The organism is Streptomyces sp. NBC_01433, from assembly GCF_026340105.1.
Lineage (GTDB): Bacteria > Actinomycetota > Actinomycetes > Streptomycetales > Streptomycetaceae > Streptomyces.
In genome coordinates, this window is sequence record NZ_JAPEPM010000002.1 from 972919 (window position 1) to 1088261 (window position 115343).

Consider the following 115343-nt stretch of genomic DNA (forward strand, 5'->3'; position numbering starts at 1 on the left):
GGTGGCCGCAGGTCACAGCGTAGACCCTGCCCGCTGACAGGACGCATTCGAGGGCCTGATGAACCGGATCGCGGGCTGATTCGCCCGGGTCGAACCCCGCCGCCGGATACGACGGTTGGTGCTCGGCCTACTCTCGGACCTGCCCCGCAAGAACTGCTGGACCATCGCCGAGTGGGCTGGGGACGCGACCCCAGATGGCATGCGGTACCTGCTGAACCGCGCCAAATGGGACGCCGATATCGTCCGCGACGACCTTCGCGACTACGTGGTCGAGCACCTCCACAAAGACGAGGCCGTCCTCGTGGTCGACGAGACCGGCGACGTGAAGAAGGGCACCGGCCCCATCGGTGTCCAACGCCAGTACACCGGCACCGCAGGCAGGATCGAGAACTCCCAAGTCGCCGTCTACCTGGTTTACGCAGGTCAGCGGGGTCATGCTGCGGTGGACCGGGAGCTGTACATCCCGCGCTCGTGGACCGACCAGCCCGACCGCTGCCAGGCGGCCGGACTTGACCCGGACACCGCGTTCGCGGCCAGGCCCGAACTGGCCACCCGCATGGTCGCCCGGTTCCTCGACACCGGCCACCACGCCCGCTGGCTGGCTGGCTGGCTGGCTGGCTGGCCTGGCGACGGTCTACGGCGGCAACCCGAAACTGCGTGCCGCCTTGGAGGAACGCGGTACCGGCTACGTCCTCGCGGTGGCCTGTAATCGCGAATTCACCACTCAGGCAGACAAACTCCGCGCGGACACCCTGGCCAAGAAGCTCCCCGAGCAGGCCTGGCAACAGCTGTCCGCCGGGGCCGGCGCGAAGGGGCATCGCTTCTACGACTGGGCCCACATCGACCTGCCCGATCCGACCCCCGGCCACCGCCATCTCCTGATCCGCCGCAACCGCACCACCGGCGATCCTGCCGGACAACATGATGCGACAGACTCATTCCCACGGCCTTCGTGCTGAGCGTTGTGTGTTCCTTGGTCGGATCACATGCTCAGCCGAAGGCCGCCCGCACGTAGGGCAGTTACCGGTCCGAGTGATCGAGTACGAGGACTCGCTCGGACTCCGAGGTTAAAGATCAAGCTAGGCCGCGCGGGAATGGGTCTGTGAGCCCCGGACGTACCCCTTGACGCCGTCGAGACCATCCTCGAACGGGGCCACGCGGAGAGCTGATGACGACGCCCCACAGTGGATGGCAGCCGAGGGTGACCGATCCCCCCACGGCCCGGAAGGTGACGCGGGGAAGAAATGACGAGAAGTCACCCCGTCACAGAAATATCGTCCATATGATCGACCTCGGCTCCCGCGGGTGGGACGGGAGCGGCGACAGGAGGAGGGGACCATGTCGAGCATGTCCAGGCGGTCACTGCTGGGGTATTCGGGATCGGCGGCGGCGGGCGCCGCGTTCGCGTCCGCCGGGACGGCCACGGCCGCCGGTGCGGAGGAATCGCGGTCGACCACGGTGGAGTTCGATCCGGGGACGGAGTTCGCGGCCCAGGCGAATGCCGCCGACTCCGACCTGATGATGGAGATGACGTTCAGCGTACGAGTGGACCGACCCAACGGTGTTCCGTCGGCGCAGGAGATCACGCCGCTGGAGATCGCCGAGGCGCTGTCCGCACTCGCCGAGGCGAAGGGCTGGCCGCCGATCACCTTCTACGGCACGCCGCCCCGCGTACCGCTGAACTGACCTGCCACAGGGGCGGGTCGGGGGGTACATCCATCCGCCCCACGGTGCCGGCGCGACGAACGGGCCCTGAAATCCAACGGGTTCCGCACATTTACGCGCCCATCCCCCGCCGGTACACGGCTGCCGCCCCACCGGCGCCCGTGTCCGGCGGCAGAACGAGCCCGGGCAGGACGATCAGGCTGTCGGCGTATCGACCGGTGCGGCGGCCCGTGAAGCAATTCCGGACACCCGCTCGGACGCGGACGCGGCGCGCGAGTCGGGCCCGGCGGTTCCCGTCGCGCCCGACTCGCCTTCCACTGCCGGTGCCCGATGCGGTTGGCCTGCATGGTGACCGCGTCGGGGGACTCGCCCGGGTGCGTCGCCCTGACGACCTCGGCGATGCCGGAAGCCGCGCCGCGGATGACCAGCACCAGCGCCACGGTCGGGAGGAGCGGGTATACGAGCCACAGCGGTAGGCCCATGGCGACAAGCTCCTGGATCAAGCCGTTCATGATTCCGTCCTCGGGCGTCGGGAGTGGGCGTGCGGGTTCGGCGGCCGCCTGGCCGTGCCGCGATATCCGTACTCGGACGCGAGAAGGGCTCCCGGTCACCGGGAGCCCTTCTCCATCGGCGTGAGTCCATACCTCTCCTCGCGCAGCAGGTCGCTCACGGCCCGTTCATGACGCCGGGGACCACCCCTTCGACGAGCCGACCACTCCCCCATCTGCGGTCAGCTCGTCGAGCGGGGTGCGCCGGTGTCACAGCCGTGCCACCTGGCCCGAAAGGTCGATGCGCACGGGTTCGCCCACCGGAGGCGCGAGGACAGGACGCGGCAGGGTCAGAGCCGATTCGGGCGTGATGAGCCTGATGAACCAGGTGACGAATCCATGCCGGATGGCAGCCGGCGGTGCCACCAACTCGGTGAGAGGTGCCAGCACAAGAACTCCTTCGTCAACCGGAAGAGAGAGGTGATAGACCTCCCCGAACGGCCACCGCCGTGCATCTCTTCGGGCATCGGTTCTCTCCCGCTGGTGTGTGATCAACCGGTCAACAGGAATCAGTCACGGGCAGCGCCGGATGTCACCGGATCCACCGAGCATCTTCTGTTCCCTTCGGCGACCGGTGATCACTGTGCCCACGCACGACAGCCCCGCCGGGCAGGGAACCCATCATCAGTTCGCGGGCGACAGCCGCTCCCGTGCGGCCCGGCACCGTCGCCGGATACCTCAACTCGCCCGGGCGCGGCGATGGTTGCGGGCACGGCCATCCGCGGGCGTACTTGGCGGAAGCGTAGATCACAATTAATTAGGTTAGGCTAAGTTAATCGTCGTTTGGGGGCTCGGTTCGCGGGCCCGGTCATCCGGGAGGGGCCAGCCATGGGCTTGCCGGTCATCGAGTCCTACTCCATGCCCAACCGCTCGGCCCTCCCCCGCTCGTACGCCCCCTGGGCCGTCGACAGCGGACGCGCCGCGCTGCTGGTCCATGACATGCAGAACACTTCGTACGGGCCTTCCCGGCGCGGCGGTCGCCGGTCGTGGAGCTCGTCGAGAACATCTCCGCGCTACGGGAAATCGCCGGCCGACTCGGTATTCCGGTCGTCTTCGGTACCGAGCCGGCCGCCCAGTCCCCCGGCCGGCGCGGGCTCGTGGCCGATGTGTGGGGGCCGGGCATCGGCGACGAGCCCGAGGACTCCGCGATCATCGAGTCCCTCACACCCCGCCCCGGCGAGTTCGTACTGCCCCACGTCCGCCCCAACGCCTTTCTCCGCAGCCACCTCGGCCGGCTGCTGCGGTCGCAGGGCCGCGACCAGCTGATCGTCTGCGGCGTGTACGCGCAGCTCGGTGTCCTCCTGACCGCGGTGGACGCCTTCATGAACGACATCCAGCCCTTCGTCGTCGCCGACGCCGTGGCCGATTTCTCCGCCGAGGAGCACTCCACGGCCCTTCGCTGGGCCGCACGCAGCGGCGTCGTCTGTACGACGGACGGCCTGCTGCGTGACCTGCGGCCCGGCACGGACCCGCGAAACAGCTGACGGTTTCCCCGCACAACGGAAAAGAGACGGACGAACATGAGCGGGGTGGCGGCAGGGATGAGCAGCACCGTCGGACAGCGCGTCACGGCAGCGGACCTTCCGGCCGGGCATCCGGCCGCGGAGGCGCTACGGGGCCGGACGGTGGTCATCAAGTTCGGCGGCAACGCCATGGTGGACGACACCCTCCAGCAGACCTTCGCACGGGATGTGGTGGAGCTGCGTCGCGCCGGCCTGCTCCCGGTCGTGGTGCACGGGGGCGGACCGCAGATCAGCTCGATGCTCGACCGGCTCGGGCTGGAGGTCCGTTTCGAGGCCGGCCTGAGGGTGACCACCCCGGAGACCATGGATGTGGTCCGGATGGTGCTCACGGGGCGGGTCCAGCGCGATATCGTCGGCGCGATCAACGCCCATGGGCCCTTCGGCGTGGGCATGTCGGGCGAGGACGCGCACACCATGACCGCCGTGCGCCGCACCGCGCGGGTGGACGGACGCCCGGTGGACATCGGTCTCGTCGGCGACATCGTGACCGTGAACCCGGAGACCGTACGGGCGTTGCTCGACCAGGGCCGTATCCCGGTCGTCTCCCCCGTCGCACGCGGCACGGACGGACAGATCTACAACGTCAACGCCGATCTCGCGGCGTCGGCGCTGGCCGTCGCCCTCGACGCCGACCGGCTCGTGATGCTCACCGACGTCGAGGGGCTGTACGCGGACTGGCCGCAGAGCACCGAGGTCATCGAGCGCCTGACGGCCGCGGAGTTGGGTGAACTGCTCCCGGGGCTCGCGAGCGGGATGCTCCCGAAGATGGAGGGCTGCCTGCGGGCCGTCCGGTCCGGGGTCGGCCGTGCGCAGGTCCTCGACGGCCGGGTGCCGCACGCGGTGCTGGAGGGCATCCTCCTGGAGAGGAGCCCCGGCACCACGGTCGTCCCGGACCGGGCGCCCGACCGCTCCGGCGCATCCGCTTAGACCGACCTTCAGAGCGCGCGGGCGAGTATCTGTGCGCCTCGCCCGGAGTCAAGGGTTCGCGCCCAGGACGCGGGCGCCGCACTCGCGGGGGCCGGGGCGAAGCCGTACCTGAGGAAGAGGCGGCCGCTGCCGGTCGTCGCCGTGAACAGCGCCGCGAGCGGTCGGGCGCGCGCCCCGGTCAGCGCGGCTCCCAACAGCTGTGCGCCCAGGCCGCTTCCCTGCCGGTGCCGGGCGACACAGAAGTTGTAGAGGACGCCGGAGGCGCCGCCCTCCCGCACCGCGTCGGCGTGCACGCCCAACGCCAGGCAGCCCTCAAGGGTTCCGTCGGACGCCTCGGCGACGAAAAAGTCGGCGGCGCGGGCTACGTACACCTCCGAAGGGCGCTCACGCAGCGCGCCCGAGCGGACGAACGGCTCGGAGAGTGTGACGAGCGCGGCGGCGTCCCCGGGCTCTGCGGTGCGCAGCAGGAGCGGGAGTGGGCCGGGCGGGCGCGGCGAGCGCGGCAGCGGCATGACGGGGCGGGGCGTAGCCGTGGTCAAGGCGTTCCTTCCTCGGTTCCACCGTGCGCGAAGGGCAGTTGGAGCACCTCGGGGCTCCGACGCGACAGCAGAATTAAGGTTAGCCTCACCTAACTCAATTGACCAAGTCCGGATGAGGCCCGCCCGGTTGCCGCCCGCGCCGCTCGGCCCGGCGAACCCCGCCGCGTTCAGCCGCAGTTCGTACGCGTGTCCCGCGTACGGATCGCGCAGGCGGCGGCGTAGCCCGGAGGGGCGGGCACATCGGTGAGCGTCCAGCCGGGGACGGCCGCCGGTGCGGACCCCGCCCCCACGTGTGTGACGGAGATGTCCTCCCCCAACCCGATGCCGACGCCCTTGAGATAGGCCTCCTTGCGGGCCCAGCAGCGAACCACCGCGGCCTGCCGGGCCGCGTCCGGCAGTGCCGCCAGCTCCGCGCGCTCGGCCGGGTGGAACAGCGCCCCCATTTCCGCCGCCGTCACGGCATCGGGCGTCGCCTCGACGTCGACGCCGACCGGAGTGTCCGCGAAGGCCAGGAGGACGGCGTCACGCGAGTGGGAGAGGGAGAAGTGCGGCGCGCCTCCGGCCACCGCCGGGCGGCCGTGCGGTTCACCGCAGCCGGGGCAGGGCTCGCGCGTCAGCGGTACGTCCGCCGGATCCCGGTCGAGGTAGGCGCCGAGCAGCAGGCGCAGCGCCACATGCGCGGCCCGGTAGCGGTCGCGGTCGGTGTCCCGCAGGAAGGCCCGGCAGCGCGCCAGCTCCGCACCGTCCAGCACCGCTTGCCGTGCGAGCGCCCGGTCCCGGTACGCTCCCACGCGCAGCGACCACAGCCGCGGGCCCGTGCCCGGCACCCACGGCTCCGGCAGCGGATCCGTACCCATGACCGCCGGGGGCGTCATCAGGCGCACGGGCGGCCCGGATAGTCGTCGCCCTCCGGCACCCCGGCGCGGCGCATCCGGTGCAGGACCTCGGGCAGGAACTCGTCCTCCACGGGGGCCGGAACGTTGAGCTCCAGGTCGAAGGGCATGGTCTCGCCGTCCGCGTTCCAGATGACCCACCGGGGCGTGGACGTCCGCGGCTGCCACAGGGACGCCCAGGATTCGAGGCCGTCCGCCCGCGCGCTCACGACCTCGTCACCCGCTTCGTGTCGCGGCCGTCCACGAAGGTCGACACGACCTCGATGTCCCCGATCCGGGAGGTATCGACACGCGTCGGATCGTCGCCGAGCACCACGAGGTCGGCACGCTTGCCCGGCGTGAGACTGCCGGCGCTGCCGTCCCAGCGGCAGGCGTACGCACCGGCGACCGTATAGGCGCGCAGGGCCTCGTCTACGGTGAGCCTCTCGTCCGGGCCGATCAGCAGGCCCGAGACGGAGGCGCGCTCGACCATGAACTGGACCGCGCGCAGCGGCGATCCGTCCGTGACGGGCCGGTCCGAGCTGCCGACGACCGTGACACCGTGGTCGAGGAACCCGCGGCCCCGGTACATCCACGGGGCCCGCCGCTCGCCCATGACCGTCGCGTAGTCGTCGCCGAAGTAGCGCAGGAAGTTCGGCTGGACCACCGCGCTGACGCCGAGCCGCGCGAAGCGTGGGAGCTGGTCGGGGCGGATCAGCCCGGCGTGCTCGATGCGGTGCCGCGCGTCCGGGCGCGGCCGTAGCTTCTGCGCCCGCTCCAGGGCGTCCAGCGCGAGGTCCGCGGCGCGGTCGCCGATGGCGTGGACGGCGAGCTGCCACCCGGCGAGGTGCCCGTCCACGATGAGGTCCGTGAGGCGGTCGGGGTCGTCCTGGAGCTGCCCGGCCAGGGTCGTGCCCTCGTACGGGGAGGTGAGCGCCGCCGTACGCGCCATCATGCCGCCGTCGGTGTAGATCTTGAGCGCGCCCAGCGAGAGCCAGTCGTCGCCGAAGCCGGTGCGCATACCGAGGTCCAGGGCGCGCGGGATGCCGTCGTCCCGGTGCGTGGTGAGCGGCCGCAGGGTGTCACCGGCCGCCATGAGCTGGACCCGGAGAGGCAATCGACCCTGGTCCCGGAGCAGTTGGTAGGCGCCGAGCTCGACCGGGCTGTGGCCCAGCAGTCCGCCGCCGATGCCCGCCTCGGCGCAGGCGGTCACCCCTTCGGCGAGGCAGGCGCGGCCCGCGTGCTCGATCGCGTCGGCGAGTTCGGCCTGGGAGTACGCCGGACGCAGCCGCCGGGCGGCCGTCATCGCGCCTTCCACCAGGAAGCCGTCCTGGCGCGGTACGTCGGCCGGCAGCAGGTCGAGCACCGCGCTGTTGACCACGCAGGCGTGCCCGGAGTCGTGCATCAGGAACACCCGGCGCCCGTGGCTGACCCGGTCCAGCTCGGCGGCGGTCAGATGCCGCCCCAGGGCCCGTTGGTCGTAGCCCGCCAGGTCCACCCAGGAGCCGGGACTCTTCCGGGAGACGGCGTCCGCCACAGCCGCGAGCACGTCCTCGATCCGCTCGCAGGGGGCGACGCTCGGGGTGCCCGCCTTCAGTCCGGTCCACGCGAGGTGGACATGACTGTCGATGAACCCGGGGAGCACGGTGGCACCCTGGAGGTCGATGACCTCGCGTGCGGGAAGCGCGGTCACCTCCTCGTCCAGGCCGACGATCCGGCCCTGCCACATGCCCAGGTCGTGGGCGACGGGGCGGTCGGGGTCCATGGTGAGGATGTTGGCGTTCGTCAGCCGTGTGCAGAGCATCGTGCGCGGTCCTCCGTCCTACCTGGTCTCGGCCATCACGATGTCGGTGAGGGAGGCGCCGCGGGCACGGTCCTCGGGCGCACTGTCCTGGGGCGCGCTGTCCTCGGCCTCGCTGTCCTGGGGCACGTACCGTCGCGGCGCCGCGGGCACCATCAGTGGGGAGCCGGTCTCGGGATCGTCGATGATCCGGCACGGGAGCCCGAAGACGTCCTCGACCAGCTCGGCGGTCATGACGGTGGCCGGGTCGCCCTCGGCCGCGACCGTGCCGCCGGGGCGCATCACGATGAGGTGGGTGGCGTAGCGGCACGCCTGGTTGAGGTCGTGGAGGACCGCGACGACGGTGTGCCCCTTGCGGGCGTGCAGGTCGGCGCAGAGGTCGAGCACCTCGACCTGGTGGGCGATGTCGAGGAACGTGGTGGGCTCGTCCAGGAGCAGGATGGAGGTCTGCTGTGCCAGCACCATGGAGAGCCAGACGCGCTGGCGTTGCCCACCGGAGAGATCGTCGACGGAGCGGTCGGCCAGGTCCAGCACGCCGGTCTGCTCCATCGCCCCGACAACGGCCGCCTCGTCCTCCGCGGACCACTGCTTCAGCATCCCCTGGTGCGGGTAGCGGCCCCGGGCCACGAGGTCGCCGACCGTGATGCCACCGGGCGCCGTCGAGGACTGCGGCAGCAGCCCCAGTCGGCGGGCGACCTCGCGCGACCGGTAGGAGCCGATCGGCGCTCCGTCCAGCTGGACCTGCCCGGCCCGGGGTTTGAGCATCCGGGCGAGAGCCTTGAGGAGGGTGGACTTCCCGCAGGCGTTCGGCCCGATGATCACGGTGAAGGAGTTGTCGGGAATGTCCACACCGAGGTGGGTGGCCACGGTCCGCTGGTCGTAGGACAGTGTCAGGTCCTCGGCGCGCAGGCGGGGACTGTCACGTTTCGTCCCGGACTTGTCGGTCTTCGTGGCCGATGCGGCCGTCGTGCCCGATGCGGCCCTCACGGCCGATGCTGTCGTTGCGTGTGATGCGGACTTCTCGGTCATGCGCGGCTCTTTCGCGACTCGTTGATCAGCAGCCAGATGAGGTACAGCCCGCCCAGGGTCCCGGTCGCCGTGCCCACCGGAAGGAGCGCGGGGGCGAAGACACGCTGGGCCACCAGGTCGCTCGCGGCCAGCAGCAGCGCGCCCATGAGCGCGGCGGACATCAGCCCCGGACCGGAGGACCGGGTGAGCCGGCGGGCCACCTGGGGCGCCGCCAGCGCCACGAACCAGATGGGGCCGGTCACAGCCGTGGCGAACGCGGCGAGAGCGACGCTGATGAGGAGCAGCACCGCGCGCGTGCGCGCCACGTTGACCCCGAGCGCCATCGCGGTGACATCGCCCATCTCCACCATGGACAGCCGGCGGGAGAAGAAGAAGGCGAGCGGGAGCAGTACGGCGACGGCGGCCAGGATGGCGTTCGCGTGCGGCCAGCCCCGGTTGCTCAGGCTTCCGATCAGCCACGCCTGCGCCTCCAGTGCCTCCTGCCAGGTGGCCCGGGTGATCAGGTACGAGTTGACGGAGAGCAGCAGGGCGCTCACGCCGATGCCCACGACAACCAGCCGGAAGCCCTGCAACCCCCTGCCCAGCATGAGGAGATAGATGGCGGCGGCGGTGGCGAGGCCGCCGATCAGCGCGCCCACCGCGATCTGCGTCATGCTGCCGTGCAGCATGATGATGACGACGAGCGCTCCGACCGCCGAGCCGTTGGTGAAGCCGATGATGTCGGGGCTGCCGAGGGAGTTGCCGGTCAGGCTCTGCAGGATGGCCCCGCTGACCGCGAGGGCCGCGCCCACGCACAGCGCGGTCAGCAGGCGGGGCATACGCAGGGTGTTGACGATGAAGTCGGCGCCGCCCGATCCATTGCCCACCACGGCCCGGAGGACTTCGCCGACGGACAGTTCGAAGTCGCCGGTGGTGAGCGTGACGAGCATGACCACGATGAGCGCGACGAGCACCACACCGGTCACGGCCAGGGTGCGCCCCTGGAGCCGTACGGACATGCCCCCGGGTCGGGAGCGCAGGACCATCCCGCTGACGACCCGCGGCCGTTCGGTGAATCTCCCGGCCCGGTCCGGGGACTTCCCGGCGGCGGAGACCTTCTCCCGTACAGCGCTCACAGCATGACCAGCTTTCGACGGCGGCACAGCGCGATGAACAGCGGTGCACCGAGAAACGCGGTGATGATGCCGACCTGGACCTCGCCCGGCGAGCCCAGTACCCGCCCGAGGACATCCGCTCCGATGAGCAGGATCGGAGCGAGCAGCATCGAGTACGCCAGCACCCACCGCTGGTCGGGGCCGACGACGAACCGGGCGACATGCGGCACGGCGAGCCCGACGAAGCCGATCGGCCCCGCCGCGGCGGTTGCGGCGCCGCAGAGCAGCATGACCGCGACCGCGCCCAGTGCCCGGGTCCGGCCGACGTTCAGTCCCAGGGCGCGGCCCACCTCGTCGCCGAGACCCAGGGCGTTGAGCGACGGGGCGAGGCCGAGGGCGATCAGGAGACCGACGGCGACGAACGGCAGGATGACCTGGATGACGTCGTAGTACCGGCCCGAGAGGGAACCCACCGTCCAGAAACGGAACTGGTCGAACGCGCGCGGGTTGAGCAGCAGCACGGCCGAGTTGAAGGCGTAGAGCACCGCGGTCAACGCCGCTCCGGCGACGACCAGCCGGTCGGGCGTGGCCACCTTGCGGCCCGAGGCACCCAGCAGATACACCACCACCGACGCGACGGCCGCGCCGATGAAGGCGAACCACACATAGCCGAGAACCGAGCCCATGCCGAGGAAGGCGATGGCCACGACCACTCCGGCGGAGGCGCCCAGGCTGATGCCGAGCAGTCCCGGGTCGGCGAGCGGGTTGCGGGTCAGGGCCTGCATCAGCGCGCCGGACAGGCCGAGTGCTATTCCGACCAGAAGGCCGAGAAGGGTTCGGGGGATGCGGTAGTCATGGATGATGATCGAGGTCTCGGAGCCGTCGGGATTCCACAGCACGCTCCAGGTGGAGGTGAACGGGATGCCCCGCGTACCCACCCACACACTGAGAAGTCCGACCAGGACCAGGGCACCGAGCGCCGCGATCAGACCCACGCCCCGCAGCGCCGTCACTCCCCGGCCGGGCCGGGTGGGAGCGGCCGGAGCGGCGGCCTGGTTCTCGGGCACCGCGCGGGCTACGACCGGCAACGACAACTCCCCCTGACGGCAGTCAGTTCCACCGCAAGCAACGTCATGCAGGGACACAGATCAAGACTTAGGTGAGGCTAACCGAACATACGTGGCGGGTCAACGCGCTGTTCCTGACGGCCAGTAGGGACACGGAGCCGCGACCGGCAGCAGGGACACGGGGTACGGCGACCGGGGCCCGCGACGGAGATACTCCCTACCACCGGGAGGCGCCTTCCTACCATGAAATTAGAGTAGCCTTACCTAACTGTCTGACATCTTCGCGGAGGACCGCATGCCAGTTGGAGGACCGACCGGGGGCCATGTCCTCCGCGAAGCGATCAGAGGCCAACGCCGCCGCGTGGTCTCGGCATCGCTGCTCGGAATGACGCACCAGGGCTGTGAGGCCCTGGTGCCGGTGGTCATCGGGGCAGCCATCGACACGGCGGTGGCGACCGGCTCCTCCGAGGCTCTGCTGCGGTGGCTGCTGGTGCTCGCGGCCCTCTTCCTCGTGCTGTCCACGTGCTACCGGACCAGCGCCCGGATCGCCGAGGGCGCGGGCGAACACGCTGCGCACCGGCTCCGGCTGGAGCTCGGCGCCCGTGTGCTCGACCCGCGCGGCGGCGCCGACACGAACCGGCTGCCGGGCGCGCTGACCAGCATCGCCACCAACGACGCCCGCCGGGTGGGCTCGGTGGCGACCGTCCTGGCGTACGGCCTAGCGGCGGTCGCCGCCCTGACGGTCAGCGCGGTGGCCCTGCTGCGGATCTCCGTACCGCTCGGGCTGCTCGTCCTGCTCGGCATCCCCCCGCTGCTCTGGCTCGGGCACCGCATCAGCCGGCCCCTCGAACGCCGCAGCGAGACCGAGCAGGAACGGGCCGCACACGCCTCCGGAGTCGCCGCCGACCTGGTCGCCGGACTGCGGGTCCTCAAGGGCATGGGCGCCGAGTCGGCCGCCGTGTCCCGCTACCGCACGACCAGCCAGGACTCGCTCGCCGCGGCACTGCGGGCGGCCCGCAGCCGGGCCGGTCACGAGGGCGCCGTCCTCGCCCTGACCGGCGTATTCATCGCGGTCATCGGCATCGTCGGCGCGTACCTCGCGATGCGCGGCACCATCAGCGTCGGCGAACTGGTGGCGGCGGTGGGTCTCGCGCAGTTCCTCCTCGGCCCGTTCCAGCTGCTCACCTACGTCAACGCGGAGTTCGCCCAGGGGCGCGCCTCCGCCCGCCGGATCGCCGAGGTCCTGGCCTCGCCCGCGGCCGTGGAGGGCGGACACGCGGAGCCGTCCGGCCGGACCGCCGTCCACATCCGGCTGCGCGGGGTGTCCCTGGGCGCGTTGCGGGGAGTCGACCTCGACATCGGCGCCGGCAGCCTGACGGGTGTCGTCACCAGGGACCCGGCCGCCGCCAACGACCTTCTGCGCTGCCTCGCCAGGGAGGCCGACCCGGCCGAGGGCGTGATCGAGATCGACGGCGTACCGCTGACCGAGCTCGACCCCGACCGGCTTCGCCGCTCCGTCCTGGTGGCCCACCACGACGCCGACCTGTTCGAGAGCAGCCTGCTGGACAATGTGAAGGCCGGGGCCGGTTCGACGGCGGTGGACACCAGTTCCCCCGCCACGGACGGCACCGCCTCCACCACGGACGGCACCGTCGCCGCCTCCACCGCCGTGGACGACGCCCTCGCCGCCTCCACCGCCGACGAGGTGGCCCGGCTGCTTCCCGACGGGGCGGACACACTGCTCGCCGAACGCGGCCGGTCCCTGTCCGGCGGACAGCGTCAGCGCGTCGCGCTCGCCCGAGCACTCGCCGCCGACCGGTCCGTGCTGGTCCTGCACGACCCGACGACCGCCGTGGACACCGTCACCGAGTCCCGGATCGCCGCGCGGCTGCGCGATGTCCGCCGGGGGCGTACCACCGTTCTGGTCACGACCAGTCCGGCTCTCCTCGCCGTGACCGACCAGGTGATCGTCCTCGAAGAGGGCACCGTGACCACCACGGGCCACCACGCCGAACTCGTCGCCGACGAGACCTACCGAGCGACGGTGCTGGCATGACGTCCACGTACGAAGAGCACGCCGGAACGGCCACAACCCCTGATTCGGAGAAGGCGGCAGAGTCCATGAGCGGCACCCCAGCGGACCGGCCGGACCGCGCCCTCCTGCCGACCGCCACCGGCGCCGAGTGCCTGGCGGCGCTCCGTACAATGCTGCGCGGCCACCGGCCCCTGGCAGTGGGCGCGTTCACCGTGCTGGTCATCGGGACGGCGATCGGCCTGCTGACCGCTCCCCTGCTCGGGCACATCGTCGACCTGGTGGTGGATCAGCGGGGCTCCGATGCCCTGACGCTGCCGCTGGTCCTGCTCGTCGTGGTGGCACTGGCACGCGGCGCCGCCGCGGCGGTCGGCAGCTCCCTGGTGGCCCGGCTCGGCGAGACCGTACTCGCGGCCGTGCGCGAGCAGTTCATCGAGCGGGCGCTGCGGCTGCCGCTCGAACGCGTCGAGGCGGCCGGCTCGGGAGACCTGGTCTCCCGGGTGACCAGCGATGTGTCCATGATCGCGAAGTCGGTGCGCCAGGCACTGCCGGAGTTCACCCGCTCCGCCCTCACGATCGTTCTGACCCTGGTCGGACTGGCCGTGCTCGACTGGCGGTTCCTGCTGGCGGCTCTTCTGGCCATGCCCGTTCAGGTGCTGTCCGTGCGCTGGTACCTGCGCCGGGCCGCGCCCGTGTACGCCGAACACCGGGTCGCCACCGGCGCGCTCCAGCACCAGCTCCTCGACAGTGTCGGCGGCGTACGGACCGTGCGCGCCTTCCGTCTGGGCGACACGCACGCCGCACTGCTGGAGGGCCGCTCCGCGTCGGCCCGTGATCTGGCGCTGCGTGGCCTCCACATCGTCACCGGCTTCTTCTCGCGGCTGAACCTCGGCGAGTTCATCGGCCTGGCCGCGATGCTCGGCACCGGCTTCCTGCTGGTCGACAAAGGCTCGGTGACCATCGGTACGGCCACCGCCGCCGCGCTCTACTTCCACAGCCTCTTCAACCCGATCAACGCCACGCTGTTCCTCATCGACGACGCCCAGTCCGCGGGCGCGAGCTTCGCCCGCCTGATCGGGGTGTCGAAGCTGCCGGCCGAGCGCACCGTACCGGGGCGCGGCGCTCCGGTGGACGGCTCGGTCAAGGTGACCGCGCTCCACCACGCGTACGCCGCCGGGCGTCCCGTGCTGCTGGATGTCGATCTGGAGGTGCGCAGCGGGGAACGGGTGGCGCTGGTGGGGGCGAGCGGCGCCGGGAAGACCACGCTGGCCAAGGTCATCGCCGGTGTCCACGAGCCGCTGAGCGGGTCGATCGCCCTGGGCGGCGTCGATGTCCGTGAGCTGGGCCCGGCGGGCGTACGGAACGCGGTGACGCTGATCAGCCAGGAAGTGCATGTGTTCGCCGGTCCGCTGGCCGAGGACCTGCGGCTCGCCCGCCCCGGGGCCACGGACGACGAACTGCGCGCGGCCCTGGACCACGTCGGTGCCCTGCGGTGGGCACAGGCCCTGCCCGACGGTCTGGCCACCGTCGTGGGCGAGGGCGGCCACCGGCTGACGGTGACCCAGGCCCAGCATCTCGCCCTGGCCCGCCTGGTTCTCGCCGATCCGCCGATCGCCATTCTCGACGAGGCGACCGCCGACGCCGGAAGCGCGGGAGCCCGGGTCCTGGAGGAGGCCGCGCTCAAGGCCCTGGAGGGGCGTACGGGTCTGATGGTCGCCCACCGGCTCCCGCAGGCCGCGACCGCCGATCGCATCGTCGTCCTCGACGAGGGGCGGGTCGTGGAGACCGGCACGCACGACGAACTCGTCGCCGCGGGCGGCCCGTACGCCGTGCTCTGGGCCGCGTGGTCCGACAGCCGCCGGGGACCGCTGGACGACGCGCAGCGCGAGGACACCGACGCACGTTCCGTCGCACCGACGGGCTGACCGCGCCCGCGGACTGACCGCACGGGCGCGAGGATCGGGCCGGCGCGAGCACCGGGCATGAGAACGCCCCCGCCCCGGAGCGAGGAATCTCCTCACTCCGGGGCGGGGGCGTTCTCGCGCCTCAGCCCTGCAGGGCCACCAGGCTCGCGGGGCGCATGTCGGTCCAGTGGGACTCCACATGGGCGAGGCACGTCTCGCGGGTGTCCGGACCGAAAACGGTCCGCCACCCGGCCGGCACCTCGGCGAAGGACGGCCACAGGGAGTGCTGGTTCTCATCGTTGGCCAGGACCAGGAAGGTGCCCTGCGGGTCCTCGAACGGGTTGGTCGTCATGCGTTGTCGCTCCTTTTGGACGTGACGGTGAACAGCTCGGAGAGCGGCTGTTCCGGGCGGGCCACCACGATGCGCAGCAGCTCCTGTAGTTCGTCGGCCAGACGCCGCGCCTTCGCGGTGCCCAGCAGGTCGGTCGCGTGGATGAGAGCGCAGTGCACGGGGCCCTCACCTCGTGGTTCGTAGAAGCTGAGGGTCAGCTCCGCGCGGGACGAGCCGGTCGGCAGGGCCTCCAGCGAGCCCAGGCCGCCTTCCAGCCGTTCCAGATCGGCCTGTTCATGGTGGATCACCATGATCTGCGGCCCCTCCGCGGGCAGTCCGGCCGCCGCGACGACCTCGTCGAACGGGACGTCCTGACGGTCCAGCGCGCTCAGTGTGGTCTCCCGCACCCGGGTCAGCAGCTCCGTGAAGGCCGGGTCGCCCGCCGTGTCGGTGCGCAGCACGACCGTGTTGAGGAAACAGCCGACCAGTTCGGCGAGCTGGTCCTCGCTCCGGCCCGCGACCATCGTGCCGATGGGTAGATCGGTGCCCGCGCCGTGCGCGGTGAGCAGGGTCGCCAGGGCCGCGTGCAGCACCATGAACATGCTGGTGCCGGTGGCGCGGGCGAGCCGGTCGACGGCCGCGTGGAGATCGGCGTCGAGGACGAACCCGACCTGGTCCGCGGAGCGGCCGGACCCGTCCGGCGCGGCCTCGCGCGGCCCGTCCGCCGGAAGCGCCAGCCGCCCCGGGACGTCCCTGAGCGTCCGCCGCCAGTAGGCGAGTTGCTGTCCGCCCCGGCTGTCCGGGTCGGCGAGGTCGCCCAGGACCTCGTGCGCCCACCGGGTGTAGTCGCCGTACGTGACCGGCAGCGGCTCCCAGGAGGGCGCCAGGCCCTGTGTGCGGGCGGCGTAGGCGGTGGTGAGGTCGCGGAACAGGGGGACCACCGACCACTCGTCCACCGCGAGGTAGTGCGCGGTGACCAGCAGCGCCTGCCCGCCGTCCGGGCCGGTCAGCAGCCGCACGCCCAGGGGCGCCCCCGCCTCCGGGTCCGGTGACCGCGTGGCGAGTACCGCGAGCCGGGCCTCCAGGTCCGCGCTCGACTCCACGACCAGCACCGGAGCGCCGGCCGGCCGCTGGTACAGCACACCGTCCCGCTCGGTGAACGCCGTGCGCAGTGGCTCGTGGCGCTCCACCACATCGGCGAGCGCGGCGGCGAGCGCCTGTGCGTCGAGCCCGCCCGTGGAGCGCAGGACGAGAGCGTGGTCGAAGCCGGGGTTACGGCGGAACGACTCCCACTGCGCGCGCTGGCCCGGTGCGAGCACCCGCGGCTCATCGCGGTGCCCGGCGACCAGCGCGGGGCGGGTGGCCGCCGCGCCCTCCAGCCTGGCGGCGAGGGCGGCGACCGACAGCGCGTCGAAGACGTCCCGGATGCTCAGCTCCACCCCGAACTCGGCGCGGATGCGGCCCAGGAGCCTCATCGACGCCATGGAGTGTCCGCCGAGTGCGAAGAAGTTGTCGTGCACGCCGACGCTGTCCAGCTTCAGGATCTCGCAGAACAGATCGGCGAGCCGGGCCTGCGTCCCGGTGGCCGGTCGGGCGTCGCCGGTCATCGCGGACCAGTCCGGTGCGGGCAGCGCCTTGCGGTCCAGCTTGCCGTTGGGCGTGAGCGGGAGCGGACCGTCCAGCGGGACGACGAGCGCGGGGACCATGTATTCGGGCAGCAGCCCGGCCGCGTGGGACAGCAGTTCCCGTGGGTCGAGTGTCCCCGATTCGGGTACCGCGTAGCCGACCAGGCGCACGATGTCGCCGTCGCGGTCGGGCACCACGGCCGCCTGGGCGACCGACGGGTGCGCGGTGAGCGCCGCCTCGACCTCGCCCAGCTCGATGCGGAAGCCCCGCACCTTCACCTGGCTGTCGACCCGGCCGAGGAAATCGAGGTTGCCGTCCGGGCGCCAGCGGGCACGGTCGCCGGTGCGGTACATCCGGCTGCCGGGCCCGCCGTACGGGTCGGCGACGAACCGCTCCGACGTCAGCCCCGGCCGGCCCAGATAGCCGCGGGCCAGGCCGCGCCCGGCGACGTACAGCTCGCCGATCACCCCCGGCGGGACGGGTCGCAGGGTCTCGTCCAGGACGTAGCAGCGGGTGTTGGGGTCGGGCCGGCCGATCGGCACCCGCCCGGACGGACTGCCGCCGTGCTCGCGGGCGGGCCACAGCGTGGAGTTGACCGTCGCCTCGGTGAGCCCGTAGGCGCAGATCAGGTCGGCCGTGGCGCCGAACCGCTCGAACAGGTCCGGCGGTACGGTCTCGGTGCCGACCAGTACGGTCGAGCCCTCGGGGAGCTCGCAGCCCGGCGGCAACGCGGACACCAGGGACGGCGGCAGGATCATGTGGGTGATCCGCTGGTCCGCGAGGAAGTCGGTGAGCGCCGGTCCGGCGACCCGTGCCTCGTCGCTGATGAGGACGAGGCGGCCGCCGTAGCACAGGGCCATCGACAGCTCGAAGGCGAAGACGTCGAAGCCGATCGACGCGAACTGGAGCACCCGGCTGTCGGGTTCCAGGCCCATGCGGTCGACCGCGGTCGCGACCAGGCTGGAGATGCCCTCGTGGGGCACCACCACGCCCTTGGGGCGCCCGGTCGATCCGGAGGTGTAGATGACGTACGCGGCCTGGTCCGGGCCGACCGGTCCGCCGCCCACGGGTGCCTCGGACAGCGCGTCCAGCTCCCCGGCCGTCCCCGGCGCGTCGAGCAGCACCACGGGTACGCCGGCGACGTCGGGGATCTTCCCCGCGACCGGTTCGGTGCCGACCACGAGGGCGGCCCCCGAGTCCTCGATCAGATACGTGAGACGGTCCCCGGGGTGGACCAGGTCGAGCGGCAGGAACGCGGCGCCCAGCTTCAGCACGGCGACCACGGTCGCGATCATGTCCACGGAGCGGGGCACGGCCACGCCGACGACGCTCTCGGTCCCCACGCCGTGGGCCGCGAGCAGCCGCGCGATGCGGTTGGCGCGGGCGTCGAGCTGCGCGTACGTCACCGAACGGGAGCGTTCCACGACGGCGACGGCGTCGGGCCGTTCGGCGAGCCGCCGGGCGAACAGCGCGGGCAGGGAAGCCTCCTCGACCTCGCGCGGGGCGCCGTTGAACTCCTCCAGGACCAGCCGCCGCTCGTCGGCGGTGAGGATCCCCGCCTGTGACAGGGGCTCCTCGGGTGCCGCGACGAGCGCGGCGACCAGCCGGCCGAGCCGCTCGCCGAGGCGCTCGGCGGTCTCCCGGTCGAACAGCTCGGTGGCGAACTCCAGGCGGCAGTTCAGCGCGCCGGTGCCGCCGTCGGCGGAGAGCCGCTCGGAGAAGCTGAACACGAGATCGAACTTGGCGGAGCTGATCGCGAACGGCACGTACTCCAGCCGGAGTCCGGGCAGTTCCAGCTCGTCCCCGGTGCGGGCGTGGTAGCCGACCATCACCTGGAAGAGCGGGTTGCGGGAGAGGGAACGCGTCGGGTTGAGGGCCTCGACGACGGACTCGAACGGCACATCGGCGTGGGAGAACGCCGCCAGGTCGCTCTCGCGGACCCGCCCCAGCAGCTCGGTGAAGCTGGGGTCGCCGCTCACATCGGTGCGAAGCACCAGCGTGTTGACGAAGAAGCCGACCAGATCGTCCAGCGCCTCGTCGCTCCGCCCGGCGATGGGTGCGCCGAGGGGGATGTCCGTCCCCGCGCCCATGCGGTGGAGCAGGGCGGCCACGGCCGCGTGCACCACCATGAACATGCTGGCGCCGGTCTCCCGGGCGAGCCGCTTCAGACCCTCGTGGACCTGGGCGTCGAACGGGATGTCGAGTTCGGCTCCGGAGAACGCCGGACGTGCGGGCCTGGGACGGTCGGCGGGCAGTTCCAGTTCCTCGGGGGCCCCGGCCAGCGTGGTGCGCCAGTAATCCAGCTGACGGGCGGCCAGGCCGCTCCCGTCGGCGGGGTCGCCGAGCAACCGCTGCTGCCACAGCGCGTAGTCGGCGTACTGGACGGGCAGCGGCTCCCAGCCGGGGGCCGTGCCGTCGAGGCGGGCCGTGTAGGCGGTGGCCAGGTCGCGGAGGAACGGCCGGTCCGACCACTCGTCGGTGGTGATGTGGTGCAGCAGCAGGACGATGGCGTGGTCGTCGGGCGCCAGCTCCACGACCGTGGCCCGCAGCGGCAGTTCGGCGGCGAGGTCGAAGGGGCGGTTGACGGCCGCGTCGATGATGCCGGGCAGCGCGTCCTCCGTGGCCCGGACGCACTCCACCACGGGGTGCGCCTGTTCGGCGGGCAGGACGCGCTGGGACGTCCGGCCGTCGGGCGCCGTGCGGAAGACCGTCCGCAGCGCCTCGTGCCGGGCCGTCACATCGGCGAGGGCGGTGCGCCACACGTCGGTGTCGAGGGGGCCGCGCACCCGCATGACCAGCGGGAAGTTGTACGCGGCCGAGGTGCACTCGATCTGCTGGATGACCCACAGCCGTTGCTGGGCGTGGGACAGCGGCAGGTCCGCCGGCCGCTCACCGGCCGTCAGTGCCGGACGGGCGGCGCCGCCGGACCGTGCGACGCGTTCCACCAGTTCGGCCACGGTGGGCGCCTCGAACAGGTCCCGGATCGCCAGCTCCGTGTCCAGTGCGGTGCGGGCCCTGCTGACGAGCCGGGTGGCCAGCAGGGAATGGCCCCCCAGCTCGAAGAAGTCGCTGTCGATGCCGACGCTGTCCGCGGGCAGCCCGAGCACCTCGGCGTAGAGGGCGCACAGCGTCTCCTCGCCCGGGGTGCGGGGCGGGCGGCTCGTGCCGGTACCGGCGAAGTCCGGGGCGGGCAGGGCGCGGACGTCCAGCTTGCCGTTGACGGTCAGGGGCAGTGCCCCGACGGCGACGAGTACGGACGGGACCATGTAGTCCGGCAGTGCGGCCTTCACGTGGTCGCGCAGCCGCCGCGTCAGCGTCTCTCCCTGTCCGGCGCCCTCCTCCGGTACGACATAGCCGACCAGGCGCTTGGTGCCCGCGTTCTCCGCCACGACGACCGCCGCGTGGGCGACCTCCGGGTGGGTGGACAGCGCGGTCGAGATCTCGCCCAGTTCGACGCGGTAGCCGCGGATCTTGACCTGGTCGTCGGTGCGGCCGAGGAAGTCGAGGAGACCGTCGGCGCGTTGCCGTACGAGGTCGCCGGTGCGGTACATGCGCTCACCGGGCTCGCCGAACGGGTCGGCGACGAAACGCTCGGCCGTCAGACCGGGCCGGTCGTGATAGCCGCGCGCCAGACCCGTCCCGGCGATGTACAGCTCACCGGGGCAGCCCGGCGGGACGGGCCGCAGCATCGTGTCCAGTACGTGGGCACGGGTGTTGCGGATCGGCACGCCGACCGTGGAGGTCGCGCTGTCGGCGGTGGAGCCGCCGAGCGTGTTGATGGTGTACTCGGTCGGCCCGTACAGGTTGTAGCCGTAGGTGCCCTCGGTGTCGCGGAGCCGCGTCCACACCGTGTCGGAGACGGATTCCCCACCGAGCAGGACCAGCGCGGGCCGGTGCTTCCCGGTCTCCTCGTCCTGGTCGAGCAGCCCTTCCTCGATGAGCAACTGGGCATACGTGGGCGTCACGTTGACCACGTCGACGCGGTGCCGGTCGCAGTAGGCGACCAGGCTCTCGGCGTCGCGGCGCAGCTCCTCGTCGCAGACGTGCACCTCGTGGCCCTCGACGAGCCAGAGCAGTTCTTCCCAGGACATGTCGAAGGCGAAGGACACGGTGTGCGCGATGCGCAGCCGCCGTCCGCCCGCCGAGGCGATGGCCGGGTCGAAGATCTCCTTCTGGTGGTTGAGCTGCATGTTCGTCAGCCCGCGGTACGGCGTGACGACGCCCTTGGGCCGGCCGGTGGAACCGGAGGTGTAGATGACGTACGCGGGGTACTCCAGGCGGTGCGGCACGTCGTGCGCGAACGCGGGGCGCTCGGCGTCGGCGATCTCGCCGCCCGGGAGTGCGGCCAGCTCGGCGGCCACGGCCCCGTCGTCCAGGAGGAGTTCGGGCGCGACGGGGCCTTCGTCCCCGCGCAGCGTCGGGGCGACCGCGGCGGTGGACACCAGGCACAGGGGGCCGGTGTCGCGCACCATCAGGCGGAGCCGGTCGGCGGGGTGGTCGAGGTCGAGCGGCAGGTAGGCGGCGCCGGTCCGCAGTACGGCGAACAGCGCGGCCACCATGTCGATGGAGCGCGGCAGCGCGAGGGCGACGACCTTCTCCGGCCCGGCGCCCCGGGCGAGCAGCAGCCGGGCGAGCCGGTTGATGTGGGCGTCCAGTTCGGCGTACGTGAGGGCGCGCTCGCCGAAGACCAGCGCCACCGCGTCCGGGGTGCGGGCGACCTGGGCCGCGAGCATGTCGGCGACGGTCTCGTCGGGCACCGGCCCCCGGCTGGTCTCCCGGGCGGCGAGCAGCGCGGTGCGCTCGGCCGGCAGCAGCGGGTCGACACCGGCGGTCCGGGCGGACGCCCCCTCGCCGTGCTCCAGGGCTTCGGCCAGCCGGTCCAGGACGGCCGTGAACCGGGCGAGGACCGTGGTCGCGTCCTCGGCGTCGAAGAGGTCGGGCCTGGCCGCGAGGGTGACCCGGATCCGGTTGCCGGGGGTGACGATCAGGGTGAGCGGGAAGTGTGTGCCGTCCACGTTGGACACGTCGGTGATGCCGTGCCGCCGCCGCAGCTCGGCGGCCCGGTCCTCGCCGTCGGCCGAGCGGAGGACGAACAGGGTGTCGAAGAGGCGGCGGTGGCCCGTCTCCTGCTGGATGGCGCCGAGGCCGACGTACTCGTACGGCATGACGGCCGCCCGCTCGGACTGCATCCGTCGCAGCAGGTGGAGCACCGGCTCGTCCGGGGTGAACGCGACGCGCGCCGGAATGGTGTTGAGGAACATGCCGATGATGCCGGCCGCGCCGCGTACGTCGGCGGGCCGCCCCGCGACCGCGATGCCGAAGGCCACGTCGTCGCGGCCCGTCATCGCCGAGAGCACCATGCCCCACGCCGCGTTCAGCACGGTGTTCAGGGTGAGCCCGTGCCGTCGGACGAGGGTGCGCAGCCGCTCGCTGCTCTCCGCCGTCAGTACGGTGTCGAAGTCCACCGGGATGACGGGGCCGGCGTCGCGCCCGGTCGGGGCGAGCAGGGTCGGCTCGTCGAAGCCGGAGAGCGCCCGGTGCCAGGCCTCGACGGCGGCCTCGGTGTCCTGCTCGTCCAGCCAGGCCAGGTAGTCGCGGTACGAGCCGGGGGCCGGCAGACCGGTGGCGTCGCCGCCCCGCTCGTACAGCGTGAACAGCTCCTCCAGGAACAGCCACGCGGACCAGCCGTCCCACAGGATCAGGTGGTGGGTGACGACGAGGCGGTCCCGGCCGTCGCCGAGCCGGATCAGCAGCAGCCTGCACAGTGGGGCGGAGGTCAGGTCGAAGCGCCGGCGCCGGTCGGCTGCCAGCAACTCCTCGGTGCGGGTGCGCTGTTCGTCGCGGGGCAGGCCCGACAGGTCCGCCTCGACGAGCGGGATCTCGGCACCGTCCACGATGAACTGGACGGGGCGGGACAGACCGTCGTCGGCGAATCCGGCCCGCAGGCTGCTGTTGCGTTCCAGCAGCGCCCGGCAGGCGGCCCGCAGCCGGTCGGCGTCGACACGGTGCCCGAAGTCGAGGCTCTCCTGCGACAGATAGACGTCGAGCGCCTCGCCCGCGTCGAAGGTGGCGTGGAAGTACATGCCCTCCTGGAGCGGGGAGAGCGGCCAGATGTCCGCGACGGGCAGCCCGGCGACGGTCTCGACGCGCGCGGTCTCCTCGGGCGTGAGCGCGTAGCCGCCGAGCGGGGCGGGGGCCGGGGGCTCCTGGGGGGTGGCCGCGGCGGAGGTGAGCTGGTCGAGCAGTGCCCGCAGTGCGGGGTCGACGGCCGCACCGGCCCCGGCCTGCTGGGCCAGCACGGCCTGGAGGGCTGCCGCCGCCTGTCCGGCGTCGGCGGCGGAGACGGTCACCGCTTCGGCGGACGCGGGTGCCTCGGGAGCGGGAGCGCTCGCCGCCGGAGCGGGAGCCGCGACGGCCGCCCCGGCGGCGAGTGCGGCGGGGGTGCGGTGCTCGAACACGTCACGGGGGCTCAACGCCATCCCTCTCTCACGGGCACGGGTGACAACGGTGATCGAGGACAGGCTGTCGCCGCCGAGGACGAAGAAGTCGTCCTCCACGCCGATCCCCGGCACACCGAGAACGTCGGTGAAGATCTCGCACAGAGCGCGTTCGCGCGCGTCGCGGGGCGGCCGTCCGCCCGCGCCGGGCGTGACCCCGGGGGCCGGGAGGGCGTTCTGGTCGAGCTTGCCGCTGGGTGTCAGCGGCAGTTCGTCCAGGGCCACGACGGCGCCCGGCACCATGGTCGCGGGCAACGCTTCGGCGAGTGCGGCACGCAGCCGTCCGGTGTCCGGGTGGGGGGTGCCCGGGGCGGGGGCCACATAGCCGACGAGGACGCCGTCACGGACGGTCACGGCGGCGAGGGCGACGCCCGGCAGGTCCGCGAGAGCGGCCTCGATCTCGCCCAACTCGACACGGTTGCCGCGGATCTTGACCTGGCGGTCCGTGCGGCCGAGGTACTCGACGGCGCCGTCCGCGCGGCGCCGCACGAGGTCGCCGGTGCGGTACATGCGCTCACCGGGGGTACCGAACGGATCGGCGACGAACCGTTCGGCGGTCAGCCCCGGGCGGTCGTGGTAGGCCCGCGCCAGTTGAACGCCCGCGAGGTACAGCTCGCCGGGGACCCCGTCGGGCACCGGTCGCAGGAAGGCGTCGAGGACGTACAGGCGGGTGTTCCAGACGGGCCGGCCGATGGGGACGGCGGGCTCGGACCCGCCCTCGTACGCGAAGGAGGTCACGTCCACGGCCGCCTCGGTGGGCCCGTAGAGGTTGTGCAGGGGAACGGGGCCCCGGCCGGAGCGGGACGTCAGCTCCCACCAGCGCCGGGCCCCGGCACTGGTGAGCGCCTCACCGCTGCAGAACACCCGCCGCAGGCTCGCCGCCCAGTCCGGGAGGCCCGGGGCGGTCTCCATGACCTGGGTGAACGCGGCGAGCATCGACGGTACGAAGTGGGTGGTCGTGATCCGCCGGGCGTGGATCAGCTCGGCCAGGTAGGCCGGGTCGCGGTGGCCGTCGGGGCGGGCGAGGACGACGGTCGCGCCCTCCACCAGGGGCCAGAAGAACTCCCACACGGACACGTCGAAACTGGCGGGCGTCTTCTGGAGCACCCGGTCGTCGGGGGTCAGCCCGTACTCGCCCTGCATCCAGGCGAGCCGGTTGACGATGGCGCGGTGGGTGACGGCGACGCCCTTGGGGCGGCCGGTGGAGCCGGAGGTGTAGATGAGGTAGGCGGGGTGGTCCGGGCGGGCCGGGCGGGCGGGTACGTCGGACTCGTCGTCGGTCGGGACGTCCTCGGACCGGTCATCCCGACCGACGACGAGGTGTTCGAGGCCGGGCACGACGGGCAGCCGCCCGGCCGCTTCGGCGGTGGTCACCACGGTGCGCGCCCCCGAGTCGCGGAGCATGAACGCGACCCGGTCGGCGGGGTAGTCGAGGTCGACGGGCAGATAGGCGGCGCCCGCCTTGAGGACGGCGAGGAGCGCGATCATCAGCTCGGCGGAGCGGGGTACCGCGACCGCGACATACGTCTCCGGGGCGACGTCGCGTGACCGCAGCCGCCGGGCCAGCGCCTCGGCACGCCCGTCCAGCTCCGCGTAGGTCAGGGTCGTGTCCTCGAACACGACGGCGGTGGCGTCGGGTGTGCGGGCGGCCGTCGCCGCGAACAGTGAGGCGAGAGTGGCCTCGGGAACGGGCCGCCCGGTGGCGTTCAGCGCGGTGAGGTGCTCGTGCTCCCGGTCGGAGAGCACGCCGGTCCGGGCGACGGTGCGACCGGGGTCGGACACGAACGCGCGCAGCAGCGCCGTGAACCTGTTGGCGAGCACGGCCACGGTCACCTGGTCGAGGCGGGCCGCGTCGTGCTTGAACCGCAGCAGGAGTCCGTGCTCGCCCGGCTCGACGACGAGCGCGAGGGGGTAGTGCACGGAGTCGAACACCTCGGCGCCGGTGATGCGGAGATCGCCGGGTGCCTGGGCGGTGGACAGATCGCCGGTCGGGTAGTTCTCGAACACCACGAGGGTGTCGAAGAGTTCCCCGCCGCCCGCGATCCGCTGGATGTCGGCGAGAGCCAGGTGCTGGTGGTCCAGGAGCGCCGCGTGCTCGTCCTGGACCCGTCGCAGCAGCTCGGCGAGTGATTCGTCGGCGCGCGGCGCGACCCGCGCGGGGACGGTGTTGATGAACAGGCCCACGGCGGTGTCCAGGTCAGCGACCTCGGTCGTCCGCCCGGACACGGTCGTGCCGAAGACGACGTCCTGACTGCCGGTGAGCGAGGTGAGGAGCAGGCCCCAGACGCCGTGGACGACGGTGCTCAGGGTGAGGCCGTGGGTCCGTGCGCGGGCGATGAGGTCGGCGGTGAAGCGTTCGGGCAGCCGTGTGTCGACGTGCTCGGTCCGGGGCGCCGTCCGCCCCTGATCCGTCCCGGCGGCGAGTGCGGGCAGCCGGGTGGGCCCTTCGAGCCCGGACAGCGCCTGCCGCCACGCGGCACGGGCGGCGGCCCGGTCCCGGCCCGCCAGCCACGACAGGTACGGGCGCGGGGCCACCGGCTCAGGAAGCTCCTCGCCCCGGTGGGCGGCGGTCAGTTCGCGCAGCAGGACCGCGACCGACCAGCCGTCGGCGACGATGTGGTGCAGGGTGAGCAGGAGCCGGTGGCGGCGGCCGTCCCTGATGAGGGTGGCGCGCAGCAGCGGCGGCCGGGCGAGGTCGAAACGCTCGGCCCGGTCGGCACTCAGCAGGTCGTCGAGGCCGGTCTCGGCGGTGTCGGCCTCCCGCCACGGAAGGGTGACCTCCGTGGCGAGGCGCTGGACCACCTCGCCGCCGGGGAGCTGGCGGAACGAGGCGCGCAGCAAGGGGTGCCGGTCCAGGAGCAGTTGCAGGGTGCGTCGCAGCCGGGCCGGGTCGGCGGGGCCGTCCAGGTCGAGGAGTTCCTGGACCATGTAGAGGTCCGCTTCCCGTGCGTCGAACGCGGCGTGGAAGAAGAAGCCTTCCTGGAGCGGGGAGACGGGCAGCGCGTCCTCGTCCAGCGCGGCCGTGGCGAAGGGGGCCGGGGCGGTCGGGGCCGGGCGGGCCGCGATCCCCTCCGCCGTCCCGGTCCCAGTCCCGGTCCCGGCCGCGATCCCGGTCCCAGTCCCGGCCTCGGCCGCGGACCGGGCGAGGGCCGCCACCGTGCGGAGCCGGAACACCTCGCGCGGCCTGATCGTGAGCCCGGCCTCACGGGCCCGGTTCACCAGCTGGATGGCGACGATGCTGTCCCCGCCCAGTTCGAAGAAGCTGTCGTGGACGCCGACCGAGGGCTGCCCGAGGACGTCGGCGAAGAGGGCGGCGAGCACGGTCTCGGCCGGGGTGGTGGGGGCGTCGGCGCCGCTCATGGCCGTCCAGCGCGGCTCGGGCAGGGCGCGCCGGTCGAGCTTGCCGTTGGGGGTCAGCGGGAGCGAGCCGTCGAGGACGACGACGGCGGACGGCACCATGTGGTCCGGCAGGGTGTCCGCGACCCGGGCGCGTGCGGCGGTCACGGCCGCGCCGGTGTCCGTGGCGGTGTCGGCGGCCAGGTAGGCGACGAGGCGCTTGACGCCCCGGTGGTCCTCACGGACGAGGACGGCGGCCTGGGCGATTCCCGGGCAGCCCATGAACGCGCTCTCGATCTCGCCCGGCTCGATGCGATGACCCCGGATCTTGACCTGGCCGTCCGCACGGCCCAGGAACTCCAGGTTGCCGTCGGCGCCCCAGCGGACCCGGTCGCCGGTGCGGTACATCCGGGTGCCCGGCTCGCCGTACGGGTCGGCGACGAACCGCTCCGACGTCAGCCCCGGCCGGCCCAGATAGCCGCGGGCCAGGCCGCGCCCGGCGACGTACAGCTCGCCCTCGACGCCCACCGGGACGGGGCGCAGCGCCGCGTCGAGGACGTAGGTGCGGGTGTTCGGGTCGGGGCGGCCGATGGGCGTGGGGCCCGGCCGGTCCGGCCGGGCGGTCCAGAGCGTGGAGTTGACGCTCGCCTCGGTGAGACCGTAGGCGACGACGACCTGTAGGCGCCCGGACCAGCGGGCGATGAGTTCGCCCGGCACGGCTTCGGTGCCGACGACGAGGACGGCGCCTTCGGGCAGTTCGCACTCCTGCGGCAGCGCCGAGACGATCGACGGCGGCAGGATCATGTGTGTGGCGCCGTGCCGCGCTATGTACTCGGTCAGGGCGGGTCCCGCGACGCGGCGCTCGGTGGGGACGAGGATGATCCGGCCTCCGACGCACAGGGCCATGACGAGGTCCCAGACCGTCACGTCGAAGCCGACGGAGGCGAACTGCACGACGCGGCTGTCGGCGTCCACGCCGATCCGTTCGGTGGCGGTGGCGATGAGGCTGCCGATGCCGTCGTGGGGGACCACGACGCCCTTGGGGCGGCCCGTGGAGCCGGAGGTGTAGATGACGTACGCGGCCTGGTCCGGCGCGACCGGCAGACCGGTGTCGGAGCCGTCGAGGGCGGCGCGGGTGTCCGCGGTGGCCGGGTCGTCCAGCAGTACGTGCGCCACGCCGTCCTGTGCCGGGGGGAGTTCGCCCGCGAGTTCCCGCACGGTGATCACGGTGCGGGCCCCGGCGTCGGACAGCATGTAGGCGATGCGGTCCTGGGGGTGGTCGGCGTCCAGCGGCAGATAGGCGGCACCGGTCTTCATCACCGCGAGCAGCGACACGACGAGGTCCGGGGTGCGCGGCAGGGCCACGGCGACGACGTCCTCGGCGCCCACGCCGCGGGCCAGGAGGAGGCGGGCGAGCCGGTTGGCCGCGGTGTTGAGAGCGGCGTACGTCAGCTCGTCGTCCTCGCACACGAGCGCGACGGCGTCGGGCGTGCGGCGCACCTGTGCTTCGAAGGCCGCGGGCCAGGACTGTTCGGACACCGGGTGCGGTGCCGCCCCGAACTCGCCGAGCAGGCGGTCGCGTTCGTCGGCGGAGGTGAGTTCGATGTGGCCGACGGGGCGGTCGAGGTCCTCGGTGAGGGCTTTCAGCAGGGTGCGGAAGCGGCGCTCGTGGTCGCGGAGCGTCTCCTCGTCGCAGATGTCCGCGTCCGCGTCGAGGTGGACGCGCAGCCCGGAGCCGTCCCGGGTCCCGGCGAACGCGAAGGCGAGGTCGCTGACCGGGCCGAGCCACTCCGGGAGGAGTTCGGCCGTGCCGTCCGGGAAGCCCAGTTCCCCGGGCCGGGGAAGGATGTTGACGGTGGGGCCGACGAGCGCCGGTACGCCGTCGACCAGGCCGAAGTCCCTGGCCAGGTCCTCGGCGCGGTAGCGCCCGTGCGCCACCGCTCCGGCGACCGCGAGGCGCACCTCGGCCACCAGGTCCGTCCCGGTCGTCCCGGGGCCGACCCGCACGCGCAGCGGGACGATGTTGGAGACCATGCCGGGGGTGTCGGCCGACACGCGGTCCTGCCGGGCTCCGATCGGCAGGCCGAGGACGAGGTCCTGCTCGCCGCCGGCCCGGTGGAGGTAGCCGGCCACGGCGGCGACCAGGACGCGGGACGGCCGGACACCGGCGCGCTCGGCGGCCGCGTACAGCCGCTCCGTCTCCTGTGCGGAGAGTTCGGCGGTGCGCCGACGGCGCCGCGCCATGAGGGACGGGCCGCGCTCGACGAGTCGTGCGGGCTCGGCGCGGCCGGACATCCGCTCGTGCCACCAGGCGCGGTCGGCCTCGTACCGCTCGGATGCCCGGTAGGTCAGGTCGGCGTCCACGAGCCGGGCGAGCGGCCGGTCCTTGCGGGCGGGGGCCTTCTCGCCCAGGGTGTAGAGCTCGCCGGCCCGGCGGGTGATGAGTGCGACGCCCATGCCGTCGAGGACGATGTGGTGGTAGCGCTGGGACCACCGGACCCGGTCGTCCGCGAGCCGTAGCAGGACCTGGGAGAAGAGCGGGCCGTGGGTGAGGTCGACGGGCCGGTCCCGGTCGGTGGCCGTCCAGCCGGCGGCGGCCTCCTCGGGATCCGGAGCGCCGCGCAGATCGATGACGGGCACGTCGAAGGAGACGGGCCGAGGGGTCTGGCGCGCTTCTCCCCCTCCGGGAACCACATTCACATGCAGGCACTCGGCTTCCTCGACCGCCTGCCGGACCGCGCCCGCCAGCAGTTCGAGGTCGAGGTCGCCGAGCAGGTCCAGGGTGAAGACGATGTTGTAGGCGGAGCTGTCCGGCTCGATCTGCTGGGCAAGCCAGACGCCGGCCTGCCCGCCGGTCAGTGGGAGCCCGGAAGCGGTTGTCCGGTCCGACTCGACGTCAAACATCGTACGAAGTGGCCTTTCCCTGGTCATGTCAGTGAATGAGTGTGCCGTCCCGGTGGACCGGGGCGAGCCCCCGCTGATCGGCGGCTTCGGGCGGTCGCCCCGTTCTCGTCCGTCATCGACGGCGTGCCGAGCCGGCACGCCGTCGAACCGTCCGCCTCCCGGTCCCGCGTCAGTGGTGAGGCGTTACTTGATGGCCGCCAGCAGCGGCTCGATCTCGTCGATCGCGTACGGGATGGAGAGGGCCGTGTTGAAGGAGAACGCGGCACCGACGTCCGGGTCCTGGTAGGGCACGAACAGGTCGCGCTTGTCCTGGTGGACCTTCAGGTTCTTGTAGAGCGGTTCCGCCTTGATCCGGTTGTCGGCGTCGGTGCTGGAGGTCACCCAGACCAGGCGGTCGACGTCCAGCACGTTCAGCTTCTCGGCGCTGAGTTCGGCGGCGTTCCAGCCCGGCTTGGCCAGCGTGTCGATCTGGGGCTTCAGCTTGAAGCCCAGTTCGGAGAAGAAGATCGACTTGGGGTCGGTCTTGGTGAACGCCGAGTACTTGCCCGCCTCGAAGCTGTCGGCGACGGCGAGCGTCTTCGTGGCGAACTCGGGGTGCTTGTCGCGGACGGCCTTGAAACGGGCGTCGATGCCCGCGATCAGCTTCTCGGTCTCCGCGTCCTTGCCGAGCGACTTGCCGATCTGCCGGGTCATGACCTGCCAGGAAGCCCCGTAGTCGGCGAGGTCCTTGGGCTGGGCGACGACCTTGGTGAACTTGGAGAGCGTGTCGTACTGCTCCTTCTTCATCCCCGAGTACTGGGCGATGACCAGGTCCGGCTTCAGCGAGGCGATCTTCTCGATGTTGTACTCGTCGCGCTCACCCACGATCTCCGGCTTCGTGGATCCCCACTTGTCCTTGGTCCACGGCCACTTGCCGTACGGCTGCTCCTTGAACCAGTCCACCGATCCGACGGGCTTGATACCGAGCGCCAGCACCGCGTCCTGGTCCGAGAGCCCCAGGGTGACGACCCTCTTCGGCTCCGCGTCGACCGTCGTGCTGCCGTACTTGTGCTCGACCGTCACCGGGAAGGCGCCGGACTTCGTCCCGCCCGAGGGCTTGGACTCGGCCTTGTCGGCGCCGCCCCCACAGGCGGACAGAGCGAGCGCGGCGACGGCCACGACGGCGACACGAGGGAGGTCTCTGACGAGTCGCGTCAGCGCGGGGCGTGTACCAATGGACACGGATGTTCCTTTCAAGGGGTTTCACTGTGCGCACCAGGTCCGTCCACGAGGGCGCCGCCAACAGGCCGCGCGCGTGGGGGACTTGGCTGAAGAACTGTGGGTCGGGGCGAGAGGGCCCTAACGGACCGAGCCGATGCCGTCGGCGACCGGCCGCGGCCCACCGGGAGCGGGCTCCGCTCCCCGGTCGAGAATCGAGTCCAGGATCTCGCCGACCCTGATCGCGGTGTTGGAGAGCAGGGACGACGTGATGCCGTGGGTGTGCTCGGTGCCGCCCTGGAGGTAGATACCGCAGCGCAGTCCGGCGTCCGTCGCGATCCGGTAGTCGCGCTCGACCTGGACGCGGCCCTGGTCGTCGCGGTGGCAGCGTTCCGCCACGTCACCGAGGAGGGCGAGCGGCTCGGCCGGGGTGTAGCCGGTGGCGAGGACCACCACATCGGCCTCCAGCGTGCTCTCCTCACCATTGACGAGGGACTTGACGGTGGCGCGCACCGTGTCCGGGGTCTCCTTGACGCCGGTCAGCCGGGAGATGTTGAGGAAGCGCAGCCGCTCGGTGCCGAGAACCTTCTCCTGGTACGCCTGGCGGTACAGGTCGTCGATCAGGTCGATGTCCACCACGGAGTAGTTGGTGTTGCCGTGGTAGTCCATCAGCTTGCGCTTGATGTCGTCGGGGGCGGCGTAGTACTCGTCCACCGCCTGCGGGTCGAAGATGCGGTTGGCGAAGCTGCTGTCGTCGGCAGGGCTGTAGCCGTAGCGGGAGAAGACGGCGCAGACCTCCGCCCGGGGGAAGCGGCGGTGGAGGTACGCGACGTTCTCGGCGGCGCTCTGACCGGCACCGACGACGATGAAGCGGGTGGGGTCGGTGCCCGCGAGGCCTTCCACCTTGGTCAGCAGGTCGGAGTTGTGCCAGACCCGGTCCGTCCGCTCCACGCCCTGGGGCATCAGGGGCCGCAGTCCCGTGCCGATGACGAGGTTGCGGGCGCGGTGGACCACCGTCTCCGAACCCGAACGGGCCGTCACATCGAGGTACTCCACCACTCCGTCGTGTACGACGGGCTCGACGGAGATGACCTCGTGGCCGTAGGAGACCATGTCGTCGACCTTCGCCGCGGCCCACTCGAAGTAGTCGTGGAACTCCACGCGCAGCGGGAAGAGGTTCTTGTGGTTGACGAAGTCGATCAGCCGGCCCTTGCTCTGCAGGTAGCGCAGGAAGGTGTACTCGCTGGACGGGTTACGAAGCGTCACCAGGTCCTTGAGGAAGGACACCTGCATCGTCGCGTCGTCGATGAGCATGCCACGGTGCCAGCCGAAGTTCGGCTGCCGCTCGAAGAAGTGAGCGGTGACCGCCTCCTGCCTGCCGACACGCGCGTTGTGCTCGCTCAGCGCGATCGCCATGGCCACATTGGACGGCCCGAAGCCGATACCTATGAGGTCATGGATCAAAGGTGCGTCGCCAGGAAGAACCTGTGACATGTCACTCCCATCGTGCGGGTCGCCTGCCAGGCGTGGATGAAAAGGTACGAGAGGCCGGGCCCGCCGTTGTCACCGGCCAGCCGAACTTAGGTAAAGCTAACCTGAGCTGAATCAACCTGTCGACCGGGCAAAACGGACGAGTGTCAGAAGTAGGGCAACGAACGGGCCCAAAATCGGGGCTCGTTGCACAATTAGGTAAGGCTTGCTTTACTTGCCACCGGTCAGTCGCTCTTCCGAGGAGGAACTCCATGCGGGTCGTCATGTTCGGTTACCAGACCTGGGGGCACCGCACCCTTCAAGCGCTCCTGGAATCCGAGCACGACGTCGTCCTGGTCGTGACGCACCCCAAGAGCGAGCACGCCTACGAGAAGATCTGGAGCGACTCGGTCGCCGACCTGGCCGAGGAGCACGGCGTTCCGGTGGTCATCCGCAACCGGCCCGACGACGAGGAACTGCTCCAGCGGCTCAAGGAAGCCGACCCGGACATCATCGTGGCCAACAACTGGCGGACCTGGATCCCGCCGCGCGTCTACACGCTGCCCCGGCACGGCACCCTGAACATCCACGACTCGCTGCTGCCGAAGTACGCCGGTTTCTCGCCGCTCATCTGGGCCCTGATCAACGGTGAGCGCGAAGTCGGCGTCACGGCCCACATGATGGACGAGGTTCTCGACGCCGGTGACATCGTGGACCAGCGCGCGGTGACGGTGGGACCCGCCGATACGGTCACCGATCTGTTCCACAGGACCGTCGACCTCATCGGCCCGGTCACGGTCGGCGCACTGAAGCTGATCGCCTCGGGGCAGACCGAGTTCACCAAGCAGGACCGTTCGCAGGCCAGCTTCTTCCACAAGCGGTCCGAGGAAGACATCCGGATCAACTGGGACTGGCCCGCCGACGTTCTGGAGCGTCTGGTCCGCGCCCAGTCCGCCCCGTACCCCAGCGCCTTCACGTTCCACAAGGGCAAGCGCCTGGAGGTCCTGGCCGCGGTCGTGTCCGAGGGCCGCTACGGCGGTACGCCGGGCCGCGTCTTCTACCGCGAGGGCGACGGAGTGGCGATCGTCGCCGGCGCCGACGCGCGAACCGGCCGCAACCACGGCCTCGCCATCACCCGCGTGCGCACCGAGGACGGCCGCGAACTGTCGGCGGCCGACTACTTCACGTCCATGGGCGGCTACCTCACCAACCGCGCCTGACCGCCGGGCCCGTCGCGCCGGGCCGACGTCCAAAACCCGACGCACAGGTCCAGCGCACCAGGCCCGCGCACCGGGCGCCACTCCCCCGGTCCGGCCCGGTCCAGCCCCGTGGCAGATCCGCTCCACCCGCCCCGCTCCCTCGTAGCCCGGTCGCCGGAACGAGGCGGCGGGGCACGCCCGTACCCGCCCGGCGACGGCCTCAACTGCCGTGCGAGCGGCCCGTGTCGGGACGCCGTACCGACCCGCCCCTCCCGGAGTCCACCAGCTGTGACCCCGACCGGAATCGTCCGGATCGGTCCGACTACCCCTCGTCCCGCGTTCGCGCCTGCCCCTTGGCGCGCTTGCCGACGACCGCGGCGGCGGCCACCGCGCTGCCCGCGAAGGCGAGGGCGAGGCCCCAGGGCTGATCGAAGACATGCCGCGTCGCATGGTCCACGGAGTACCGGCCGGGTCCGATCAGGCCGATGGCCGCCGCGGTGAAGCCGAGGAACGCCGGGTACTCGTAGCCGCCGCCCTGCGCGAAGAAACCCGCGGGGGCGTGGACGGACACGGCTCCGGCCATCGCTCCGGCCGCGGCCGCTCCCGCGGCCGGCGTCGCGAGGCCGAGCGCCAGCAGGACACCACCACCGGCTTCGCCGAGCCCGGCGGCGACGGCGCTGCGCTTGGGCGGCTGGAAGCCCAGGGCTTCCATCGTGGCGGTGGTGCCCTCGATTCCGCCGCCGCCGAACCAGCCCGCGAGCTTCTGGCCGCCGTGGGCGGCGAGGACCGCGCCGGTTCCGACGCGCAGGAGGAGAAGGCCGAGATCACGCCGGTTGACGCAGACCATGGGGACTCCCGGGATGGGGGCGGGATGGGGGCGGGATGGGGGCGGTACGGATTCCACTGTGGTCGGCCCGGGGCGTACGGGCACGGTCGGGATGGGCCGGACGGGGCCGGAGCCGGGCTCGGCACGGGGTCGCGGTGCGACGCACGCCATTGTGCAACTTGTTGCACAAACATGTTCCGGTGGTCTACAACTGACTCGACTACACCTGTGCGAGGAGACGCCGGATGAGCCCCTACCCCACGCTGCTGAGCCCGCTCGACCTGGGGTTCACCACCCTCCCCAACCGGGTCCTCATGGGATCGATGCACATCGGTCTGGAGGAGGCCGAGCACGGCTTCACGCGTATGGCGGCCTTCTACGCCGAGCGGGCCCGCGGCGGGGTCGGTCTGATGGTCACCGGCGGCATCGCGCCCAGTGAGCGTGCGTGTTCCTTCCCCGGCGGCGCCAAGATGACCACCGAGGAGGAGGCCGCGCGGCACACGGAGATCACGACGGCCGTCCATGCGGCGGGCGGGCGGATCGCGATGCAGATCCTGCACTTCGGGCGCTACGCGCACCACGCGGATCTGGTGGCCCCGAGCGCGCTCAAGGCACCGATCAGCGGCTTCACCCCGCACGCCCTGACCGACGACGAGGTCGAGGAGACCATCGAGGAGTTCGTCCGGGCCGCGGAGCTGGCGCGCTCGGCGGGCTACGACGGGGTCGAGATCATGGGCTCCGAGGGCTATCTGATCAACGAGTTCATCGTTGCCGCGACCAACCACCGCACCGACCGCTGGGGCGGCTCGTACGAGAACCGCGTCCGCTTCCCCGTCGAGATCGTGCGCCGGGTCCGTGAGCGGGTCGGCAGCGACTTCATCCTGATCTACCGGCTCTCCATGCTGGACCTGGTCCCCGGCGGCTCCACGCTGGAGGAGGTCGTGCGGCTCGCCCGCGAGATCGAGGCGGCCGGTGCCACCATCATCAACACCGGCATCGGCTGGCACGAGGCCCGCATCCCCACCATCGCGACGTCCGTGCCGCGCGGCGCCTTCACCTGGGTCACGGAGAAGGTGCGCGGGGCGGTGTCCGTACCCCTGGTGACCAGCAACCGCATCAACACCCCGGAAGTGGCCGAGGAGATCCTGGCCTCCGGCCGTGCGGACATGGTCTCGATGGCCCGGCCGTTCCTCGCGGACCCGGACTTCGTCGCCAAGGCGGCCGAGGGCCGCGCGGACGCGATCAACACCTGCATCGGCTGCAACCAGGCGTGCCTGGACCACATCTTCAGCCTGAAGATCACCTCGTGCCTGGTCAATCCGCGCGCCTGCCACGAGACGGAGCTGGTGCTCTCGCCGACCCGGACGCCCAAGCGGGTCGCCGTCGTGGGCGCCGGTCCGGCCGGGCTGGCGTGCGCGGTGACAGCCTCCGAGCGCGGTCATGCGGTGACCCTCTTCGATCTGGCCGACGAGATCGGCGGCCAGCTCAATGTGGCGCGACGTGTCCCCGGCAAGGAGGAGTTCAACGAGACGCTGCGCTACTTCCGTACCCGGCTCGCCGAACTGGGCGTCGGGCTCCGGCTCGGCACGCGGGCCACGGCCGGGACGCTGGACGGCTTCGACGAGATCGTCGTCGCCACCGGTGTCGAGCCCCGCTCCCCCGGGATCCCCGGGGCCGGACACCCCAGCGTGGTCAGTTATCTGGACGTGCTGCGCGACGGGGCACCGGTCGGTGACCGGGTCGCGATCGTCGGGGCGGGCGGCATCGGTTTCGATGTGGCCGAGTTCCTGACGGACGGCGGCGACGCCGCGAGCCTCGACCCGGACGCGTTCTTCCGGCAGTGGGGCGTGGACACCGACTACGCGGACCGGGGCGGGCTGCGCGCCCCGGAGCGCCCGAAGGTGCCGCGCACGGTCCATCTGGTCCAGCGCAAGGCGACCAAGGTCGGGGCGGGACTCGGAAAGACCACGGGCTGGATCCACCGCACCGAACTGCGCCACCGCGGCGTCGACATGATCGCGGGCGCCGGTTACGACCGTATCGACGACGAGGGTCTGCACCTCACCGTCGACGGCGGGCGACGCCTGCTCGCCGTCGACACGGTGGTGCTGTGCGCGGGCCAGGAGCCGCGTCGCGAGCTGTACGAGGAACTGCTCGCCGCAGGCCGTCCGGTGCATCTGATCGGCGGCGCCGACGAGGCGGCGGAGCTGGACGCCAAGCGGGCGATCCGCCAGGGCACGGAGCTCGCCTCGACGCTGTGAGGTCCCGTTCCGCCCATCCCTAGGATGCACTGCATGTCACTGCCGCACGCGATCCTCACCGCCCTGCTGGAAAAGCCGTCGTCGGGGCTGGAGCTGACCCGCAGGTTCGACCGTTCGATCGGTTACTTCTGGTCGTCCACGCACCAGCAGATCTATCGCGAACTCGGGAAACTGGAACAGGCCGGGCGGATCAGGGCGCTGCCCGCGGCGCAGCCGGCGCGTGGGCAGAAGAAGGAGTACGAGGTACTGCCCGCGGGCCGCGAGGAACTGGCCGCCTGGGTGGCCCTGCCCGAGGACCCGCGCCCGGTCCGCGATCCGCTGCTCCTGCGGATGCGGGCGGCCGCGGTGGTCGGGGCGCCGGGGCTGGGGGCAGAGCTCCGGCGCCATCTCGGGCTTCATCAGCGGCAGCTGGCCGAGTACCTGGAGATCGAGGAGCGCGACTTCACGCCCGCGCGGACGGCCGACGAGGACCGGCTGCGGCATCTGGTGCTGCGGGGCGGCATCGATCTGGAGAGCTTCTGGATCGGCTGGCTGACGCGAGCCATCGACGATCTGGGCGAACCGGCCCGGTCGCCGGACCCGGTCGGGGAGACAGCCGGGGAGCCGACCGGGCGGACCTCCTGAGGCTGCTCAGCCGGTCGAGCAGACCCCTGAGTGCCGCTCAGAAACTACTCAGGACCCGAACCGCTCAGGACCCGAAACCGCTCAGGACCCGCTCGGCCTGACCGCGAGCGGTTCAAGAGCGCGTGGTTCGGTGGCGAGGGGCGTGCGGTCCCGCTTCCGCGGGCCGCCGATGACGACCCGCGGCGGCGCACCGCTCAAGGGCGCACCGCCCGCCGCCGTCCCGGCCTCTTCCGCGGTCACGGCCGCTGGTCGGGCCTGAGCGCGGCTGAGCAGGATCACCCCCCGCACCGCGGCCGCCGCGCCGAGGAGCGCCGGGATCAGACCGGCCGCTCCGCCCTGCAGGCGTTCGCCGAGGAGGGCGAGGCCGATCGCGGCGGCGGCGACCGGATTGGCCAGGGTGACCACCGCGAGCGGGGCGCCGAGGCCGCCGCGGTAGGCGGTCTGGGAGAGCAGCAGGCCGCCCATCGCGAAGGCGGAGACGAGCAGTGCCACGGTCAGCAGCCGCCAGCTGAACAGCGGTCCCGTGGTGTGGTCGGTCACGGCGACCGTCAGGGTCTGGGTGAGCGCGGAAGCGACACCGGAGGTGATGCCGGAGGCCGCCGCGTGCCGCAGTCCCGGGCGGGTGCCGGGGCGGCTGAGACCGGCGACGACCGCCATGGTGGCCGCGCCGACACCGAGCGCCTCGACGAGGCTCAGGGTCTCGTGCGGGGCGGTGCCGCCCGAGCTGAGCAGCAGGGCTCCGAGGCCGAGGAGGGTGAGGACCGTGCCGCGCCATTCGGTCCGGCTGACCCGGCGCCCGGCGGCGCGCGCGCCGAGCGGGACGGCGGCGACGAGGGTGAGCGCGCCCAGCGGCTGGACGAGGGTCAGCGGGCCGTACTTCAGCGCGGCGACATGGAGCAGGGCGCCGCCCGCGTTCAGACCGACCGCGGACCACCAGGCACCGCGGCCCAGCAGGCGCAGGATGCCGGTGGAGGGTTCGGTGCGTCCGGCGAGCCGGGACTGCGCCACGGCGGCCGCCGCGTAGGCGGCGGCGGAGACGAGGGACAGCGCGACGGCGATGAGCGTGGCGTTCATCGCCGGGCTCCGGACCGGGCGAGCGTCCGCGCCCCGGCGGCACCGGCGGTGGGTCCGGTGTACGTCCGGGGACGTGTTCCGGCGGCACCGTCCGTGTACGTCCGGAGCTCGGTGACGGCCGCCGGTACGTGGGCGGCGGCGAGCGCGGAACCGGCGGCGGGCACCCCGCCGGACGGCCACGGCAGATGCTCCCGGACCGGAACGGGGCGCGGCAGCCGGAGGGCGGCGAAGGCGACGGCGAGCAACGCCGAGACGACGATCGCGTCGAGCCAGTAGTGGTTGGCGGTGCCCACGATGACGAGCAGCGTCACCAGCGGGTGCAGCAGCCACAGCCAGCGCCACCGGGAGCGGGTGGCGACGATCAGCCCGACGGCGACCATCACCGCCCAGCCGAAGTGCAGGGAGGGCATCGCCGCGAACTGGTTCGCCATCGAGTCGGTCGAGGGGGTGTTCCCGTACACCGTCGGGCCGTACACCTGGCCGGTGTCGACGAGGGAGGCGGCGTCCAGCATCCGGGGCGGGGCGAGCGGGAACAGCAGATGGAGCGCGAGCGCGGCGCCGGTGAGCACGGCGAGTATGCGGCGCGACCAGACGTAGTGGCGGGGCCTGCGCCAGTACAGCCAGACCAGGAACAGCACCGTGGCCGGGAAGTGCACGGTCGCGTAGTACGTGTTCGCCACATGGATCAGCGTCTCGCTGTGCAGCAGCACGCTCTGCACGGCGCCCTCACCGGGGAGATGGACGGCGCGTTCGAAGTCCCATATGTGTCCGGCGTTGCGGAACGCTTCCTCAACATGTCCGTTGGCGGCCTGCCGGCCGAACTTGTACACGAGGAAGAGTCCCGCGACCAGAAGGAACTCACGGACGAGGGGCGGTCGGGCAGAAGTGTCCGGCTCCCGGTCTGCAGGCTTGCTGCGGGCGCGTATCACCCGATGCCCCTTTGCTGACGAAGCGCTGTTACGGCGGCATGGTCCACTCCATGCCGTATCGATACGCCAGTGTACCGATACGCGAACGTATCGGTACACGCGCGTATCGGTAGACTGACGTATCGAGGGACCTCACCGCAGAGCCGCAGGAGGGAAGCGCATGCCGTCGCACGATTGCGCACAGGAGCCGGCACTCGCGTCACGCCGGTCGAAGATCACACCGGAGCGGGCGCAGGAGCTCTACACGGCCGTGCTGGACCTGTTGCGGGAGAGCGGGTACGAGTCGCTGACCATGGAGGGAGTGGCCTCGCGCACCCGCTGCGGGAAGTCGACGCTCTACCGGCAGTGGGGCTCCAAGCCCGAGCTGGTCGTCGCCGCGCTGCACGGCACCCGCCGCATGCTGCTCTCGCACATCGACACCGGCACCCTGGCCGGGGACCTGCGCGAGGCGGCGCGGGCCATCGGCGAGGGCTCCGGCCGCGACACCCCGCTCATGCACGCGCTCAGCCACGCCGCGCTCCAGAGCCCCGAGCTGCTGTGCGCGTTGCGGGAGGCACTGATCCTGCCGGAGATCGCGGCGATCGACGCCATGGTCCGGCGCGGCATGGAGCGCGGCGAGATCGCGGCCGGTCACCCCGCGGCGGAGTACGTCGCCGCGCAGTTGCTCGGCGTGATGCGCGCACGGCCCCTACTGGAGGGGCGGTACGCGGACGAGGCGTATCTCACACGGTTCGCGGTGACCACGATCCTCCCCGGACTGGGACTTGAGGCACCGCCGCCCGAGTCCTGAACAAGACGTGGACCGTCCGCCCCGGCGGAGAGACGGTCCACCCGCGCCGCACCGTGGGGACGGGGGCGGCGCAGCGCCCGGTCGGCCGGTGACTCCTTCGGGAGCCACCGGCCGACCGTGTTTCCGGCCGCACACCCGGTGGACCGTGTCCCGTCGCGCCCGGCAGGCCCGGCAGACCCCTAGGTCACCAAACAAATGATTGGTAGCTTCGTCAGTCCCACACCGATGGAGGGCGGACCATGGACATCGGCAATCCGATCGACTTCTCCGGGCGGGCAGTGCTCGTCACCGGAGGCACCAAGGGAGTCGGCGCGGCGATCGCCGCGGCATTCCTCGCCGCGGGCGCGGAGGTCATGGTGTGCGGGCGCGGCGAACCGGCTGAGCTTCCGTCGGCGAGCGGTCGACCGGCCCTCTTCCGGATCGCGGACGTCCGGGACCCCACCGCCGCCGCCGCACTGGTGGCGGCGGCCGTCGAGCGGTTCGGCCGGCTCGATGTGCTCGTCAACAACGCGGGCGGCTCCCCCGACGCCGACGCGGCGACCGTCTCCCCGCGCTTCGTCGAGAAGGTCGTCGCCCTCAATCTCCTCGCCCCCTTCTATGTGGCGCAGGCCGCGAACCTGGTCATGCGGGAGCAGCCGGAGGGCGGCAGCGTGATCAACATCGGCAGCGTCTCCGCGCGCCACCCGCAGCCGGGGACCGCCGCCTACACCGCCGCGAAGGCGGGCCTGCTGGGGCTGACACGGGCACTGGCCCTGGAGTGGGCGCCGAGGGTGCGCGTCAACCACATCACGGCGGGGCCGATCCGCACCGAGAGCGCCGCATCCGTCCACGGCGAGGACGAGGGGGCGGCGATGGCGGACGTCCTGGCGATGCGGCGGCCCGCGATGCCCGACGACGTGGCGCACGCCTGTCTCTATCTGGCCGGCGGGCTGGCACCGTACGTCAACGGTGCCGACCTGGCCGTGCACGGCGGCGGAGAGGTGCCGGCCAGATATCTCACCAGGACCCCATTCTCGTCCTCTTGACGATATTCACCGAGGCCCCTTATCGTCTCACCGACGAGATCGAGGGGGTCCATCATGGCCGACATCACCAAGCGCTACGGCTGGCGTCATCTGCGTTCGGCGCCCACCGCCCACATCCGCCACCACAAACGCGGCAAGCTCGCCCACGACGGCCCCGGACTCAGCTTCTGGTACCGGTCGCTGACCGCCGCGCTGTCCGAAGTACCGGTGAACGACCGCGAGTTGGCGATGGCGTTCCACGCCCGTACGGGCGACTTCCAGGACGTGACCGTGCAGGCCACCGTGACGTACCGGATCAGCGACCCGGCAGCGGCCGCCGCCCGCCTCGACTTCTCCGTGGACCCGGACACCGGTGACTGGCGCAGCGCGCCGCTGGAGCAGATCGCCACCCTGCTCACCGAGACCGCGCAGCAGCACGCCCTGGACGTCCTGGCCCGCACACCGCTCGCCGCCGCGCTGGTGGACGGGGTCGCGTCGGTACGCGAACGGGTCGCCACGGGTCTCGCGGCCGAGCCCCGGCTGCCCGCCACCGGCATCGACGTGGTGGCCGTGCGCGTCGTGGCGATCCGCCCCGAGGCCGAGGTCGAGCGCGCCCTGCGCACCCCGGCCCGCGAGCAGATCCAGCAGGAGGCCGACCGGGCCACCTATGAACGCCGGGCCGTCGCGGTCGAGCGGGAACGCGCCATCGCCGAGAACGAACTGGCCAGCCAGATCGAACTGGCCCGCAGGGAAGAGCAGTTGGTGGAGCAGCGCGGCACCAACGCCCGGCGCGCGGCCGAGGAGAAGGCGGCGGCCGATTCGGTACGCACCGAGGCCGAGGCAACCCGCACGGTGCGGCTGGCACGCGCGGAAGCGGCGGCGGCCCGCGACACCGGAGCGGCACGCGCCGAGGCCCAGGCGGCCTGGCTGCGGGTGCACGCCGAGGTGGACCCGACGACGCTGCACGCCCTGGCGGCGACACGGCTGGCCGAGAACCTGCCGCGCATCGACAGCGTCACCCTCTCGCCCGACGTCCTCACCGGACTGCTCGCCAAGCTCGGCCGGCCGGACCCGGAGACGCGGGCATGAGCCTCGCCCCGCGTGCGGTGCTCGTGCACCGGACCACCGAGTACGAGGAACTGCTCGCCCGGCACGGGACGCACGGGCAGGCCGCGTTCTTCCTGTCCAGCCGCGGTCGGTCGATCGACGAGGTGGCCCGGCGCCACGACCGTACGCGGCGGGCACTGACCGAGGTGGCGGCCGCCGTGCCGTTGCAGTGGCGCGGCTCCCGGGTGGAGCGCGCGGATCTGGACCGCTTCCTCTTCGCCCCCGAGGACGTGGTGATCGTGGTCGGGCAGGACGGGCTGGTCGCCAATGCCGCGAAGTACCTCTCGGGCCAGCCGGTGGTGGGGATCGACACCGATCCCGGGCGCAACCCCGGCGTCCTGGTGCGCCACCGCCCCGCCGACGCGCCCGCTCTGCTCCGGACGGCCGCCGCGCCCAGCTGCGCGGTGGAGGAACTCACCATGGTCGAGGCCGTCGCCGACGACACCCAACGGCTGCTCGCGCTGAACGAGATCTATCTCGGGCCGCCCGGCCACCAGACCGCGCGCTACCGCCTGGGCCCCGACGACGCGGCGACCGCCGCGGAGGCGCAGGCCTCGTCGGGCGTTCTGGTCGGAACGGGTACCGGAGCCACCGGCTGGCTCCGCTCCCTGTGGCTGGAGCGCGGCGGCGTGCCCGAGCTGCCCGCACCGTCCGATCCGCGGCTGCTCTGGTTCGTGCGCGAGGCGTGGCCCTCACCCGCGACCGGCACCACGCGGGTCGCGGGCGCGCTGGGCCCCGGGCAGGGGCTCAGGCTCACCGTCGAGTCGGACCGGATCGTGGTGTTCGGGGACGGCATGGAGTCCGACGCCCTGGAACTGACCTGGGGCCAGACCGTACGGCTCGGCATCTCCGCGACCTCGCTGCGGCTCATCGCCTGAACCCGGCCGCACCCTGAGCCCGGCCGCGCCCTGGGGCCTCTTGGCGCCGCGTGGCCTCTTGGCTCCGCGTGCGCGACGGCGCCGGAGCGGATCCGCCCGGGTGGTCGCCCGGCGCCCGGACAATGTGAGGATGGCCGCACGGAACAACGTCCCCGTAAGGCACACAAGGAGCAGGGCACCATGACAGCCGAGTCCACCACCGGCCCGAACCGCAATACCCGCCCGCCGGTGGCACAGGCCGCGCTCGGCGTGGGGGTCATCGTGCAGGACGGACAGGGACGCGTCCTGCTCGGCCGGCATCACGGCGGCACCTGGGAGCTGCCGGGCGGCAAGATCGATCCGACCCACGAGTCCGTCGCCGCCGCGGCCGTGCGCGAGCTGCGCGAGGAGACCGGTCTGGAGGTCGAGGAGGCCGCCGTGAACGTCTTCGCGATGCTGCATGACGTGGTCGGCGGCATCAACCGCATCAGCATGGCGGCGTCGGTGACGCTCGGGGCCGGCGTGCCGGAGGTCACGGAGCCCCATCTGATCAGCACCTGGCAGTGGACCTCCCCCGAAGCGCTGCCCGGCCCGCTCTTCGACCCGTCGGCGCAGGTCCTGGCGGCCTGGCGGCCGGACCTCGCCCTCGCGCATCCGCCGGCGCACCTGCTGCGCATCGCCCCTTCGGACATCTCCTGCAGCTCTTAATCATTTGCCTAGGAGTCATAGGCACACATAGCGTCGTCGGCATGAGAGCCGTCAGCGAGCAGGACATCCGCGCATCGTTCGTCAACTGTTCCAAGGGCGAGGCGAAGCGTCTCCCGATGCCGCGCGATCTCGATGAGCGCCGGTGGGACGATCTGGACTTCCTGGGCTGGCGCGATCTCTCCGCACCCGACCGCAGCTACATCGTCACCGACCTGCGGGGCACGCTCGTCGGGATCACGCTGCGTTTTCCGTCCCATCAGCGCGGCTTCCTCCACCGCAGCATGTGCTCGGTCTGCCTGACCACCCATCCGGGCAGCGGCGTCTCCCTGATGACCGCCCGCAAGCGGGGACAGGCGGGCCGGGACGGGAATTCCGTCGGGATCTACCTCTGCACCGACCTGGACTGCTCCCTGTATGTACGGGGCAAGAAGAATCCGGCACCCGGGGCCCGTTTCGAGGAGTCCCTGACGGTGGAGCAGCAGATCGAACGTACCCGGAACAAACTGTTCGCCTTCCTGGACACACTCTCCGGCTGAACCGGCAGCGGCCGTGACCCTTCCGGACTCCTACAGATGCGGAACAAAGAGGCCAGATGTATGAATAAGTCACCATTCGCGTGATTGGAGTAAAGGCGCCATGGATGACTACCCGCTGCTGAACCTCTTTCTGACCATGCTGTACCTGTTCCTCTGGGTCCTGTGGTTCTTCCTCCTGTTCAAGGTGGTGACGGACCTCTTCCGGGACCATTCGCTGAACGGCTGGGCCAAGGCGGGCTGGCTGGTCTTCGTCATCCTGCTGCCCTATCTCGGCGTGCTGGTCTACCTCATCGTTCGGGGCCGCGGCATGGCACAACGGGACGCCAAGCAGGCCAAGGACTCCGAGGCGGCGTTCCGCCAGTACGTGAAGCAGGCCGCGGGCACGGAGGGCGGGTCCGGCACCGGCAGCCATGTGAGCGACCTCGCCAAGCTCGCCGAGCTCAAGGACAAGGGCGACATCAATCAGGAGGAGTACGAGAAGGCCAAGGCCAAGCTTCTCGTCTGAGACACGGGATGCCTGACGTCGCGTCCGACGTGGCGTCAGGCATCCCCCGAGCACTCCCCCGCACAGCCCGTCTCACACGCAGAGGCCGTATCGGAGATCTCCCGATACGGCCTCTGCGTGTGTGACTTCGGCATCCACGCCCCGGCCCGTCGTCCCGCCGCTTCGAGAGCGGCGGGACGACGGGCCGGGAGGAAATGGTCAGGGGACCTTCACCCAGTCGAGGGTGCGTTCCACGGCCCGCTTCCAGCCCGCGTAGCCTTCCGCACGCTGTTCCTCGGACCACTGGGGCGACCACCGCTTCGACTCGTGCCAGTGGGTGCGCAGTTCGTCGGTGTTCTGCCAGAAACCGACGGCCAGCCCCGCTGCGTAGGCGGCGCCGAGAGCCGTCGTCTCCGCGACGACGGGACGGCTGACCTGGACACCGAGGACGTCGGACTGGATTTGCATGCAGAGATCGTTGGCGGTGACACCGCCGTCGACCTTGAGCACGTCGAGATGGACACCGGAGTCCTGTTCCATGGCTTCCACCACATCGCGGCTCTGATAGCAGATGGCTTCCAGAGTCGCCCGCGCCAGGTGGGCGTTGTCGTTGTACCTGGCCAGGCCGACGATCGCGCCGCGGGCGTCGGAACGCCAATACGGCGCGAACAGGCCGGAGAACGCGGGAACGAAATACATGCCCCCGTTGTCCTCGACGCTCCGGGCCAGCTCCTCACTCTCGGGGGCCGACTTGATGATCTTCAGCTGATCGCGCAGCCACTGCACCGCGGATCCGGTGACAGCGATGGAACCCTCCAGCGCGTAGACCGCCGGGCCGTCGCCGAACTGGTAGGCCACCGTGGTGAGGAGGCCGTGCTGCGAGCGGACCAGCTCGGTACCGGTGTTGAGCAGCAGGAAGTTGCCGGTCCCGTAGGTGTTCTTGGCTTCGCCGGGGGCGAAGCAGACTTGGCCGACGGTGGCTGCCTGCTGGTCGCCGAGGACACCGCCGATGGGAATGGCGGCGCGCAGCGGTCGGGAGGTGCGGGTGGAACCGTAGGCTTCCGGGTGCGACGAGGGGTTGATCTTGGGAAGCATCGCCCTGGGGATACCGAAGAAGCCCATGAGTTCCTCGTCCCAGTCAAGGGTCTCCAGGTTCATCAGCATGGTGCGGCTCGCGTTGGTCACGTCGGTGGCGTGGAGACCGCCGTCGGGGCCGCCGGTCAGGTTCCACAGGACCCAGGCGTCCGTGTTGCCGAAGATGGCGTGACCGGCCTCCGCCGCTTCCCGTACGCCGTCGACGTTCTCCAGGATCCACTGGATCTTGCCGCCGGAGAAGTAGGTCGCGGGCGGCAGCCCGGCCTTGCGGCGGATGACGTCGCCCTGTCCCGAGCGTTCGAGGTTCGCCGCGATGGCGTCGGTACGGGTGTCCTGCCACACGATGGCGTTGTAGTAGGGCCGCCCGTTGCGCCGGTCCCAGACCACCGTCGTCTCACGCTGGTTGGTGATCCCGATGGCCACCAGGTCGCTCGGCGACAGACCGCCGTATCGCAGGGCGTTCTGCATGACCGAGTTGGTGCGTTCCCAGATCTCCACCGGGTCGTGCTCCACCCAGCCGGAGCGGGGCAGGATCTGGGCGTGCTCCAGCTGGTGCTTGGCGACCTCGTTGCCACCGTGATCGAAGATCATGAATCGGGTGCTGGTGGTGCCCTGGTCCACCGCGCCAATGAAGTCCGCCATGATGTGCCACCTCTCCGGCCGGTGTCGTCAGTCCTTGGATGCCGGGACGCGTCCCGGTGGTTCGGGTACCGCGGACGGCAGGAACCGCCCGACGAAACCCTTGTAGAGACCCGCGCCGAGCAGACCGCCGACCAGCGGGCCCACGATGGGCACCCAGAAGTAGAAATTCCCGTACTGATCTCGCCACGCACCGCCGTAGCCGGTGATGAAGCTCGCCAGCCGGGGGCCGAAGTCACGGGCCGGGTTGATCGCGTAACCCGCGTTGGTTCCCCAGGCCATGCCGATCGCGACCACGACCAGGCCGATGATGAACGCGCCCATGTTCGAGCCGGGCGGGGTGTTCAACAGGTCCGTGATGGCCATGATGAGCAGCAGCAGAATGGCGGCGCCGATGACCTGGTCGCGGAACGCCCCCCATTCATGGACCGGCAGCGCCGGATTGCCGTTGGCCGGCAGTGTGGAGAACACCGTCTGTGTCTTGATGGTGTGCCCGGGGTCGGCCTTCGCCAGCGCCTCGCTGTAGTTCCAGCGGACGAGGAGTGCGGCCACGAACGCACCGGCCGTCTGCGCCAGCGCGTAGGGAGCCACCTTGCTCCACGGGAACCCCCTGAACGCTGCCAGCGAGAGGGTGACCGCGGGATTGAGATGGGCCCCGCTCAGCCGCGCCGCCACATAGACGCCCAGCGTGACACCCAGCCCCCACGCCCAGGCGATGCTGTCGTGGTCCCCGAGCCCACCGGGCGGATTCGTCAGGGCTCCGCCTGCCGCCACCTGGGCCACGACACCGCACCCGAAAAGGATGAGGATCATCGTGCCCGCGAATTCGGCGGACATCTCGCCGACCAATCCGGACTTCCTACGTTGCTCAGCCATGAAAGCTCGCCCTCCGCCGACAGAGCCGGCTGTCAACTATCCGAGCAGTGTGAGCAGGCTAAAACGCTCAAAGGAAAACGGCATATCGGGATGACTTGAACACCAGGGCTGGACTTGCGGGTCCATCACGGCGCCCCACGCCCAACGGCCGGGGGCGCAGGGCGCCGGACGGTCGGCGGACCGCGCGGACGGGGTGAATCCGCCCCTGGAGCGGACGGCGAGGACGCTGACCCGGTCGGGTGAGAACGGGGATTCGGATTCCCGGTGTCGTGGCACAGGCCAGGCACGGCCGGCCCTGTTCCGGGCCCAGATGCCGCCGTCAACGCGGTGGCCAGCGCCCTGTCCGACGCCGCCGAGCCGGCGGGCCTGCCCGGCCGGCCGATGAGCTACCCGGCCGGGCGGGCCGGGCCCGTACCCACTGGGGCAGGGGGCGACTGGAGCGGCGGACAGCGAAACTCGACAGCCGGGCCGCCGCGCTGACGGCGGGCCAGGAGGAGCGGGCCGGGCAGGCACAGCAGCAGGTCGCCCGGTTCGTCACGGATGTGGCAGCGACCGTGGCGCTGTTCAACGACACATTCGGGATCGACCACCGACAGCCCTGAGCTTGTCCCCACCATCCGCCACGACGTGGGAAAGACCGTCGGACGACGACCAAGGTCCTGCGAAGGAAGCGGCAACACAGCTCGGGAGGATGGCCGGTTGGCCAGACCGGCTACCCCTCGCACCGTGGATGTCACCAACACCGAGCGGGCACGCGGCTCGTTCCGGCCTCCTCGCGGGCCGCCCCACGCGCGAGGTATCCCCCTCTTGTGCCGCAGCAGCCCGCAGGAGCCACCTCGACAGGGTCGGCCACGCGAGGCCAGCACGAGGCCAACGGCGGCCAGGAACAGTCAGAATCCCCTGGATGGAGGCCGGCTCAGGCCGCGATCGAGAACCTCCGCCCGGATGACGGGAGCCCTCAGGGGTGGACCTGGGTCGCGATCCAGGTGTCCAACTCGTACCGGACCCCGATCACGTCCAGCGTTCCTGCGGACACCCGTGAGGCCACCTGCGATTCCAACAGGATCTGGGACCGTATGTGGCGGATGTTCGCGTCGATCGCCTTGTCCTCCCGTCCAGGAGTCCCGGCCGGCGGAACGACCGGGACTATTTCTTTGACGAGGGTCTTGATACGGGGTGACAACGGGTAGGACGGGTCGTCGCGGAGACTGATGGCTGCCCGGACCGCGCCGCACTTCTGGTGCCCGAGCACGACCACGATCTTCACGTGCAGCTCCTCCACGGCGTAGAGGATGCTGCCGTACACCGCGCTGTCCAGGACCTGTCCGGCGGTCCGGGCGACCGCTAAGTCGCCCAGCCCTTGATCGAACACCAGTTCAGGCGGTACGCGTGAGTCGATACAACCCACGATCAGCGCCCACGGCGCCTGGCAGATCGCCACCTTGGCGCGGGTGTCCGAATCCTCGCGTGGGTGCACCTGGCCGTTGATCTTCCACCGGGCGTTGGCGTCGAACAGCTTGAACTTGGCGGCTCCCGGGGTGGCGGGTGCGTCGGGGCGCGGTATGCACGGGGCGCTGGATGGCGCGAGGGCGGAGGCCGGGACGGCCCCGATGGCCATTCCGGTACCCGCGACCAGCCCACCCGCGGCGACCGCCCGGAGAAGGGTGCGCCTACTCGAAGCCGCATCTGAATTTGCGATTGCTTTGAGTTCAATTGACTTTTCCTTGACCTTTTGTTTCATAAATCGGGACTATAGGGCCCACATATTCAAACAGGTAAGCGAATAATCGCGCCAAAGCAATTTATGACTTATGGGCTATTTCAATAGCTTTAGCGAATTTCCCGCCCATCCGGCTTCGCGCGCCCCATGAGGCAGCCCGCGCCCGCTGCCGCCCGAGCGGCTCCGCCGCCTCAGGGTTGCCGTCCGCAGAGATCGGCTCGCCGATCGCAACAGATGAGCGGCGGTGAGGGCGGAGTCCGAAGCTTCAACACGAGGAGGGTAAGAACGCCGCTCCCTCCCGTTGCGGGAAGAATTACCGAATGAGGGAAGTAATCGGTCAACGAGATCATCCGCGAGGCCGGAAAGTGACCGATTGGTTTCCAGAAAAGCAACTCGGCGAACGAGCAGGTTCCGGGCCGCACCGCGGCCCTACCGAACGGGGTGGACCGCAGGAAGGCCGTCGAAGAAGCGACGGCTGTTCAGGCCGGAGTGCCGCGAGGGGGCTGTACGGATCCCGACGCCCGCCTGTTCACCGGCCCACGCGGCGGACGCATTCACCCGCTGACGCCGGTCCGGGCCTCTGGTCCGGGAATCCGGTCTGGGGCGCCGGTCTGGGACGCCGGTCTGGGACGCCGGTCCCAGCTGGTTTCCATAAACGATCAAGGGCCGGTTTCGGATTTCTCCGAAACCGGCCCTGATCTGCGACTGTCTCCAGTCGGGACGACAGGATTTGAACCTGCGACCCCTTGACCCCCAGTCAAGTGCGCTACCAAGCTGCGCCACGTCCCGATGCGTTTCCTCCCGGTTGTCCCAGGTGGCCGCGCAAGAGGAACATTACCTCACTCCGAGGAGCGGATCGACGCCCGTGCCCGTTGGGCGCGGGCGGCGAGCCCTTCCGCTCCGCAGGCCATGGCCTGTTTCTGCGCACGGGACAGCTCACGGTGCGAACTGATCGCGATTCCGTACTCCACCCGGGCCAGTGCGTGCTCGTAGGCGGACGAGGTCTTCTCCAGATGGCGGACCGACTCGGCCAGCAGATGCGTGGCCTCTTCCGGGGGCGCGAAGAGGGAGACACAGCGCAGGGCTTCGCCGATCGCGGTGTCCGTGCCGAAGCGTTCGGCGTGCACCCTGGCGCGGGTGGCGAGCTGAGCCGCACGCACCGGGTCGTCGTCGGCCAGAGCACGGGCGAGGTCGCCCGCCCAGGGCGCCCATACCCCGTTGAAGCGTTCGCGCGGCTCCAGGGCCGCGCCCGCCGCCTCCAATTCGGCGACGGCTTCCTTCGTACGGCCTTCGGCCAGGAGCAGGCGGCCTCGGACGCAGGGTGCGTCGGGCAGCACCATGGCACTGGGATAGGGCGCACCGAAGCTGTAGCGGTCGGCGATCTCGCGGGCCTCGACCGTACGGCCGCGGGCGATCAGCGTGTCGATGAGCAGACAGGTGGCGTCCCAGTGCACGGGGAGCCCGCTGCCGACCCGGTCGGCCAGGCGCAGTCCTTCGCGCAGGAAGCCCTCCGCCTCGGCGAGGCGGCCGCGCCGCCGGTGGACCAGGCCGAGCAGGGTGTGGGCGAAGGCCAAGTGCGCCCCGCTCCAGCCGGAGATCTCGAAGGCGCGCACCGCCTCGCCGAACAGGCTCTCGGCGCGGTCCAGTTGATCGGTGAAGGCGTAGGCGATGCCGACCATCGTGGGGAGTTCGAAGCCCCATTCGGAGTCGGTCCAGCCGAGCCCGCGCGCCGGACTGCCGTCGATCAGGGCGCGTTCGCAGAGGTCGACGACGAGTTGGGCGTTCTCGCCCCGCAGCATGGCGTCGAAGGCCCGCAGGGTGAGCAGGGCCCGCTCCGCGTTGTCGCGGCCCTTCAGGTGATCGGCGTTGCGGGCGAGCCTTCGCGAGCGGGTCGGGCCGTCGGTCTCGGTGGCCTGCATGCCCTCCCAGAGGAAGTGCGCCGCCTGCAGCCGCATCAGTCCGGGTCCCGGAGCCGTACGTGCCGCCTCGGCTGCCAGCGCGAGCGCCGCGTCACGCAGTTGGTTGTTGTGGGCGAGTGCCGCGGCGAGCCGGAAGGTGGCGTCGACCCGCAGACCGTCGTCCAGTCCCGGCATGTCGAGGGCGGAGCGCAGATGCCGCACCGTGGTGGGCGGTGAACTGAGCAGCGACGCGCAGCCCAGTTCATACAGCAGCGCGGCCCGTGCCTGCGGACGGGGCGGCTCCTCCAACGCGCGTTCCAGACAGCGCCTGGCGGCTTCCGGCGCACCGACCGCGAGGTGCTGGCTCGCGGCTTCGCGGAGCTGGGCGACCAGTTCCTGGTCGTCGTCCGGGTGGACCTCCAGCAGATGGCGGGAGGCCGCGGCGGCGCCGAGCCCGGCGCGGGTGATGGCCCAGGCGGCCCGCCCGTGCATCGCCGTGCGGGTGGCCGGCGGGATCGAGCGGTAGACGGCGGTGGCGATCAGCGGGTGGACGAACTCCAGCGGGTCGAAGCCGCTGACGATACGGGCGTCGCGCAGCCGTGCCGTGCAGTCGGCGGCCTCCGCCGGGCTCATCCCTGCGAGGGTGGCCGCGAGCTCCTGGGAGATGTCGGTGCCCAGGACCGCGGCGGCCCAGGCGAAGCGGTTGGCGTTGGTGCCCAGTCGTTCGAGGCGGGCGACGAGTCCGCTGCCGCGGGCGGACGCGCCCAGCTCACGCAGCATGCCGGCCGATTCCTCGACCGGCGGCAGCTCACGGTCCTGGACCTTGGCGACCAGCTCGACGGCCTCGTACGGGTTGCCGCCCGTGACGGCCCACACCTCGCGGCAGAACGGGTCGTCGGCGTGTTCGCCGAGGGCCGCGCGGACCAGTTCGGCGGTGGCGTCCGGGGTGAGAGCGCGCAGGGCGACCCGGACCAGCGCGGTGTGACCGCCCGGATTGCGCTCCGCGTCGCGGTCGGCAGCGTAGTTCGCGTTGCGCTCGGCCAGTTCCTGCGGGCGGTGCGCCTGGACGACCAGGACCGGGAGTTCACCGAGGCGGGCGGTGAACGAGGCCAGCCAGGCGAGGGATTCTCCGTCGGCCCAGTGGGCGTCGTCGACGATGAGCAGCAGGGGCCGGTGGCTCAGGCGCGAGGCAAGCCTGGCGACGACGAAGTCGAGACCGTCGCGGACACCCTGCGGGTCGGGCTGCGAGCCGCTCGGTTCGGCGAGGCCGAGCGCGGGCGCCGTGATCTCGTACCAGTCGCCGAACAGCGCCCGGGTCTCGTCTGCCGGGAACTGGTCGAACGCGGGCTGCAGCAGTTGCCGCACGACGTGGAACGGCACCGAGGTCACGGTCTCACCGCCGCGTGCCGACCAGACGGTGCAGCGGTCGGCGGCGAGCGCCTGGATCTCGGCGAGCAGCGCCGTCTTGCCGATGCCCGCCTCACCGCTGAAGACCAGCAGCCCGCCGACAGCCTGGGCGCCGCACAGGGCGTCCACGGCTTCTGCGGCAGCGGCGAGTTCCGGTTCACGCTCGTACAACGGCCGGGACGGCTTCATGCCCACCCTTCCCCAAAGTGGCACTGACGACTGTCGAGCCTAGTCGTGCGCGGGTGTCCACGGACAGGGTTCACGCCATTCCCCGCAGGTGCGGGGCACAATCGGAGAGTGGACGAGACTCGCAGGGACCGCGACACCGAGGGACGGGCGCACAACGCGCGCCCCCGTGACGGGCTGGGACGCCCCCTGCCCTACGGGACTCCGGGGGTCGAGCGGCAGCCGGAAGGCGTGGTGCGCGCCCCGGCGGAGACCGTACGGGAGGCCCAGCGACTGCTGGACGCGGGGATGCCCTTTCACGCGCACGAGGTGTTCGAGGACGCCTGGAAGTCGGGTCCCGAGGCTGAGCGGGAACTGTGGCGCGGGCTGGCACAGTTGGCGGTCGGCCTGACGCACGCGGCCCGTGGGAACACCACCGGCGGGGCGCGGCTGCTGCGCCGGGGCGCGGCGGCGATCGGCGACTTCCGGGGCACCGATCCGCACGGCATCGGGGTCGGCGGACTGATCGGCTGGGCCGAGGAGCTGGCCGGGCGGGTGGAGACGGGCGCGGGGGCGACGGCAAAGGCCGGAAATGTCGACGCGGCGATTGAGGCACCTCGACTTCGGGCATAGGGCGGCCGGTCGGACGGACGAGCCAGCACGCCAACGAGCCAACGAGCAGACAGTCAGGCCGGGGCGGCCAGGCAGGCGTTCATGTGTGCGATAGGTTTTGCCTCTTCTTGACCGCGTGTCGATCACGTGCGTCGTGATCCCCCTTCCCGACCGCCTGCCTGGAGACGTGTTTCTCGATGACCGACATCATCAACGGCCTCGGCCGCGCCACCGCCTACGGGGCCCTGGGCGTCGTACTGCTCGTGCTCGGCATATTCCTGATCGACGCCCTGACCCCGGGCAAGCTGGGCCGGCAGATCTGGGAGGAGCGCAATCGCAACGCGGCCGTGCTGCTCAGTTCGGCGCTGCTGGGCATTGGCGGCATCGTGTTCACGTCCATCTGGACGACGTACGAGGACTTCGGCAAGGGGCTGGTCTCGACCGCCGCGTTCGGGGTGCTCGGCCTGGTGATGATGGCCGTGGCCTTCCTGGTGGTCGACCTGGTCACGCCGGGGAAGCTGGGGGCCACGCTCGTCGAGCGCGATCCGCACCCGGCGGTCTGGGTGACGGCGTCCTGCAACCTCGCGGTGTCGGCCGTCGTATCGGCGTCCATCGCCTGATCGTTTCGCCGGGCACGGGTGATCCTCCGGGTCCGCGGACCCTCGTGCCGCGCAGCCATTACGATCCGGCTCCATGAGCAATTCTGACCATGACCAGGAACAGGACCAAGGCGTGGACGCCCCGATAGCCGCAGCCGCCGACGAGAAGAGACTGACGCCACGTCAGGCCCGACGGTTGCGGATCATCCTCTCCTCGGTGGGCATGGCGGCGATGGCCGTCGTTCTGGCCCTGCGCATCGCCAGCCGATCGTCCGTACTGGTCGTCGGCGTGTACGGGCTCGCGCTCATCCTGTGCGGCCTCGTGATCGAACTGAGCAGGAACGGACGCACCCGGCTGGGAAGTTGGCTGCTGGGCGTGGGCCTGGTGGCAGCCGTCGGTGCCGACTGGCTGCTGATCCCGTGATGATCGGCTGAGGCCCGGCGGACCCGCTGGGCGGGGACGGGGACGGTGGCAGGGACGGTGGACGGGGGACTCGCGCGACGGGGCCCGGCGGCTTCAGACCGCGGTGATCCGCACGGTGGAACCCTGCGGATCGACCCGCCCCAGCCACCCGGCGCCCAGATGGAACGCCCGGCCCGGCACCGCGGGCAACAGCAGCCGCTGCCGGTCGAGTTCACGCCCGTCCTGGCTGACGACGAGGACGGGGCGCTCCAGCCGCCGCGCGGTGCGCAGCACGAACCGGCCACTCAGCGGGCGGGCCCCGGCCGGCCCGGTCCGGTTCGGCGCGATCCACAGCAGCGGGGCGTCGACCGCCAGCGCCACCGGTCGCGGTCCGGGCGGCGGGCCACCGGCGAGACGGCGCAGTACGGGGACGGCCGCGGCACGGCCCTCGGCCGACGCGACCCGGGCTCTCTCGACGGCGTGCGGCAGGTTCCCCACGGCGAAGACACCCGGCAGCGAGGTGCGGAACTCGGCGTCGTACGCGGGGCCGCGGGTGCCGCGGTCGAGGGTGAGACCGGCGCGCCGGGCCAGTTCGTGGTCGGGGACGAAGTCGCCGGTGAAGACCACCGTGTCGCAGCGGAGGGTGGTGGTGCGGCCGTCCTCGTGGCGCAGGGTGACTCCGGTCAGCGCGGTGCGTCCCGTGATCCCGGTGACGGTTGCTCGGGTGAGGATCGGGAAGCGGCCCCGGAGCCGCAGGAGCGCGGCGGCCGGGGACGGTGGCTGGTCGGTGACCATGGCGACGACCTCGACCCCGGCCGTACGCAAGGTGTCGGCGGCGGCGTGGCCGACGGGTTCGTCGCCGATGACGACCGCGCGGCTGCCGACCGGCTGGCGGTACAGATGGACGGCCTGCTGGAGCTCGCCGGTGGTGTAGACGCCGGACGGCCTGCCGCCGGGGACGAGACGGGCACTGCGCGGGCGTTCGCGGGCGCCGGTGGCGAGGACGACGGCGCGGGCGGTGATCCGTTCCAGTCCGGCGGGTCCGGTGATCTCCACGGTGTGCGCCCCGTCGGCGGGAGCGTTCTCCGCCCAGCCGGTGACGGTGACTCCGGTACGGAGGGTGGCCCCCGCGCGCACGGCCGCCGCCACGCACCGCCGGGCGTACTCGTCCCCCGTCTCCCCTCCTCGTGGCCACCGCCCGAATCCGCCGCGGCGGCAGTGGCGAGGGACGCCGCCCGCGTCGAGTTCGCGTTCCAGGATCTCCACCCGGCCGGCGCCCGATGCCGCGAGTTCGGCCCCGGCGCCGAGACCTGCCGGGCCCGCGCCGACGACCAGGACGTCCACGGTGCGCTCGTGGCGGGTCATCGCCGGGCCTCCTCGAACAGGGCGCGGACCGCGGGTCCGCAGGAGAAGCCCTGGCAGCGGCCGCCCCGGGCGCGGGTGCGGCGGCGCAGCCCGTCCAGGGAACGGGCCGGGACGGTGGCGTTCAGCGCGTCGCGGATCTCGCCCAGGGTGACGCGTTCGCAGTGGCAGACGATGGTTCCGTACGCCGGGTCCCGGTCGATCAGGTCGGCTCGGAGGTAGGGCCGGGGAGACGCTTCGCCGAGGTTGGGCATGGTGATCCCGGGGAGCTCGCGCGCCGTGCCGAGTTCCAGGCCGGTTCTGGTGAGGAGCCCGGTGACATGGGCGCCGATGGCCAGGGAGGCGGTGAGCCCGGTGGACCGGATGCCGCCGACGGTGACGTACCGCTGGGCCGGGTGCTCCTGGATCCGGTAGTCCTCCTGTCCGGTGGCGGCCCGCAGCCCGGCGTAGACGGCCGTGACCTCCTCGTCGAGCAGCTCGGGCAGGATGCGCCGGCCCTTCTCCCGGAGGAAGTGGAGGCCGTCCGCGCTGGAGGCGGTGTCGGTCTTGTCGCCGAGGTCCTCGGAGGTGGGGCCGAGCAGCACGTTGCCGAACACCGTGGGGGCCACCAGAACGCCCTTGCCCGCGGCGGTGGGCACGGGCAGCAGGATGTGGCGCACGAGGTCGCGGGCAAGCTTGTCGAAGACCATGAGCTGGCCCCGGCGGGGTGTCACGGTGAAGGTGTCGTGGCCCAGGTGCCGGTCGATCTCGTCGGCGTACAGCCCTGCGGCGTTGACGAGGTAGCGGGTGCGCAGCGGGCCGCGCGAGGTGGTGAGGGTGTGCGTGTCGGGGCCTGTGTCGATGCGCAGCACCCGGCAGTCGAGGTGCAGGTGGACTCCGGCCAGGACGGCTTGGGTGGCGTACGCGAGAGGGGTCGTCCACGGGCAGATGATGCTCTCGTCGGGGACTTCGAGGGCACCGAACGCGCCCGGCCCCAGACGCGGTTCCCGGTCGTACAGCTCGTCGGCGTCCAGGAGGCGTGCCACGTGATAGCCGTTGCGTTCGGCCTTGGCCAACAGGGCGGGCAGCACGGCGCGTTGTTCGTCGTCCCAGGCGACGAGCAGGGCGCCCACGCGTTCGACGGGGATGCCGGCGCCGGCGGCGTACTCGGTCAGGAGCCGCTGCCCCTCGCGTACGAGCCCGGCTTCGAGCGATCCTGGCACCGCGTCGAAACCGGTGTGCAGAATCGCCGTGTTGGCCTTGGAGGTGCCGTTGCCGATGTCGTCGGACGCCTCGACGAGCGCGGTGCGCAGCGGGTACTTGGCGAGTTCGCGGGCGATCGCCGCGCCGACGACTCCCCCGCCGATGACGGTGACGTCGTACGGGTCGCCGTCGGGCAGCTCCCCGGCACAGGTGACGGTGGGTGTCATGCGCGCTCCAGGAGGGTGTCCACCGCCGCGCGGAATCCGGCCAGCCGCTCGGCTGCCTCGTCCGCGCCGATCCGGGGTTCGTACACGGCGGCGGGTTCCCACGCGGGCAGCGCCTGTCGGACCGGCAGGCGCCGGTCGAGGCCGAGGCGGGCGACGGCGCCGACCCCGAGGGCGGTCGCATCGGGCAGCGCGGAGACTTCGACGGGTCGTTGCAGCAGGTCAGCCTGGGTCTGCATGAGGAGCGCGGAGCGGGTCAGGCCGCCGTCGACGCGCAGGGCCGTCAGGGGGGTGCCGAGGTCGGACGCGGTCGCGTCGGCGAGCGCGACGACCTGTGCGGCGATGCCTTCGCACAGGGCCCGCACCAGATGGCCCGCCGTGGTGCCCAGACCGAGGCCGGTCACCGAGCCGCGCACGTCGCCGCGCCACCAGGGGGCGGCGAGTCCCGCGAGGGCGGGGACGAACGTGACGCCCCCGGCGTCGGGGACGGCGGAGCCGACCGGGTCGAGGTCGGCCGCTCCGGAGATCACGCCGAGATCCGTGAGCCAGCGGACGGCGGAGGCGGCGGTGTAGACCTGTCCGTCGAGGCAGTAGCTCGTACGGCCGCGGAGCCGCCAGGCGACGCAGCTGACCAGGCCGCTGGAGCCGCGTCGCGGCCGGTCGCCGGTCTGGGCGAGGAGGAACGCCCCGGTGCCGTAGGTGCATTTGGCCATGCCGGGGTCCAGGGCGTTCTGGGCGAGCAGGGCGGCCTGCTGGTCGACGAGCAGGCCGGTGAGCGGCAGCTCTCCGCCGAACGCGCCGGTGGTGCCCACGGTGGTGTCGGCGTCGACGACGGCGGGGAGCCGCTCGCCGCCGAGTCCGTAGATCTCCAGGGCCCTGGGCGACCAGTCGACCCGGTCGAGGTCGAGCAGCTGGGTGCGCCCGGCGGTGGCCGCGTCGGTGACGAAAGCGCCGGTCAGCTGGTGGACGAGCCAGGCGTCGCTGGTGGTGACGACGCCCTCGCGGGTCAGTTCGCGCCGTATCCAGGCCATCTTGGGGGCGGCGAAGTACGGGTCGAGGGGCAGCCCGGTGAGCTGCTTCAACTCCTCTTCTTGGGAGGAGAGTTGGGCACAGACGGTCTCGGACCGCCGGTCCTGCCAGACGATCGCCTCGGTGAGCGGGCGGCCGGTGCGGGGATCCCAGGCGAGAACCGTCTCGCCCTGGTTGGCCAGGCCGACGGCGGCGACCGGTTCGGCCGCCTCGCGCAGTGCCTGCCGCCCGGCGTCGAGAACCGAACCGAGCAGCTGGGCGGGGTCCGCCTCGACGACGCCCCCGGCTCCGTACCGGGGCCGGACGGAGGCCGAACCGGAACCGATCACCCCGCGCTCGGGACAGATCACCAGCGCTTTCGTCCCGGAAGTCCCCTGGTCGACGGCGAGCACCGGGCCTGACATCGACACTCCAGCTGTACGGCGGTCCCGAGATGGAACGGAACGGTGATCATTGGTCTTTCACGCACAGAATCGTGCAGACCACGGCATTCGTCAACCCCGGCGCGGGCACCTTGCCGGAACCGGAATGTCCCGGCCAACGTCCGTGGAACTACTGCGACTTCAGTATGATCCGCAAAGTCGTCGGGAGATCGGCGCCCGGCGCTCTACACTCACCGCCGAGCAACAACCGGACTCTCCGGAGCAGTTCGCCCTGCGCTGCTCCCTGCCCCCACGCTCTTGAGGATTCATGACGACCAGACGCACAGCCCGGCCCCGGTGCCCGGCATCCCGCCTCGCCGCCACGGGCTCTCCGGGGGCGGGGCGATCCGATGGCCCCCAGTGACTTCCGGCCGGTCTATCACCCCGCGGGCCACGACAACGAGCTGCGCGGCGCCCTGCAGGATCTGCGTACCGGCCGCTGGGTCTCCATGCGGAATCTGCTGGAAAGCACGCCCGACTGGACGCTGTGGACCCAGCGCACCCAGGTCCTCGGCGCGGTGGCCGCGGGTTCCGACGCCGTGCAGGCATGGCTTACCGAGGAGCCGCAGAGCGTCGCCGCGACGGTGATGCACGCCCGGGTCGTCGTGGAGCGCGCGGTGCGCGCGCACCGGGAACGGCACGCGCGTGCCCAGCAGTTGTGGCAGGAAGCGTGGGAGGGCTGCCGGTCCGCCGCGCACGCCTCCCCCGCCGACCCGGTGCCCTGGATCTGCCTGCTCGCCCTGTCCCAGCTGGACGAACAGCAGCGACTGGAGGAGCACCGGATGCCGCCTCCGGGACCGATGCTGTTCCCGGGGCCCTGGGGTCTGCTGGCGGAGGCGGACAGGCGTGACCCGTGCAACCGCGAGGCATATCACCGGATGCTCCAGTTCGTGTACGCCAGACAGGGCGGCGGATCACTGTCCGAGGCGGTCAACTTCGTTCAGTGGGCGGCCTCCGCGGCACCGAACGGTTCGCCTCTTCATGTGCTTCCCCTGTACGTCCGGGTGGAGCGTTACCGCCGTGAGCACGGCGGCGAGAAGGCGTTGGACCTGCACTGGGTCACCGAGGACGGCGAGCGTGACGCCCAACGGGCGCTGCACCTGTGGTTCTTCCGCACCGATCCGGCCCGCCAGTCCCTGCTCGACCTGAACCATCTGGCCCACGCCCTGTGGGGTGCTCTGCAATTCGCCGACGCGGCGCCGGTGTTCAGAGCGCTGGGACCGTACTACACCTCGGCCCCGTGGGCGTACCGTACCCGCACGCCCGGTGATCCGGCGGCGGCTGAGGACGTGTTCCTGCGGGCCCGCAGCCGGAGCCTGACCGCCACGCCGGATCCCGGAACCGGCCGACGCGGCTGAGCGGGCGGCGCCCGTTCCGCTCACGTTCGCCCTCCCACCCCTTCCTTCCGTTTCCTTCCGTTTCCCTCCGCCTCGCTTCTTCCCCCGCCCCCTCACTCCCCCGAATCCGCTTCCTTCCGCTTCCTTCCGTGATCCCGTCCCCACCCCCGCCCGGAGGTTCGCCCCATGTCCATATCCATCCCCAAGCAGTCGAGCGCGGAGGCCACTCCGCAGAAGGATGAAGAGCAACGCCTGCGCGAGCTCGGCTATCAGCCGGTGCTCGCCCGCCGCATGGGGGGCTTCGGCAACTTCGCGATCAGCTTCTCCGTCATCTCGATCCTGTCCGGCTGCATGACGCTGTACGGCTTCGGCATGTCGACCGGCGGCCCGTCGGTCATGCTCTGGGGCTGGGCCGGTGTCGGCCTGTTCGTGCTCTGCGTCGGCATGGCGCTGGCCGAGGTCACCAGCGCGTACCCCACGTCCGGTGCGCTGTACTACATGGCCGACCGGCTCGGCGGCCGCAAGTGGGGCTGGTACACCGGCTGGCTGAACCTGCTCGGACTGCTGGGCGCGATCGCCGGTATCGACTACGGGGCCGCGCTGTTCACCGGCGCGCTGCTGAATCTGCAGTGGGGCTTCAACCCCACGCCCGGACACACGATGCTGATCTTCCTCTGCATCCTGCTGCTGCACGCCGTGCTGAACCTGTTCGGTGTCCGCCTGGTCAGTGTGCTGAACTCGATCAGCGTGTGGTGGCACCTCGGCGGCGTCGCCGTGATCGTCTCCGTACTGGCGATCGTGCCCTCGAACCACCAGTCGCCGTCGTTCGTCTTCACCGAGTTCGTCAATGACACCGGCTGGGAGAACCCGCTGTACGTGGCCGCGATCGGGCTCCTGCTGGCCCAGTACACCTTCTGCGGCTATGACGCCTCGGCCCACCTGTCCGAGGAGACCTCCAACGCCTCGGTGACCGCGGCCAAGGGCATCGTCCGCGCGATCTGGGTGTCATGGGTGGCCGGATTCTTCCTGCTGGCCGGTCTCACCTTCGCGATCCAGGACTACGCGGGCACCCAGAACAGTGCCACCGGGGTGCCGCCCGCCCAGATCCTGATCGACGCGCTGGGCACCTCGGGCGCCACGGCCATGCTGCTGATCGTGATCGCGGCGCAGCTGTTCTGCGGCAACGCCGAGGTCGCCGCCGCCAGCCGGATGGTGTTCGCCTTCAGCCGGGACAACGCGCTGCCGGGCTCCGCGCTGTGGCGCAAGGTGAGCGCCCGCACCCAGACGCCGGTGCCCGCCGTCTGGCTGTCGGTCTGTGTCGCCGCGCTGCTGGCGGTGCCGTCGCTGTACTCCGCGACCGCGTACGGTGCGGTGACCGCGATCAACGTCATCGGCATCACGCCCGCCTACGCGATCCCGATCTATCTGAAGCTGCGCGCCGGGGACCGCTTCGAACGCGGCCCGTGGCACCTGGGGCGCTGGTCCAAGCCGATCGGCTGGATCGCCGTGGTCTGGGTCGCCATCGTGACGGTGCTGTTCCTGCTGCCGCAGTCCTCGCCGGTGACGATCGACTCCATGAACTACGCGTCGATCGCCCTGGTCGCGGTGCTGATACTCGCCACGATCTGGTGGTTCGTCGCCCGCCGTTCGTACAGCACCCCGTCCAGTTACGGGAACGCCCGTGAGCAGGCGGAGATCGCCGAGGGCATCATCTGATGCCGCCACTGGGCGGGCTCCGGCCGCATCCTCAGTTGAGGAGCAACTGGAGTCCGCCCAGCACGGTCGCCCCGATGACGATCCGTTCGAAGACCTTCTGGTTGATCCGGTCCACGCACCTGCGCCCGATGTACGCGCCGGGGATGACGAACAGCACCAGGCACGCGTCCAGCAGCAGCGAACGGGCGTCGATGAGGCCGAGGCCCACGCTGAAGGGCACCTTGGACGTGTTGACGATCAGGAAGAACCACGCCGACGTGCCAAGGAAGCCCAGCTTCCGGAACCCGGCGGACAGCAGATAGAGCGACATGACGGGGCCGCCCGCGTTGGCGACCATGGTGGTGAATCCGCCGAGCACGCCGTAGATACGCGCCGTGATCCGGCCGCCGCGCGAACTGCCCCGCCCCGTGGCGGTCTCCGCCGCGGTCTCGTCCTCAGGCTTCGCCTCCTGCTCGCTCTTCGCCGCAACGGCGGCGCGTCGCCGCCAGACGGTGACACCGGACATGAACAGCAGAATCGCGCCGATCGAGGTCCGTACGGCGGCGTCGTCGGCCCACATCATGAAGACCGTGCCCGCCACCACGCCCACGGCGACGGCGGGGAACAGCCGCAGCAGTGTCGGCCAGTGCGCGTGACGGCGGTAGACCAGCACGGCGAGGACGTCGCCGGCGATCAGGATCGGGAGCAGCACCCCGGTGGATTCGCGGGCCGGGAGTACGGCCGCGAAGACCGCGAGGCTGATCGTATTGGCACCGCTGACGGCTGTCTTGGAGAAGCCGACGAGTATGGATGCCGCCGCGAGCGCGGCCAGTTGCCAGAGTGTGAAGGTGTCCATGCCAGATCAGATGGTAGACACACACGGTTCTCGGCGGCCGGTCGCGCCGTTCCCTGGCGGGCGGCGGGGGGTTTCTGCCTATGCTGCGCCCCCAAGCGCTCAGACGAAGCGTTCAAACGAACAGCGAACGGCAGAACGGCGAGGGGGCCAGCAGCATGCGGGAGCCGGTGGAACTGAGGCGGCGGCGAATACTGGCGGTGGTGCGGTCGCGGGGCGCCGTCAAGGTGAGCGTGCTCGCCGCCGAACTGGAGGTCTCGGTGGTCACGGTGCGCCGGGACGTCGAGGAGCTGGCCAGGGCCGGGCGGCTGCGGCGCGGGCACGGGGTGGCCCGCGCCGCCGGATCCGTCGACGGGGCGGACGCCGTACCGGCCGCCCCGCGGGAGGAACCGGCCGGGGACGGGGGCGCGGTCGCCCTGGTCGTACCCGAGCGCCATTCGTATCTGTACGAGACGCTGCACGGCGCGCGCTCGGTGCTGGAGGAGTCCGGGATGCGGATCGCCCTGCACATCGCCCCGCAGGCCGTCGGGGCCGAACGGCCGCTGGTGGAGCGGGCGCTGGCGGGTGGGGCGCGTGGGCTGCTGATCGCTCCGCGGTGGCGCAGCGCGCTCTCGGAGGAGGCGGACTACGGCTGGCTCGCGGAGGTGGGGGTGCCGACCGTGCTGATGGAGCGGCGGCCGCGGCCGGGCAGCGCGCTGCACACGCTGGACTCGGTCTGTTCCGACCACTGGTACGGAACGTATCTCGCCGTGGACCATCTGGTGTCGCTGGGCCATCGCCGTATCGTGCTGGCCGCCCGGAACGACAGCCCGACGGCGCGCACCATCCGGGCGGCGTTCGCCGAGATCGCGGCCGCCCGGCCGGAGGTGGAGGACTGGTCGGTGGTGCTCAGCACTCCGGACGCGGTGCCGGGTCCGGGGCCGGAGGGGGAGGCCGTGGCCGCCGGGAGCGGGGCCCTCGGCGGTGGGGCGGCAGCGCCCGCCGGTCCGGGTGCCGGGGACGGCGCGGTCCCGGATCTGCTGTCGGTGCTGCGGGAGCGGCGGGCGACGGGCGCGGTGCTGCACGGCGACGTGGACGCGCTGATGCTGGTCCAGCGGCTGTCCGAGAACGGATTGCAGGTGCCGCGCGACTGTTCCGTGGTGGCGTACGACGATGTGGTCGCGGCGCTGGGCAGTACCCCGCTGACCGCGGTGGCGCCGCCCAAGGCGGAGATCGGGCGGGCCGCCGCGGAGCTGCTGCTGTACCGGCTGAGCGGTGCGGACGGGGCGAGCGGTCCGGTGCGCAGGACGCAGCTGTTGCCCGCGCTGAAGGTGCGCGGTTCGGCCGGGCGGATCACCCCTCCCCAGGAATGATCGTTTGACCGCTTTCATTTTCTTCTGAGCGATCTATTGACCCGTACCGATCAGCCGATCAGGATTCCCGTTGTCTCGAACAGGAGCCTCGGGAGGCGCCCATGCCTGGTCGACAGAGCCGTCGATCCGTACTGGCCACGATCGCCGTGCTGCCGCTGACGGGTGCGCTCAGCGCCTGCGGCAGCGACGGATCACCACGATCGGCCGGTACGAGCAGTACCAGCACCACGAGCACGGCCGGCAGCGCGAGCACCGTCAGGAGCGGTGGCGGGCGGACCCGCGTCACCTTCTGGTCGTCCCTGCGCGGCAGCCAGGAGGTGGTGGACGCGTTCAACCGCGGCCACCGCACCATTCAGGTCGATTTCCAGCAGATTCCCTCGGGGCCCCAGGGCGGGTACGCGAAGCTCAGCAACGCGGCACGGGCGGGCAACGCCCCCGACGTCGCCACCCTCGAATACCCCCAGGTGCCCGGCTTCGCCATCGACGGCGTCGCCCGTGACCTCACCGGGCTGATGAGCGAGAGGCTGCGCGCCGCGCTGCTGCCCCAGGCGCTGGGACTCACCACGTTCGACAAACGGGTCTTCGGCATCCCCCTCGACATAGAGCCGATGGTGCTGCACTACCGCACCGATCTCTTCGCGGAGTACGGCATCGAGGTGCCGCGCACCTGGCCGGAGTTCGAGGAGGTGGCACAGACCGTGCGCCGCAAGGGCGGTGACCGTCGGATCGCGCTGTTCCCGACGGACGGCGCCAACCACATGGCCGCGTACGCCTGGCAGGCGGGCGCCCAGTGGTTCGACACCGCGGGCGGCGCCTGGAACGTCTCGCTCGCCGACGCCCCGACCCGTCGTGTCGCCGCGTACTGGCAGCGCCTCATCGACCGGGACCTGGTCTTCATGAACCCGGTGGAGAGCCGGCAGAGCGATGCCCAGATCGGCAACGGGCTCGTTCTCGCCCGGTTCAGCGGTGCCTGGGACGCGGGTGCGCAGATGAAGGCCCGACCGGGCCAGAAGGGCCGGTGGGCCATCGCGCCGCTCCCCCAGTGGGATCCGGCGAAACCCGCCATCGGCACCCACGGAGGTTCGACCTTCGCCGTCACCGGGGACAGCGCGCACCCGGAGGCGGCGATGGAGTTCATCGAGTGGCAGGTGTCGCATCCGGACTCCCTGCGGGCCCGGCTCTCCAGCGGCGCCAGCAGCCAGTACCCGGCCGTTCCCGGCCTGGTGGCCGTGGGCAACAAGGCCTTCGACCGCGGGTACTACGGCGGCCAGGACATCTACACCCTCTTCGACGAGGAGGCCCGCAAAATCCGGGACGGCTGGATCTGGGGGCCTCGGATGACCGCCACCGGCAAGGTCATGCAGGACGGATTCGCGCGGGCGAGCGGCGGCCAGGGCTCGCTGATCGAGTCGTTGAAGGCCGCCCAGCAGGGCACCATGCCCGATCTCCGGGCGCTCGGCCTCGCCACCACCGACCACTCCACCTGAGCGTCCCGCGTGCCCCGCCCGCCGTACTTCGCTCGGCGCTCCCGCGCCCCGCACGCCCGTCCCGCGCCGTGTCCGCGGCGTACCGCCCGGCCCGAGCGCGCCGGCAGCCGCTCCCATGACCTCGTCCCCGCAGCAGAGAGGCAGGTGACATCCATGACCAGCACCACCCCTGTTTCCGCCCCGGCGAACACCGCTCCACGAACGCCCCGTCCGCCGTCCGCCGCCACGACCGCGCCCACCGCCCGCAGATCCGCGCGGCGCCGTGAACTCGGTGCGGCGGGTGCCCTGATGACGCCGTTCTTCATCCTCCTGATCACGGTCTTCCTCATCCCCGTCGGCACGGCCGTGTGGCTGAGCTTCTTCAGCGACGACCAGCCGGGACTGGGCTTCGGCCCCGAGCGCACCGTCTTCGTCGGGCTGCGGGGCTACACCGCCGTCCTGACCGACCCGACGTTCCTCGGCGGTCTCGGCATCGTCGCGCTGTACTGCCTGATCTACATTCCGCTGATGGTGATCGGCGCGCTCGCCCTGGCCCTGCTGCTGGATTCCGGAGTGGTGCGGCTGCGGGCCACGGCCCAGCTCGCGCTGTTCCTGCCGCACGCGGTGCCCGGCATCATCGCCGCCATCATCTGGCTGTATCTGTACACCCCCGGACTGAGTCCGGTGATCGAACTGCTCGGCAAGGCGGACATCACCGTCGACTTCCTGGGTGTGCACACCGTGCTCCCGTCGATCGTGAACATCGCCCTGTGGAGCAATCTCGGCTACAACATGGTCGTCTTCTACGCCGCGTTGCAGGCCGTCCCGCGCGAGGTGATCGAAGCCGCGGTCGTCGACGGGGCCGGACCCGTCCGTACCGCGCTCCAGGTCAAGGCGCCTCTCGTACGGTCCTCGATCGTGATGGTCGCGATGTTCACGCTGATCTTCGCGCTCCAGCTGTTCACCGAACCGATGCTGCTCGGCCAGTCGACCCCGATGATCAACTCCCGCTTCTCGCCCAGCATGTACATCTACGACGCCGCGTTCACCCGTAACAACTACGGCCTCGCGGCAGCCGCCTCGGTGATCCTGCTGATCTTCACGATCGCCCTCTCCTACGGCATCACCCGCTGGACCAACCGTGCCGACGCCGCCGAGGAGGACGCCCGATGAGCGCGTCGACCGCCACCCGTCCCACCGCGCCCCGGCCCGCCGCGCCCCGAAAGGCCGGCGCGCCGCGACCGAGGCTGCTGGGCCGGTCCGTCGTCAATCTCGTCATCGGCATCTCGGTGCTGTACACCCTGCTGCCCGTGCTGTGGCTGGTGCTCGCCTCCACCAAGGACCGGGACGCGCTGTTCAAGAGCGCGGTGCTGTCGTCGGGCGACTTCTCCTTCATGCGGAACCTGACGGACCTGTTCGCCATGGACGGCGGGCTGTACGGGCGCTGGTACGGAAACAGCCTGTTGTACGCGGTCCTCGGCGCGGCGCTCGGCGCCCTGGTCAGCATCGGCTGCGGCTACGCCTTCGACAAGTACCACTTCCGGCACAAGGAGAAGCTCTTCGGTCTGGTGCTGGCGGCCGTGATGGTGCCGCAGACCGTGCTGGCGCTGCCGCTCTATCTGATGGCTTCGGCCACCGGCCTGGTGAACACCTTCTGGTCGGTGTTCATCCCGGTCCTCTTCAACCCCTTCGGCGTCTATCTGGGCCGGATCTTCAGCCAGGGCTACGTACCGAACGAGGTGCTCGAAGCAGCGCGGGTGGACGGCGCGGGCGAACTGACCACCTACGTCCGGGTGGCACTGCGGATGCTGGGTCCGGGCCTGGTCACCGTCTTCCTCTTCCAGCTGACCGCGATCTGGAACAACTTCTTCCTGCCCATGGTCATGCTCTCCGACCAGGATCTGTATCCGGTCAGTCTCGGGCTCTACACCTGGAACAGTGCCGCCAGTGTCTCCCCCGAGTACTACCCCGCGGTGATCATGGGTTCGCTGCTCGCGGTGCTTCCGCTGATCCTCGCGTTCGCCCTGCTCCAGCGCTTCTGGCGGTCGGGGCTCACGGCGGGCGCGGTCAAGTAGCCGGTCCGCCACGGACCCGCCGCCGGGCGACAGCACCGCAACGGACCCCTCGTACCAGGAGAGAGATGCCCCGCACCACCGACACCACATCCCTTCCGGCCCCCCGGCCGGTGCGCCGGCCGCGCGCCGCCCTCGCCATGCGGCCGGACGCCGCGGCCGCCCTGCTCACACCCGAGGCCCTGGCCGCGCTGGGCGAGGTGTGCGCGCTCACCCCGCCGCCCGTCCTCGACGACTTCACCACCGACCGGGCCCGCTCCGCCCTCGCGGACGTCGAACTGCTGGTCACCGGCTGGGGCTGCCCGCCGCTTGACGCGGACGTCCTGGCCGCCGCCCCCGCGCTGCGGGCCGTCGTCCACACGGCGGGCTCCGTCCGCGGCCATGTCACCGCGGCCTGCTGGGAGCGCGGCATCGAGGTCTCGTCGGCCGCCGCCGCCAACGCGCTCCCGGTCGCGGAGTACACCGTCGCGATGATCCTGCTGTCCGGCAAACGGGCCCTGGAACGGGCCCGCGAATACCGCGCCGTACGCCGCCGGGGCAACTGGCTCGGCACGCCGCCGGACGTCGGCAACTACGGCCGGACGGTGGGCATCCTGTCCGCGTCGATGATCGGCCGAAGGGTGATCGAGCTGCTGCGCCCGTACGATCTGCGGGTCCTCCTGCACGATCCGTACGTCTCCGCGACGGAGGCCACGGCGCTCGGCGTCCGGCAGGTGGGGATCGGCGAACTCTTCGCAATGAGCGATGTGGTGAGCGTCCACACACCGCTGCTGACGGCCACGCGTGGGCTCGTCGGACGTGAACTCCTCGCCTCCATGCGGCCGGACGCCGTGCTGATCAACACCTCGCGCGGCGCGGTCCTGGACCAGGACGCCCTGACCGACGTACTCCGGCAGGACCGGATCCGGGCGATCCTCGATGTCACCGAGCCCGACGAGCTGCCGGACACGCATCCCCTGTGGGAGTGCGAGAACGCACTGATCACCCCTCATCTCGCCGGATCCCAGGGCAACGAATGGCGTCGGCTGACCGATCTGGCGGTCGGCGAGGCCGCCCGTTGGGCCGCGGGCGACGGTTTCGCCCATCCCGTATCGCACGAAAGGCTGGCGTTTCTCGCATGACCACCTCCCCCTCCTTCGAACTCCCCCCGGAAGACCGCGAGTCGAGCCCGCACACCGGATACACCCGGGCGCACTGGGAGGCCGCGGCGGACGGGCTGCTGCACGCCGCCTGGCGGTGGGCCACCCCCGGCCGGGCCCTGCTCGACCTGCCCGGACGGCCGTCCGCTTCCGGGGTCCGGTCCGACGGTCTGGAGGGTTACGCCCGTACGTTCCTGGCCGCCGCGTTCCGGGTCGCGGGCGCGGAGGGCAAGGACCCGCACGGCTGGCTGGAGCGGTACGCGGACGGGCTCGGTGCCGGTACGCGGACGCCCGGACGGGACGACACCGAGTCCTGGCCGCTGATCCTGGACCACCAGGTGCAGGGGCAGCCCATGGTGGAGTCCGCGTCCGTCGCCATCGGGCTGCGGCTGACCCGGCCCTGGCTCTGGGACCGGCTCGACGAGGGGGTGCGGGACCGCGCCGAGGTATGGCTCCGGAGCGCTCTGCGGCACACCCCGGCGCCCAACAACTGGTATCTCTTCCCGTACTCCGTCGCCGGGTTCCTGGAGTCGGTGGGCCGCGGCGACGACGAGACCGCGCGGGCCAAGGAGCGGGCGCTGGAGCTCCTGGAGGGCTGGTACCGGGGCGAGGGCTGGTACGCGGACGGCGACGGGCGGTCCTTCGACCACTACAACGGCTGGGCCCTGCACCTGTATCCGGTGCTGGACGCGTATCTGTCGGGCGACGCGGAGCTGTCGGCGCGCTACGGGGCACGGCTGCGCGAGCACCTGGAGAGCTTCTCGCTGATGTTCGGCGCCGACGGCGCTCCCCTGCACTTCGGGCGTTCCCTCTCCTACCGCTTCGCGGCGGGCGCGGCGGTCGGCATCGGCGCCGTCTCCGGGCACACCCCCCTGTCTCCCGGAGTCTCCCGGCGCCTGGTCAACGGGTCACTGCGCTACTTCATGGAACGGGGCGCGACCGGGGACGACGGGCTGCTGTCCCTCGGCTGGCACGGCCCGCACGAGGCCACGCTCCAGACCTACTCCGGCCCCTCGTCGCCGTACTGGGCGTCCAAGGCGTTCGTCGCGCTGCTCGCCCCCGCGGAGCATCCGCTGTGGACGGCGGCCGAGGAACCGGCGCCGAGCGAGGGGCCCGACCGGGTGCTGTCGCTGTCCGCTCCGGGTTTCCTCGTGCAGTCGACGCGTGCGGACGGCATCGTCCGGCTGCACAACCACGGGAGCGACCACATCCGGCCGCACGAGGGCGAGTCGGCGGCCGGTGAGGACCCGCTCTACGCGCGGCTGGCGTACTCCACGGTGACCGGTCCGACCGCCGCCGCGAACGCGGCGGACAACCATCTGTCCGTGCGGGTCGGCGGGGCGCGCAGCTCCCGGCTGCGCATCCACCCGCTGGGCGCCGGGCACGGCGAGGGCTGGGGCTGGGCGGCGTCCTGGCACCGCCCGGTCTTCCCGACGGGGCCGGCCACGGTGCCGGGGCTGCGGGTGGAGAGCGTGACCGTCGTGCGGGGACGCTACGAGCTGCGGGTACACCGGGTGCTCGGGGCTCCGGACGGGGCGCGGGTCGAGCAGACCGGCTGGGCGACGGGCCCCGGGGACGGGGTGCGGTCCCAGCTGCACGGGCTGCACGGCTGGGAGACGGTGGAGGACGTACGGGCGCCGCAGGGCACGGCGTTCACCCGCTGGGCGGCCCTGCCCCGGCTCGCCGCCGACGCGCGGGGCACGGTCCTGCTGGTGGCCCTCGCCTCGCTCACCGCCGAGCCGGACGCCACCGGACTCGACGCGGTGGTGAGCGGGGTGGACGTGAACGGCGACACCATCGAGGTCATCTGGGCGCACGACGGTGCGGGCGACCGTACGGACGACGCGGCGAGGACCCGGATCGTCTTCGGGTCCTCGGCGGCGAGGCCCGCGGCGGTGGCGGTGGACCACCGCCGGTAGTCCGGGCCCTACACGTCCGTGCGGATCACCACGGCGAGGGTGCGCGGGCCGTGGACGCCCTCCACGCGCTCCAGTTCGATGTCGGAGGTGGCCGAGGGCCCGCTGATCAGGGTCGTCGGCCGCTCCGGCACCAGCCCGGCCACCGCCTCCGGCACACCGACCCGGACCGAGGAGAGGTCCACGACGCAGACGTGCAGATCGGGGACGAGCGACAGGGCCCGCCGTCCCTGACCGGACGAACCGTCCAGGAAGATCGTGCCGGTCTCGGCGCAGCTGACGGCGGACGCGGTCACCACGCCGTCCAGGGCGTCGAGGCTCGGCGCCGGAATGTCGGCCGAGTCCCACTGGACCTCGCCGTCGAACGCGCCGAGCCACGCCTCGTCGAGCCCGGCCGGCACCCCGATCCGGCGGGCGCCGCACTCCCGCAGGACCTCGGCGATCACCTCGGCGGTGCGGTCGGCGGTGCAGGCGCGGACGCGCGCCTTGTAGTCGACGAGCCGGTCGGTGAACAGGGCGAGGCGGGCGTCGTCGGGCAGGGTGCGCCCGGTGCGGTACTCGCGCGGAATGACGGTCGCGGCGGTGGGCGCGAGGGCCAGGGCGTCCCGGACGCGGCCGAGCACGGTGTCACGAGCGGTGGTCACTTCTCGTCCTCCTGGGGTCCGTTGCCGCTACCGTGGGCCTCGCCGTTACCGTGGGCGTCGGCTGCGGCTGCGGCGTCCCGCATGGTGGCGGCGCCCTCCGCCGATGCCAGCCAGGAGCGGAAGGTCTGCCTGGGCGGAGCCGCGGTGTCCCGGCTGTCGCTCCAGCCGCTGAACGGTGCGGGCAGATGCGACAGGGTGCCGTCCCGCCCGGCCAGCACCCGGCCGATACCGGCTGCCTTCTGCGCGGCGGTGAACAGCTTCGGCTTCCTCATCACGGTGGCGGCGGCCTTCATGGCCAGCCTCTCCGCCGTCGTACCGGACTCCTCCGTGTTCTGATGGCGCAGCTCGACCAGCATCGAGGGGATGTCGATCTTGACCGGGCAGGCGTCGAAGCAGGCACCGCAGAGGCTGGAGGCGTACGGCAGCGAGCTGTTGGGGTCGTCCTTGGCCGCGTGCATCCCGGCGAGCTGCGGGGTGAGCACCGCACCGATCGGGCCGGGGTAGGTCGACCCGTACGCGTGGCCCCCGGCCCGTTCGTACACCGGGCACACATTGAGACAGGCCGAGCAGCGGATGCAGTTGAGCGCCGCGCGTCCGACGGTGTCGGCGAGTGCCGCGGTGCGCCCGTTGTCGAGCAGGATCAGATGGAATTCCTGCGGCCCGTCGCCGGGCGTCACCCCGGTCCACATCGAGGTGTACGGGTTCATCCGCTCGCCCGTGGAGGAGCGCGGCAGCAGCTGGAGGAAGACTTCCAGGTCCGAAAAGCGCGGCAGCACCTTCTCGATGCCCATGACGGTGATGAGGGTGTCGGGCAGGGTCAGGCACATCCGGCCGTTGCCCTCGGACTCGACGACCGACAGGGTGCCGGTCTCGGCGATACCGAAGTTGGCGCCCGAGACGGCGACCTTCGTCGTCATGAACTTCTCGCGCAGATAGGCGCGGGCGGCCGCGGCGAGGTGGGCGGGCACGTTGTCGAGCGTCGGGTCGACTCCGGGGATCTCCTTGAGGAAGATCTGCCGGATCTCGTCCCGGTTGCGGTGGATCGCGGGTACCAGGATGTGCGACGGCTTGTCGTGGGCGAGCTGCACGATGAGTTCGGCCAGATCGGTCTCGTACGGGGTGATCCCGGCCGCTTCGAGGTGCTCGTTGAGACCGATCTCCTGCGTGGCCATCGACTTGACCTTGATGACGTCGCCGCTGCCGGTAGCCTTCACCAGCCGGGTGACGATCTCGTTGGCCTCGGCTCCGTCACGGGCCCAGTGGACGGTGCCGCCGCGCTCGGTGACCTTGCGTTCCAGCTGTTCCAGGAGTTCGGGGAGCCGGTTCATGGTGTCCGTCTTGATCGCCGACCCGGCCTCTCGCAGCTCTTCCCAGTCGGGGAGTTCGCCGGTGACGTGGAGGCGTTTGGCGCGGATGGTGCGGGTGGCGCGGCCGAGGTTGCGGCGCAGCTGCTCGTTGCGCAGCTCGTCGTGGGCGGCCTTGGGGAAGGTCCGCTCGCCGCGCAGATTGCCCGTTCCGTAGGGGGAGCGCGGCGGGGCGGCGGGCATGCCGAGGAACGTGCTCATACGGCGGCCTCCAGCGGGGCGTACGGCGAGGTGCGGGTGGCGGCGAGGACCTGGGCGAGGTGCAGGGTGCGCGTACCGGACTTGATCCGGGAGAGCCCGCCGCCGATGTGCATCAGGCAGGAGGAGTCACCGGCGGTGCACACGGTGGCCCCGGTGGTGGCGATGTTGCTCATCTTGTCCTGGAGCATCGCGGTGGACGTCTCGGCGTTCTTCACGGCGAAGGTGCCGCCGAAACCACAGCAGACATCGGCTTCGGGGAGTTCGACGAGGTCGATGGAGTCGACGGCACGCAGCAGCTTCAGCGGCTTGTCACCGACCCGGAGCATCCGCAGGGAGTGGCAGGTGGGGTGGTAGGTGACGCGGTGCGGGAAGTACGCGCCGACCGCGGTGACATCGAGGACGTCGACAAGGAATTCCGACAGTTCGTACGTCTTCGCCTTGACGGTGGCGACCGAGGCGCGCAGCGCGGCGTCCCCGTACCGGGCGGCGATGATCTCGTGCTGGTGGCGGACCGAGCCCGCGCACGAGCCCGACGGCATCACGACCGCCTCGATCGACGCGTCGCCGAACTGGTCGGCGAAGTCGCGCACCAGCGGGACGGGCTCGCGCTGGTAGCCGGTGTTGATGTGCATCTGGCCGCAGCAGGTCTGCTCCGGCGGGAACACCACGTCGTGGCCCAGCCGGGCGAGCAGGACAGCGGTGGATTTCACCGCCTCGGGGAAGAGCGTGTCTCCCAGACAGGTGGCGAAGAGTCCGATGCGCATGGGGCCTCCCCGGTCGTTTGTATGGTCGGACCATACTAGTCTCGGTCCGTACGGGGAACCAGCGGGCACGAAAAGGGGACGGTGCGTCGCGCACCGTCCCTTCGATGGACTCCTGATCGCCTGACCGAGCGACCGACCGACCGACCGGCGGCTATGTCCCGGCGTTCTCGTCGACGAGCGTGCCGTGCAGTCCGCGGATGTGCTCCTCCACCAGGTCCGCGGCCGCGCCGCCCCGCCCTTCGCGCACCAGGCGCAGCAGCCGCGTGTGCTGGGAGTTGAGCGCGCGGGCCGTGGCGGGCCAGTCCGTCGCCTCCTCCAGCGCGCGAAGGATCAGCGGGCGTACCGACTCGCGTACGGCGGAGGTGAGCGTGGAGGTGAGCGCGTTGCCGGAGCTGCGGGCGATCAGCACATGGAAGCGGGTGTCCAGGTCGTTGAACCCGGCCGCCGTGACGTCCGGCTCCGCCATGCCCAGGAGCAGCCGCTCCGCTTCGTCGAGGTCCTCGTCGCAGGCGTGCGCCGCCGCGGCTTCGAAGCTGGACCGCTCCAGGACGACCCGCGCCTCCAGCACATCGTGGAGGCTGTAGCTGCCGAGCGCGAAGTGCAGGCGCAGCAGCCGGCCGAGGGCGTCGTCCGGATTGCGGACGATGCGGGCCCCGGAGTCCGGACCGCGTCCGGGCTGGGCCACCAGCACGCCGATGGTCTCCAGCACCCTGAGTGCCTCGCGCAGCGCGGAGCGGCTGACACCGAGCACCGGGGCCAGCTCCCTTTCGGGCGGCAGCCGGTCGCCCGCTCTGAGCTCGCCGGCGAACACCCGGTCCTCGATGCTCTGGAGAACGAGCTCATGCGTACGGGACTGCCGTACGGGCTGCCACTCGACGGGCATCCACCACTCCCTGCTCGTCACGAACGGTCGAATTCTCAGACTATGTCACGCACGCCATGTGGTCGGACCTCATAGTCGGCACGGCCCCGCGACGTCTCACCCACCGCGATTCCGTTCTCGCGATGCGAGACGACTCATTCCGCTTCTCCGGGCGCGCCTACAGTGGCGCACATGTTCGGACCTGCCCGTCAGCTGGCTCTCGCGCTCTTCGCGGCCACCACGTGGAGCGTCGACGACGCGCTCTGTCGTCCCTGACGCACGCGTTCCGGGGCCCGTTCCCACGCGCGCCCCCAGCCGGTCCGCCCCTCCCTCTTCCGGAGAACCTCTTGACTACCGCTCCCCCTGCCGGGGCGCCGCCCCGTGCCGCCCTGCTCTCCCCCGTCACCACATCCCTCCCCGCTCCCGAGGCCGAGCCCGCCCCTCCCGTACGCCGGGTGCCGCTCGCCGTCGCCGCCGTGATCGGTGCCGCGCTCAGCTCGTACGTCTTCGCCCGGCACGGCGCCAAGCCGGGCACGCTGCTGCTGCTCGGTATCGCGCTCGGGTTCGCCCTCTTCCACTCGCGCTTCGGGTTCACCTCCGCCTGGCGTCAGTTGGTGGCCGTCGGCAACGGCACCGGGCTGCGCGCCCACACCCTGCTGCTCGGCACCACCGCCACGCTCTTCGCGCTGATCATCGGCAGCGGCACCGGACTGTTCGGCTCCGTCCCGGCACCCAGCGCCGGGCCGCTCGGGATCGGCCTGCTCGTCGGCGCCTTCCTGTTCGCCATCGGGATGCAACTCGGTGGCGCCTGTGCCTCCGGCACCCTGTTCGCCGTGGGTTCGGGCCAGTCGACGATCGTCCTCACCCTTTTCGGTTTCATCGTGGGATCGACCCTGGCCGCTTGGCAGTTCGGCCTGTGGAGCGATCTGCCCGCGCTCGACCCGGTCCTGCTCTCCGACCATGTGGGCTGGTTCGGTTCCTGGGCGGTGACGATCGCGGTGCTCGCGGTCATCTGGTTCGTCGCCCGCGCCGTGCAGAACCGCCGTACTCCGCCGCCGGTGGGCACGCCGCCGTCCGCGCGCGGTGCCCTGGCCCGCGCCGTCCGGGGTTCCTGGCCGCTCGCCGTCGGTGCGCTCGTGCTCGCCGTGCTCGGTGCCGGTGTGCTGCTGGTGTCGGGCGGGGCCTGGGGCGTGACCAGCGCGTTCGCCCTGTGGGGCGCCAAGGTCGTGGGCGCTCTCGGCGGTTCGCCGGAGGCGTGGGAGTTCTACCGGCAGCCGGGCAGTGCCGCCCAGTTGTCGGGCCCGGTGCTCGCCGACAAGAACAGTCTCACCGACATCGGCATCATGGTCGGTGCGGCGGTGGCCGCCGCGGCGGGCGGGGTCTGGACGCTGCACCGTGCCATCCCGGGCCGCACGGCCGTCGCCGCCGTCCTGGGCGGCATCCTGATGGGCATCGGCGCCCGGATGGCCGGTGGCTGCAACATCGGCGCGTACCTCGCGGGGATCGCCTCCGGCTCGCTGCACGGATGGGTCTGGGGCGCCGTCGCGATCCTCGGGACCTGGGCGGGTCTGCGACTGCGCCCGCTCTTCGGCCTCGGCAACCCGAAGCCGACGGACAGCGTCTGCTGACAGACGTACAGCGCTCGCTCACCTCCCGCTCACCTCCCGCGCGCCGAGGCCCCGTCCGCCCGACGGGGCCTCGGCGCGTCTCGTCCGGGCAGCACCGCGACCAGCAGACCGCACACCGCGGCGCCGGTGCCGAGCGCAAGCGCTCAGTGGGCCGGGGGCACGTTCCGGCCGTGGAGGCGGCCGCGTTGTGGATCGAAGAGCTGGCCGGCCACACCCGCCACCACGAGCCCGGCGGCGATGAGGAGACCGTGCCCCACCGCGATACCGACGCCCAATGCGACGAGCCCGACGGCGAGCCAGAGCCAGGCGTGGCCCCTGCGGTACTCACGCGGGGAACGCGGGGAACGGGAACGCGGGCCGCCGCCGGACAGGGAGGCGGCGAATCCCGGGTCGTCGTGGCGCAGCCGCTCCTCGATGTCACGCAGCCGCTCGTCGTACGTGGGCATGGGTGTCTCCTTCCCGGTGCGGAAACCGCCGGGTGCGAAGCCGTGCTCCCGGGCGTGTACGGCGCGGGAGCGGGACGCGGTACTCGTTCCTCATGCTCCTCGACCCGTTCCCGCGCGGGCTATCGGGGACACCACCCATTTCCGGGGGTGGCCACCATGTACGAGGACGCCGGGGCGGGGCGCGGGGCCCGGGACAGCGGCGGGAGCGGCAATAGTGGAGGCAACCGACCGTCCGTACAACCACCCGAAGGAGGCCATGCGCTCTTGTCCCTGTTCTGGCGCATCTTTCTGCTCAACGCCGCGGTCCTGGTCGCGGCCGGAGCGCTGCTCCTGCTCGGCCCGATCACCATCTCCACCCCGGTGCTGCTGACCGAGGCCCTGATCCTGGCCGGTGGCATCACCTCGATGCTCGGCGCCAACGCGGCTCTGCTCAGGCTCGGACTCGCTCCTCTCCAGCGGGTCACCCGGGCGATGACCACCATCGACCTGCTGCGTCCCAGCCCGCGTCCCGAGGTCGCCGGGCAGGGAGAGATCGCCGATCTGATCGAAACGTTCAACACGATGCTCGACCGTCTGGAGGCGGAGCGGGCCACCAGCAGCGCTCGCGCGCTCTCCGCGCAGGAGGCCGAACGCCGCCGGGTGGCCCAGGAACTCCACGACGAGGTCGGGCAGACCCTCACCGCGGTGCTGCTCGAACTGAAGCGCGTCGCCGACCGCGCTCCCGAGCCGCTGCGCGACGAGTTGCGCCAGGTCCAGGAGATCACCCGCGGCGGCCTGGACGAGGTACGCCGTATCGCCCGCAGGCTGCGGCCCGGAGTACTGGACGAACTGGGCCTGGTGAGTGCCCTGACGGCGCTGATCACCGAGATCCCGAAGCCCGACGGGCTGACGGTCGAGCGGCGGATGGAGAAGGACCTGCCCCAACTGGGCGCCGAGGCCGAGCTCGTCGTCTATCGCATCGCCCAGGAGTGCCTCACCAACACGGTCCGCCATGCTCGCGCCACGCGTCTGGAACTCTCCCTGCGTCGCGGCCCCGGCGGAGTGGAGCTGTGCATCCGCGACGACGGCCGCGGTCTCGGGGACGGCCCCGAGGGTGCGGGCCTGCGCGGGATGCGCGAACGTGCCCTGCTCATCGGCGCCGGACTCACCCTCGGCAACGGTCCGGGGGGCGGCACCGAAGTACGCCTCGATGTGCCCGTACGGAACGGAAGCCGGTGACCATGACCATGTCCCCGTACGACCCGGTGCGCAGGACGCGCATCCTGCTCGCCGACGACCACGCCCTGGTCCGCCGGGGCGTCCGGCTCATCCTCGACAACGAGCCGGACCTCCTAGTCGTCGCCGAGGCGGGCGACGGCGCCGAGGCCATCGAGATGGCCCGTGCCGAACAGCCCGACCTGGCCATCCTCGACATCGCGATGCCACGTCTGACCGGTCTCCAGGCGGCGCGGGAGCTGTCCCGGGTACAGCCGGGGCTGCGCATCCTCATGCTGACCATGTACGACAACGAGCAGTACTTCTTCGAAGCGCTCAAGGCGGGAGCGGCGGGCTATGTACTGAAGTCCGTCGCCGACCGGGACCTGGTGGAAGCCTGCCGTGCGGCGATGCGCGACGAACCGTTCCTCTACCCCGGTGCGGTCACGGCGCTGATCCGCAACTTCCTCGAACGGGCCAGGGAGGGCGGGGATCTTCCGGCCCGTGCGATCACCGAACGCGAGGAGGAGATCCTCAAGCTGGTGGCCGAGGGCCACTCCTCGAAGGAGATCGCCGGCCTGCTCGTCATCAGCGTCAAGACCGTCGAGCGGCACCGCGCGAATCTGCTCCAGAAGCTGGGGCTGCGCGACCGTCTGGAGCTCACCCGCTACGCGATCCGCGCCGGGCTGATCGAACCGTAGACGGGTCCGTGGACCGGTCCACGGTCGGGTCCGTGGACCGGACCGCGGACCGGACCGCACCGGCGTTGATGCTCCTATTGCTCGTCAAGCGTTCTGAGGCACGAGGCGCAAGGTACTTTCGCTGCATGTCACTGACTCCCGACGACAAAGTCCGCAGCCGCGACGAACTGGTCTCCTTCGTTCGAGAACTGCGTCAGGACTACCTCCGCAGTGGACACGAATGGGAGAACCAGAGCCTCGACCGATTCCTTGAGGCGCTTGCGGCATGGATGCATGACTCGCCGGGCTGGTACCAGAACGTCGGGAAGGAACTCCCGGAAGGCGGGGACTGGACCTTCCTGGCCAGAGCGCTTCAGGCCGCCACTGTCTATGAGTGAAGTGTTCGCGTCCAACGGTCAGTCCGCACGGAGCCAGTCGCGGTAGGCGTGGGTGAGGTTGTCGTCTCGGCGGATTCCGCGTTCGAAGGTGGAGATGGTGGCGGGCCAGACACCGAAGTGACGGGCGGCGGCGGTGAGGGTGATGTTCTTGGACTGCCGCAGCGGCCGCAGGTCGGCAATGGCGGGGATGGTGACCGTGGCGGTCAGGCAGGGGAAGATCTCCCGGGCGACGGCCCGTTTCAGCGGCCGGATGATCTCCTTCTTCGTGCGGCCGGCGGCGGTCTGTCGTGCTACGTAGTCGCGTGTGCGGGGGTCGCTGGACATGCCGACGAGGGCGATGCGGTAGAGGGCGGCGTTGGCTTGCCCGGTCGTCTCCGCGTGAGAGACGGTGCCGGTTGGTTCTGCCGCTGGAGGCCGTAACGGGTGCGGCTCCGCAGAGGGCGGCGAAGGACGCCTCGGTCCGCGTGCGTTCGGGATTGCCGCCCGCCCGCGGTGACCAGGAGCTGGGCGTCAGTCAGTGCCCGAGCCACGGCCACGGGAACCTGAGTATCAGCATCAATGTCAGTGCCGCCGCCTAGGGTTTTCGCAGTGGACGACAACCGGGTCCCGGGGCCCGGGTTCGGCAAGTGCGCGGGGAGACGAATGACGACCGAGATCATCACGGGGCAGCCGGGCGACCTGATCCGGCTGCGGCCCGACGGCGATGCCCCGCACCCGACCGTCGCGCAACTGCTCGACTCGAAGGCCGGATCCGGCGACCCGGCCGGACTCGACCCGTACGTCCGGGGGCTGTTGGTCATCGGACATCTGCTCATCGAGGGTGACGAGGCCGAGCACATCGTGCTGGACGGCGCGACGGGGCGCGTCTTCAGCATGTACCTCTTCGAGGAACGCCCCGACCTCACCGGTGTTCTGCCGCTGGCCCCGTCGCGCGACGCCCTCACCCGATTCCTGGCCGCGACCGACGAACTGGCCGGGAAATGCGGGCAGTTCGCCCGGTTTGCCGACCGGGCGGGTCCGCGGGCGGTGGCCGAGGCCTGCGCCGAGCTGCTCGCGGTCTTCGAGGACGAGGACTGGGACGGCGACTGGGGCAGCGCGGGAGGCCGCGACGAGTGGGAGCACTCCGTCCCGGCGTTCTGGCGCATCGCCGCTCTCGTACGGCCGCTCGCGCTGATAGCGCGGCCGGGCAACGGCCTGCTCCTCGATCTGCCCGAGGGCGTGCTGGAGGAGGAGTTCGGGGAGCGGGAGGTCGTGCGTTTCGACCGCGTCGATCTGCCCGACGCGATGGTGCACCTGCCGACCAGGCGCTTCCTCACGGAGACCGGGCTCCCGTCCGACGGCGGCATGTTCAGCCTCGGGACGGAGGCCCCCCGGCTGATCTCCCTCGCCGCGTGCCGGGACGAACACCAGGACGGGGCGGACCTCTACGGCTATCCCCCGTCCATGGCGGACATCGCCGACCGGCTGTTCTACCTGGGATGGCTCGTCGAGGACACGGCGGTGTTCGTCGACGGGGCGACGGGCACCGTGCACGCGTGGTCGGTCCCCGAAGCGACGCTGTTACCGCTCAACGCCGATGTCTCCACGCTGGCCTTCACCGTGTGGATCCTGCACCGCGAACACGCGCTGGACGAGGAGCACGGGCTGACGGCGGACATGTACCAGCCGCTCGCCGACACCATGGCCCGCGTGCTCGCGTCGGTGGACCCGGTGGCCTGCCGCTCGACGGGCGAGGAGGACGACTGGCGCTACTGGCCGGAGGTCTTCCACGACGAGGCGGGCGGGGTGCTGTGAGTCCGCGCCGGCCGGCCGCGCGTCGACCAGCACATCTGTGCGTCGATAGTTCATGCGTTTCTCACTCAGTGCGCATACCGTGCACACCGTGACCCAGACGAGCCCGCCCGGCTGGCATCCAGACCCCGGGTATTCAGGAATCGGCCCCGCCCAGGAACGCTGGTGGGACGGAACCCAGTGGACCGACCACCTCCGCGTTCCGCCCGCGGCGGTCCGGCGGCGCCGGACGCGTATCGCCGTCGGTGTGACCGTCGGTGTAGTGGTGCTCGCCGCCATCGGGGGCGGCGTGTATCTGATCCAGGAGGACAACGGCAGACAGCCGGGGACCTCGGCGAGCTCCCCGTCATCCGCGCCGTCCGGGGCGCCGGGCCGGCCCGGCGCCCCGGACGGGAACGGCGCTCCGGACGGAAACGGGGAGAACGGCGGCAATGGCGGCGAGAGCCAGGCGCCCGACGCACAGCTACCGCCGACCGAGGACGGCTACGCCACGGATCTGGCCAGCGGAATCAGTCTCCCGGTGCCCAAGGGCTGGACCGGCCGGTCCGGGACCGTCGGTGCCGGGCTGACCACCGGCGACTACGCCTGTCCCGGCGCCTCGGGCGAGAAGTGCGTACGCGGCGGCGTGTTCTCGGCCCCTGCCGTCGCGCTGAAGATCGACGCGAAAACGGCGGAGGCCGCGGCCAAGAAGGACATCGCGGTCAACGCCGAGGAGTCGTACGGCGAGAAGATCTACGAAGGCATCACGTCGCACGAACAGCTCAAGTCCGAGCCGGTCACGGTGGCCGGCCAGAAGGGCTACCTGGTGCGCTGGAAGGTCGTGACGAAGAAGGGTGACGACGGGTACGTCGAGTCGCTCGCCTTCCCCTCCCCCACCACGAAGGACATGCTGGTCGTCGTCCGGTCCGGCTTCGACGTCAGCGCCGAGGCGCCGAAGCTCTCCGTCCTGGACGACATCACCCGGGGTATCAAGGCCGCCTCCGGCACCGGGGGCGGCACCGGCCAGAACACGTAGCAGGCACCCGGACACGCGAGAACGGCCGGGGGGCGTGCCGGAGGTTTCCGGCACGCCCCGCTGACGCTCGACCGGCGCGCCGGCGCTCGGCCGGTGGGTACCGGCGGCCGTCGAAACGGGACCGGTCAGACGGTGGCGGTGGCCGGGTCGCTGACGCCCGCGGCTCCGGTCTCCACATGCCCGGCGAAGCGGCGCAGGAAGGCGGTGCTGGTGCCGATGACGACGGAGACGTCGTACCAGCGCCGGGAGGCGCTCAGGTCCACCGTGTGACGCACCGTGGCCCCCGGCCCCACCGTGACCGTCCGCGACTGCCCGCCATAGGCGTTGGCGACCGTCAGCCTGGCCTCCGTGGTGCCGGGGTTGGTGAGCGTCAGGTCCAGGTTGCCGGTGGTGGCGTTGTGGCGGGCCGTCGCCTCGGGTCCCGCGGTCGTCGCGGGACACCTGAAGGTGCGCAGGAATCCGTTCGGGCCGTGCACCGTGAGGTCGTGCGTGCCCTTGGAGTAGGCCGAGTTCCAGGTGTCGGAGATCGTCCTGCCCGCCTCGGCCGTGTACGTCCACGGCGCGTCGGTGCGGTTCGCCGAGGTGACGTAGAACTGCGCCCCCGCCTTCGTACCCGGACTGAAGGTGAGGGCGATGCGGCCGTCGCCCACCCTGACCTCGCCGTCGACGTACGGCGCGTACGGCAGCGGCCGGGCGGGGCGGGCGCCCGCTTCCTGCTTGGGCAGGGAACCGACGCCGGGCGGCGTGGGCCGGTAGTCGGGGTGCCGGTCGTGGTCCGGCGGCTCGTAGCCGGACGTGTCGGGCAGCGTGACGGGAGCGGTGTCCGTGGTGCCGAAGTCGAAGGCCGAGGTGAGGTCGCCGCAGATCGCGCGCCGCCACGGTGAGATGTTCGGCTCGCGCACCCCGAAGCGGCGCTCCATGAACCGGAGTATCGAGGTGTGGTCGAAGACCTCGGAGCAGACGTAACCGCCGGTGCTCCAGGGCGAGACGACGAGCATGGGGACGCGCGGGCCGAGACCGTAGGCGCCCGCGGCGTAGGAAATGCCGCCCTTGTGGAGGTCCGGGGCGACATCGACGGTGGACAGGCCCTGCGCCGCGGAGGACGGCGGGTAGGGCGGCACGACGTGGTCGAAGAAGCCGTCGTTCTCGTCGTAGGTGATGAACAGCGCGGTCCGGCTCCACACCTCGGGGTTCGACGTCAGCGCGTCCAGCATCTGCGCGATGTACCAGGCGCCGTAGTTCGAGGGGAAGTTGGCGTGCTCGGTAAAGGCTTCCGGAGCGGCGACCCAGGAGATCTTCGGGAGCGTCCCGGCCTTCACGTCCGCCGCGAGTTCGTCGAAGTAGCCGTCGCCGCCCTTGACGTTCGTCCCGGTCCGCGCCTTGTCGTAGAGCGGGTCTCCGGGCCGGGCGTTGCGGTACTTGTCGAAGTACAGCAGGGAGTTGTCGCCGTAGTTGCCCCGGTAGGCGTCGCTGATCCAGCCCCAGTGCCCGGCGGCGTCCAGGCCGTCCCCGGTGTCCTGGTAGATCTTCCAGGAGATCCCGGCCTCCTCCAGACGTTCGGGGTACGTGGTCCAGCCGTAGCCCTTCTCCTCATTGCCGAGGACGGGACCGCCGCCGGTGCCGTCGTTGCCCGTGTACCCCGTCCACATGTAGTAGCGGTTCGGGTCGGTGGCCCCGATGAACGAGCAGTGGTACGCGTCGCACACGGTGAACTTGTCGGCGAGCGCGTAGTGGAAGGGAATGTCCTCGCGGGTGAGGTAGGCCATCGTCGTCGGCGTCTTGGCGGGTATCCACCGGTCGTAGCGGCCGTTGTTGTACGCCTGGTGGCCGCCCGCCCAGTCGTGGTTGAGCCCCTGGAGGAACTGCATCCCCAGGTCGTCGGCCGTCGGGTGGAACGGCAGGGTCACCCTCTGCGCGCCGTCTGCCTGGTACCAGACCGGCTTCCCGCCGGGCAGTGTCACGGGGCGCGGGTCCCCGAATCCGCGTACTCCCTTCAGCGCGCCGAAGTAGTGGTCGAAGGAACGGTTCTCCTGCATCAGCACGACGATGTGCTCGATGTCCTTGATGGTGCCGGAGGCGCGGTGTGCGGGGATGGCGGCGGCACGGTCGATGCTGCTCGACAGGGCGGCGAAACCCGCTGTCGCTCCCGCCAGTTGGAGGAAGCGGCGCCGATTGATGTCAGACATGAGTGTGGGGCCTCTTGGGGTGAGGGAACAGAAGCGTACGGAATGTTCCAAGAGGACCGAGCGGAAAGGAAGAGGCAGCGACGGCACTGTGAACGGCGGCCGTACACACGACGGCCGTACACACCGTCAAAAACCTTCCCGTACCTGTCATCCCCTTCAGTCCGCCCGCTCGAAGGGGATGGAGAAGCTCCGGCACCCGCGAACGCCGGTGAGAGTCACATTCGCGCTGGGGTGGGCGGACAGCTCGTGCAGCGGATCGAGGATGATCCGTACGGTGGCACGCTCGCCCGCCCCGTCCTCCAGGCCCGACACCACCACGAGGAAGAAGCCCTTCTCCGTGGCGGCCCGTTCGTACTCGTGGGGCGTCACCGGGAGGCAGTCCGGCTCCCGGCGCAGGAAGGACTTCACCTCGTAGAAGCGGCTCAGCTCGTCGGCCGCGTCGGCGCCCACACCGCGCTGCGCCCGCAGGTCCCGCAGTTCCTCGTCGTCCCGCGCCAGCGCCAGGCGCACCAGGTCCAGGGCGACGGTCTCCTGATCCTGGGCGCTGAACGTCTTCAGTGCGCTCCGTTGCTGCGGAACTGCCGGTTCCGCCCGCGCCCCGGACAGGGTGGGCCTGCCCGGTCCGCTCCCGGTGGATCCGGCTGCAGCCCGACCGTTCCGGTCGGTGATCGCCGCCCGGTCCAGTACGGGGCGCAGCAGCCCGGGGTCGACGAGGCGACGCGGCGGGACGGCCGCGGAGGAGTCCCCCGACGGTGCTCCGGACCGCTTCACGGCCGGCGGCTTCGGCTTCACGGTACGGGCTCTGCCCACCGAGGCGTGCCGTGCGCTCGTCTCCTGGTGGAACTCGGCGAGCCGCTGGGCGTGTTCGGCGTCCGCGGCCGCCCGGCGCTCCTCGATACGGTCCTCCGCCCTGACGATCTCCGTGGCGCTCAGGCCGGATTCGGCGCGCTCCCACGCCGCGCTCCACGCGTGGGCGACCTCTCGCCGCCTGGCGCGGAACCGGGCCGCGAGCGCCCGGCCCACGCCGCCGGACCGGGCCAGCACCCGGTCGTGGCGGACGTAGAGCGTCCCCTCGTGCCAGTCGATCGCCGTCTCCACCGGGACGCGGAGCGGACCGGGCGGGCCGGGCTGCCCCGGCAGTGTCACCGTGCACGCGAGTGCGGGCTCGATGTGGACGACCAGACCGGTCAGTTCGTCCCAGGAGCCCTGGAGTTCCCGGGCCGTCGCGGGATCGCTGCGCTGCAGGTCCTCGCGGAGGTGCGCGACGGCCGAGGAGAGCCGGGCTGTCGCGTGAGCGTCGGGGTCGGGCGGCCCGGCGGCGTACGGCACGATGGCGTCGCCGCCGACGACGGTGATGCCCAGATGTGCCAGGAGGTCCCGGAACTGTTCGAGTTCCGCGCCGGGGCACCAGACGGGCGGTGCCTGCGCGGCCGTCAGCGCGGCGGCGAGCCCGGCCTCCTCCACGGCGTACACGGGACGGCGGCCGGTCCACCCGTGGCTCGTCCAGAGCGGCAGGCGGCCGAGCCGCTTCCCTCTCAGCTTCTCGGGCTCCCCGGCCGCCAGTTCCTGGAGGAACTGCAGGCTCTGCAGCAGCACGGCCTGGGCCGCCGCGTCCGGCTCCGTCCGCCGCCCGCCCGGTGCCACGGGTACGAGTCGCCGGATGACGGCGATCGCGTCGTCGGCACCGGGACGCGGCACCCCCACCGCCTCCCACAGGGCTTCGTCGCCGTCGAAGGCGGGCGCGAAGTCGCGCAGTTCGCCGAACAGCGGCTTGCCTCGAAGACAGGCGCCGGGGGTGCGCCAGCCCGACTCGGTCAGGACAAGCCCGTCGCCCTCGGCGAAGGCCCGTGCGATGTCGGCACGCGAGACGTCGGCGGCCGGTCCGCCCGCTGCTCCGGTGGCGGACGGGCCACGCTGCGGGCCCGTCCGCACGGCCAGGGCCCGGTACAGGAGCAGCGCCGCGGCATGGTCGTGGTCCCCGCCGGCCCGTTGCGACCCGCGCTGTCGGCGCAGCCGCTCAAGGATGTCGGCCGCCGTCGGTTCGCCCCCGACGGCAAGGGCCCGCAGGACCTCCCCGCCGCGTCCGGCGGCCGCCTGGATGTCCCGGTGCAGGAGCCCGTCCGCGTCGGTGCCGTGGACCGCCGCTGTCGCCTCGGTGCGTCTGCGCAGGGCCGAAGGCCCCGTGGCGGTCCCGCTCTCGCTGTCCAGCCAGGGGGTCTCCCGCAGTGTCCACAGCCAGAAGCCCGGGATCCTGGCCTTCACGTCCCAGACGTAGTAGTCGTGCGCGGCCTCGACCGACTCGTGGTCCGAGAAGCTGCTGCTCCAGGCCCTGCCGAGGACGTGGAGGAGCGCGACCGCACGCTTTCTGCGCGCCGGTCCGTCCGGCTCGGCGGCGATGGAGCGCACCACGGCGTCGAGGTCGGGGCTCTCGTGGTCGTCGAGTGTGTACGTGGCACCGAGCTGGTTCATCCGACGCGTACGGCTCGTGGGCGAACCCGGCGCGAGGGCGGGCACTCCCTGGCGCTGGAGCCGTTCCCTCCCGTACCGGTGAACACGGGCACCGGGCGCCGTCCGGGCTCCGAGCAGCCGGAGGAAGTTCAGCGGACTCATGCCGGAACCGGCGGCCCGCAGTACGTCGTTGTAGCGCGGCCGGAGCCATGCCAGGCCCGGCGTGCCGCCTGCCGCGTGGGCGAAGCTCTCGTCGCGGTCGGCACTGTCGATGCCCGGCGGGAGGTACGCCTGGGCGGGAGTCGCCCGTACGTCGTGCAGCTTGCCGTCGTCGTCGTGGCGGCGGGCCTGGAGCGTGACGGTCCGGCCGATGTCGCCGCCGAGCAGTGGCCGCTCGCGCTCCGGTACCTGGGCGAAGGCGTCCTTGAGGTCGCGCAGTTGCTCGTCGGTGAGGGTGAGAGGCGCGCCGCTGCCCCGTCTCCTTCCGTAGGCCGCCAGGGCGTCGGATCACGGTGACCTGATCGCCGTCGGTCAGCAGCGCGTGCTGGGCGCGCAGCCACTCACGCACCCGGATCGCGGCCGGAGTGCCGGCGAGGAAGGCGGGGTGCAGGGCGTGGGCGAATCCGAGGCTCTCGGCCAGGCCGCCGCGCCGGTCGGCGGACATGCGCAGGTCCGCCGGTCCCGGTGGCCGACGTCGGGTACCCGTGTCGTCCGCCACCCACGCGAAGTCGCACAGCCGGGATGACAGTCCCCCGGTGGCGGCACCGACGGCGGCCAGTTCGATGGCCGCGTCCAACGGTCGCTCCGGGTCGCCGAGCAGCGCCATCGTCTCCCGCGCCCGACGTCCACGGGCTCGGCGCCGCCGTGGTCCACCCAGTCCTCCAGGATGTCCCGGTACCGCGCCTCCGGGTCCCGCGCCGCGTGCGGCAGGGCCGGGCACTCCGCCACCCGCTGGATGTCGGCCTCGGTCAGCACGCGGGTGAGTTCGGGGGCCTCGACGGCCAGGTCCGCCAGTTTCAGCGGCCCGTGGCCGGGAACGTCGATGCGCAGCCGTACGGAGACCTGCTCGCGCGAGCGCTGGAGAACGGTGCTCTCCAGCCTGCCGACGACATCGTCGTGGCCCTTCACCTCCCGCGGCAGCGGCAGCATCCGCCAGGACGCGGCCGGGCCGTGGCGGAACCGTTCCACGAGGACGGCCGCCCAGAGGTCGGCCACGCCCCGCACGAGTGCGTCGTTCCACTCGGTCTCGCGCAGGCCCTGCCGGCTGGGGGCGGGATCGAACGGGGCGTGCACGCGAAGGGGCAGCCCCAACGGGGTGACGGGGAGCCGGACATGGACGTGGCCGTTGCCGGTACGGGCGCTGCCCAGCGGCAGGGCGACCGCGAGGGGTGTCCTGTCCCCGGCAGCCTTCGACTCGGGCTCGACGTCGGGCGGGGTGGTCACGGCCGTGGCGCAGACCTGCCAGCGGAGCCCGTCCGGGTCGCGGACCTCCGAGACCTCCACGCGTACCGCCTCTCCGGCGATGTCGGCGGTGAAGGCCCCGCCGTCATGCCGGTGAAGGGCGAGACGCTGCCGTACCCGGCCCCTGGCATCGAGATGGACCACGTCGGCGACCTGCGGAGGAAGAGCAGCGCCTCGTTTCCCCAGGCGCTCAGCCAGGCGTCCACGTCGGCGGCCGTGAGCGGCGCGTCGGTGAGCGGAACACGGAACACGGTCCAGCCGTCGCCCCCGACGTGGGGCGGGAAGGTCCGCGACGGCGCCAGGCCCACACCCGACTCCGCGATCCGCAGCCGGTAGTGGCCGCTGTGCACCTCGATCGACGGCGAGAAGGTGAACAGCGTCATCAGGCCGATCCCGAACCGCCCGGTCGCTTCCGCGTCCTGCGCCTTGCTGGTGACCCAGGGCATCGAGAGCGGGATGACGTCGGTGAGCCGGACCGGCCTGCCGTTGTGGGCGGCCAGGAGCGTCCGTTCCCGTACCAGGAACCGGACTTCGGAGGCGCCGAGGTCCTCCGCGTTCTGCACGACCTCCGACAGTCCCTGGAGGCGATCGGTCGACATCCTCTTGGCACCGCGCCGGGCGCCGGTCACGGAGTCCTGCATGACTCCGGCGCCGGCGGCGAGTCGCGCGATCGTCTCGACGGCCGCGCACACGGCCCCGGGCCCTCGCGGCTCGGGCACGGTGCGCCCCGCCGGTACCGTCTTCCGGAACAGCCGCTCGGCCCACCGCGCGGCCCGTATTTCCTCCGCCGTCCCCGGCACCACCATGCTCGCCCCCACCCGTGTTCTTCCGATGCTCCGGCCACGCTCTCCCCGGGCCCTCACCCTTCACACGCCGGAACAGCCCGACCGGAACAGCCCGCCCCGGACCGCCTGACCGGAAAGGCCCGACCGGAACTGCCTGAAAGGTACTCAGCAGCCGCATCCTGTAGGGAGTTACGCGCCCGGGGCAAAGGCCACCCGCGCAGGACTGGCGATCGCGTAGCATGCGCCGCACGCCCACGGGCTCCCGACTCGCTCAGCGTGCCAGCCGGCCCATCAGCGCCGAGGCGGAGATGATGCCCGCGAGCGCCGCGAAACAGAGCACTCCGAGATCCAGGGGAAGGTGGGCCGGGGTACCGATCAGCAGGCCACGCAGGGCGTCCACCTCGTAGCTCAGCGGATTGGCCCGGCTCACCACTTGGAGCCAGCTCGGCATCAGGGCCACCGGATAGAGCGCGTTGGAGGCGAAGAACAGCGGCATGGTGATCGCCTGGCCGATACCCATCAGCCGGTCCCGGGTGAGCACGATCCCCGCGATCGTCATCGACAGACAGGCGAAGAAGGCCGATCCCAGGACCACCACCAGCGCCACCCCCGCCAGACGCAGCGGATTCCAGGTGAGTCCGACCCCCAGTACGGCGGCGATGAGGATCACCACCACGGCCTGGATCAGCGCCTTCACACCGGCGGCGAACGCCTTGCCGGTGACGAGCGCGGACCGGGGGGTCGGGGTGACCAACAGCTTGTTCAGCACCCCCGCGTCACGCTCCCAGATGATCTGGATGCCGTAGAAGATGGCGATGAACATCGCGGACTGGGCGATGATTCCCGGGGCGAGAAAGTCGAGGTAGGGCACGTTTCCGGTGGGTATCGCGCCGATCCGGGTGAAGGTCTCGCCGAAGATCAGCAGCCAGAGGGCCGGCTGGATCGCCCTGGTGTACAGCTCGGTCCGGTCATGGCGGAGCTTCTGGAGTTCCACCGCGCACATCGCGGCCACCCGCGAGGGCAGCACGGACCAGCCGGTGCGCACCCGGGAGGGCTCGATGGGCAGCGGACCGGGTTCAGCCGAGGCGGGACGCCGTGCGACGTGTGCTGCGCACATCACTGAAATCGCCTCCCTTGTCGTCGTCGAGACCGTTGCCCGCGTAGTGGCGGAAGACGTCCTCCAGAGTGGGCGCACGGCCGGCCGGAGCAAGGCGCTCCAGCCCGGACTTCAGGCTGCCCGGGGTACCGAGGGCTCTGATCCGTCCCTGGTGCATCAGCGCGAGCCGGTCGCAGTACCGGTCCGCCTCGTCCATGTAGTGGGTGGTGACCAGTACGGTCATCCCGGTGGCCGCACGCGCCTGGTTGAGCCGCTCCCACACACTGGTACGGGCGATCGGATCGAGCCCGATGGTCGGTTCGTCCAGAATCAGCAGGCGGGGCGAACTCACCAGCGCCTGGGCGAGTTCGAGACGGCGGACCATACCGCCGGAGTACGTACCCGCTATCCGGTCGGCCGCCTCCCCGAGACCGACGGCGTCGAGGGCCTGGGCCACCCGAGGGGCGCGTTCGCGGCGCGGTACGTCGTACACGCGGGCGAAGAGGGTGACGTTCTCCCGCCCGGTGAGAGCGGCGTCGGCGGAAAGCTGCTGCGGGACGTACCCGAGCAGACGGCGCACGCCCATCCGCTCCTTGGCCACATCGTGGCCGAAGACCCGGATCATCCCGGCCGGGACGGGGAGCAGCGTGGTGATCGCCCTGATCGTGGTGGTCTTGCCCGCACCGTTCGGGCCGAGCAGTCCGAAGACCTCACCCGTGGTGACCGAGAAGTCCACATCGTCCACGGCGCGGGTGGCGCCGAAGCGGTAGACCAGCCCGGTGCATTCGATGGCGCTTGCGGTCATGGCCGGATCACCTCCGTGTTCGGGTACGCGATTCCTCATGGAGCAGGGCGGCGAGTCTGCGCAGCGCGGGCACGGCGGCGGTCAGCGCCGTCCGGTCGTGTACGGACAGCTGCGGCCACCGCTCCCGGTAGACGGCGGCCCGTCGGTCGTCCCAGTCCCGCAGCCGTTCAGCGGCTTCGGGTGTGACGCTCAGCGATGCGGCGCGGGCGTCCTGCGGGTCCTGTTCCCTGACCATCAGCCCCAGTCCGGTGAGTTGCCGGATCAGGGTCGACACCGAGTTGTCGGCGAGGCGCAGTTCCCCGGCCGCCTCCGAGACGCGGATGCCGGGGTTCGCCTGGACCAGCCGGAGCAGTTCGGCCTGGGCCGCCCGCACCGGCGGCCCGGTCAGACCGCCGCGCAGGCTGCGCCGTACGAGCCGGTTGACGCCGGCCAGTAGGTCACCCAACTCCCCAGGGATTCCCATATCCGACATATGTTCATAATACCTCTCATGCAGAGGTAACCACTCCGGGCGAGGGAGCCGCCCGGCCCGCTCGGTCGCCGCCGTCGGCCGGTCGCGGACTACAGGTGGAAGGGCACGGTGGTGATGACGATCTTGGGGAGGGGGCGCAGGGCGCGGCGCAGGCGGGTGGCGGTGCGGCTGTGGAGGAGTTGGTGCCGTCGGTGCCGGGTGACGATCTCGGGGAGGATGACGGTGAGGGTGAGATCGGGGTGCTGTCGGTGGAGTGCTTCGATGTAGTGGACGAGCGGTGCGACGACGGCCCGGTAGGGGGAGATGACGATCTCCAGGGGCAGATGGTCGCCCCACAGGGTCCAGTAACCGCGGAAGCGCCGGGCCTCCTCCTCGGTGAGGCCGATATGGAGGGCGAGGACGGGCTGCTGGAGCGAGGCCGCGTAGGCGAGGGCCCGCATGCCGGCGAGGTCGAGTGCGGCGACGGAGACGACCGAGAGATGACGGATCTCCTCCGGGAATTCCTCGTCCTCCCCGCTTCCGTCCGCGGGCGCGGCGGGCCCTTCGGGAGCAACGAGCGGCGGCTGTCCCGGCAGCGGCCCTTCCGCACCGTGCGCGGGCAGTTCGATGGCGTGCGGATGCAGTCGCAGGGCCGCGTGGGCGGACTCGTAATGGCGGCGGATCCGCGTGGTCACCAGCAGGAACAGGACGACCGCGACGATGGCCACCCACGCCCCGGAGGTGAACTTGCTGATGCCCGCGGTGATGAAGACCACGGCCGACAGCAGACCGCCCACGGCGTTGAAGATCAGGCTCTTGCGCCAGTGGCGATCACGCAGCCGCCACCAGTGGACGACCATCCCCGCCTGCGAGAGCGTGAAGGCGAGGAAGACCCCGACGGCGTACAGCGGGATCAGCGCGCCGGTCAGACCGTCGAACGCCACGAACACCAGGGCGGCGGCCAGCGAGAGCAGGACGATCCCGTTGCTGTAGGCGAGGCGGTCGCCCATCCGCATGAACACCCTCGGCGCGTAGCCGTCGCGCGCCAGCAGGGAGAGCACCCGGGGGAAGTCGTTGTACGCGGTGTTCGCGGCCAGCAGCAGTACCGCGGCGGTGGCCGCCTGGATGAAGACATACATCCACCCCGAGCCGAAGCTCAGATGGGCGAGCTGGGAAAGCACGGTCTCCTGCCCCCTGGGCACCACCCCGGCGAGATGGACGAGCGCCACGATCCCGGCGAACATCGCGATGAGGAGCGACACCATCCACGTCAGGGTCGTACGGGCGTTGCGCCATTCGACGGGCTTGAACGCCGGTACCGCGTTGGAGATCGCCTCGATACCGGTCATCGCCGTGGCACCCGAGGAGAAGGCCCGCATGATCAGCAGCAGACCGACGGTCTCGGTGACGGCCAGTGCCGGGGCCGGGCGCGGCTCGAATCCCCGGCCCGCCGAGTCCGCCAGACCGAAGGCGATCAGCGCGAACATCGCGACGATGAAGGCGTAGGTCGGGGCCGCGAACAGGGCTCCGGCCTGCCGGACCCCCCGTAGATTCCCCGCCAGGAGAAGGACGACCACCCCGACGCCCATGGGTACCGTCGCGGAGGCCAGCGAGGGAATCGCCGAAGTGATCGCCGCGATCCCCGAGGCGATCGACACGGCCACGGTGAGGATGTAGTCGGTCATCAGCCCGGCGGCGGCCATCAGTCCGGGCACCGGGCCCAAATTGTCGCTCGCGACGATGTACGACCCGCCGCCGTGCGGATACGCCCGGATCGTCTGACGGTAGGACAGCCCCACCGCGAACATCAGGAACACAATCGCCGCGGCGACCGGAAACGAGTACGCGAGCCCCGCCGCACCGGCCAGCACGAGGACCGCGAGCATCGCCTCCGGGCCGTAGGCGACCGACGACAACGCGTCGGCCGACAGCACCGGCAGCGCCAGCGCCTTGCGCATCCGCTCGGTCACGAGGGCGGAACTCTTCAGCGCCGCGCCCAGCAGCACCCGCCGGGCCCGTAGCCCCGCACGGCCCAGCCGTCCCGCGGGCAGCTCCTCCGTATCGACCTGTTCTCCCGCCGTGCGTGGCCCGAGCGCGGAGATGCTCACCAGACGGCCGAACCCGGCCGGCTGGATCTCCGCCACGGGCGGGAACCTCCCCAGGTCGGGATCCACCGGCAGGGCGCGGCGCCACACCTCCGGAGCCGCCGACACCCGCCCCCATTCCCGCCCCACCCGCCGCAGCACCCGCAGTTGCTCCTCGCCCAGTCCGGGCGACCCCGCGGCCGGGCCCGGCGGACCGGCCGGACCTGCGGCTCCACGACTCTGTGCATCCGTCACAGTGCGCAGTGTGACGGAAGGTGCGGGCGCGGAGAGGGTGCGACATGACGGTCGGCAGCACTTCACCCGGCTCGCGCGCACCGCTCCGTCAGGGCGAGCAGGGTCGGCGGACGTGTCAGGACGTGTAGCGGGAGCAGTGCTGCTGCCAGTCGTGCGCACCGCGCATGACGGTGCGCAGGGCGTCGTTCTGGTAGCGCCGCTGGGACGCCCGTTCGGCTTCGTCTAGGCGGAGGCTGTCGCACAGTTGGGGCAGTCGCCGTTCCAGTGCGAGGAAGCGTTCGGTGCGCGCGCGGATCATGTCGCAGATCAGGGTGATGGACTCGGTCCGGGAGCGGTGTTCCTCCCGTTCGATGATCAGGACGAGGTTGTTGTCGCCGAGCGCCTCTTCCTTCTCCAGGGAAATGATCTCGTTGTCGAGGGTGACGACCTCTGCGGCGAGGTGCCGCAGGGTGGTGACGAGGGTGCTGTGGTACGCCCGTTCGGCGATCTCGAAGCGTCCGAGACGCTCGGCGATGTCGAGGATGGGCGGAACCCCGCAGGTGTCCCGGCGGAGCGTCACATGACCGGTGGATGACGGGCCGACTCCCCCTGACCGGTTGGCGGCTTCGGTCACATGTCCGGCGAGGTAGGCGTGCCAGTTCGCGGCCGCACGCGCTTGCCAGCGCTCCGACATGCCGTCGCGGCTGCGTTCCCAGAGGTCGGCGAAGGCGAGGGCGAGCGGGGGCGAAGCCCGCGTCGGAGGAGGGGGCGAGGGGGCTTCCAGCACCTCGGCAACGACGTGGGTGAGCTTCTTCGCGCGCTCCGGATCCTGACCCATGGAGCCGTCGAAGGCGTCGTCGAACAGGAAGAACCAGCTCTGCTGGTCGACGCCCAGGTCGAGATCGGCGCCGGTCGCGGAGGGATGGAACCTGCCCGCCAGTTCGGGATATCCCCCGCGCGCGTGGCGTCGCACGGCGTCCAGGTCGCGCAGGAGGCCGAAGGACGACGGCCAGACGAGATGGCCGGCGGTGGCACGGTCGGCGTCCGGGCTGACGCGCCGGGGAAAGGGAATGTACGTGTCGACGCCCTGAGGCATGGCGGCGCACCTTTCTGCCCGTCAGGGCCCGCTACCGGGCCACCACGTCCATGAGCAGACCGCCCGGCCGCACCAGCGCCACCGGCCTCTCGCGGACGCGGATGCCCGGCTTGGGCACGAGTCGCCACTGCCGGGCGATGGTCGCGACGCAGACCAGCACCACCTGCAGAGTGAAGTGGTCCCCCACGCATTTGTGCTTGCCTGTGCCGAAGGGCATGTACGCGCTGCGCGGCACGTTGGCGCTCCGGCCGTCGAGCCAGCGCTGCGGGTCGAACCGGCCGGGGTTCTCGTACTGAGGTGCGTGGCGGTGCAGGGTGGTGAGGCTGAACGCGACCTCGCCGCCCGCCGGGATGCGGTATCCGCCGAGGTCGACGCAGTCCTCGGTACGGCGGGTCAGCAGCCAGGTCGGGGCGTGCACCCGCAAGGACTCCTTCACCACGGCCCGGGTGAAGGTGAGGTCGGCGAGGTTCTCCAGCGTGAGTGGTCCGTCGCCCAGGACGGTGGTGAGCTCGTCGACCAGCTGCCGCTCGATGTCGGGGTGCCGGCTCAGCTCGTGGAACAGCCATGCCAGGGACGCTCCGGGCCCTTCGGCTCCGGCGACCAGGAGGTGGACGATCTCGGTCCGCAACTCCGTGTCGTTCATGCGCTGACCGGTCGTCCGCTCGCCCTCGGCCATGAGCACGTCCAGCATCGCCGCCCCGTCGTGACCGGCCGCGTCAGCGTGCCGGTAGTGGGCGATGATCCGGTCGACGGCATCCGTCATCTGCGCGTCGGCGCGCCGGAACCGGCGGTTCAGCGGGATCGGCAGCTTCTCCATCCACTCCGCCGGATAGAGCGAATGGGCGACCATCCCCGCCATGATCCCGGCGGTCGCCTGCTTCACCCGCGCCGCCGAGTCGGCGTCGAGCGCGCTGCGAAACAGCACGCGGGTGAAGATGTCCACGCCGAGGTCGTACATCTGCCGGTCCACGTCCATCGTCCGGCCCGGCTGCCAGGACCCGACCCTGGCCGCCGCCAGCTCGATCATGGAATGGGTGTACCGCTCGATCTGACGTGGCCCGAAGGCCGGCTGGACCAGTTTGCGCTGCCTCCTGTGCGGCTCACCCTCGACCATGGTCAGACCGGGTCCCACGACCTTCTCGGCCTTCTCGAACAAGAGCCCGCGCGTGAAGTGACCGGCGTCGGTGACCAGCATGGAATGGACCAGGTCGAGCGAGTTGGCGACATGGACCGGTCGTCTGCCGACGTAGATGGTGACCACATCGGCCAGGGGCAGCAGGGAGGCCATGAAGCCGAGAGGGTCGCGGAGCATGGCGGCGAGGTGACCGAGGACCGGGAGGCGCCCCGGGACCACGGGCGGCGCGGGTAACGCGGACGGATCGCTCGGCACCCCGTGGTCAACCGCCTTCACGTTCTTCTGCGCGGGGTCTCCTGAGACGTTCTTCATGACCACAGCCTTTCGGCGGCGCGGTGCCACAGACACGACCGGAAGGGCCAGAACCCCGGCCTCCGAGAACTGCGGCCATCGGGCGGACGCGCGTGCTTGCCGGTCCCCCGCTGCTGGTACCTGCCGTACGGGGGGACTCCCCCACGGTTGATCACGCGACAGCACCGCAGAGGGAATTCCCTCGCCGGACGGTGCTCCATCGGACACAAAAAGGCTAGCCGTCCACGCCTCTCCTGAGAGTCACCCGAAAGGGTGCTCTGACCTGCCTCGGGAACCCCAGCCCCGGCCGTTCGCTTTCTGAACCGGTCCCGGCCGATCGAGGTACCGGTCCGGCCGCTCCGTCATGACAGGCGGAAGGCGGCACCGGATTTCCCTGCTACCGCCTGCGACACGTATGTCCGCCGGGCCCGGAGGGCAACCGGCCGGTCAGCCGCGCAGCCGTGCGGCAAGCGTGGCGAGCCAGCCGCCGGGGGTGAACGGCACCGGGGGCTCGACCTCCGCGCCGAGCGTCACCAGCGCCAGGGCCAGGCCGTCCTCGTCGAGGCCGAGGGCGAGGAGGTCGTGCAGCTCCCCCGTCAGCTGGGCGGCGAGCCCCGTGTCGGTGCCCTCCAGGTAGTCGGCGAGCGCGGCCTCATGGTCGCCGAACTCGTCCGGCATGTCCTGCGAGAACCAGCCGCCGAGCAGTTGCGCCAGCTCGGGGAAGCGGGCCCGCCACTCCCATGGCGTCGCGGGCGCGGCCGGCGGGGGCGCCTGGCCGTTCGCCAGGCTCTCGTCGAGCCGGTCGGCGAGGCCCGTGAGCCAGTCCCGTATCCCCTCGGGCGGCAGCCCCACGTCGGGCAGCCGGTAGTACTCGCCGAGCCGCACCCGCAGCCGCCCAGGCGGATTGTCGGCGTAGACGCGTAGTTGCTCGGCAGCGACGGCGATCGACCAGGGCCGGGTGCGCCAGGTCTGCCGCAGATAGCCGGCCACCGCCTCGGGAGCGTGCGGACCGAGGCTCAGGTGAGCGCGGACGACCTGGTCGAGCTCGCCGTACTTGCGGTCGTGCTCGGCGGGGTTCAGGGACACGGGGCCTCTATAGGTCGACGGGCAGGGAGGAGTGCACGGTGAAGGGGTACGTGCCGGTCTCGCCGGATCCGGTCCGGCGGAGCACGATCCGGGCGGCGCGCACCGGGATCGGCTCCTGGCCGGCCAGCGCCATCCCCGTGGTGAGCAGCGTGCCCACCGGATCGGGCCGCGAGGGCCAGGCGGCCTCGATCACGAGCCGCTGCCGGGTGGACTGGGCGAGCCAGCGGTGGATGACCTGCTCGTTCAGCGCGATCACCTGCTGGGTGGCCCACTGGGCGGTCACCCGGTCCGGGAAGGTCGCCGCGCGGTCGGCGCGCACCGGGGCGGGAGGTGCGGGGGGTGCGGGGGGTGTCGTCATGTCAGGCCCCGCCCCAGCCGCGCAGGGTGGCCCGCTGGGCGGCGGAGTAATTGGCGTGGCCTGTGGTGACGACGGCGTGCAGCCACTTCTGCGCGGCCTGCAGGTCCTCCATCTGTCGGTCCCAGCGGTCGAGTTCGTCCACGAATGCCTCGCGGGCCTCGCCCTGCCAGGCCAGGACGACCGGCACCGTGCGGTCGTACAGCGCGCTCAGGCGCTCGTTGAGCGTCTTCACGATGTCCTCAAGGTCGCCGGCTATCTCGCGCAGCGCGACCAGGTCGACGGTGATCGAGCCTTCGTCATTCACGTTTCCCCCTGCGTTGTGGATGTTCAGGTGTGCGTTCACATGTCGTTGAGCCTGCTGGTCGGCGCCGCTCCGCCGCCGGGGCCCGCGCCACCCGGTCCCTCGCCGGACAGTTGGCGTACCTCGGCGTCGATGTCCACCTTCTTCATCTCGGCCCGGAACTGCCGCAGGATGTCCAGCTCCTGGCGCGTGAACCCGTCCCGGCTCATCCGGACCGCTTCCGCCAGGACTCCCAGGATCTCCCTGACCCGTACGGCGTCCGCCCCGGCCTCGCGGTGCAGCTTCCGGTACGCCGTCGCCGCCTCGCTGCGCCATCGCGCCTCGGCCCGGTCGACGATCGCGTCCATCCGGCGCACCTGCCCGTCGATGTGCGCCCGCATGGCGTCCAGGTCGTCCGCGAGACGCTTCAAGTCCTCTTCCGTCACGGCGAGGTTCGGGTCGACAGTCATGGCGGCGGCTCCTTCCGGGGCGATGGGGTGGTGGGTCAGTGCTGCTCGGCGAAGTGGGCGTGGACGGCGTCGAGGAGGAAACGGACGCGGGCGTGGGTCACATGGGGCATGACTGCGGCGAAGGCGGCTTCGAGCTCGGCGGGCGTGCGGAACAGGTACAGGAGGCGCTGCAACTCCCCGGCAAGGTCGGCGAGTTCCCCACATTGGGGATGCTCGCTGGTCAGGATTTCCGCCAGGGCCTCGTCCTCATCGGCGTACTCTCCCGAGATCATCGACGAGACGAAGGCCGAGGTCAGTGAGAAGCGTCCGCTTGCCTCCCAGTCGGACAGCGGCAGCTCCGTCAGGTCCGGGTACGAGAGCGACCGGCGATCGCGGAGGAGCGAAGCCAGCAAGCGCAGGAAGTCCGCCGGCGGATCGTCGCCGGCCGCCCGCGCCAGCCCCTCGCGGTACGCGGCGGGCCTGGTCCCGAACGCCTCCGTGCCGACCTCGTCGGCCAGGAGGTCGAGCAGCGAGGCCAGGGTCACCAGCGGCATCACGTGGCCGATCGCCCTGGAATCCTGCAGGAAGCGGGACAGCCGCTGGAGTTCGTCCTCCAACGGTGCGGCCCCCGGGTTGCGCGACGCGCCGGCGATGCGCAGCAGCAGCCCCACAACGCCCGAGGTGAACAAGTCGTCCTGTTTCGAGATCACGTGGCGCATGTTACGGGGGGTACGGGTAAGTGGTCCGGACGTAGAACGTCCCGGAATCCGGCGAGTAGGCGAGGACCAGCTTCAGGCTGTGGACCTGGGTCGGCTGGGCGTTGAAGCCCTGGGAGGCGAAGTCGGACTGCGAGACGGAAGATCCCGTCACGACGTTCGCCCCGTTCGCGTCCTTCACGGTGAAGACGCTCAATTGCGGCGAGGAGGCGGGGTTGAACGTCCCGTTCTCCACCCTCTGCTTCTGCTTGTTCATCCAGTTCTCGATCGTCTGGATGTTGGCAGGGTCGTTCAGGGCGGCCTGGACGTGCTTCTGGGCGGCCGGCAGGTCCTGGAAGGCCGAGGCGTCGACGCCCTGGTCCCGTACGCGCATCCGCAGCTGGTCCGGGCTGAGGCCGACGTGCCGGTCGATCGTGTGGCCGTCCTTCCCCGGCCTCAGCGGGTCGTTCGGGGAAGCCTGGTAGGGGTTGGTCTCCCACTCCATCGAGGCGAGGTCGATGCCGAACCTGTTGTTCGGGTCCCGCGACTGCTCGTTGAGCGGGACGATCGACCGGTCGAACTCGAAGAGCGAGCGCGCCCCGAACGCCTCCGCCCTCGCCGACTGCGACTCGAAGGTCGGCACCGCGCGCGACGCCTCCCGCAGCGGTTCGAGCAGGCCCTTCACCTTCTCCGTCTGGGCCCGCAGCGCGGTCTCGTAGGCGTCGACGGCCTTGTTGACGGCGTCCGTGTCGATGCTGAGGAGCACCGCGGCGCCCAGGCCCTTCCACAGCTTCTTGAGGCGCTCGAAGAAGTTCCCCAAGAAATCCTTGAGGTCGGTCACGTCGAGGAGAGCCAAGGCGTCCTTGATGGCCCGGTACAGGATCTCGCGCAGCTCGGTGCGGACCTTCTGCGCGGCCTCCGCGTACGAGCGGACGGCCTGGGCCAGGATTTGGGCCGTGGTGCTGAGAACACCGAAGACGGGGAGGCTCGTGCCCGCGCCGATCGGCGGATTGTGCCCCCACTCGTAGCCGGCCGTGTTCTTGCCCCAGGCCTTCGTGCCCCACACCGACGATACGAACTGCAGCATCGCCCCGTGCCAGTCCCCGTTGGCATGGTCCGTGATGGCGTCGATGGTGCCGGTGAGCTGTCCCTGGATGATGCCGAGGCCCGTCTGGTACGGCAGCCACGCCTGCGAGAGCTCGTTGACCCTGAGGTAGTTCGGGAGCGGCAGGATCTCCAGCGCGCGGCCGGTGCGCAGCGCCTCCTCGATCACGGTGCGCATCAGGGAGCCGGGGATGTCGCCGTCGAAGACGTCCGCGAAGTCGTCGACGGCGTTGCCGTCGCGCACCCCGAAGGGCGGCGGGGCCGTGTACACCGGCGGGCCGGTGATGACCTGCGGCGGCGGCTGTGGCGTGAAGGGTGGATTGAGCGGGTGGGTGGCCGCGTCCGCCTGCCGGAAGTTGTTGGCTGTGGTGGTGAAGCCGACCGACGCGCCGCCGATGGCGACCACGGCCTTGCCGTGCACCTCCATGAGCAGGGCGACGACCGCGGCGTACTGGGTGGCGAACTCCGCTGTGACAGTGCCGGATCCGCCGACCTTGGAGTAGCCGGCGTGAACGTCGAGGAACTGCACGAGCGCCTTGTGGAACGACTGTTGCTCGACGGCGAGGGCCGTTGACACCTGGTACAGCTGAAGCGGCTGGACGTCGATGCCGCCGGGGCCCGTCCACGGGCTGGTCACCGGGGGCGCGGCTGGCGGCGGCAGCTGGGACGGCGGACCGGGGACCGGCGGGGTCGGCGGCGCGTTCGGGGTCGGCGACGGCGTCGGCTGGGGGCCGGGCGAGCCCGATGGCTGCCCCGGCGACGGCAGCTGCGTCGCGCCGGGTGTCGGTGTCGTGGTGGGCGGCGGGCTGGGGCTCGGCGACGCCGTGCCGGTCGGGCTCGGCGTGGGTGTACTCACCGGCGCGTCCCGCCCGTACCACCCGTTCCACATGCCGCGCTCGCCGCGCGGGAGTGCGCGTACGTACCCGTGCCTCGTTCCCGTCCCATGAGTCCCCCGACTCCCTCAGGCTGCGGCCGAAGCTAGCAGGAGAACGGGTCAAATCCCGTGATCGGAACCATGGTTGGCCGAAAGAAGCCGCATGCGCGCAACCGGCCCCGCCGATCGCGCCGAGACACTGCGGCCTCCGGGATCCGGCGGGTGAGCGGCGACCGGAGCGCCGGGGTGTACAGGGGACACGGGAGCACGGGGAGGGCGTGGTGCGGGAGATGTACGACCGGGCCACGCCGACCATCGACGGGGCCCGGCGGCGGTGCCGCTCTGCCGGACGCGCGGGTGTCGACGAGCTGCCACCACGTGGGGCGCACCTTGACCGGGTCGAGGTGCGCTTCGCCCCGGTCAAGCACGCTGGTCCCCAGCCAGTCCCCAAGAATGGCTAAGGGGCCGTTTCAGATCTTCTCTGAAACGGCCCCTTGACCTCCGACTTCGTAAAGTCGGGACAACAGGATTTGAACCTGCGACCCCTTGACCCCCAGGAGTAGGGCCTATCCCTTTTGTCTACACATACGGCCAGAAATCAAGGTGGATAGTGTGCGGTGCCGTGCGTGCCGTTCACGTGCGCGGATACCGTGTGGTCCCCAACTGGTCCCCACGGGGCATGTCCGTGACGCGCACGTCCAAGGGCCGCCGCCGGGTCAAGCGGCTGGCTCCCGCCAGGGCCTGTCACGGCGTGAGACCTCGCGGCCTTCAGTGTGAGCTCGCGGATGGTGTCCTGCCATTGCCAGGAATCGCTGCTGCACCACTCTGCTTCATCGGCCGGCTGCCAGGCCGCCAGTTCGTCCAGGCAGGCGATCACTGTAGAGGCGTCGGTGCCAGGAATTCCGGTCTCGCTGTCGAGTCGCCCTTTGATGTCGTGCAATCGGTGAGCTGGACGGTAGTAGGAGGGGGAGAGAGAGCTGGGAGTCGGTGAGTCTGCATATGGCGTAGCCACCGCACTTGCTGCACCAGTCGAAGTCGGTGCGAGCCATGCGGTCGGCGATGGTGAGAAGGTCGTCGTCGGCCACGACCGCGCGTTCATGGGCGGCCGGCATAGCAGTGAGTGGCCCTTGCCCTCGATCAGAGGGTTGGCGTTGGTGGTGTAGAGCTGGACTGCGGCCAAGGGACCCAAAGGGAGGCCGCTTCCGCTTCGCCACCGGTCGCTGCCGGGCTTCTGGAAAGACGCGAGGTTGAGGCGGTCTTCCGTGAGCAGACCGTGCCATACCGCCACCGGCAGTCCGCCAGACCGCTTGGCGTCCAGTCTCCGCAGGTCGTGGGCGCCGCGCGCCAGGGCGAGCCGGCGAAGATTCAGATCCCGATCTTGGGTGCCGTAGGTCTGGCGGAGGGTTCGGCGTCCGCCCTCGGCAAGGCCGAGACTTTCACCAAAGTGCGGACCGTGGACGCCTTGGCCGCGACTAGGTAGCTGAGCATCACGCACGTCGGGTTCGGGACTGGTCTCCGGCTTCTCCAGGCCGATCACGCTGGCGGGCAGGTCGCGGGCGCCTGCGATGAGGACGCCCAGCCACCCTTTGGCCAGCCGCCTCTCGATGGTGTCGAGAGGCAGCACTTCCGCTCCCCCGCTCGCCGAGAAGACGAGGTACACCTGGTCGGCACCGGGCGCCAGCGTGCGCAACGCACTGATGTGATCGAGTGTGACAAGGCGCCGGCCGAAGACCGGGGTGTCATCGAAGATGCCTGGACGAACGATGTCCTGCTGACTTCCGGCGCCACGGTCACGCTCGGGCAGATCCGCCGTCCCGTCGGCCGGGCTGCACGGAAGGCCGCTCGCCGGGCCGAGCAGCCGTTCGGCGACGAGACCAGGGACTTCCCGTGTCAGGACGCGGCTCCCCCAGTCGGCATCCACGGTCCACGTGACCAGCACACCGAGCGTCCACGTATCCAGCCCCGTCCAGGAAGTCCGGGACATCATGATGTGGCGCGCCTTCGGACGCTTCTGGCACTTGCGCCGTCAGCCGACGTCTCGGAGCCCGGTCCACCGACGTCGCTGCCGCCCTGGCCTGTTCCTCCCAGGACTCGATCAAGCGCGCGGCCTCGGCTCGGGCCGCGTCGTGACCCTTCCGACTGCTACGGATGCCTCGCACGATCTCGTACGAGAGGTACGCACGCGCGCCCGGCCCTTCCCAGAGCCTCCCTGCCGCGCCCTGCCACCGACGCCACAGGTCCACGAGCGCCCGGGACACCCGGCTGTTGCCGCCGAGCACCGCGAAGGCCGGGTCCGCGCGCGGAAGCTCGGGCATGGGAAGAGTCATTGCGGCAGCAGCTACGACGAACTCCTCCGGGTCTACGAGCCGGGCCGCCTGGGCCCGAAGCGTCTCCAGGTACCGCGCCTTGGCCCTCAGTGACGGCTTCGCCCACTCCTTCAGCCAGGGAAAGCGAGCGAGCAGAGTCCGTGCCTGAAACAGGCTCCGTCCCGCGCCGAGCCAAGGGGAGAAGATCAGGCCCCGCAGAGTCTCGGCATCCTCACGTGCCTCCCGCAGCAATGTGCCGCCTTCCACATCCTCATCGTCGTGACCGTCGAAATCCTTCCCGTGCACAGGCTTGTCAGGTGTACGGGCCGACAGGAACTCCCTGCCCCGGTCTTGGCAACCGAGAACTACGGGGACGCCATGGTGAAGTGCGAACTGGCAACGTTCGGCGGGCCCTTGTCATCCGACCTGCCCTGCTGAACGGTTCCAGCATGAACCTGTGTTCCGGAGAGCCGTCTGTAAAAGCACTGTTGCGGGCGGGCTTCGGTTGACAAGGTGAGAAGTTGATGAGGCAACGGGCTCATCGGAGTGAGTGAGGTCGAAGTGGTACGGCGTAGAAACCTGATGGCTTCCGGCATTGCGGTTGCTCTAGCAGGCGGAGGTGTGGCTGCATACGGATTGGCAGGCCGGGGCGCCGCCGGGGCCGGGGCCACTTCTGGCGACTTGGCTGCCAGCCCCGTCCAGTTGCGTGGACTCTTGCCGGAGCGATATGTGGCGTTGATCGCGCTCGATATTGGACGGCCTCGTAGTGGGCTGAGAGAAATAGTGAAACGGGTTCACGCGGCCGCCGAGCCGGGTACGTCTGTGGGGTTGGCCCTGGGGGCGACACTTTTCGGGCCCACGGATTCACTTCCTCGCCGGCTCAAGGCGATGCCGCACTTCGCGGGCGATCTCCTCGCGCCCGCCATGTCGCACGGAGACCTTCTTGTGCACGTCGCGGGCGACAAGGCCGCGGCGATAGGGAAAACCGTCGAAGGCATCAGAAGCACCGCCTCTCCGCACGGGACAATTCGGTGGCACATCGATGGCTCTCGTCCCGCCAACCGGGTCGAGGGCGGCAGGGGCCTGGCCCGTAACCCGTTCCACTTCACTGAGGGCTTCGGCAATCCGGGCACCGAGAGGGAATGCCTCGACCGCGCGCTCATCACTGCCGATCAGGACGAGCCTGAGTGGGCCGTGGGGGGCAGCTATCAGGTTGTGCGCATCATCCGGTTCGCGACCGACCTATGGGACAAAGACTCGGTACGTGAGCAGGAACGGATCATCGGCCGTCGACGCGACGGGGGTTGGCTTGACGGCACACCCGTCGACGAGCGGCCAAACTATGCGGCCGATCCGACGGGCAGGCTTACGCCGCTTGATTCACATGTACGTCTCGCAGCCCCTGACCGCCGCAGTCCCCCACCGATCGTGCGGCGCAGTTACAGCTACGACCGGGGCAACGGCGACACGGGGATCATCTTCTCCTGCTTCCAGCGAGACCTGACTCAAGGATTCGAGGCAGCCCAGGAACGCCTGCAAGGGGAATCCATGGCGAAGTACCTGCTGACCACCGGCGGCGGGTATTTCTTCGTCCCTCCGCCCGGTGACGGCTGGATGGACACACTCACGTACTGAGCGCGTCCCCGCCTGTCTCCGGGTGCAGTTGGACGGTCGCAAAAGAGCATTCTGTCCTGGCGGGGGTGTTTGATAACTGGCGTGATGTCAGCTGCTTGGGGCGGACCGTGCCGGCGTGTGAGGATCCGCCTGTGGAGTGTGATGTGTGCGGACTGACGATGTGGCGGTGGCCGGTGCGGCCGACGGTCCGGGAAGAAGAGATCTGGTCCTGTTCGTGGTGTTATGCCGCCACGCAGGTGGGCGGCGAGTGGTTCGAGATCTCGCGACCGCCGTATCTGCCGATGGAGATGCGCCGGGAGAGGGCTGTCGCGGATGGCCTTGCCGTCGGCGCCTCCCACGCTTTTGGCACCTTCGGCAAGTCTCTGTGTGGGATCCAGGAACTCGGCATGTCACCGTCTGACCACTGGTGGCTGCCGGAACGGGAGGCAGCCTGTGGCGCGTGCGGGGAAGCGGCGGGTGTCATCAATGACCGCTGGCCGCAGGCGATGAGAGGCGAGGACGCGCCGGTCAGCGTGGCCCGGCAACTATGAGTACTTCCAGTGTCGCTTCTCGGGTGAGCCTGCGGCTCATCAGGTCGATCAGCGCGAGGTGGATCATGGCCTCGGAGCGGTGCGGGTGGGTTTCGTAGTCGCGGCGAGGCGGCGGTAGTGCACGAGCCAGCCGAAGGTCCGCTCGACGACCCAACGCCGCGGAAACACCTTGAATCCCCTCTAGGCAGGGTCTCGGCGGGTGACTTCGACGTCGATGCCGAGGCGGGCGCCGTGCTCGATGACCTTGGTGCGGTAGCCGGTGTCGGCCCAGGCTTTGGTGACGCGGGGGTGGTCCGTGGCGATGTTCGAGAGCACGTGGATGCCGACGACGCGGTCGGAGACGCCAGCTGGCCGTGACCAGCACGGCCAGGAGGAGGCCGAGTGTGTCGACGCCGATGTGGCGCTTGCGGCCTGCGATCTTCTTGCCCGCGTCGATGCCCCGGCCTGACGCGGGCACGGTTGCGGAGGTCTTGATGCTCTGGGCGTCAAGGATGTAGGCGGTAGGCTCGGCATCCCGGCCCTCGACTTCTCTCACAACGCTTTCACGACCTCCGGCACTCGACCGCGACCCCGCTCCTGGAACAGGGTGGCGACCTTGTCGTGATCAAGGAACTCTTCGGCCACGCCCACATCGGCGTCACCGCCAGCATCTACGCTCATGTCCGACTTCGCCTCCAGCGCCAAGCCATCGATACCCTTGGCAACGCCCTGCGCGACCCTGCGGCCCGACGACAGCGACGAACCGCCACTTTGTGCAGCGCCCGTCGCTGACGCTGCCGTCAATTACTGCCGTCAGACCCGCAGAGGCCCCACCGGAGCGCATTCCGGCGTGGCCTCTGTGTTCATTCATTGGCATGAACAAAAAATCCGCGAGCGAAGGCGACGACCTATCGCCGATCCCTAGGGCGCCTCAGATTTTCAATCTCTTCTTGCGGTTCTGGAATATCGATCGAAATCTCGCCGAGTTCCCCCTTCGACACTCTGCCGAAGGAGGAGATTGCGGATCGCACATCATCGCGAGCCCATCCAGTGCGGATGAAGAATTCGCTACGGGACAATGCTTCTGCTGATTCGATTACACAGGCGAGGAGTCGGCCAAGCTCAACCTCCGTCAAGGTGAGCATGAAGCTGTTTTTATCGCGCTTGAGCTGCATACATCACCCGTTCGGGTCGAGTCGGGACAGGAAGTTTTCGGCCGACGTCTTGAAGGCTGTCATCGAGTATGCGCCGCGCTGAATAATCATGACTCCACGATTTGAATCATACCATCCCATTCCTCCACCCTTAATCGCCTTCCCCGTGCCACTATTTGCATACATGTCAAGATAATCTGCGAGCTCGTCGTCAACCATTCCCAGACGGTGACTCACATTTCCCTTGGCGACTTCTTCACCAATATGCAGAACACCTTGATAGGCAGGGTCGGAACACCCGTCCATTCCACCGGAATTGTGAACGAGTACAGGCGTGGCACCGGCGAGCACATAGTACGTGTGCTGCGCGGCACCCTTTCACCTGCTCCTTCGCTGGTCAGCGCAGGTTTCGGGTTCCGCTGGTGTCCGTGGTTGTACGGCGAAATCCGTGGGTGTTGCCGTCGCTACTGCCGTCAGCCGGTTCAGCCCAGGTAGGGACTTTCACGTTGTTCCAGGAAGTGCTGGAGCCTGAGTCGTTGGGTGTGGTGCATCGGCAACTGCTCGATCTCTTCTGGCGGCAAGAACCGGAGTTCGGTGGACTCGTCAGAGATCTCCAGCCGGCCGCCGGTGATGCGGGCGGTGAAGCAGACATTGAACTGGCGGCGGACCTCGCCGTCGGTGTAGGCGATGATGTGTTTCGGGTCGGTGTAGGTGCCGACCAGGCCGGTGATCTCTACGTCAAGGCCGGTCTCTTCCTTGACCTCGCGGACGGCCGTGCCTGGCAGGGAGTCGGTGAGGTCCATACCGCCGCCGGGCAGTGCCCATAGGTCGTTGTCGCGGCGGCGCTGGAGGAGGATGCGCCCGTGGTCGTCGGTGACGACGGCGGAGGCGGCGACGACCATGCTGTTCGGCTTGGGCGCGTTCGGGTCGTCGTAGTACTCGGTGCGGGCCACGGTCAGCCTTCCTCTCGTACGGGGGTTGCCGTCGCCCATACAGCGTCGAAGCTCTCGGCGTAGGTGTCGAACAAGCCGCCCGTCTCGTGTCGGCGAAGGTGCCACACGGGGGCGGCGTACGCGTTGACGCCCCAGACGTGGGCGTTGACGAGTAGCTGATCGTCGGCGCGGTAGAGGGAGTTGTAGAGCGTGGTTTCGTGGGTGCGGACTTCGATGCCGGGGGTGCCTGCGAGCGGCCTGTAGTGCATGAGAGCGAGGCGGCAGCGGGATTCGATGCCGTGGCCGAACCGCTCCTCCTGGCCGCGGGCTTGGACGTTGTCGCTGTCGGCGTCCCCGATCGCGATGCGGACGGTGCAGCCTTCGGCGGCGCGTTCGGTGAGGAGTTCGTTCAGCCTCGGGTACGCCTCGTGGAGGAAGACGGCCGCGTAGACCAGGATGTCGATCCGTTCCCGCGCCTGGGCCATCAAGTCGGTGAACGTCGAGACGGGGATATCGGCCCGCTGCTCGTAGAGCGCCACCAATTCAGGGCTGATGGCGCGGGCGGGGCGGGCCTGGCGGAGCACCGGCCAGAGTGCGTGCACGTCTTCTCCCAGGGCCTTGGCCGCCTGGAGGGCGGTGGCACGACGTGGGATACGCCCGAGGTTCACCCAGCGTTCGACCGACTTGGCGTCGACCTCGACCTGCTGAGCGAGTGCGGCGTACGTCCAGCCTCCCGCCGCCATGACGGCTCGTAGTCTCTCGTTCGGCACGAGTCTCCCCCTTCGTCCCAGGACGGCACTAGGGACGTTCTACACGGTGCAGGACGTCCCGAAGTGGGGTTTGGTGGAGGTTCCTTCGTCCCGGTGACCGGCTTGAGGATCGGTGCCGACCCTGCGGCACCAACAGGCCCAGGGGCACGCATCAACGCCGCCGAGGAGCGTCACCGTGCGAAAGAGCGCCACCTCATGTGTTCCCGCCCTGCGACTGGACGCCCGGTCGCGCGCCGCCTCGCCGGGGTGGTCACGATGACGGCCCCCACCCCTGATGCCAACGGGCACACCGTCTCGCCCGATGCCGGCGCCCTGGTGGTCGACCGGCGGAGCGGCAAGGTGGGCGTGGTGATGGGGCATGTGGGGCCGTACGTGCAGCTTCGGCCACCGCGCGGTGGCCGGGAGTGGGACGTGCCGCCCGAGGGCGTACGTCCGCCGACTCCGACAGAGGAGTTGAGCGCGAAGGTGGCCGTGGCCAACCGGAGGTGGGGACGGTGACGGGGACCCCTCGTTCGGTCCTGCGCTACGAGACCTGGACGCTCCAGCCCGACCGCGAGCCGGACGCGGAGCAGGTCCTGTACGCGATGCAGTGCGCCGTGGACGGCGAGACGTCCCCTACAAGCGAGGACTTCGCCGAACCGCAGGACTGGGTGCTGCGGCACTGCGGCCAGAACCCGTCCCACCACACCTACCGGGAGATCATCACCCGCCCCTGGCGGACCTGGCGCCAGACGTGACCCGCCCCTCTCGCCCAGGCGCCACACCGCGCTGACCCACCCGACTCCCGTCCCTGCCGGGCGCGGCCAATCGAGGCTCCCCGCACTCGTCAGCCCCGCAGGGACGGGCCCATATGTGCGTGCTGTGCTCATGACCATGGGGTCGGGGCCGCAGCCACAGAAAGTCAGCCACGACGGCGGGCGTGCCGACCGATCACCCGCCACGTGTGTCTCGCTCAACCCCGCACCGGCATCAGCCCAGTTATCTCCATCGTCACGGCCCCCAGCCAGGCAGCAAACATGGGCGTCCGGGACGGCGCGAACCCGCCGGGCGGCCTCTCGGGTGCCCGGCCGGCCTGCTGGTGAGCGGTCGGACTGGGGGCTTCTGATTGGTAGTCCGGCCTACGCTCCGGGCTCTGCGCGCCGAGTGGTCGGCGGCCGTCGCCAGCGAGGCGGCAGACAGGAGCGGGCGGCGGTCACCGACCGCCGACGCGCGGCGGCCCGCGTCAGCGGGACGCCCTTGATCAAGTAAAGAAACTCTGAACAGCTCACCCGCTGGTCAGGCTGCCCGGCCGATGGTCAGGGCCGCTGCTGCCGGCGCTTCTTCGATTCGGCCAGTGCGGTCTTCAGCTTCTCGCTCGGCGATACGTCCGGTTCGGCGTCGTCGTCATGGAGGGGTGGCAGGAACAGGCCGCGCCGGCTCTTCTCCCGCTTGACCTTGCGGCGCTCGTTGAAGAGTCGCTGATGCTCTTCCCGAACCACGTCCCATCGCTGGTCCAGCTCCGCCTCTCGCGCCAGCAGCTCTTGGTCGCTGAGGTCGGCGAACTCGGTGGCGGCTGCGCGCGCTTCGCGGGCGATCTCATCGCGCAGCAGGTAGTTCGTGATGGGCCCGTGGTACTTGCCCGGCTCCGGTTCCTGGCGCACGAAAACACCGCGCCCCTTAACCGCGTACACCAGCCCCGCCTGCTTGAGGCTTCGATAGGCGTTCTGCGCGGTGGAGTTGGCGACTTTGAACCGCTCTTGAATCTCGCGGGCGGGAGGGAGCTGGGAGCCCGGAGGGTAGGTGCCTTCCACGATTTCCCGGCGGAGGATGTCGGCGACCTGGGCGTACGGCGGTCGGGCGTCTTCGTTGCGGATGACGTCGACCGGCCAGTCCGGCCCTTCGGTGTCGGCGTCCTCGTGATCACCATCGGCCCCTTCGACGCTCCCGCCGATAGAGGTGCTGACGTAGCTGCCCCGGCCGAGCTGGGAGTAGACCAAGCCTTCCTGCTTGAGCACGCGCAGGGCGTTCTGGACGGTGGAGCTGGATACCCCGAACCGGTCACGCAGCACGTTGGCCGAGGGGAGGCGCTCACCCGGGCGGAACTCGCCATTCAGGATCGCGTCCCGCAGGGCCTCGGCGGCCTGGAGATACGGCGGCCGGGAGTCCTCGTCCAAGGGCAGGGTCATGCCCCCACGGTATCGGCAAGCCGTAGCGCTACAGGCACATCCCCGGGTTCCCCACCTGACCACCTACCAACCTGATCGAGTTCACAACCTAATCGAGCTTGCAAGTTGAGCGATCATCTCCTTATGCTCCGTATCGAGCCGATCAAGCGGCTCCATCGAACGAGGATGTGATGGCATGGCCATGACCCGTATCCGTGTTGCCCTGCTGCCGTCGGCGGTGTGCATCGCGGGCACCGACCCGACGCTGAAAATCAAGGACCAGCAGACCGGGGAGATCGCCACCGACCGGGAGACTGGCGCGTCGCTGTACACGGTGACCGTGATGCTCATGGAGGACGGCCGGGCCGAGGTCCTGAAGATCACCGTCCCGGAAACCGGCCTGGCCGCCGGGCTCAAGCCGGGCGCGATGGTGCGGCCGGTGGAACTGTTCGCGACCCCGTGGGCGCGGATCTTCAACGGTCAGCTCTCCGACGGCGTCGCCTACCGCGCCGCCCGCCTGGAGCTGGTGACGATGGAGGCGGCTCAGTGATCCGCTTCGAAAATTCCGTGCCGGAATACGCGCCGGACGCGCTGCTGGCCGTGGCCGTCCTGGTCGGTGTGTGGCTGCTGGTGACGGTGGTGCGCTACGTGTGGGCCGACCGGGGCACGCGGGTCAGCATGCGGCAGGCCGTGCGGGTTCGCTGGGGCTGGGCACGGCTCGCGCGGATGGCCGGGCTGACGGTCACCGACAAGACCCCGGGACTGCTCGCGCAGATCGCCGCGCAGAAGGACGGCCCCGCCCCCGCGCCCCGAGTCCTGACGCCGAAGATCAAGGTGAAGCCGGACCGGTTCGGGGTGATCGTGCGAGCCAAAACGCTGCCGCAGGTCGGGGTGGAGGAGTACCAGAAGTCTGCGCGGTTCCTGGCGGACGCCTGGCGGTGCACGCGGGTTTCCGTCCTGCCGGACGGCCCCGGGCGGGTGGTCATCCGGGGCGTGCGCTCCGACCCGCTGACCACGCCGACCACGCACCGGCCCAGCGGCCTCCCGCCCGTGGACCTGACGCGCTGGGAGCTGGGCATCGACGAGTACGCCGCGAAGGTGTGCGTGTCCCTGGCCAACGTGCCCGGGGTGACGGTGGCCGGCGTCCCGGGTGCGGGCAAGACCTCCGGGGTCAACAAGTTCGTCTGTGACTTCGCGCCGTCTCCGTCCGTGCAGATCGTGACGGCGGACGGCAAGGTGTCGCGGGCCTCGGAGGGCGACTACGCCGACCTGGTCAAGCGGATGTTCGCGTTCTGCGGAGACGACCTGGATGAAGCCAACGCGCTGTTCAAGCGCCTGGTGGAACTGCGCAAGCGGCGCTCGGCGACCATCCGTGACGTGCTGGGCGTGAAGAACCTGTGGCACGTCGGCCCCTCGCCGCAGTGGCCGCTCACGGTCCTGATCATCGACGAGGCGCACACGTACTTCCGCGAGTACAAGGGCAGCGACGCCACCACCAAACGGCTGGCCGCACTGACGGCGGAGAACGCCCGGCTGGTGGAGGACCTGGTCAAGAAGGGCCGTAGCGTCGGCATCCTGGTGATCTTGATCAGCCAGAAAACCACCGGCGATGCCATCCCGACCTTCATCCGCGACGTGTGCCCCATCGGGCTGTCCTTCGCGCAGAAGACCGTGGAAGCCGCGGTGGCCGCGCTCGGTGACGACATCCGCAACTGGCCTGATGCCAGCCCGGTCACCTTGCAGGACCCCGCCTACGTCGGCGTCGCGGTGATGGCGATGCAGGGTCGCCCCGGCTATACCCGCATCCGCACCCCCTACGTCTCCGACGCCGACGCCGCCCGCGTCGCCGAAGCCACCTCGCGCCTGACCGCCGACCCGGACCTCTGCCTGGACGCCCTCCTCGCCTCGACCGGCCGGACCACGGCACCTCCGCCGTCGCACACCAAGTAGTCCCGAAAGCCCACACCGGAAAGGAGGTTGAGGACGTGGCAGAGGAACGGTTCACCCGGCGCACCGTGACCGTGGTCATGGCGGTCATCGCGGCCCTGGCCTTCGTCTTCTCCTTCGGCAACGTCTGGGCACTCGCCCTGCGGCTCGGCGTCCCCCACCCGATCGCTCCACTGATCGCGCCCATGGTGGACCTGTCCGTCGTCGGGCTTCTGGTCGCGCTGCGCTTCCTCGCCCTGCGCGGCGTCCCCAAGGAGGAGCTGAAGGCCGGCACCCGGCTGCTGCACCTGTGCGGCCTGCTCACCCTCGCCCTGAACACCGCCGAACCGCTGCTGGCCGGACGCTACGGACGGGCCTGCCTGGACACCGTCGCCCCGCTCCTGCTGCTCGGCTGGGGCCACGTCGGCCCCGCCTTCCTCACCCAGTTCCACACCCTCACCCGCCCCGCTCCGCCCCTGGAAGCCACCGCCGCAACCCTCGTCACCGAGCCGGTGCCCGGCGTCGCACCGTCACCCGCATCGACACTTCCGACGCCCGCCCCGGACACCGTCGCCACTCCGATCGAGGAGCTGGAGCCCGCCCCGGCTCCGGCCGCCGCTCCGCCGGTCATCGTCACCATGACGGGCCGACCCGCTTCCGGCCCGGCCCTTCCGGCCGCCCTGCTGGACGCGGCCCGGCGCATCGCGGACACCCACCGCGCCGAGCACGGAACGCCGATCAGCGCCGCCCACCTGGGCACGCGCATGGGCGTCGCCCTGCCAGTGGCCACCGCCGCACTCGCTCAACTCTGAGCACCGGCCCGCCCTGGTCGCATCCTCCTCGCTGAACCCACGCCCGCCCCTGGGCCTGGTTCGTCATGCCCCGAGCAGCACCAACATGCCTCCTCGCCTGGCTGGTTGCTGCTCGGGGCCACCCACCCGAACTGAAGGGACACGCCCCCAATGGTCACCCTGGACCTGCGCCACGTGGCAAGCCCCGCCGTGCGGGACCTGCTCCACCTCGTCAACCACCCCGACTTCGACCGCGCACAGCAGCAGATCGAACGCCTCGGCGGCTGCACCGAACCCGTCCGCCTGACCGGCCACACGACCACCGTCGACGCCACGACCGGTGAAGTCCTGCGCTCCTACTCCACCGACACCGAGCCCACCGGCAGCCTGCTCACCGCGTGCGGCAACCGCCGCTCCTCGCGCTGCCCGGCCTGCTCCCGCCTCTACGCCGCCGACACCTACCACCTCATCCGCGCCGGCATCTCCGGCGGCAAGACCGTTCCCGACACCGTCCGCACTCACCCCCGCGTCTTCGCCACCCTCACTGCCCCGTCCTTCGGCCCCGTCCATAACCGCCCCGACGCCCGGCCCTGTCGCTGTGGCACCCGCCACGCCCCAACGGACCCGCTGCTCGGTACGCCGCTCAATCCGGCGACGTACGACTACGCGGGCGCGGTCCTTTTTAACGCCCACGCCGGAGCCTTGTGGGCACGCTTCACCACCTACCTGCGCCGCGAACTCGCCGTCCGGCTCGGCATGACCCAGAAGGCCGCCCGCACGGTTCTGCGGGTGTCCTTCGCCAAGGTCGCCGAGTATCAGAAGCGCGGTCTGGTCCACTTCCACGCCGTGATCCGCCTCGACGGACCCGACGGCAGCACCCAGTCCCCACCCCCGTACGCCACCGTCTCCGTGCTCACCGACTCCATCCGCGCCGCCGCACCCCGCGCCCGCATCTCCATCGACTCCGATGCGGTCGGAGAACGCGCACTCACCTGGGGCCAGCAGCTCGACGTACGCGAGATCGCCGCCTTCGGCACCGACAGCGAACTCACCGACCAGACCGTGGCCGCCTACGTGGCCAAGTACGCCACCAAGTCCGCCGACGCCTCCGGCACCCTCGACCGCGCCCTGTACTGCCGCCCCTGCCAAGGACGCGGCGCCACCCTCCTGCCTCAGGGAACTCCGCTCCCGTGCACGGCCTGCGACGGGACCGGACAGGCCAGGCCACTGTCCCGCCTCGCCGTCGCCCAGCACATGCGGCAGATGATCCGCACCTGCTGGGAACTCGGCCGCCTGCCGGAGTTCGCCGAACTCAAGCTCTGGAAGTGGACGCACATGCTCGGCTTCCGGGGCCACTTCTCCACCAAATCCCGCAGCTACTCCACCACCCTCGGCGCGCTGCGTGACGCCCGCCGCACATGGCGTACCGAACAGGCCCACGCCCACGCCGGCCTGCCCGAGCCCGATCCGGGCACCACGCTCGTCATTGGCCACTGGGACTACAACGGCGCGGGCTACAGCCCCGGCGCGAACCTCCTCGCCGCCGATGTCTGGCACCGCAAGGAACTGGAACGGCAGTTCGCGGGCGAGGGGGGTTGCTGATGGCCTCGCCCCCGCTCGCAGCCCTTCACGCGGAGGCGGTCCCGGTGCTGGATCTGCTCACGGTGCCCCAGGTCATGGGCCGTCTCCAACTCGGCCGCTCCGCCGTCTACGACCTGCTCCGCACCGGCCAGCTCGCCTCGATCACCCTCGGCCGCGCCCGCCGCATCCCCACCCACGCCCTCACCGACTTCATCCGCACCCGCCTCGAACAGGAAGCCGCCTGATGACCACACCGCGCCCCGCCTCGTCCCGCCGCAGCCGCTCCCGCGCCAACGGAGACGGCACCATCTACCAGCGCAAGGAAGGCCGTTGGGAGGCTGCCGGATATGTTCTTGCCTCCGGCAACATTCGCAAGCGCGTCCGCGTCTACGGCGCAAGTCGGAAGGAAGCCCTGGGCAAGCTCACCGAGAAGATCGCCGCGAGCAACCTCGGCCTGCCCGTCGCGGCATCCGACTGCACTGTGAGCGACTACCTGACGTACTGGCTGCAGGGCATCGCCGTCCACCAGGTCCGGGAGAACACCCACACCCGCTACGCCGCCTGCATCCGCCTCCACCTCATCCCCGGCCTCGGCGCCAAGAAGCTCGCCCGACTCACCGCCCGCGATGTCCGCACCTTCCTTGACCACCTCCGCGCCGCCTGCCAGTGCTGCGCCCAGGTACGCGACACCGATCGGCGCTTCTGCTGCGCCATTGGCCAGTGCTGCAACAAGCGGCTCTCCCCGCTGACCGTGACCTACGTCCACTCGGTCCTCAAGTCCGCCCTGGAGCACGCGGTCCGCGAAGACGACCTGCCCCGCAACGTCGCCCGAAACGTTAAGACCCCCGCGCCCCGCCCCCGGCGCTTCAAGCCCTTCACCGCCAGCGAGGCCCGGCAGTTCCTCCACGCAGCCAGCAGCGACCGGCTCCACGCGCTCTACGAACTCGCCCTGCGCACCGGCCTCCGCAAAGGCGAACTCCTCGGCCTGCACTGGGAAGATCTCGACCTCGACAGTGGCACCGCCAGCATCCACCGCTCCCTCCAACGCACCCACACCGGCGGCCTGACCATCCTGCACACCAAGACTCGCGCCTCCGAACGTCGCATCGTCCTCCCCACGGAATGCATTAACTCCCTCAAGACCCACCATGAACGACAGCAGGAAGAACGTGAGGCAGCCGGAACGGGCTGGCCGGACAATGGCCTCGTCTTCACCACGCCCACCGGTAGACCGCTCGACTCCAGCAACCTCACCCGCCGCTTCCGCCGCCTCCTCCACCGCGCGCAGCTCCGGAGCATCCGCTTCCACGACCTTCGACACTCGACCGCGACCCTGCTCCTGGAGCAGGGCATCGACCTTGTCGTCATCAAGGAACTCCTCGGCCACGCCCACATCGGCGTCACCGCCGACGTCTACGCCCACGTACGACTCCGCCTCCAACGCGAAGCCATCAACACGCTCGGCG

94 protein-coding genes, 1 tRNA gene and 4 pseudogenes (1 of these 99 running past the window's edge) are annotated in these 115343 nt (G+C 71.0%); 46 read left to right on the forward strand and 53 right to left on the reverse strand.

Features of this window, described 5'->3' with window-relative positions; translation table 11 throughout:
• Positions 1-106 precede the first annotated feature (106 nt).
• Positions 107-914, forward strand: a pseudogene (locus tag OG413_RS31910) (IS701 family transposase); the annotation flags it as partial.
• Between the two features lie 424 nt (positions 915-1338).
• On the forward strand, positions 1339-1686 hold the full coding sequence (locus OG413_RS31915) for a hypothetical protein (protein ID WP_266811671.1): 348 nt from the start codon (positions 1339-1341) through the stop codon (positions 1684-1686).
• Between the two features lie 737 nt (positions 1687-2423).
• On the opposite strand, the gene OG413_RS31920 is transcribed toward OG413_RS31915, so the two are convergent.
• A complete protein-coding gene (locus OG413_RS31920; RefSeq protein WP_266811673.1) occupies positions 2424-2603 on the reverse strand; it encodes a hypothetical protein in 180 nt (59 codons plus the stop codon).
• A 596-nt stretch (positions 2604-3199) separates the two neighbouring features.
• Between OG413_RS31920 and OG413_RS31925 the strand changes: the two genes are divergently transcribed.
• Together OG413_RS31925 and argB are read left to right on the forward strand one after the other, a co-directional pair.
• The gene (locus OG413_RS31925) at positions 3200-3697 is read left to right on the forward strand and encodes an isochorismatase family protein (RefSeq protein WP_266811675.1); all 498 of its coding nucleotides are present in this window, start codon (positions 3200-3202) and stop codon (positions 3695-3697) included.
• Between the two features lie 57 nt (positions 3698-3754).
• On the forward strand, positions 3755-4663 hold the full coding sequence (gene argB, locus OG413_RS31930) for an acetylglutamate kinase (protein WP_266811676.1): 909 nt from the start codon (positions 3755-3757) through the stop codon (positions 4661-4663).
• 8 nt (positions 4664-4671) lie between these two features.
• Here the strand turns inward: argB and OG413_RS31935 are convergent, their stop codons facing one another.
• The 7 genes from OG413_RS31935 to OG413_RS31965 all read right to left on the reverse strand — a co-directional run bounded on the left by OG413_RS31935 (position 4672) and on the right by OG413_RS31965 (position 11086).
• The gene (locus tag OG413_RS31935) at positions 4672-5202 is read right to left on the reverse strand and encodes a GNAT family N-acetyltransferase (RefSeq protein WP_266811678.1); all 531 of its coding nucleotides are present in this window, start codon (positions 5200-5202) and stop codon (positions 4672-4674) included.
• Positions 5203-5369: 167 nt separating this feature from the next.
• Positions 5370-6077 (reverse strand): 4'-phosphopantetheinyl transferase superfamily protein, encoded by a 708-nt coding sequence (locus OG413_RS31940; RefSeq protein WP_266811680.1) that lies wholly within the window; start codon positions 6075-6077, stop codon positions 5370-5372.
• Entirely contained in the window at positions 6077-6304 is a 228-nt protein-coding gene (locus OG413_RS31945; RefSeq protein WP_266811682.1) for a hypothetical protein, read from the reverse strand. Before OG413_RS31945 ends, OG413_RS31940 begins: the two co-directional genes overlap by 1 nt.
• Positions 6301-7878 carry an amidohydrolase gene (locus OG413_RS31950; RefSeq protein ID WP_266811683.1) on the reverse strand — a complete coding sequence of 526 codons (1578 nt, stop codon included), beginning with the start codon at positions 7876-7878 and terminating at the stop codon, positions 6301-6303. Before OG413_RS31950 ends, OG413_RS31945 begins: the two co-directional genes overlap by 4 nt.
• Before the next feature lie 18 nt (positions 7879-7896).
• Entirely contained in the window at positions 7897-8904 is a 1008-nt protein-coding gene (locus tag OG413_RS31955) for an ABC transporter ATP-binding protein (RefSeq protein ID WP_266811685.1), read from the reverse strand.
• Positions 8901-10019, reverse strand: coding sequence for an iron chelate uptake ABC transporter family permease subunit (locus OG413_RS31960; protein WP_266811687.1), 1119 nt, complete (start codon positions 10017-10019; stop codon positions 8901-8903). The genes OG413_RS31955 and OG413_RS31960 overlap by 4 nt, the downstream gene beginning before the upstream one ends.
• On the reverse strand, positions 10016-11086 hold the full coding sequence (locus OG413_RS31965; protein ID WP_266811688.1) for an iron ABC transporter permease: 1071 nt from the start codon (positions 11084-11086) through the stop codon (positions 10016-10018). The genes OG413_RS31960 and OG413_RS31965 overlap by 4 nt, the downstream gene beginning before the upstream one ends.
• Positions 11087-11360: 274 nt before the next feature.
• On the opposite strand from OG413_RS31965, the gene OG413_RS31970 reads away from it, so the two are divergent.
• Together OG413_RS31970 and OG413_RS31975 are read left to right on the forward strand one after the other, a co-directional pair.
• Positions 11361-13121 (forward strand): ABC transporter ATP-binding protein, encoded by a 1761-nt coding sequence (locus OG413_RS31970; RefSeq protein ID WP_266811690.1) that lies wholly within the window; start codon positions 11361-11363, stop codon positions 13119-13121.
• A gap of 65 nt (positions 13122-13186) precedes the next feature.
• On the forward strand, positions 13187-15022 hold the full coding sequence (locus OG413_RS31975) for an ABC transporter ATP-binding protein (RefSeq protein ID WP_266813204.1): 1836 nt from the start codon (positions 13187-13189) through the stop codon (positions 15020-15022).
• A 121-nt stretch (positions 15023-15143) separates the two neighbouring features.
• On the opposite strand, the gene OG413_RS31980 is transcribed toward OG413_RS31975, so the two are convergent.
• The 4 genes from OG413_RS31980 to OG413_RS31995 all read right to left on the reverse strand — a co-directional run bounded on the left by OG413_RS31980 (position 15144) and on the right by OG413_RS31995 (position 32386).
• A complete protein-coding gene (locus OG413_RS31980; protein WP_266811691.1) occupies positions 15144-15353 on the reverse strand; it encodes an MbtH family protein in 210 nt (69 codons plus the stop codon).
• Entirely contained in the window at positions 15350-29695 is a 14346-nt protein-coding gene (locus OG413_RS31985; RefSeq protein WP_266811693.1) for a non-ribosomal peptide synthetase, read from the reverse strand. The genes OG413_RS31980 and OG413_RS31985 overlap by 4 nt, the downstream gene beginning before the upstream one ends.
• A 183-nt stretch (positions 29696-29878) precedes the next feature.
• Entirely contained in the window at positions 29879-30916 is a 1038-nt protein-coding gene (locus OG413_RS31990; protein ID WP_266811695.1) for an iron-siderophore ABC transporter substrate-binding protein, read from the reverse strand.
• Between the two features lie 117 nt (positions 30917-31033).
• Positions 31034-32386, reverse strand: a complete 1353-nt coding sequence (locus OG413_RS31995; protein ID WP_266811697.1) for a lysine N(6)-hydroxylase/L-ornithine N(5)-oxygenase family protein — start codon at positions 32384-32386, stop codon at positions 31034-31036.
• Between the two features lie 248 nt (positions 32387-32634).
• Here OG413_RS31995 and OG413_RS32000 point away from each other — a divergent pair, with 248 nt between their 5' ends.
• Positions 32635-33582 (forward strand): methionyl-tRNA formyltransferase, encoded by a 948-nt coding sequence (locus tag OG413_RS32000; protein WP_266811699.1) that lies wholly within the window; start codon positions 32635-32637, stop codon positions 33580-33582.
• A gap of 301 nt (positions 33583-33883) precedes the next feature.
• Here the strand turns inward: OG413_RS32000 and OG413_RS32005 are convergent, their stop codons facing one another.
• The gene (locus OG413_RS32005; RefSeq protein WP_266811700.1) at positions 33884-34408 is read right to left on the reverse strand and encodes a DoxX family protein; all 525 of its coding nucleotides are present in this window, start codon (positions 34406-34408) and stop codon (positions 33884-33886) included.
• Between the two features lie 224 nt (positions 34409-34632).
• Between OG413_RS32005 and OG413_RS32010 the strand changes: the two genes are divergently transcribed.
• Positions 34633-36648: an NADPH-dependent 2,4-dienoyl-CoA reductase gene (locus OG413_RS32010; RefSeq protein WP_266811701.1), complete on the forward strand. Its 2016-nt coding sequence runs from the start codon at positions 34633-34635 to the stop codon at positions 36646-36648.
• A 33-nt stretch (positions 36649-36681) separates the two neighbouring features.
• Entirely contained in the window at positions 36682-37272 is a 591-nt protein-coding gene (locus tag OG413_RS32015; RefSeq protein ID WP_266811703.1) for a PadR family transcriptional regulator, read from the forward strand.
• Between the two features lie 81 nt (positions 37273-37353).
• On the opposite strand, the gene OG413_RS32020 is transcribed toward OG413_RS32015, so the two are convergent.
• A complete protein-coding gene (locus OG413_RS32020; RefSeq protein ID WP_266811705.1) occupies positions 37354-38346 on the reverse strand; it encodes a DMT family transporter in 993 nt (330 codons plus the stop codon).
• A complete protein-coding gene (locus OG413_RS32025; RefSeq protein ID WP_266811707.1) occupies positions 38343-39275 on the reverse strand; it encodes a phosphatase PAP2 family protein in 933 nt (310 codons plus the stop codon). The genes OG413_RS32020 and OG413_RS32025 overlap by 4 nt, the downstream gene beginning before the upstream one ends.
• A gap of 160 nt (positions 39276-39435) precedes the next feature.
• On the opposite strand from OG413_RS32025, the gene OG413_RS32030 reads away from it, so the two are divergent.
• The 7 genes from OG413_RS32030 to OG413_RS32060 all read left to right on the forward strand — a co-directional run bounded on the left by OG413_RS32030 (position 39436) and on the right by OG413_RS32060 (position 44782).
• Positions 39436-40065, forward strand: a complete 630-nt coding sequence (locus tag OG413_RS32030; protein WP_266811709.1) for a TetR/AcrR family transcriptional regulator — start codon at positions 39436-39438, stop codon at positions 40063-40065.
• Between the two features lie 239 nt (positions 40066-40304).
• Positions 40305-41090 carry an SDR family oxidoreductase gene (locus OG413_RS32035; RefSeq protein ID WP_266811711.1) on the forward strand — a complete coding sequence of 262 codons (786 nt, stop codon included), beginning with the start codon at positions 40305-40307 and terminating at the stop codon, positions 41088-41090.
• A gap of 54 nt (positions 41091-41144) precedes the next feature.
• Entirely contained in the window at positions 41145-42158 is a 1014-nt protein-coding gene (locus OG413_RS32040) for an SPFH domain-containing protein (protein ID WP_266811713.1), read from the forward strand.
• Positions 42155-43054, forward strand: coding sequence for a hypothetical protein (locus OG413_RS32045; protein WP_266811715.1), 900 nt, complete (start codon positions 42155-42157; stop codon positions 43052-43054). Before OG413_RS32040 ends, OG413_RS32045 begins: the two co-directional genes overlap by 4 nt.
• Positions 43055-43234: 180 nt before the next feature.
• A complete protein-coding gene (locus OG413_RS32050; RefSeq protein ID WP_266811717.1) occupies positions 43235-43741 on the forward strand; it encodes an NUDIX hydrolase in 507 nt (168 codons plus the stop codon).
• A 41-nt stretch (positions 43742-43782) separates the two neighbouring features.
• Positions 43783-44277 carry an FBP domain-containing protein gene (locus tag OG413_RS32055; protein ID WP_266811719.1) on the forward strand — a complete coding sequence of 165 codons (495 nt, stop codon included), beginning with the start codon at positions 43783-43785 and terminating at the stop codon, positions 44275-44277.
• A gap of 100 nt (positions 44278-44377) precedes the next feature.
• Entirely contained in the window at positions 44378-44782 is a 405-nt protein-coding gene (locus OG413_RS32060; protein ID WP_266811720.1) for an SHOCT domain-containing protein, read from the forward strand.
• Between the two features lie 198 nt (positions 44783-44980).
• Here the strand turns inward: OG413_RS32060 and glpK are convergent, their stop codons facing one another.
• The 5 genes from glpK to OG413_RS32085 form a co-directional block, all read right to left on the reverse strand.
• Complete coding sequence (gene glpK / locus OG413_RS32065; protein WP_266811722.1) at positions 44981-46498, reverse strand: glycerol kinase GlpK; 1518 nt, start codon at positions 46496-46498, stop codon at positions 44981-44983.
• 27 nt (positions 46499-46525) lie between these two features.
• Positions 46526-47371 (reverse strand): MIP/aquaporin family protein, encoded by an 846-nt coding sequence (locus OG413_RS32070; RefSeq protein WP_266811724.1) that lies wholly within the window; start codon positions 47369-47371, stop codon positions 46526-46528.
• Between the two features lie 958 nt (positions 47372-48329).
• The gene (locus tag OG413_RS32075) at positions 48330-48989 is read right to left on the reverse strand and encodes a carbonic anhydrase (protein WP_266811726.1); all 660 of its coding nucleotides are present in this window, start codon (positions 48987-48989) and stop codon (positions 48330-48332) included.
• A gap of 817 nt (positions 48990-49806) precedes the next feature.
• Positions 49807-49880, reverse strand: a tRNA-Pro gene (locus OG413_RS32080).
• A 50-nt stretch (positions 49881-49930) separates the two neighbouring features.
• Positions 49931-52585: an AAA family ATPase gene (locus OG413_RS32085; protein WP_266811727.1), complete on the reverse strand. Its 2655-nt coding sequence runs from the start codon at positions 52583-52585 to the stop codon at positions 49931-49933.
• A gap of 108 nt (positions 52586-52693) precedes the next feature.
• Between OG413_RS32085 and OG413_RS32090 the strand changes: the two genes are divergently transcribed.
• From OG413_RS32090 to OG413_RS32100, 3 genes are all read left to right on the forward strand, one after another.
• A complete protein-coding gene (locus OG413_RS32090) occupies positions 52694-53194 on the forward strand; it encodes a DUF309 domain-containing protein (RefSeq protein ID WP_266811729.1) in 501 nt (166 codons plus the stop codon).
• 176 nt (positions 53195-53370) lie between these two features.
• On the forward strand, positions 53371-53793 hold the full coding sequence (locus tag OG413_RS32095) for a DUF350 domain-containing protein (protein WP_266811731.1): 423 nt from the start codon (positions 53371-53373) through the stop codon (positions 53791-53793).
• A gap of 73 nt (positions 53794-53866) precedes the next feature.
• Positions 53867-54196 carry a hypothetical protein gene (locus OG413_RS32100; protein WP_266811733.1) on the forward strand — a complete coding sequence of 110 codons (330 nt, stop codon included), beginning with the start codon at positions 53867-53869 and terminating at the stop codon, positions 54194-54196.
• 93 nt (positions 54197-54289) lie between these two features.
• Here OG413_RS32100 and OG413_RS32105 read toward each other — a convergent pair whose 3' ends face one another.
• Genes OG413_RS32105 through OG413_RS32115 form a run of 3 tightly spaced genes read right to left on the reverse strand, consistent with a single transcriptional unit; the run spans position 54290 to position 58376 of the window.
• Positions 54290-55540 (reverse strand): NAD(P)/FAD-dependent oxidoreductase, encoded by a 1251-nt coding sequence (locus tag OG413_RS32105; protein ID WP_266811735.1) that lies wholly within the window; start codon positions 55538-55540, stop codon positions 54290-54292.
• Positions 55537-56946, reverse strand: coding sequence for an FAD-dependent oxidoreductase (locus tag OG413_RS32110; protein ID WP_266811737.1), 1410 nt, complete (start codon positions 56944-56946; stop codon positions 55537-55539). Before OG413_RS32110 ends, OG413_RS32105 begins: the two co-directional genes overlap by 4 nt.
• Positions 56943-58376, reverse strand: a complete 1434-nt coding sequence (locus tag OG413_RS32115; RefSeq protein ID WP_266811738.1) for an FGGY family carbohydrate kinase — start codon at positions 58374-58376, stop codon at positions 56943-56945. The genes OG413_RS32110 and OG413_RS32115 overlap by 4 nt, the downstream gene beginning before the upstream one ends.
• Before the next feature lie 368 nt (positions 58377-58744).
• On the opposite strand from OG413_RS32115, the gene OG413_RS32120 reads away from it, so the two are divergent.
• Both OG413_RS32120 and OG413_RS32125 read left to right on the forward strand, forming a co-directional pair.
• Complete coding sequence (locus OG413_RS32120) at positions 58745-59752, forward strand: hypothetical protein (RefSeq protein WP_266811740.1); 1008 nt, start codon at positions 58745-58747, stop codon at positions 59750-59752.
• 165 nt (positions 59753-59917) lie between these two features.
• Positions 59918-61447: an amino acid permease gene (locus OG413_RS32125; RefSeq protein ID WP_266811742.1), complete on the forward strand. Its 1530-nt coding sequence runs from the start codon at positions 59918-59920 to the stop codon at positions 61445-61447.
• A gap of 31 nt (positions 61448-61478) precedes the next feature.
• On the opposite strand, the gene OG413_RS32130 is transcribed toward OG413_RS32125, so the two are convergent.
• Positions 61479-62282, reverse strand: a complete 804-nt coding sequence (locus tag OG413_RS32130; RefSeq protein ID WP_266811744.1) for a sulfite exporter TauE/SafE family protein — start codon at positions 62280-62282, stop codon at positions 61479-61481.
• A 155-nt stretch (positions 62283-62437) separates the two neighbouring features.
• On the opposite strand from OG413_RS32130, the gene OG413_RS32135 reads away from it, so the two are divergent.
• The 6 genes from OG413_RS32135 to OG413_RS32160 all read left to right on the forward strand — a co-directional run bounded on the left by OG413_RS32135 (position 62438) and on the right by OG413_RS32160 (position 70227).
• Complete coding sequence (locus OG413_RS32135; RefSeq protein WP_266811746.1) at positions 62438-63631, forward strand: substrate-binding domain-containing protein; 1194 nt, start codon at positions 62438-62440, stop codon at positions 63629-63631.
• Between the two features lie 101 nt (positions 63632-63732).
• Complete coding sequence (locus tag OG413_RS32140; protein ID WP_266811748.1) at positions 63733-65118, forward strand: ABC transporter substrate-binding protein; 1386 nt, start codon at positions 63733-63735, stop codon at positions 65116-65118.
• A gap of 153 nt (positions 65119-65271) precedes the next feature.
• A complete protein-coding gene (locus OG413_RS32145; RefSeq protein ID WP_266811750.1) occupies positions 65272-66270 on the forward strand; it encodes a carbohydrate ABC transporter permease in 999 nt (332 codons plus the stop codon).
• Positions 66267-67172, forward strand: a complete 906-nt coding sequence (locus OG413_RS32150; protein WP_266811752.1) for a carbohydrate ABC transporter permease — start codon at positions 66267-66269, stop codon at positions 67170-67172. The genes OG413_RS32145 and OG413_RS32150 overlap by 4 nt, the downstream gene beginning before the upstream one ends.
• 65 nt (positions 67173-67237) lie before the next feature.
• Positions 67238-68290 carry a hydroxyacid dehydrogenase gene (locus OG413_RS32155; protein ID WP_266811754.1) on the forward strand — a complete coding sequence of 351 codons (1053 nt, stop codon included), beginning with the start codon at positions 67238-67240 and terminating at the stop codon, positions 68288-68290.
• On the forward strand, positions 68287-70227 hold the full coding sequence (locus OG413_RS32160; protein WP_266811756.1) for a DUF2264 domain-containing protein: 1941 nt from the start codon (positions 68287-68289) through the stop codon (positions 70225-70227). Before OG413_RS32155 ends, OG413_RS32160 begins: the two co-directional genes overlap by 4 nt.
• Positions 70228-70235: 8 nt before the next feature.
• Here OG413_RS32160 and OG413_RS32165 read toward each other — a convergent pair whose 3' ends face one another.
• The 4 genes from OG413_RS32165 to OG413_RS32180 form a co-directional block, all read right to left on the reverse strand.
• Positions 70236-70868 (reverse strand): LUD domain-containing protein, encoded by a 633-nt coding sequence (locus OG413_RS32165; protein WP_266811757.1) that lies wholly within the window; start codon positions 70866-70868, stop codon positions 70236-70238.
• Positions 70865-72433, reverse strand: coding sequence for a LutB/LldF family L-lactate oxidation iron-sulfur protein (locus OG413_RS32170; protein ID WP_266811758.1), 1569 nt, complete (start codon positions 72431-72433; stop codon positions 70865-70867). The genes OG413_RS32165 and OG413_RS32170 overlap by 4 nt, the downstream gene beginning before the upstream one ends.
• Positions 72430-73197 (reverse strand): (Fe-S)-binding protein, encoded by a 768-nt coding sequence (locus OG413_RS32175; protein WP_266811759.1) that lies wholly within the window; start codon positions 73195-73197, stop codon positions 72430-72432. Before OG413_RS32175 ends, OG413_RS32170 begins: the two co-directional genes overlap by 4 nt.
• Before the next feature lie 151 nt (positions 73198-73348).
• Positions 73349-74080, reverse strand: coding sequence for a FadR/GntR family transcriptional regulator (locus OG413_RS32180; RefSeq protein WP_266811761.1), 732 nt, complete (start codon positions 74078-74080; stop codon positions 73349-73351).
• 326 nt (positions 74081-74406) lie between these two features.
• Between OG413_RS32180 and OG413_RS32185 the strand changes: the two genes are divergently transcribed.
• Complete coding sequence (locus OG413_RS32185; protein WP_266811762.1) at positions 74407-75687, forward strand: YeeE/YedE family protein; 1281 nt, start codon at positions 74407-74409, stop codon at positions 75685-75687.
• A 143-nt stretch (positions 75688-75830) separates the two neighbouring features.
• Here the strand turns inward: OG413_RS32185 and OG413_RS32190 are convergent, their stop codons facing one another.
• Complete coding sequence (locus tag OG413_RS32190) at positions 75831-76133, reverse strand: DUF3040 domain-containing protein (RefSeq protein ID WP_266811764.1); 303 nt, start codon at positions 76131-76133, stop codon at positions 75831-75833.
• Positions 76134-76397: 264 nt separating this feature from the next.
• Here OG413_RS32190 and OG413_RS32195 point away from each other — a divergent pair, with 264 nt between their 5' ends.
• From OG413_RS32195 to OG413_RS32205, 3 genes are all read left to right on the forward strand, one after another.
• A complete protein-coding gene (locus OG413_RS32195) occupies positions 76398-77351 on the forward strand; it encodes a HAMP domain-containing sensor histidine kinase (protein ID WP_266811765.1) in 954 nt (317 codons plus the stop codon).
• Positions 77352-77353: 2 nt separating this feature from the next.
• On the forward strand, positions 77354-78028 hold the full coding sequence (locus OG413_RS32200) for a response regulator transcription factor (RefSeq protein WP_266811767.1): 675 nt from the start codon (positions 77354-77356) through the stop codon (positions 78026-78028).
• Between the two features lie 125 nt (positions 78029-78153).
• Complete coding sequence (locus OG413_RS32205; protein ID WP_266811769.1) at positions 78154-78405, forward strand: hypothetical protein; 252 nt, start codon at positions 78154-78156, stop codon at positions 78403-78405.
• 201 nt (positions 78406-78606) lie between these two features.
• Here OG413_RS32205 and OG413_RS32210 read toward each other — a convergent pair.
• Positions 78607-78914, reverse strand: a pseudogene (locus OG413_RS32210) (transposase); the annotation flags it as partial.
• Between the two features lie 133 nt (positions 78915-79047).
• Between OG413_RS32210 and OG413_RS32215 the strand changes: the two are divergent.
• Together OG413_RS32215 and OG413_RS32220 are read left to right on the forward strand one after the other, a co-directional pair.
• The gene (locus OG413_RS32215) at positions 79048-80199 is read left to right on the forward strand and encodes an SUKH-4 family immunity protein (RefSeq protein ID WP_266811771.1); all 1152 of its coding nucleotides are present in this window, start codon (positions 79048-79050) and stop codon (positions 80197-80199) included.
• Between the two features lie 88 nt (positions 80200-80287).
• Positions 80288-81211, forward strand: coding sequence for a DUF2510 domain-containing protein (locus tag OG413_RS32220; protein ID WP_266811773.1), 924 nt, complete (start codon positions 80288-80290; stop codon positions 81209-81211).
• 125 nt (positions 81212-81336) lie between these two features.
• Here OG413_RS32220 and OG413_RS32225 read toward each other — a convergent pair whose 3' ends face one another.
• Positions 81337-83397, reverse strand: a complete 2061-nt coding sequence (locus tag OG413_RS32225; protein WP_266811774.1) for a phosphocholine-specific phospholipase C — start codon at positions 83395-83397, stop codon at positions 81337-81339.
• Positions 83398-83553: 156 nt separating this feature from the next.
• Entirely contained in the window at positions 83554-86007 is a 2454-nt protein-coding gene (locus OG413_RS32230) for a hypothetical protein (protein ID WP_266811775.1), read from the reverse strand.
• 75 nt (positions 86008-86082) lie between these two features.
• Between OG413_RS32230 and OG413_RS32235 the strand changes: the two genes are divergently transcribed.
• Positions 86083-86361, forward strand: coding sequence for a hypothetical protein (locus OG413_RS32235; RefSeq protein ID WP_266811776.1), 279 nt, complete (start codon positions 86083-86085; stop codon positions 86359-86361).
• A gap of 15 nt (positions 86362-86376) precedes the next feature.
• Here the strand turns inward: OG413_RS32235 and OG413_RS32240 are convergent, their stop codons facing one another.
• The 14 genes from OG413_RS32240 to OG413_RS32305 form a co-directional block, all read right to left on the reverse strand.
• Entirely contained in the window at positions 86377-87348 is a 972-nt protein-coding gene (locus OG413_RS32240; protein WP_266811778.1) for a hypothetical protein, read from the reverse strand.
• Positions 87285-88124, reverse strand: a complete 840-nt coding sequence (locus OG413_RS32245; RefSeq protein WP_266811780.1) for a sacsin N-terminal ATP-binding-like domain-containing protein — start codon at positions 88122-88124, stop codon at positions 87285-87287. Before OG413_RS32245 ends, OG413_RS32240 begins: the two co-directional genes overlap by 64 nt.
• A gap of 238 nt (positions 88125-88362) precedes the next feature.
• Positions 88363-89208, reverse strand: coding sequence for an ABC transporter permease (locus OG413_RS32250; protein WP_266811782.1), 846 nt, complete (start codon positions 89206-89208; stop codon positions 88363-88365).
• Positions 89168-89992: an ATP-binding cassette domain-containing protein gene (locus OG413_RS32255; RefSeq protein WP_266811783.1), complete on the reverse strand. Its 825-nt coding sequence runs from the start codon at positions 89990-89992 to the stop codon at positions 89168-89170. The genes OG413_RS32250 and OG413_RS32255 overlap by 41 nt, the downstream gene beginning before the upstream one ends.
• A 7-nt stretch (positions 89993-89999) precedes the next feature.
• Positions 90000-90464 (reverse strand): MarR family winged helix-turn-helix transcriptional regulator, encoded by a 465-nt coding sequence (locus OG413_RS32260; RefSeq protein WP_266811785.1) that lies wholly within the window; start codon positions 90462-90464, stop codon positions 90000-90002.
• Between the two features lie 89 nt (positions 90465-90553).
• Positions 90554-92401: an APC family permease gene (locus tag OG413_RS32265; RefSeq protein ID WP_266813206.1), complete on the reverse strand. Its 1848-nt coding sequence runs from the start codon at positions 92399-92401 to the stop codon at positions 90554-90556.
• 496 nt (positions 92402-92897) lie between these two features.
• The gene (locus OG413_RS32270; RefSeq protein WP_266811786.1) at positions 92898-93857 is read right to left on the reverse strand and encodes a pentalenene synthase; all 960 of its coding nucleotides are present in this window, start codon (positions 93855-93857) and stop codon (positions 92898-92900) included.
• Positions 93858-93888: 31 nt separating this feature from the next.
• The gene (locus OG413_RS32275) at positions 93889-95304 is read right to left on the reverse strand and encodes a cytochrome P450 (RefSeq protein WP_266811787.1); all 1416 of its coding nucleotides are present in this window, start codon (positions 95302-95304) and stop codon (positions 93889-93891) included.
• Between the two features lie 426 nt (positions 95305-95730).
• Complete coding sequence (locus OG413_RS32280) at positions 95731-96369, reverse strand: contact-dependent growth inhibition system immunity protein (protein WP_266811789.1); 639 nt, start codon at positions 96367-96369, stop codon at positions 95731-95733.
• Positions 96370-96376: 7 nt separating this feature from the next.
• On the reverse strand, positions 96377-96727 hold the full coding sequence (locus tag OG413_RS32285; protein ID WP_266811791.1) for an RNase A-like domain-containing protein: 351 nt from the start codon (positions 96725-96727) through the stop codon (positions 96377-96379).
• Position 96728: 1 nt separating this feature from the next.
• Positions 96729-97031 carry a WXG100 family type VII secretion target gene (locus tag OG413_RS32290; protein ID WP_266811792.1) on the reverse strand — a complete coding sequence of 101 codons (303 nt, stop codon included), beginning with the start codon at positions 97029-97031 and terminating at the stop codon, positions 96729-96731.
• Between the two features lie 35 nt (positions 97032-97066).
• Positions 97067-97477 carry a WXG100 family type VII secretion target gene (locus OG413_RS32295; protein WP_266811794.1) on the reverse strand — a complete coding sequence of 137 codons (411 nt, stop codon included), beginning with the start codon at positions 97475-97477 and terminating at the stop codon, positions 97067-97069.
• A 35-nt stretch (positions 97478-97512) separates the two neighbouring features.
• Positions 97513-98166 (reverse strand): hypothetical protein, encoded by a 654-nt coding sequence (locus tag OG413_RS32300; protein ID WP_266811796.1) that lies wholly within the window; start codon positions 98164-98166, stop codon positions 97513-97515.
• 10 nt (positions 98167-98176) lie between these two features.
• Positions 98177-99832 (reverse strand): RNase A-like domain-containing protein, encoded by a 1656-nt coding sequence (locus OG413_RS32305; protein ID WP_266811798.1) that lies wholly within the window; start codon positions 99830-99832, stop codon positions 98177-98179.
• Between the two features lie 28 nt (positions 99833-99860).
• On the opposite strand from OG413_RS32305, the gene OG413_RS32310 reads away from it, so the two are divergent.
• Positions 99861-100202, forward strand: coding sequence for a hypothetical protein (locus OG413_RS32310; RefSeq protein ID WP_266811800.1), 342 nt, complete (start codon positions 99861-99863; stop codon positions 100200-100202).
• A gap of 525 nt (positions 100203-100727) precedes the next feature.
• Here OG413_RS32310 and OG413_RS32315 read toward each other — a convergent pair.
• Positions 100728-102116, reverse strand: coding sequence for a hypothetical protein (locus OG413_RS32315; protein WP_266811801.1), 1389 nt, complete (start codon positions 102114-102116; stop codon positions 100728-100730).
• A gap of 1048 nt (positions 102117-103164) precedes the next feature.
• On the opposite strand from OG413_RS32315, the gene OG413_RS32320 reads away from it, so the two are divergent.
• Positions 103165-104070 carry a Dyp-type peroxidase gene (locus OG413_RS32320; RefSeq protein WP_266811803.1) on the forward strand — a complete coding sequence of 302 codons (906 nt, stop codon included), beginning with the start codon at positions 103165-103167 and terminating at the stop codon, positions 104068-104070.
• Between the two features lie 143 nt (positions 104071-104213).
• The gene (locus OG413_RS32325) at positions 104214-104600 is read left to right on the forward strand and encodes a hypothetical protein (protein ID WP_266811805.1); all 387 of its coding nucleotides are present in this window, start codon (positions 104214-104216) and stop codon (positions 104598-104600) included.
• Here OG413_RS32325 and OG413_RS32330 read toward each other — a convergent pair.
• A pseudogene (locus tag OG413_RS32330) lies at positions 104578-105138 on the reverse strand (transposase); the annotation flags it as partial. The gene OG413_RS32325 and the pseudogene OG413_RS32330 sit on opposite strands and share 23 nt — an antisense overlap.
• Between OG413_RS32330 and OG413_RS32335 the strand changes: the two are divergent.
• A pseudogene (locus OG413_RS32335) lies at positions 105138-105371 on the forward strand (tyrosine-type recombinase/integrase); the annotation flags it as partial. The pseudogenes OG413_RS32330 and OG413_RS32335 sit on opposite strands and share 1 nt — an antisense overlap.
• A gap of 116 nt (positions 105372-105487) precedes the next feature.
• Here OG413_RS32335 and OG413_RS32340 read toward each other — a convergent pair.
• From OG413_RS32340 to OG413_RS32355, 4 genes are all read right to left on the reverse strand, one after another.
• Entirely contained in the window at positions 105488-105754 is a 267-nt protein-coding gene (locus tag OG413_RS32340) for a hypothetical protein (protein WP_266811806.1), read from the reverse strand.
• 3 nt (positions 105755-105757) lie between these two features.
• Positions 105758-106084 carry a hypothetical protein gene (locus OG413_RS32345; protein ID WP_266811807.1) on the reverse strand — a complete coding sequence of 109 codons (327 nt, stop codon included), beginning with the start codon at positions 106082-106084 and terminating at the stop codon, positions 105758-105760.
• Between the two features lie 131 nt (positions 106085-106215).
• A complete protein-coding gene (locus OG413_RS32350) occupies positions 106216-106686 on the reverse strand; it encodes an NUDIX domain-containing protein (RefSeq protein ID WP_266811809.1) in 471 nt (156 codons plus the stop codon).
• 2 nt (positions 106687-106688) lie between these two features.
• Positions 106689-107408, reverse strand: a complete 720-nt coding sequence (locus OG413_RS32355; protein ID WP_266813208.1) for an XRE family transcriptional regulator — start codon at positions 107406-107408, stop codon at positions 106689-106691.
• A gap of 273 nt (positions 107409-107681) precedes the next feature.
• Here OG413_RS32355 and OG413_RS32360 point away from each other — a divergent pair, with 273 nt between their 5' ends.
• Positions 107682-107933, forward strand: coding sequence for a hypothetical protein (locus tag OG413_RS32360; protein WP_266813210.1), 252 nt, complete (start codon positions 107682-107684; stop codon positions 107931-107933).
• On the forward strand, positions 107921-108172 hold the full coding sequence (locus OG413_RS32365; RefSeq protein WP_037869599.1) for a hypothetical protein: 252 nt from the start codon (positions 107921-107923) through the stop codon (positions 108170-108172). The genes OG413_RS32360 and OG413_RS32365 overlap by 13 nt, the downstream gene beginning before the upstream one ends.
• A 558-nt stretch (positions 108173-108730) precedes the next feature.
• Here the strand turns inward: OG413_RS32365 and OG413_RS32370 are convergent.
• Positions 108731-109600, reverse strand: coding sequence for a winged helix-turn-helix domain-containing protein (locus OG413_RS32370; protein WP_266811813.1), 870 nt, complete (start codon positions 109598-109600; stop codon positions 108731-108733).
• A 175-nt stretch (positions 109601-109775) separates the two neighbouring features.
• Here OG413_RS32370 and OG413_RS32375 point away from each other — a divergent pair, with 175 nt between their 5' ends.
• The 6 genes from OG413_RS32375 to OG413_RS32400 all read left to right on the forward strand — a co-directional run.
• Positions 109776-110129, forward strand: coding sequence for a hypothetical protein (locus OG413_RS32375; RefSeq protein WP_008746465.1), 354 nt, complete (start codon positions 109776-109778; stop codon positions 110127-110129).
• On the forward strand, positions 110126-111529 hold the full coding sequence (locus OG413_RS32380) for a cell division protein FtsK (protein WP_323137954.1): 1404 nt from the start codon (positions 110126-110128) through the stop codon (positions 111527-111529). The genes OG413_RS32375 and OG413_RS32380 overlap by 4 nt, the downstream gene beginning before the upstream one ends.
• Before the next feature lie 35 nt (positions 111530-111564).
• Positions 111565-112317, forward strand: a complete 753-nt coding sequence (locus OG413_RS32385) for a DUF2637 domain-containing protein (protein WP_266811816.1) — start codon at positions 111565-111567, stop codon at positions 112315-112317.
• 150 nt (positions 112318-112467) lie between these two features.
• Complete coding sequence (locus tag OG413_RS32390; protein WP_266811817.1) at positions 112468-113898, forward strand: zinc finger-like domain-containing protein; 1431 nt, start codon at positions 112468-112470, stop codon at positions 113896-113898.
• Positions 113898-114122, forward strand: a complete 225-nt coding sequence (locus OG413_RS32395; protein ID WP_266811818.1) for a helix-turn-helix domain-containing protein — start codon at positions 113898-113900, stop codon at positions 114120-114122. The genes OG413_RS32390 and OG413_RS32395 overlap by 1 nt, the downstream gene beginning before the upstream one ends.
• On the forward strand, positions 114122-115343 hold the 5' portion of the coding sequence (locus OG413_RS32400) for a site-specific integrase (RefSeq protein ID WP_266811819.1). The gene runs 62 nt beyond the window's last position; 1222 of the gene's 1284 nt are visible here — the first part of the coding sequence; its start codon is at positions 114122-114124; its stop codon lies beyond the right edge, outside the window. Before OG413_RS32395 ends, OG413_RS32400 begins: the two co-directional genes overlap by 1 nt.

Coding starts and splice junctions, on each gene's coding strand:
- OG413_RS31915 (WP_266811671.1), top strand. CDS start 1,339: ATGTCGAGCATGTCCAGGCGGTCACTGCTGGGGTATTCGGGATCGGCG.
- argB (WP_266811676.1), top strand. CDS start 3,755: ATGAGCAGCACCGTCGGACAGCGCGTCACGGCAGCGGACCTTCCGGCC.
- OG413_RS31940 (WP_266811680.1), bottom strand. CDS start 6,077: ATGACGCCCCCGGCGGTCATGGGTACGGATCCGCTGCCGGAGCCGTGG.
- OG413_RS31950 (WP_266811683.1), bottom strand. CDS start 7,878: ATGCTCTGCACACGGCTGACGAACGCCAACATCCTCACCATGGACCCC.
- OG413_RS31955 (WP_266811685.1), bottom strand. CDS start 8,904: ATGACCGAGAAGTCCGCATCACACGCAACGACAGCATCGGCCGTGAGG.
- OG413_RS31970 (WP_266811690.1), top strand. CDS start 11,361: ATGCCAGTTGGAGGACCGACCGGGGGCCATGTCCTCCGCGAAGCGATC.
- OG413_RS31975 (WP_266813204.1), top strand. CDS start 13,187: ATGAGCGGCACCCCAGCGGACCGGCCGGACCGCGCCCTCCTGCCGACC.
- OG413_RS31980 (WP_266811691.1), bottom strand. CDS start 15,353: ATGACGACCAACCCGTTCGAGGACCCGCAGGGCACCTTCCTGGTCCTG.
- OG413_RS31985 (WP_266811693.1), bottom strand. CDS start 29,695: ATGTTTGACGTCGAGTCGGACCGGACAACCGCTTCCGGGCTCCCACTG.
- OG413_RS31995 (WP_266811697.1), bottom strand. CDS start 32,386: ATGTCACAGGTTCTTCCTGGCGACGCACCTTTGATCCATGACCTCATA.
- OG413_RS32000 (WP_266811699.1), top strand. CDS start 32,635: ATGCGGGTCGTCATGTTCGGTTACCAGACCTGGGGGCACCGCACCCTT.
- OG413_RS32005 (WP_266811700.1), bottom strand. CDS start 34,408: ATGGTCTGCGTCAACCGGCGTGATCTCGGCCTTCTCCTCCTGCGCGTC.
- OG413_RS32010 (WP_266811701.1), top strand. CDS start 34,633: ATGAGCCCCTACCCCACGCTGCTGAGCCCGCTCGACCTGGGGTTCACC.
- OG413_RS32015 (WP_266811703.1), top strand. CDS start 36,682: ATGTCACTGCCGCACGCGATCCTCACCGCCCTGCTGGAAAAGCCGTCG.
- OG413_RS32020 (WP_266811705.1), bottom strand. CDS start 38,346: ATGAACGCCACGCTCATCGCCGTCGCGCTGTCCCTCGTCTCCGCCGCC.
- OG413_RS32030 (WP_266811709.1), top strand. CDS start 39,436: ATGCCGTCGCACGATTGCGCACAGGAGCCGGCACTCGCGTCACGCCGG.
- OG413_RS32035 (WP_266811711.1), top strand. CDS start 40,305: ATGGACATCGGCAATCCGATCGACTTCTCCGGGCGGGCAGTGCTCGTC.
- OG413_RS32040 (WP_266811713.1), top strand. CDS start 41,145: ATGGCCGACATCACCAAGCGCTACGGCTGGCGTCATCTGCGTTCGGCG.
- OG413_RS32045 (WP_266811715.1), top strand. CDS start 42,155: ATGAGCCTCGCCCCGCGTGCGGTGCTCGTGCACCGGACCACCGAGTAC.
- OG413_RS32050 (WP_266811717.1), top strand. CDS start 43,235: ATGACAGCCGAGTCCACCACCGGCCCGAACCGCAATACCCGCCCGCCG.
- OG413_RS32055 (WP_266811719.1), top strand. CDS start 43,783: ATGAGAGCCGTCAGCGAGCAGGACATCCGCGCATCGTTCGTCAACTGT.
- OG413_RS32060 (WP_266811720.1), top strand. CDS start 44,378: ATGGATGACTACCCGCTGCTGAACCTCTTTCTGACCATGCTGTACCTG.
- glpK (WP_266811722.1), bottom strand. CDS start 46,498: ATGGCGGACTTCATTGGCGCGGTGGACCAGGGCACCACCAGCACCCGA.
- OG413_RS32070 (WP_266811724.1), bottom strand. CDS start 47,371: ATGGCTGAGCAACGTAGGAAGTCCGGATTGGTCGGCGAGATGTCCGCC.
- OG413_RS32075 (WP_266811726.1), bottom strand. CDS start 48,989: ATGGCCATCGGGGCCGTCCCGGCCTCCGCCCTCGCGCCATCCAGCGCC.
- OG413_RS32085 (WP_266811727.1), bottom strand. CDS start 52,585: ATGAAGCCGTCCCGGCCGTTGTACGAGCGTGAACCGGAACTCGCCGCT.
- OG413_RS32095 (WP_266811731.1), top strand. CDS start 53,371: ATGACCGACATCATCAACGGCCTCGGCCGCGCCACCGCCTACGGGGCC.
- OG413_RS32100 (WP_266811733.1), top strand. CDS start 53,867: ATGAGCAATTCTGACCATGACCAGGAACAGGACCAAGGCGTGGACGCC.
- OG413_RS32105 (WP_266811735.1), bottom strand. CDS start 55,540: ATGACCCGCCACGAGCGCACCGTGGACGTCCTGGTCGTCGGCGCGGGC.
- OG413_RS32110 (WP_266811737.1), bottom strand. CDS start 56,946: ATGACACCCACCGTCACCTGTGCCGGGGAGCTGCCCGACGGCGACCCG.
- OG413_RS32115 (WP_266811738.1), bottom strand. CDS start 58,376: ATGTCAGGCCCGGTGCTCGCCGTCGACCAGGGGACTTCCGGGACGAAA.
- OG413_RS32120 (WP_266811740.1), top strand. CDS start 58,745: ATGGCCCCCAGTGACTTCCGGCCGGTCTATCACCCCGCGGGCCACGAC.
- OG413_RS32125 (WP_266811742.1), top strand. CDS start 59,918: ATGTCCATATCCATCCCCAAGCAGTCGAGCGCGGAGGCCACTCCGCAG.
- OG413_RS32130 (WP_266811744.1), bottom strand. CDS start 62,282: ATGGACACCTTCACACTCTGGCAACTGGCCGCGCTCGCGGCGGCATCC.
- OG413_RS32135 (WP_266811746.1), top strand. CDS start 62,438: ATGCGGGAGCCGGTGGAACTGAGGCGGCGGCGAATACTGGCGGTGGTG.
- OG413_RS32140 (WP_266811748.1), top strand. CDS start 63,733: ATGCCTGGTCGACAGAGCCGTCGATCCGTACTGGCCACGATCGCCGTG.
- OG413_RS32145 (WP_266811750.1), top strand. CDS start 65,272: ATGACCAGCACCACCCCTGTTTCCGCCCCGGCGAACACCGCTCCACGA.
- OG413_RS32150 (WP_266811752.1), top strand. CDS start 66,267: ATGAGCGCGTCGACCGCCACCCGTCCCACCGCGCCCCGGCCCGCCGCG.
- OG413_RS32155 (WP_266811754.1), top strand. CDS start 67,238: ATGCCCCGCACCACCGACACCACATCCCTTCCGGCCCCCCGGCCGGTG.
- OG413_RS32160 (WP_266811756.1), top strand. CDS start 68,287: ATGACCACCTCCCCCTCCTTCGAACTCCCCCCGGAAGACCGCGAGTCG.
- OG413_RS32170 (WP_266811758.1), bottom strand. CDS start 72,433: ATGAGCACGTTCCTCGGCATGCCCGCCGCCCCGCCGCGCTCCCCCTAC.
- OG413_RS32175 (WP_266811759.1), bottom strand. CDS start 73,197: ATGCGCATCGGACTCTTCGCCACCTGTCTGGGAGACACGCTCTTCCCC.
- OG413_RS32180 (WP_266811761.1), bottom strand. CDS start 74,080: ATGCCCGTCGAGTGGCAGCCCGTACGGCAGTCCCGTACGCATGAGCTC.
- OG413_RS32190 (WP_266811764.1), bottom strand. CDS start 76,133: ATGCCCACGTACGACGAGCGGCTGCGTGACATCGAGGAGCGGCTGCGC.
- OG413_RS32200 (WP_266811767.1), top strand. CDS start 77,354: ATGACCATGTCCCCGTACGACCCGGTGCGCAGGACGCGCATCCTGCTC.
- OG413_RS32205 (WP_266811769.1), top strand. CDS start 78,154: ATGTCACTGACTCCCGACGACAAAGTCCGCAGCCGCGACGAACTGGTC.
- OG413_RS32215 (WP_266811771.1), top strand. CDS start 79,048: ATGACGACCGAGATCATCACGGGGCAGCCGGGCGACCTGATCCGGCTG.
- OG413_RS32225 (WP_266811774.1), bottom strand. CDS start 83,397: ATGTCTGACATCAATCGGCGCCGCTTCCTCCAACTGGCGGGAGCGACA.
- OG413_RS32230 (WP_266811775.1), bottom strand. CDS start 86,007: ATGAGTCCGCTGAACTTCCTCCGGCTGCTCGGAGCCCGGACGGCGCCC.
- OG413_RS32250 (WP_266811782.1), bottom strand. CDS start 89,208: ATGTGCGCAGCACACGTCGCACGGCGTCCCGCCTCGGCTGAACCCGGT.
- OG413_RS32255 (WP_266811783.1), bottom strand. CDS start 89,992: ATGACCGCAAGCGCCATCGAATGCACCGGGCTGGTCTACCGCTTCGGC.
- OG413_RS32260 (WP_266811785.1), bottom strand. CDS start 90,464: ATGTCGGATATGGGAATCCCTGGGGAGTTGGGTGACCTACTGGCCGGC.
- OG413_RS32265 (WP_266813206.1), bottom strand. CDS start 92,401: ATGCGCAAGGCGCTGGCGCTGCCGGTGCTGTCGGCCGACGCGTTGTCG.
- OG413_RS32270 (WP_266811786.1), bottom strand. CDS start 93,857: ATGCCTCAGGGCGTCGACACGTACATTCCCTTTCCCCGGCGCGTCAGC.
- OG413_RS32275 (WP_266811787.1), bottom strand. CDS start 95,304: ATGAAGAACGTCTCAGGAGACCCCGCGCAGAAGAACGTGAAGGCGGTT.
- OG413_RS32285 (WP_266811791.1), bottom strand. CDS start 96,727: ATGACGACACCCCCCGCACCCCCCGCACCTCCCGCCCCGGTGCGCGCC.
- OG413_RS32295 (WP_266811794.1), bottom strand. CDS start 97,477: ATGACTGTCGACCCGAACCTCGCCGTGACGGAAGAGGACTTGAAGCGT.
- OG413_RS32310 (WP_266811800.1), top strand. CDS start 99,861: ATGCCGCCGGGGCCCGTCCACGGGCTGGTCACCGGGGGCGCGGCTGGC.
- OG413_RS32315 (WP_266811801.1), bottom strand. CDS start 102,116: ATGATGTCCCGGACTTCCTGGACGGGGCTGGATACGTGGACGCTCGGT.
- OG413_RS32340 (WP_266811806.1), bottom strand. CDS start 105,754: ATGCAGCTCAAGCGCGATAAAAACAGCTTCATGCTCACCTTGACGGAG.
- OG413_RS32355 (WP_266813208.1), bottom strand. CDS start 107,408: ATGGCGGCGGGAGGCTGGACGTACGCCGCACTCGCTCAGCAGGTCGAG.
- OG413_RS32370 (WP_266811813.1), bottom strand. CDS start 109,600: ATGACCCTGCCCTTGGACGAGGACTCCCGGCCGCCGTATCTCCAGGCC.
- OG413_RS32375 (WP_008746465.1), top strand. CDS start 109,776: ATGGCCATGACCCGTATCCGTGTTGCCCTGCTGCCGTCGGCGGTGTGC.
- OG413_RS32390 (WP_266811817.1), top strand. CDS start 112,468: ATGGTCACCCTGGACCTGCGCCACGTGGCAAGCCCCGCCGTGCGGGAC.
- OG413_RS32395 (WP_266811818.1), top strand. CDS start 113,898: ATGGCCTCGCCCCCGCTCGCAGCCCTTCACGCGGAGGCGGTCCCGGTG.